This is a genomic window from Halomonas sp. DQ26W, from assembly GCF_003339685.1.
Classification (GTDB): Bacteria; Pseudomonadota; Gammaproteobacteria; order Pseudomonadales; family Halomonadaceae; genus Halomonas.
Genome location: NZ_QPKI01000002.1, coordinates 114,566 through 195,750, shown reverse-complemented (window position 1 = coordinate 195,750; position 81,185 = coordinate 114,566). Strand labels below are relative to the sequence as shown.

70 protein-coding genes, 1 other RNA gene and 2 pseudogenes (1 of these 73 cut by a window edge) are annotated in these 81,185 nt (G+C 64.1%); 28 read left to right on the top strand and 45 right to left on the bottom strand.

The window, feature by feature from the left end; translation table 11 throughout:
• Positions 1 to 140: 140 nt before the first annotated feature.
• The 19 genes from DU490_RS01995 to DU490_RS01905 all read right to left on the bottom strand — a co-directional run bounded on the left by DU490_RS01995 (position 141) and on the right by DU490_RS01905 (position 24,327).
• Positions 141 to 428 (bottom strand): type VI secretion system PAAR protein, encoded by a 288-nt coding sequence (locus tag DU490_RS01995; RefSeq protein WP_114572657.1) that lies wholly within the window; start codon positions 426 to 428, stop codon positions 141 to 143.
• A gap of 31 nt (positions 429 to 459) precedes the next feature.
• Positions 460 to 1,041: a GNAT family N-acetyltransferase gene (locus tag DU490_RS01990; protein ID WP_114572656.1), complete on the bottom strand. Its 582-nt coding sequence runs from the start codon at positions 1,039 to 1,041 to the stop codon at positions 460 to 462.
• Complete coding sequence (tssM, locus tag DU490_RS01985) at positions 1,025 to 4,687, bottom strand: type VI secretion system membrane subunit TssM (RefSeq protein ID WP_114572655.1); 3,663 nt, start codon at positions 4,685 to 4,687, stop codon at positions 1,025 to 1,027. Before tssM ends, DU490_RS01990 begins: the two co-directional genes overlap by 17 nt.
• A gap of 58 nt (positions 4,688 to 4,745) precedes the next feature.
• A complete protein-coding gene (gene tssA, locus DU490_RS01980) occupies positions 4,746 to 6,173 on the bottom strand; it encodes a type VI secretion system protein TssA (protein WP_114572654.1) in 1,428 nt (475 codons plus the stop codon).
• A 7-nt stretch (positions 6,174 to 6,180) separates the two neighbouring features.
• Entirely contained in the window at positions 6,181 to 6,849 is a 669-nt protein-coding gene (vasI, locus tag DU490_RS01975; protein WP_258801129.1) for a type VI secretion system-associated protein VasI, read from the bottom strand.
• Between the two features lie 2 nt (positions 6,850 to 6,851).
• A complete protein-coding gene (locus DU490_RS01970; protein ID WP_258801127.1) occupies positions 6,852 to 8,459 on the bottom strand; it encodes a sigma 54-interacting transcriptional regulator in 1,608 nt (535 codons plus the stop codon).
• 4 nt (positions 8,460 to 8,463) lie between these two features.
• Positions 8,464 to 11,076, bottom strand: coding sequence for a type VI secretion system ATPase TssH (gene tssH, locus DU490_RS01965; protein WP_114572652.1), 2,613 nt, complete (start codon positions 11,074 to 11,076; stop codon positions 8,464 to 8,466).
• Between the two features lie 8 nt (positions 11,077 to 11,084).
• Positions 11,085 to 11,927, bottom strand: a complete 843-nt coding sequence (gene icmH / locus DU490_RS01960) for a type IVB secretion system protein IcmH/DotU (protein ID WP_114572651.1) — start codon at positions 11,925 to 11,927, stop codon at positions 11,085 to 11,087.
• Positions 11,928 to 11,930: 3 nt separating this feature from the next.
• Positions 11,931 to 13,265 carry a type VI secretion system baseplate subunit TssK gene (tssK, locus tag DU490_RS01955; RefSeq protein ID WP_114572650.1) on the bottom strand — a complete coding sequence of 445 codons (1,335 nt, stop codon included), beginning with the start codon at positions 13,263 to 13,265 and terminating at the stop codon, positions 11,931 to 11,933.
• Positions 13,265 to 13,864, bottom strand: a complete 600-nt coding sequence (tssJ, locus tag DU490_RS01950) for a type VI secretion system lipoprotein TssJ (RefSeq protein ID WP_114572649.1) — start codon at positions 13,862 to 13,864, stop codon at positions 13,265 to 13,267. Before tssJ ends, tssK begins: the two co-directional genes overlap by 1 nt.
• The gene (gene tagH / locus DU490_RS01945) at positions 13,861 to 15,267 is read right to left on the bottom strand and encodes a type VI secretion system-associated FHA domain protein TagH (RefSeq protein ID WP_114572648.1); all 1,407 of its coding nucleotides are present in this window, start codon (positions 15,265 to 15,267) and stop codon (positions 13,861 to 13,863) included. Before tagH ends, tssJ begins: the two co-directional genes overlap by 4 nt.
• A gap of 6 nt (positions 15,268 to 15,273) precedes the next feature.
• Positions 15,274 to 16,296, bottom strand: a complete 1,023-nt coding sequence (gene tssG / locus DU490_RS01940; RefSeq protein ID WP_114572647.1) for a type VI secretion system baseplate subunit TssG — start codon at positions 16,294 to 16,296, stop codon at positions 15,274 to 15,276.
• Positions 16,260 to 18,023, bottom strand: a complete 1,764-nt coding sequence (gene tssF / locus DU490_RS01935) for a type VI secretion system baseplate subunit TssF (protein ID WP_114572646.1) — start codon at positions 18,021 to 18,023, stop codon at positions 16,260 to 16,262. The genes tssG and tssF overlap by 37 nt, the downstream gene beginning before the upstream one ends.
• A gap of 74 nt (positions 18,024 to 18,097) precedes the next feature.
• Complete coding sequence (gene tssE, locus DU490_RS01930; protein WP_114572645.1) at positions 18,098 to 18,517, bottom strand: type VI secretion system baseplate subunit TssE; 420 nt, start codon at positions 18,515 to 18,517, stop codon at positions 18,098 to 18,100.
• 15 nt (positions 18,518 to 18,532) lie between these two features.
• Entirely contained in the window at positions 18,533 to 20,014 is a 1,482-nt protein-coding gene (gene tssC, locus DU490_RS01925) for a type VI secretion system contractile sheath large subunit (protein ID WP_114572644.1), read from the bottom strand.
• Between the two features lie 77 nt (positions 20,015 to 20,091).
• Positions 20,092 to 20,601, bottom strand: a complete 510-nt coding sequence (gene tssB, locus DU490_RS01920) for a type VI secretion system contractile sheath small subunit (protein ID WP_114572643.1) — start codon at positions 20,599 to 20,601, stop codon at positions 20,092 to 20,094.
• Positions 20,602 to 21,197: 596 nt separating this feature from the next.
• A complete protein-coding gene (gene dxs / locus DU490_RS01915; RefSeq protein ID WP_114572642.1) occupies positions 21,198 to 23,102 on the bottom strand; it encodes a 1-deoxy-D-xylulose-5-phosphate synthase in 1,905 nt (634 codons plus the stop codon).
• 51 nt (positions 23,103 to 23,153) lie between these two features.
• The gene (locus tag DU490_RS01910; RefSeq protein ID WP_181869924.1) at positions 23,154 to 24,038 is read right to left on the bottom strand and encodes a farnesyl diphosphate synthase; all 885 of its coding nucleotides are present in this window, start codon (positions 24,036 to 24,038) and stop codon (positions 23,154 to 23,156) included.
• Positions 24,028 to 24,327 carry an exodeoxyribonuclease VII small subunit gene (locus DU490_RS01905; RefSeq protein WP_114572641.1) on the bottom strand — a complete coding sequence of 100 codons (300 nt, stop codon included), beginning with the start codon at positions 24,325 to 24,327 and terminating at the stop codon, positions 24,028 to 24,030. The genes DU490_RS01910 and DU490_RS01905 overlap by 11 nt, the downstream gene beginning before the upstream one ends.
• Before the next feature lie 280 nt (positions 24,328 to 24,607).
• On the opposite strand from DU490_RS01905, the gene serA reads away from it, so the two are divergent.
• Positions 24,608 to 25,858 (top strand): phosphoglycerate dehydrogenase, encoded by a 1,251-nt coding sequence (gene serA / locus DU490_RS01900; protein WP_114572640.1) that lies wholly within the window; start codon positions 24,608 to 24,610, stop codon positions 25,856 to 25,858.
• 137 nt (positions 25,859 to 25,995) lie between these two features.
• Here serA and DU490_RS01895 read toward each other — a convergent pair whose 3' ends face one another.
• The gene (locus DU490_RS01895; protein ID WP_114572639.1) at positions 25,996 to 27,240 is read right to left on the bottom strand and encodes an amino acid deaminase; all 1,245 of its coding nucleotides are present in this window, start codon (positions 27,238 to 27,240) and stop codon (positions 25,996 to 25,998) included.
• 117 nt (positions 27,241 to 27,357) lie between these two features.
• On the opposite strand from DU490_RS01895, the gene DU490_RS01890 reads away from it, so the two are divergent.
• From DU490_RS01890 to DU490_RS01880, 3 genes are all read left to right on the top strand, one after another.
• Complete coding sequence (locus DU490_RS01890) at positions 27,358 to 28,149, top strand: enoyl-CoA hydratase (protein WP_114572638.1); 792 nt, start codon at positions 27,358 to 27,360, stop codon at positions 28,147 to 28,149.
• 149 nt (positions 28,150 to 28,298) lie between these two features.
• A complete protein-coding gene (locus DU490_RS01885) occupies positions 28,299 to 29,138 on the top strand; it encodes an IclR family transcriptional regulator (RefSeq protein ID WP_114572637.1) in 840 nt (279 codons plus the stop codon).
• Entirely contained in the window at positions 29,135 to 29,659 is a 525-nt protein-coding gene (locus DU490_RS01880; protein ID WP_114572636.1) for a DUF1566 domain-containing protein, read from the top strand. The genes DU490_RS01885 and DU490_RS01880 overlap by 4 nt, the downstream gene beginning before the upstream one ends.
• A gap of 64 nt (positions 29,660 to 29,723) precedes the next feature.
• Here the strand turns inward: DU490_RS01880 and DU490_RS01875 are convergent.
• Positions 29,724 to 30,121 (bottom strand): annotated as a pseudogene (locus tag DU490_RS01875) (TRAP transporter large permease subunit); the annotation flags it as partial.
• Between the two features lie 45 nt (positions 30,122 to 30,166).
• On the opposite strand from DU490_RS01875, the pseudogene DU490_RS17610 reads away from it, so the two are divergent.
• The 6 genes and pseudogenes from DU490_RS17610 to DU490_RS01845 form a co-directional block, all read left to right on the top strand.
• Positions 30,167 to 30,298, top strand: a pseudogene (locus DU490_RS17610) (glutathione S-transferase N-terminal domain-containing protein); the annotation flags it as partial.
• Positions 30,299 to 30,901: 603 nt separating this feature from the next.
• Positions 30,902 to 31,447 (top strand): hypothetical protein, encoded by a 546-nt coding sequence (locus tag DU490_RS01865; protein WP_114572635.1) that lies wholly within the window; start codon positions 30,902 to 30,904, stop codon positions 31,445 to 31,447.
• Between the two features lie 72 nt (positions 31,448 to 31,519).
• A complete protein-coding gene (locus tag DU490_RS01860) occupies positions 31,520 to 32,218 on the top strand; it encodes a hypothetical protein (RefSeq protein WP_114572634.1) in 699 nt (232 codons plus the stop codon).
• A 276-nt stretch (positions 32,219 to 32,494) separates the two neighbouring features.
• Positions 32,495 to 33,709 (top strand): multidrug effflux MFS transporter, encoded by a 1,215-nt coding sequence (locus tag DU490_RS01855; protein ID WP_114572633.1) that lies wholly within the window; start codon positions 32,495 to 32,497, stop codon positions 33,707 to 33,709.
• Between the two features lie 174 nt (positions 33,710 to 33,883).
• Positions 33,884 to 34,915: an aspartate carbamoyltransferase gene (gene pyrB, locus DU490_RS01850; protein ID WP_114572632.1), complete on the top strand. Its 1,032-nt coding sequence runs from the start codon at positions 33,884 to 33,886 to the stop codon at positions 34,913 to 34,915.
• 173 nt (positions 34,916 to 35,088) lie between these two features.
• A complete protein-coding gene (locus DU490_RS01845; protein ID WP_114572631.1) occupies positions 35,089 to 35,736 on the top strand; it encodes a hypothetical protein in 648 nt (215 codons plus the stop codon).
• Positions 35,737 to 35,955: 219 nt separating this feature from the next.
• Here the strand turns inward: DU490_RS01845 and ruvX are convergent, their stop codons facing one another.
• From ruvX to DU490_RS01805, 8 genes are all read right to left on the bottom strand, one after another.
• Positions 35,956 to 36,405, bottom strand: coding sequence for a Holliday junction resolvase RuvX (gene ruvX, locus DU490_RS01840; RefSeq protein WP_114572630.1), 450 nt, complete (start codon positions 36,403 to 36,405; stop codon positions 35,956 to 35,958).
• Between the two features lie 156 nt (positions 36,406 to 36,561).
• Complete coding sequence (locus DU490_RS01835; protein ID WP_114572629.1) at positions 36,562 to 37,134, bottom strand: YqgE/AlgH family protein; 573 nt, start codon at positions 37,132 to 37,134, stop codon at positions 36,562 to 36,564.
• A gap of 38 nt (positions 37,135 to 37,172) precedes the next feature.
• A complete protein-coding gene (locus tag DU490_RS01830; protein WP_114572628.1) occupies positions 37,173 to 38,096 on the bottom strand; it encodes an energy transducer TonB in 924 nt (307 codons plus the stop codon).
• Between the two features lie 45 nt (positions 38,097 to 38,141).
• Positions 38,142 to 39,131, bottom strand: a complete 990-nt coding sequence (gene gshB / locus DU490_RS01825; RefSeq protein WP_114572627.1) for a glutathione synthase — start codon at positions 39,129 to 39,131, stop codon at positions 38,142 to 38,144.
• 266 nt (positions 39,132 to 39,397) lie between these two features.
• Positions 39,398 to 40,144 (bottom strand): S1 RNA-binding domain-containing protein, encoded by a 747-nt coding sequence (locus DU490_RS01820; RefSeq protein WP_114572626.1) that lies wholly within the window; start codon positions 40,142 to 40,144, stop codon positions 39,398 to 39,400.
• A 67-nt stretch (positions 40,145 to 40,211) separates the two neighbouring features.
• On the bottom strand, positions 40,212 to 40,940 hold the full coding sequence (locus tag DU490_RS01815) for a 16S rRNA (uracil(1498)-N(3))-methyltransferase (RefSeq protein WP_114572625.1): 729 nt from the start codon (positions 40,938 to 40,940) through the stop codon (positions 40,212 to 40,214).
• 28 nt (positions 40,941 to 40,968) lie between these two features.
• On the bottom strand, positions 40,969 to 41,490 hold the full coding sequence (secB, locus tag DU490_RS01810; protein WP_114572624.1) for a protein-export chaperone SecB: 522 nt from the start codon (positions 41,488 to 41,490) through the stop codon (positions 40,969 to 40,971).
• 29 nt (positions 41,491 to 41,519) lie between these two features.
• Positions 41,520 to 41,942 carry a rhodanese-like domain-containing protein gene (locus DU490_RS01805; protein WP_114572670.1) on the bottom strand — a complete coding sequence of 141 codons (423 nt, stop codon included), beginning with the start codon at positions 41,940 to 41,942 and terminating at the stop codon, positions 41,520 to 41,522.
• A 266-nt stretch (positions 41,943 to 42,208) separates the two neighbouring features.
• Here DU490_RS01805 and gpmI point away from each other — a divergent pair, with 266 nt between their 5' ends.
• From gpmI to DU490_RS01790, 3 genes are all read left to right on the top strand, one after another.
• Positions 42,209 to 43,783 (top strand): 2,3-bisphosphoglycerate-independent phosphoglycerate mutase, encoded by a 1,575-nt coding sequence (gpmI, locus tag DU490_RS01800; protein WP_114572623.1) that lies wholly within the window; start codon positions 42,209 to 42,211, stop codon positions 43,781 to 43,783.
• Between the two features lie 19 nt (positions 43,784 to 43,802).
• Positions 43,803 to 44,960, top strand: coding sequence for a murein hydrolase activator EnvC (locus DU490_RS01795; RefSeq protein WP_114572622.1), 1,158 nt, complete (start codon positions 43,803 to 43,805; stop codon positions 44,958 to 44,960).
• Positions 44,961 to 45,031: 71 nt separating this feature from the next.
• Positions 45,032 to 46,336, top strand: a complete 1,305-nt coding sequence (locus DU490_RS01790) for a S41 family peptidase (RefSeq protein WP_114572621.1) — start codon at positions 45,032 to 45,034, stop codon at positions 46,334 to 46,336.
• Positions 46,337 to 46,339: 3 nt separating this feature from the next.
• On the opposite strand, the gene DU490_RS01785 is transcribed toward DU490_RS01790, so the two are convergent.
• The 4 genes from DU490_RS01785 to DU490_RS01770 form a co-directional block, all read right to left on the bottom strand.
• Positions 46,340 to 47,587, bottom strand: a complete 1,248-nt coding sequence (locus DU490_RS01785) for a UbiH/UbiF/VisC/COQ6 family ubiquinone biosynthesis hydroxylase (protein WP_114572620.1) — start codon at positions 47,585 to 47,587, stop codon at positions 46,340 to 46,342.
• A 66-nt stretch (positions 47,588 to 47,653) separates the two neighbouring features.
• A complete protein-coding gene (gene ubiH / locus DU490_RS01780; RefSeq protein ID WP_114572619.1) occupies positions 47,654 to 48,883 on the bottom strand; it encodes a 2-octaprenyl-6-methoxyphenyl hydroxylase in 1,230 nt (409 codons plus the stop codon).
• Between the two features lie 74 nt (positions 48,884 to 48,957).
• Positions 48,958 to 50,295 (bottom strand): Xaa-Pro aminopeptidase, encoded by a 1,338-nt coding sequence (gene pepP / locus DU490_RS01775; RefSeq protein ID WP_114572618.1) that lies wholly within the window; start codon positions 50,293 to 50,295, stop codon positions 48,958 to 48,960.
• A 45-nt stretch (positions 50,296 to 50,340) separates the two neighbouring features.
• Positions 50,341 to 50,916: a UPF0149 family protein gene (locus DU490_RS01770; protein WP_114572617.1), complete on the bottom strand. Its 576-nt coding sequence runs from the start codon at positions 50,914 to 50,916 to the stop codon at positions 50,341 to 50,343.
• 156 nt (positions 50,917 to 51,072) lie between these two features.
• Between DU490_RS01770 and DU490_RS01765 the strand changes: the two genes are divergently transcribed.
• The 3 genes from DU490_RS01765 to DU490_RS01755 all read left to right on the top strand — a co-directional run bounded on the left by DU490_RS01765 (position 51,073) and on the right by DU490_RS01755 (position 52,256).
• Positions 51,073 to 51,393 carry a cell division protein ZapA gene (locus DU490_RS01765; protein WP_114572616.1) on the top strand — a complete coding sequence of 107 codons (321 nt, stop codon included), beginning with the start codon at positions 51,073 to 51,075 and terminating at the stop codon, positions 51,391 to 51,393.
• A gap of 36 nt (positions 51,394 to 51,429) precedes the next feature.
• A non-coding RNA gene (ssrS, locus tag DU490_RS01760) (6S RNA) lies at positions 51,430 to 51,614 on the top strand.
• Positions 51,615 to 51,623: 9 nt separating this feature from the next.
• Positions 51,624 to 52,256 (top strand): 5-formyltetrahydrofolate cyclo-ligase, encoded by a 633-nt coding sequence (locus DU490_RS01755; protein WP_114572669.1) that lies wholly within the window; start codon positions 51,624 to 51,626, stop codon positions 52,254 to 52,256.
• Between the two features lie 396 nt (positions 52,257 to 52,652).
• Here the strand turns inward: DU490_RS01755 and ilvA are convergent, their stop codons facing one another.
• A complete protein-coding gene (gene ilvA, locus DU490_RS01750) occupies positions 52,653 to 54,167 on the bottom strand; it encodes a threonine ammonia-lyase, biosynthetic (protein ID WP_114572615.1) in 1,515 nt (504 codons plus the stop codon).
• Positions 54,168 to 54,433: 266 nt separating this feature from the next.
• Between ilvA and rpiA the strand changes: the two genes are divergently transcribed.
• Positions 54,434 to 55,108, top strand: a complete 675-nt coding sequence (rpiA, locus tag DU490_RS01745; RefSeq protein ID WP_114572614.1) for a ribose-5-phosphate isomerase RpiA — start codon at positions 54,434 to 54,436, stop codon at positions 55,106 to 55,108.
• Positions 55,109 to 55,231: 123 nt separating this feature from the next.
• On the opposite strand, the gene waaA is transcribed toward rpiA, so the two are convergent.
• Genes waaA through DU490_RS01730 form a run of 3 tightly spaced genes read right to left on the bottom strand, consistent with a single transcriptional unit; the run spans position 55,232 to position 59,062 of the window.
• The gene (gene waaA / locus DU490_RS01740; protein WP_114572613.1) at positions 55,232 to 56,545 is read right to left on the bottom strand and encodes a lipid IV(A) 3-deoxy-D-manno-octulosonic acid transferase; all 1,314 of its coding nucleotides are present in this window, start codon (positions 56,543 to 56,545) and stop codon (positions 55,232 to 55,234) included.
• Positions 56,545 to 57,975: a bifunctional D-glycero-beta-D-manno-heptose-7-phosphate kinase/D-glycero-beta-D-manno-heptose 1-phosphate adenylyltransferase HldE gene (hldE, locus tag DU490_RS01735; protein ID WP_114572612.1), complete on the bottom strand. Its 1,431-nt coding sequence runs from the start codon at positions 57,973 to 57,975 to the stop codon at positions 56,545 to 56,547. Before hldE ends, waaA begins: the two co-directional genes overlap by 1 nt.
• On the bottom strand, positions 57,965 to 59,062 hold the full coding sequence (locus DU490_RS01730; RefSeq protein WP_114572611.1) for a glycosyltransferase family 9 protein: 1,098 nt from the start codon (positions 59,060 to 59,062) through the stop codon (positions 57,965 to 57,967). The genes hldE and DU490_RS01730 overlap by 11 nt, the downstream gene beginning before the upstream one ends.
• Here DU490_RS01730 and DU490_RS01725 point away from each other — a divergent pair.
• Positions 59,061 to 59,762 (top strand): 3-deoxy-D-manno-octulosonic acid kinase, encoded by a 702-nt coding sequence (locus DU490_RS01725; RefSeq protein WP_114572610.1) that lies wholly within the window; start codon positions 59,061 to 59,063, stop codon positions 59,760 to 59,762. The two genes, DU490_RS01730 and DU490_RS01725, sit on opposite strands and share 2 nt — an antisense overlap.
• On the opposite strand, the gene DU490_RS01720 is transcribed toward DU490_RS01725, so the two are convergent.
• Positions 59,753 to 60,883 carry a glycosyltransferase family 4 protein gene (locus tag DU490_RS01720; RefSeq protein WP_258801110.1) on the bottom strand — a complete coding sequence of 377 codons (1,131 nt, stop codon included), beginning with the start codon at positions 60,881 to 60,883 and terminating at the stop codon, positions 59,753 to 59,755. The genes DU490_RS01725 and DU490_RS01720 overlap by 10 nt on opposite strands.
• A 34-nt stretch (positions 60,884 to 60,917) precedes the next feature.
• On the opposite strand from DU490_RS01720, the gene DU490_RS01715 reads away from it, so the two are divergent.
• Positions 60,918 to 62,012, top strand: coding sequence for a glycosyltransferase family 9 protein (locus tag DU490_RS01715; RefSeq protein WP_114572609.1), 1,095 nt, complete (start codon positions 60,918 to 60,920; stop codon positions 62,010 to 62,012).
• A complete protein-coding gene (locus tag DU490_RS01710) occupies positions 62,009 to 62,764 on the top strand; it encodes a glycosyltransferase family 2 protein (RefSeq protein ID WP_114572608.1) in 756 nt (251 codons plus the stop codon). Before DU490_RS01715 ends, DU490_RS01710 begins: the two co-directional genes overlap by 4 nt.
• On the opposite strand, the gene DU490_RS01705 is transcribed toward DU490_RS01710, so the two are convergent.
• On the bottom strand, positions 62,730 to 62,888 hold the full coding sequence (locus DU490_RS01705) for a hypothetical protein (RefSeq protein ID WP_258801109.1): 159 nt from the start codon (positions 62,886 to 62,888) through the stop codon (positions 62,730 to 62,732). The genes DU490_RS01710 and DU490_RS01705 overlap by 35 nt on opposite strands.
• A 191-nt stretch (positions 62,889 to 63,079) precedes the next feature.
• On the opposite strand from DU490_RS01705, the gene DU490_RS01700 reads away from it, so the two are divergent.
• Complete coding sequence (locus DU490_RS01700; protein WP_114572667.1) at positions 63,080 to 64,729, top strand: sulfatase-like hydrolase/transferase; 1,650 nt, start codon at positions 63,080 to 63,082, stop codon at positions 64,727 to 64,729.
• Between the two features lie 6 nt (positions 64,730 to 64,735).
• Here DU490_RS01700 and waaF read toward each other — a convergent pair whose 3' ends face one another.
• Both waaF and rfaD read right to left on the bottom strand, forming a co-directional pair.
• Entirely contained in the window at positions 64,736 to 65,779 is a 1,044-nt protein-coding gene (waaF, locus tag DU490_RS01695; RefSeq protein ID WP_114572607.1) for a lipopolysaccharide heptosyltransferase II, read from the bottom strand.
• On the bottom strand, positions 65,776 to 66,741 hold the full coding sequence (gene rfaD, locus DU490_RS01690) for an ADP-glyceromanno-heptose 6-epimerase (protein ID WP_114572606.1): 966 nt from the start codon (positions 66,739 to 66,741) through the stop codon (positions 65,776 to 65,778). Before rfaD ends, waaF begins: the two co-directional genes overlap by 4 nt.
• A 101-nt stretch (positions 66,742 to 66,842) precedes the next feature.
• On the opposite strand from rfaD, the gene glyQ reads away from it, so the two are divergent.
• From glyQ to gmhB, 3 genes are all read left to right on the top strand, one after another.
• Positions 66,843 to 67,835 carry a glycine--tRNA ligase subunit alpha gene (glyQ, locus tag DU490_RS01685; protein ID WP_114572666.1) on the top strand — a complete coding sequence of 331 codons (993 nt, stop codon included), beginning with the start codon at positions 66,843 to 66,845 and terminating at the stop codon, positions 67,833 to 67,835.
• Positions 67,836 to 67,837: 2 nt separating this feature from the next.
• Entirely contained in the window at positions 67,838 to 69,904 is a 2,067-nt protein-coding gene (gene glyS, locus DU490_RS01680) for a glycine--tRNA ligase subunit beta (protein ID WP_114572605.1), read from the top strand.
• Positions 69,905 to 70,071: 167 nt separating this feature from the next.
• A complete protein-coding gene (gene gmhB, locus DU490_RS01675; protein ID WP_114572604.1) occupies positions 70,072 to 70,623 on the top strand; it encodes a D-glycero-beta-D-manno-heptose 1,7-bisphosphate 7-phosphatase in 552 nt (183 codons plus the stop codon).
• Positions 70,624 to 71,059: 436 nt separating this feature from the next.
• Here the strand turns inward: gmhB and gyrB are convergent, their stop codons facing one another.
• From gyrB to dnaA, 4 genes are all read right to left on the bottom strand, one after another.
• Positions 71,060 to 73,480 (bottom strand): DNA topoisomerase (ATP-hydrolyzing) subunit B, encoded by a 2,421-nt coding sequence (gyrB, locus tag DU490_RS01670; protein WP_114572603.1) that lies wholly within the window; start codon positions 73,478 to 73,480, stop codon positions 71,060 to 71,062.
• 11 nt (positions 73,481 to 73,491) lie between these two features.
• Positions 73,492 to 74,610: a DNA replication/repair protein RecF gene (gene recF, locus DU490_RS01665; protein WP_114572602.1), complete on the bottom strand. Its 1,119-nt coding sequence runs from the start codon at positions 74,608 to 74,610 to the stop codon at positions 73,492 to 73,494.
• A gap of 82 nt (positions 74,611 to 74,692) precedes the next feature.
• Positions 74,693 to 75,796 (bottom strand): DNA polymerase III subunit beta, encoded by a 1,104-nt coding sequence (gene dnaN, locus DU490_RS01660; RefSeq protein ID WP_114572601.1) that lies wholly within the window; start codon positions 75,794 to 75,796, stop codon positions 74,693 to 74,695.
• 67 nt (positions 75,797 to 75,863) lie between these two features.
• Positions 75,864 to 77,333 carry a chromosomal replication initiator protein DnaA gene (gene dnaA / locus DU490_RS01655; RefSeq protein WP_114572600.1) on the bottom strand — a complete coding sequence of 490 codons (1,470 nt, stop codon included), beginning with the start codon at positions 77,331 to 77,333 and terminating at the stop codon, positions 75,864 to 75,866.
• Between the two features lie 503 nt (positions 77,334 to 77,836).
• On the opposite strand from dnaA, the gene rpmH reads away from it, so the two are divergent.
• From rpmH to mnmE, 4 genes are all read left to right on the top strand, one after another.
• Entirely contained in the window at positions 77,837 to 77,971 is a 135-nt protein-coding gene (rpmH, locus tag DU490_RS01650) for a 50S ribosomal protein L34 (RefSeq protein ID WP_043514730.1), read from the top strand.
• Between the two features lie 13 nt (positions 77,972 to 77,984).
• Positions 77,985 to 78,356: a ribonuclease P protein component gene (gene rnpA, locus DU490_RS01645; RefSeq protein ID WP_114572599.1), complete on the top strand. Its 372-nt coding sequence runs from the start codon at positions 77,985 to 77,987 to the stop codon at positions 78,354 to 78,356.
• 117 nt (positions 78,357 to 78,473) lie between these two features.
• On the top strand, positions 78,474 to 80,159 hold the full coding sequence (gene yidC / locus DU490_RS01640) for a membrane protein insertase YidC (RefSeq protein ID WP_114572598.1): 1,686 nt from the start codon (positions 78,474 to 78,476) through the stop codon (positions 80,157 to 80,159).
• Positions 80,160 to 80,266: 107 nt separating this feature from the next.
• Positions 80,267 to 81,185, top strand: partial view of a tRNA uridine-5-carboxymethylaminomethyl(34) synthesis GTPase MnmE gene (gene mnmE, locus DU490_RS01635; protein WP_114572597.1) — the 5' portion only. It continues 452 nt past the right edge of the window; the window shows 919 of its 1,371 coding nt (coding positions 1–919); the start codon lies at positions 80,267 to 80,269; its stop codon lies off the right edge, out of view.

Below are 81,185 nucleotides of genomic sequence, written 5' to 3'. Positions count from 1 at the left end.
GGTCGCGGCTGGCGAGGTTGACCGCCAGATGGAAGGGCCGGGAGAGCGCCTCGGTCAGCGTGAAGTCGACCACGGCCAGGTCGAGATCGTCGGCCCCGGCGAGGGCAAGTGTGAACTGAAGACCGGTCTGATTGGCCATGTCAGCTGCCCTCGCCGGTTGCGCTGCCGATCACCACCCCGCCGCAGCTCACGGCATGGCCGGTGAGCGCTGCCGGCTTGCCGTCGACCAGAATGGTGCCCGAGCCCTCGGCAATGGCCCGCGGGTGCGAGGAGTGCTTGGGCTTGTCGTGGGGTGCCAGGGGGTCGCCCAGGCGCGCCACCGGCTTGCCGTCCACCATCACGGTCGGGCTGCCGGCGATGACCGGCGTCGGCGGGAAACCATCGTGACCGGTACCGATGTCTCCCACGAGTACGAGCTTGCGTCCCATCTGTCGTTCTCCTCTATTGGGTTCGCGGGACTTAATCCCACTCGGCCGGCGCCTCGAAGCTGGCCACCTTCGATGCATCCACGTGCATGCGCTTGAAGCCGGCCTTTTCCAGGCTGCGAATCGCCGCCTCGCAGGCCACCGGCAGGCGTGACTGCAGCGGGGTGCCGCTGAGGGTGCGCCGCGCCGCCAGCAGCAGGCGGGCACCGTGGCCGCTGCCCTGCCACTCCGGCTCGATGAAGAAGAAGCGCAGCTGCCAGGCGGCTTCGTCATCCGGCCGGCAGGCCAGCAGCATGCCCAGCGGCGGCCCTTCGCCGTGTCGCAGTACCAGCAACCGGCCCTGCCAGTGGGCCACGTGGCTGCCGTCGCGCTGCAGCCACAGCCCCCGGTGCGCGGTGAATTCCAGCGCGCGCCGCAGGGTATCCAGGCGAGCCTCGTCGCGCAGCACCCAGGGGGAGTGCCCCTGGGCATCGGCGCGGCGTGCCGCTTCCAGAAAGCGTTCGATGTCCTCTACCTGGGCCGTTTCCAGCCCGGCCATGGCGCTGTCCGTCGGCGCGGGGTCGGCCTTGGCCGCCTCGCGCCCACCGGAAAACAGCCGCTTAAACATCGTCAGCATTCAGGCCTCCCTCGGCATAGAGTGCGGTGGGCAGCTGGAAGCCGGCGGCCAGCGGGCGGGTGAAGGGATTGCGCGAGCCGTTGGCGCTGAGGCGATAGCGGATGGTGCCGCCGTCGACGCTGAAGCGCAGCTCCAGGTCGCGTTCGCCGGCACTGGTGATCTCGGCCTCATCGAGCAGCCGGAACCAGGCCCAGGCGCCGTCGCGGGACATGCTGCGCGGCGAGCGATTGACCTGACTCGGCACCAGGGTGACCCGGCTCTCGGTGCCGCCCCGCAGGGTGTTGGGCCAGATCATCGAGACCCGGTGGCTGGCGCTGTGGGCGTATTCGATGAGCTGACCGTCGACGCTGATCACGCCGCGCCGCTTGTCGGGGCTGAGGCTGACCGGTTCGAGGGAGAATTCCACGTCGAGCACGCCGTCGCGGCCGAAATAGGCCTCGCGAATCTGCTCGGCGCGCTGGAACGCCGTGAACACGCTACCCCGTAGCAGCGAGTTGCCGTCGGCGTCGAGCAGCTGTTCCGGGGCTTCCTCGATGAAAGGCCGCAGGTTGTCCTGGTAGAAGCTGTCGAGGGTGCCGCCCGGACCGAAGAAGGCCTCGAAGTCGGTCAGGGCCACGTCCCGCGAGGCACCGGCCACCAGCGGGTAGCGCCCGGCCAGACGGTTCTGGTAGGGCGTGACGACATCGTCGAGCCACTGGTGCTCGAGATGGCGGATGGCGCTGGCCATCAGCAGCTGCCAGCTCTGGTCGGCCAGGCTCTCGAGCATGCGGTCCACCGGCGCCGGGGTGTTCTCGGCAATGCGCTTCAGGTTGTGGATGGGGTCGCCGCCGCGCAGTGCCAGGCGGTCACGAGCGCTGACGAAGGCGGCACGCCCCGAATCGCTGGCGCCCTGCACATGACGCAGGTAGTCGCGCAGCTCGGCAATGGCCCTCTTGATCTCGGCGATATCGGAGGGGTTGTCGCCTCGCGCATCCAGCAGCCCATTGAGTTCGGTGAAGTTACGCTCGATGTCACCGGCCAGGCGATAACGGGGCGAACGCTCCAGCGCCTGGCGGGCCGCTTCGTCATCGACCGGCAGCTCGGGATAGAGACGGGTGTGGTTGGCGACCTCGCCCAGCAGGCGGTCCAGCGGGCGGCTGGCCCCCAGCAGGGTATCCGCCACCACGACGGCCTGGTCGATATCGGGGATCGGCACCAGGAAGACGTCATCCAGCACCTGCCGCCAGGTCACGTGGTAGTCGCTGACGTAGCGCTCGTGAAGGGCGTCGCGCAGCTGACGCTGGTCGGCCTCGCTGAAGGTGATGTCGTCACGACGGCCCAGCACCCAGAGATCGATCAGCGCCAGCTCGGTGGCCTGCTCGACTTCCTTGAGGAAATAGCCCTCGAAGCCATCGCGGGTCACCAGGGTGGGCAGGCGCAGCCTCTCGTCCTCGTCGTCGCGAGCCATGAACACGGCGCTGAAGGCGGGGCCCACGCCCTGGCGCAGGTCCAGCACCGCCCCGCTGCGGCGATCGCTGCCCGCCTTGAGGGTGGCATAGACCCGCTCGTCCATGGGCTGGCGAGAGAGCTCCTCCTGGGCGGCCTGCAGGCTGCCGCGCAGCGGCGTCATGGCCAACTCGGCATTGCGGTCGCCGGTGGCCACACGGCCTTCCAGGTCGGTGTGGGTCATGGCGTAGTCGAGATGATCGAGCAAGCGCTCCTGAACGCTGCCGCGCTGGGCGAATTCACGCTGCCAGCGCCGGGCCATGAAGTCATGGACCCGCTCGGGCTGGCGGCCGCTGGCATCCGACATCATGCGCAACACGCGCAGCAGCGCCAGCTTCTCGTTGCTGCCCTCCTCGGCACGGTTCATGTCATCCATGATGCCGACCATCAGCGAGGGCAGGAAATGATAGGAGAGCATTGCCAGGTAGGCGCTTTCCACCTCGCGACCCACGGACTGGCCCTGATAGAGGCCCATGTCGGCCAGCCACGGCAGCTGGTCGCGGTAGTCGCCGAAGGCCAGGGTGGCGCCACGCAGCCGATCCAGCGGATCGAGGAAGGCATAGCCGGTGGGGTCGTCGCCCTGCAGCTCATCGGGCTTGGAGGCCAGGAACTCCTGGGCCTTTTCCTCCACGGCGGCCAAGGCGGTGCTGTTCTTCTGATAGAAGTGGCTCCAACCGCCGACCAGGACGGCGGCCCCCAGCAGGCAGGCGACGACGCTGGTACGACGCGCACGACGCCGACGACGCGCGGCCCGGGCGTTGTCGCCGGCCAGCCCCGCCTCGGGATAGATCACCTTGTCGAACAGCTCCTCGGTGAAGTAGAGCGCACTGCGAGCCGCCCGGTGGGCCGGCTGGATGCTGTCGGCCATGCCGTAGCGGCGGGCGGCGGCATCGACGAAGGGGTCTTCGGGCACCCCCTGCTGATAGACCGAGGTGAAATAGGTGCCGCGTACCATGGCAGCGGTGGAGAAGCGGTCGCTGGAGAGCGCCTCGCAGAGGAAGCCGAGCAGCAAGTCGCGCAGGCCGGCAAGCTGGCGCACGAAGCGGAATACCGACTCGCGCTCTTCCCGGTCGCGGCATTCGGCGAGCAGCGAGGGCAGGCTGCGGTTGAGCCAGTCGAGCATCTCGTCGTAGGCGGAGGCGAACTCCGCCTCCCACTGGCCGGGCCTCTCGAGGCTATCGGCACTGAAGGTGAAGCCCAGCGGCGCACGACGCGCCGCCCGGGAGTAGTGGCGGAAGAAGTCGTCGAAACCGTGGAGCAGATCCATCTTGCTGAAGGTGACATAGACCGGCAGCCGGGCGCCGTGGCGCTCCATCAGTTCGCGCAGGCGGGCGCGCAGCAACGAGGCATAGGCCTTGCGCACCGCCACCTTGGCGTCGCTCAGCCGGGCCAGGTCGAGCACCAGCACGACACCATCGAGGGGACGCTGGGAGCGGTTGCGCTCCAGCCAGCCGGTGAAGTGATCCCACAGGCGGCTCTCCAGCTCCTGGGGTTCGCCGCCCTCCATGGCGCCCTGGGTCAGCAGCTCGCCATCCGGGTCGATCAGCACCGCCTTGTCGCCGATCCACCAGTCGAAGCCGAACTGCCCCTTCTTGCCCTGGCCGGAGGCCTTCATCACATGGGTGAGCGCGAAGTTCTGGCCGGAACGGTTGATCAGGCTGGTCTTGCCGGCATTCTCGACCCCCATCACCAGGTACCAGGGCAGCTTGTAGCGCGCCCCCGGGCCGGCGCCCAGGTTATCGATCAGCTCGTTCAGGGTGGCGTTGAGGGTCTCCTCCTGCTGCTCGACCTGTAGCTGGGCCGGATCGAGCTGCAGGCGCTCGGCATGGCGGCGCTCCTCGTCCATCTCCCGCAGCCGCCGGGCCAGGCGAATGCCCCACACCAGCGCCACCAGGGTGGCCAGCGCCAGGGTGGCCAGCAGGCGATTGAGCCAGGGCCCCAGTGGGTAGCTGCCACGCACCTCCCACATCGGCCCGAGCCACCAGATCGCCGCGACCAGCGCCGCCAGCACCAGGCACCAGAGCACCGCGGTCAGCTTGCTCGCCTTCTTGCCGATACCCTGGGCCTTGTTGCCATGCCCCTTGGCGCGATTGAGATTGCTTTGGGCGCGTGAGGCGCCGGGTACCCAGCGGCTCAGCCCTGACTTCAAATCTTTCCACATGAGCCTTGGCCCTCGTCCCTGTCGGTGATGTTATGTCGTGTGTCGTCGTTGGAAATCGTCATGGCAATGCCTCGAGTCGCTTGAGCAGCCCCGGCTCCCACTGATCAAGGCCAATGCCGCTGACCGACTGCTGCACCGCCCGGTAGTGGTGGGCGGCCAGCGATGCCAGGCCGGCCTCGCGCAGCAGGTCGGCGCTGGCCAGCCGCCAGTAGGCGGTCTCGCGCGGGGAGTGCGCCTGGGCCAGGCCCTGGTCGAGAATCGTCAGGGCCGCTTCCAGCCCCTCCGCAGCCAGGCACTCACGGGCCTGCTCCAGCCCGGCCTGCCAGGGGTCGCCGCCGCCATCGCCCTGGGCAGGTGCCCCCCCACCGCCGGGCACGCTCTGCAGCCAGCGCAGCGTCTCGTCATCGACGAAGGGGGTACCGTCGTTGAAGCTCAGTGCTTCCAGGCCGGGCAGGCGCGCGACGAAGCGCGCCGCCTCGTCGCGGATCGCCTCGCTGCAGCGCGAATGGCCCAGCCGCTCGGCCAGGGTGGCGCTCATGCGATGCCCCTCCAGCCAGTAGGGGCTGACCGCCAGGCTGTTCTCGATGCGCTGCCACAAGGCGTTGTCGCCGCCGCGGGAGAGCGCCTCGCGATAGTCCGCCGCGCGGTCGGCGGCCACCGGCGCCAGTTCGGTGCGCCCGCCGTCGCGGGAGGCCGGCAGCGCCTGGATGGCACCCCAGACCGCATGACGACGAAGCCGATAGATCAGCGCCTCCCCCGGCGACTGCTCGTTGAGAAAGTCCGCCATCTTCAGCAGCGCCTGCCGATTGACCCGCTCATTGCCGGCTTCCAGGCGCATTTCCGGCATTTTCGCCGCCGGGGCAACGCTTCCGTTGCCGCCGGTGGCACTACCACCCGCGGCACCGCTGTTTGCGACCGAAGCCTGGGCCGACGGCGCCTGACGCGGCTGGGCCTGCTGCAGCTGGTGGCGCAGCTCGACCAGGGCGTCACCCGGGAGGCCTTGGTCCCGGGCCGCGGCCAGCAGGGTGTCGAGGGCGGCCTGGCAGGCCTGGTGCTCCTCTTCCGCATTGCTGAAGTCGAGGGTTTCGGCCAGCTTGGCGGCCCGCTGGGTGAACTGGGCAAACAGCCGGGGCCGCAGCTTCGCCCCCCGGGGCCCGTGGTAGGGGTAAGCCTTGTCCCACCACTGCTCCAGGCTGCCGGCCAGCAGGTGCAGCGAGAGGGCGAAGCGCACGCCGTCGCCGTCACGCTGCAGGCAGTGCAGCAGGTGGCCGAGCACCTTGAGATCCTTGCCCGTGGCGCTCAGCAGCCGAACGGCCCGGATCTCGGCGCCTTCCCAGTCGACCCCGCCGTGCTGCAGCGAGCCGATCTTCATCATCTCCTCGTCGAGCCAGGCGTAGTCGCCGCTTTCGTCGAGGGGCCTGCCGACACCCTCCGGGGGGAGCGCGGCCAGCAGTTCCGTCAGCTGTGTCTCGTTGACGATTCGCATCACCACCTCACCAGCGACAGGCGTCGCGCAGGGGTTGGATGTGCTGGCGCAGCCCCGAAAGGTCGAAGCGAAGCCCATCCAGCACGTCGAGATCGCTGCCCAGCACCAGCTCCTCGGCATCGAGCAGCTGGCGCAGGGTGGCAATGGCCGGCAGCCCGCGCCCACCGCTGACCACGTAGCCGCCGTCGCGCACCCGCCACTCCTGCCGCTGTTCCCGCCCGCCGGCCCTCAGGCGTAGCGCCGTTCGCGGTTCGTTCAGCGCCCTCGGCAGGTGCAGCTGAAAGCGGGTGATCGACTTCTCGCAGGCGATGACCAGCTGCGGCCGCGGTGGCATGGCACCCAGCGCCGGCGCACTCATCAGCACGTCGCCCTGCGACTCGCTGACCAGGAATCCCATCTCATCGCCGTTGCGCCCGGCTTCCTGGGCGTTGATCGCATGCCACAGCGCCGGTCGCGGGTCGTCGCTAGCCGAGGTGGAATCGACGGCCAGGAACAGGGCGTCGTAGCAGCCCAGCCGGTCCAGCCGCGAATCCAGCGCCGCGCAGTCGTGGGCGCTCTCCAGCAGCGCCTCGGGGTCCGCAGCCCCCAGCGCGGCGTTGCTGTGAAGCAGCGCCACAGCCAGCCCCAGCCCTAAACACAGGTACAGGTACAGCGCCGGGCGAATCATCACGCTCATTATCATTTGGCATCCAGTTCCAGCTGTCGGCACTTGTGTGCCAGGGTCCGCTTGGGCACGCCGAGGCTCTCGGCGGCCAGGGCGCGATTGCCGCCGAACAGCAGCAGCCGCTGGCGGATCAGCTCCGCCTCGTAGTCGCGCAGGGCGCTGCGCAGGTCGTGGACCTGGCTCGCGCTCTCGGCTGACTGACCGCCGCTGCCCTCCGTGCCCTCCTGCCGGTCGGAATCTTCCACTTCCGTCAGCCCGGGGAGTGCCATGGGTTCGATATCGTCGCCCGGCCGTGTCATGGCGCAGGCATAGTCGATCAGGTTCTTCAGCTCCCGCACGTTGCCGGGGTAGTCACGCTGACGCAGCTGTCGCAGGGCCGCCGGGGTGATGCCGAGTTCGTCGCGCCCTTCCCGCGAGCAGAAGTCGACCGCGAAGGCCTCTGCCAGCTGGGCGATGTCTTCACGCCGTTCCCGCAGCGGCGGCAGGCTCAGCGGGAACTGGCCCAGCCGGTAGTAGAGGTCGGCACGGAAGCGCTGATCCCGGATCCGTTCCCGCAGCGGCTGATGCGTCGCCGCCACCAGGCGCAGGTCGGCCTGGCGCTCCTCGCTGGCGCCCAGCGGGCGGTAGCGCCCACTTTCCAGCACCCGCAGCAGCTTGGCCTGCAGCGGCAGCGGCATGTCGCCGATCTCGTCGAGAAACAGGGTGCCGCCATCGGCCTGGCTGATCAGGCCTTCGCGGGCCTGGTCGGCACCGGAGAAGGCCCCCTTGGCGTGGCCGAACAGCTCCGACTCGAGCAGCGATTCGGGAATGGCGGCACAGTTGATTGCCAGGAACGGCCCCTCGGCCCGGGCGGAAAACCGGTGGATCGCCCGGGCCACGCGATCCTTGCCGGTGCCGGTCTCGCCCTGGAGCAGCACGGCCAGGCCGGTCTCGGCGGCGCGGATGACCTGGCTGCGCAGCGTCTGCATGGCGGGCGAGGCGCCCAGCAGATCATCGGCCAGGCGCTGGGCCAGGGCCTGGCGCCGGGCGCCGTCGTTGAGCTGAGCCAGGGACTGGCGCAGCCGCGCTTCCCGGTGACGATCACCCTGGTGGCGCGACAAGCCGGCCCATAGCCGACACAGCAGCGATTCGAAGGCGGCGAATTCGGGGTCCTCGCCGAGCCCTTCCAGCACGGTGGCCTTGCCGGCCACACCCATGGCGCCGAGCCACTCCCGCTCACCGTCCCGGGCGCGCAGCGGGCGGACTTCGAGGTGCACGTCCCCCGACAGCGCGGCCACCTGGGCCTGGAAGGCCGGGTGGTCGAGCCGCGAGCGTGCCTCTGCCAGGCCGAGGCGCAGCGGCTTGCCCTGGCGGATGGCGTGGGCGTAGGGGTGACGGAAGTCGTCGCAGTCGAAGCGAATGTCGTCGCCATCGCTGCCCAGCCAGCGGCCGCTGCCGTCGAGGTAGAGGCAACTGACCCAGGCCAGGCCGTGGCTGGCCTGGAGGATGCCGCCTGCGCACTCGCGCAGCTCGGCAGGCGAAGCGCTCTCGACCAGCGCCAGCGCACGGGCCATGCCGTCGAGGCCCGGCCCCGTCGGCTGGCCAGCCATGGCCTGGCAGGTGTCGATCGCCCTTGCGCCCATGCCCTTACTCCACCTCCGCGGTAAAGGCGCCACTGTCGGCATCGACGCCCAGTGCAACCCGGGTCACCGCCTCGCGACGCGCCATGCGGTCGAGCAGTGCCCGGGAGACCGGCGGCAACAGCTCGCCGTCGATCACCGACTCGAGCATCCGCGCGCCATTTTCGCTGCGGGTGGCCCGCAGGCAGATGGCCTCGGCCAGGGCCGGGTCGAGAACCACGTCGGCCTGGCGGTGGCGCGAACGGATTCGCTCGGCCAGGGTGTCGAGCTTGGCCGCCACGATGTCACGCAGGGTCTCGGCGCCCAGCGGAAAGTAGGGCACCACCTCCATGCGCGCCAGCAGCGCCGGCTTGAAGAAACCGGCCAGCACCGGATAGAGCGCATCGTCCAGCCCGGCGGGTTCGTCGGCATGGGCCACGATGGCTTCATAGCCCAGGTTGGAGGTGAGGAAGAACACCACGTTCTTGCAGTCGATCAGGCGCCCTTCCCCGTCGGCCAGCTCGCCCTTGTCGAAGGCCTGGTAGAAGAGGTTGAGCACGTCCGGGTGGGCCTTTTCCACCTCGTCGAGCAGCACCACCGAGTAGGGGCGCTGGCGAATCGCCTCGGTCAACAGGCCGCCCTCGCCGAAGCCAACATAGCCAGGCGGTGAGCCGATCAGCCGCGAAACGGTGTGCTTCTCCTGATACTCGGACATGTTGATGGTGGTGAGGAACTGGCGCCCGCCGTAGAGCCGCTCGGCGATCTGCACCACGGTCTCGGTCTTGCCCACGCCGCTGGGCCCGACCAGCAGGAAGGCCCCCAGCGGACGGCCGGGGCGGCGCAGGTCGGCACGGGCGGTGAGCAGGTGACGGTGAACCCGTTCGATGGCAAGATCCTGGCCCTGCACCAGCTGGCCCAGATAGTCGGGCAGCTCGGTGAGACGGGTCAGCTCGTCGCTGGTCATGCGCTCGACCGGCACGCCGGTCCAGTCGCCGATGACCTGGGCGATCTGCGCCTCCTCGACGCTGGCGTTGACCAGCGCGAACTCTTGCTGAAGCTCGGCCAGGCGGGTTTCCTGCTCGACCAGGGCCGCCCGCAGGTCGCCATGCTCGACGTCATCCGTCTCGTCGTCGAGCAGCTGCGCATGCAGCGACAGGATGGCATCGACGCATTCGCGCTGGGCCTGCCAGGCTGCCTCCAGCGTGGCCAACTCGTCGTCGAGGCGGGTCAGGCGCTCGTCGAGCTCCACCAGCAAGGCTTCGTCCGGGCGGCGCCCCAGCTGGGTCTCGCGGTCGAGTTGATCGCGCTCGCGAAGGGTCGCCAGATGATCGCTCTTGAGATGGCTGAGCCGGCGAGGCGGGGTGTCCAGCGCCTGGGAGAGCCGGGCACAGGCGGTGTCGAGCACGTCGATGGCTTTGTCCGGCAGCTTGCGGCCGGCCAGGTAGCGTGCCGACAGCTCGGCGGCGGCACGCAGCCCACTGTCGCCCACCAGCACGCCGTGGGCCCGCTCGTAGACGTCACGCAGGCCGCGCAGGATCACCAGCGCCTGCTCCACGCTGGGCTCGGACAGCGACACCGGCTGGAAGCGCCGCGACAGCGCCGGGTCCTTCTCGAAGTACTTCTTGTACTCGCGCCAGGTGGTGGCGGCGATGGTGCGCAGCTCGCCCCGGGCCAGGGCCGGCTTGAGCAGGTTGGCGGCATCGCCGCCGCCCTCCTGGTTGCCGGCACCGATCAGGGTGTGGGCCTCGTCGATGAACAGCAAGATCGGCTTGGGTGCCGTCTTGACCTCCTCGATCACCGCCTTGAGGCGCTTCTCGAACTCGCCCTTGACCGCGGCACCGGCCTGCAGCGCGCCGAGATCCAGCGCCAGCAGTTCGACGTCGGCCAGCGCCGCCGGCACCTCCCCGGCGACGATGCGCGCGGCGAGCCCTTCGACCACGGCACTCTTGCCCACACCGGCGTCGCCGATGACGATGGGGTTGTTCTTGCGCCGGCGCCCTAGGATATCGAGCATCTGGTCGATTTCCGGGTCGCGGCACAGCACCGGGTCGAGCTCGCCGCGCCGCGCCTGGTCGGTCAGCGAGGTGGCGAAGCGCGCCAGGGCGCTGTCGCCCTGGCCCGCACCCGGCTTCGGGTGTCCGGTGGCGCCCGCGTCCGCCCGGGGGGCTTCGGCGGAATCCCGCGTCAGGCGCTCGAAGTCGCGGCGCAGGCTCTCGCGGTTGATATCGGCCAGCAGCGCGGCGCTCCTGGGGCCGAGGTAGCGGCCGACGTTGTGCAGCAGCGCGGTGAAGATCATGCCGCTACGCAGCGAGTCGTGGGCAAATTCCGTGGTCGCCAGCAGCCAGGCGTCCTGGAGCAACTCCACCAGCAGCGGCGAGAAGCTCGGCGTGGCCACCGTGAGGTCACGGGGTGGGCGCGATTCGTCGGCAAGCCGGGCGCGCAGTTCGAAGGAATCGATGCCCTGCCCTTCCAGCAGACAGCGCATGTCGCACAGCGGCTGGTCGATCAGCGCCTGCAGCAGATGCCCGGCGGTGACCTCCGGAGCCTGTTGCTCGGCGCAGAGTACCGCAGCCTGTTCGAGCCCTTGGCGGGCGATGGCGTTGAGTCGGCCGATGAGTGCCGGAAGCTCTACCCTGAGCATGATGCCTCCTAACGGAAGATCTGATCGAGAAGGATACTGACCTGGGCCGCCTGCTGGTCCAGGGACCAGGCGAAGCCCAGGTAGGCGCCCACCATGGCCACGCCGAACAGGGCGAAGACGCCCCATACCGGCAGGCCCCGGCCACCGCGTCGGCGGCCCGGCACCACGTTAGCCAGCGGTGAGGTCAGCATGTCGTCGGGGGTATCGCCCAGGGCGGCAAGCTGGTCGCCCAGGGCCCGAACCACGTGCTCGTACTCCTCGCGACCATGGGTCATGACCCGATAGCGCCCTTCGAAGCCCAGGCACAGGCACAGGTAGATGAAGGCCAGCATGTCCTGGTAGCGCTGCGGCTCCTGCTGCAGGCGGGCGAGGATCGAGAAGACCTTCTCGCCGCCCCAGGTCTCGTTGTGGAAGCGCGTCAGCAACGAGTGCTCCGCCCAGGTGCTCTGCTGGCCCCAGGGCGTGCCCATGACCGCCTCGTCGATGAAGGAGCAGAGCACGTAGCGGTAGGCCAGCAGGGTCGGGCGGTCGTAGCCCTGTTCGGTCAGCTCGATCTCGATCGCCGAGATCTCGTCGACCACCTGGCGGTAGAGCCGCTCGATGTCGTGCATGCTGTCGAGCTGGCGCACCCGCACCACCATGCCCAGCAGCGAGCTGGCGGCGTCCACCAGCAGGTTGAGGTTGTGGCCCCGCAGGCGGAACCAGTAATCCTCGTCGGCGTCGAGCTGCTCGGCGTGGCTATGAATCAGCCGCTCCAGCCCCCGCTCGTTGATGCGGTCCTCGTGGCGCGTGGGTGAATAACGCGAGACGGCACCGGATTCCATGTCGAGTTGCGTGGCAAGATCTTGCATGGCTTAACTCCTGATCGCCCAGAACTGCATTTCCAAGCCGGGGAACTCGCCTGCCACATGGAAGGCGAAGCCACTGGCGCCGTCGAGCATGCTCCAGGCCTGGCTCTGACGGTCGAGCCGGAAGTAGCTGAACCCGGCGTGATAGGGCAGCTCCCGCGGGGCCACCGGCAGAGGCTCCAGCGGAACCCCCGGCAGCTGCAGACTGATGAGGTCGCGGATGCGCTCGACGCTGGCGACCTTGGTCTGCTGCAGGAACAGCTTGCGCAGGCGCTCGTGGGGCATGTCGGCCCGCACGGCGAGAATGAAGTCGGCGTCGTCGAGCAGCCCCGGGTCCGACAGCGGTGCGACGAGCAGGCCGTAGCGACGCGACTGCAGCTGGATCGCCAGCGCCCGCGGCTCGAGCACCGTGGAGAGCGCCTGGCGAAGCCCCTGCATCAGCATGCGGAAGGCGCGCTCGGGGTGGTCGTGGTCATAGGCCGGATATTCCGGCGGCAACCGCGACTCGTCGGTGAAGGTGACCAGCTCACTGGCGGTCTCGAGCATGGTGTCGAAGAGCCGCTCCGGATGCAGCTGGCCCAGGCGCGCCAGGTGCTGGAAGCGAGGCTGGGCACGGTTGAGCAGCTGCAGCAGCATGAAATCGGAGACGTCGGCCACCCCGGTCTGGTGGGGCGTGGAGAGGCGCTGGGCGAGGTTGCGGGCACGCTCGCGCATCAGGCCGGCCATCTCACCGACGAAGCGCTGCAGCAGTGGAGCGGCCTGGACGTTGAGCAGGGTCGGCAGGAACTGCTCGTCGAGCACCAGGCTACCGTCGGGCCGTCGCTCGACGATGCGCGCCACCGCCAGGCAGGCGTAGGCGCTGCGGTCGTCACGCTCCAGCAGCAGCCGCGGGGCGACTCGCGCCACATCGAGCTCGGCGGAGTCGCCATCGCGGGAGTGCAGGTCGCGCACGCCACGCTGGGCGAGCCGGTAACGGGCCGGCAGGTCGTCGCCGGGCCAGCGCACCTCGCCCACTGCATCGGTAGCCAGCGGCAGCCCCAGGTAGACGATCTGATTGGTAATGCCGGCGTCGTCGATCTCCAGCGGCTGCGGCTCGATGTCGTCGTCGGGCAGCTGAAAGGCGGTGCCATCCGGCATCACGCCGCTGGCGCGGCTGATGGCGATACGCCCGAAGCTGAGAAACTCCGCGTTGAGCTCCAGCAGGTGAAAGCCGTAGAGATAGTGGCTGACGCACCGCAAGCGGGCCTCGATCAACCCTTCCAGGCTGCGCTGCTGCTGCTGGAAATGCTGCGGCTTGATGAACAGCCCTTCGCTCCAGACCACACGGTTGCGGCTCGCCATCAGTTCTGATCCCTAAGCTCGGCTTCATCGGCACGCAGGTGCACCAGCAGGTGGTAGTCTCCGCCGATGGCGTTGACCTTGACCAACTTTTTCCACTCGGCCTCGCCCGGGGTGTTATAGAAGGCGATGAGGCCGATATATCGAGTCTCTTCGTCGACCTCGAAGGGCTCGTAGAACTTCCACTGGCCGGGCAGCAGGGTGAAGTCATCGTGGGTCAGATAATTGGTGCCCAGGGCCGCCTCGAGATCATTGCGCAGCTGGTAGTGGTCGGCGGCCATCAGCATCGAATCGTCCTTGAGCTGGAGGATCTGAAAGCGCAACGGGGTGCCTTCACCATCGAAATTGCGGTTGACGTCGGGCTCGGCCACCATGGCCAGGTCGACTCGGGACAGGCGCGCTTCGGGGTAGCCCACCGGAATCGACGGGTCCTTCATGACCTGCCAGGTTTTGCCGGCGGCTTCACGGGTCGAGGCACAGCCGCTGAGCAGCAGCGCCAGCACGCCAATGGCCAACCAGGCAAGCGGGCCGCGCCATCCGCTGCCGCTTGTGCACAAACTGCTTGTCGACGCTTTTCTTGCGCTAGTGATTATGGCGCTCATGCTTCCTCCCGCTGCTGGCGGCGCACCGACTGGTCATAGGCCTGCTCGAAGACCTCCCAGAACAGCTTGGCAAAGCCCTGCTGGCGACCGGAATTCAGCTCCTGGTAGTAGTGGCGGTACATCTCCCAGGCCCAGCCACCTTCGTCATCCAGGCGATTGCCGGCACCGCGATAGGCGTGGAAGCGCTTGAGCAGGGCATCGGGCGCAAAGGCATCCAGAATCGACTGCAGCGCCTGGCCGATGGCCTCTTCCACTGCCGCCTGGTGCTGGCCCTGGTGGGCCAGGCATTCGGCCACCGCCGCCGGCGCCGAGAGATGCACCGGGCTGCGACGGGCGGAGAACAGGGTCTCCACGGTGTCGCCATAGGGCTGGCCCAGGCGCAGGGGGTTGTCCTCGATGGGCTGAAGGCGGCGGTCTCGCAGCGGATAGCGGCTGTCGTCCTGGGCCTGGTGCAGCGCCTGAAGCCCTTCGATGGCGGCCCGCAGGGTGTTGCCGGCCTCCATGAGAAAGGCCTGCTGTTCTTCGCTGTCGTGGAACCGCAGGTTGGCACCCAGGGCGCGCATCAGCGGATCCGCCCCCATATGCCCCGCCACCGCTGGCGAAGTCTCCTGCCAGCGGTCCTCGAGCTGCTCGCCGACCGAGCGTTCCAGGTCGTTCAACAGCCGTTCATCCATGTCCCTGCTCATTGCGTTATTGTCCTCGTATGATTGAATCGTCGACTGGCCCGACGGCATTCCACGCCGGTCCTGTGGGTAATGACTCGGCCCGGGCGCGCCCACCCCTTCCAGCTCGTCGAGCAGCGGATCGGCAAAATCGATGGTTTCCTCATCGGGGTGCTTCAGCGCCGTCATGGGGTCCTTGTGGCTGGCGCCGGGAGTCGCCTCGCCAAGCGCTTCCAGGGGATCGTCCTGTCGCGCCGGCGCCATGCCCCCCTGAGCCATGGAATGAACCAGGGGCATGCCTTGTCCCGGCAGCGCCTCCTGCTCCTCGTCGATCAGCGCGGTCAGCGGCTGGGCGCCGGGCAGCCCGGCCTGGCGGTCTCCAAGGTGGACGCGCAGGTGGTACTCGCCTAGCCGCAGCTCGTCGCCGTCGCGAAGGGCGACCCGCCGGTCACGGCCGAGGGGCAGCGTGGCGTGGTTGATGAAGGTGTGCCCGCTGCGGTCAACCAGGCAGAAGCGGCCGTCCTGGCGCTGTATCTCGGCATGGCCGGGACGAATGCGGCCGGCATGGTCCTGCAATAGCCAGTTGTCGCTATCGGCGCTGCCCAGAGTGCCGCCCGGCTCATGGAAGACATGGCTGCTGGTGGAGCGCCCCTCGAGGCGCTCGCTGTTGATCACCACCAGGGTGATGGCGGTGCGAGCCGCGGCGTGGTGCTCGGTGGCCTGAAGGTAGGAGGCTTGCATGGACGGTTAGCCTGTCATCTGTATGCGTATCCGGCGGCGCCTGGAGGCATCGCCGGATTCGGGGTTGACGAAGGTGGTCCAGCCGAGCTGGCAGCTGCCGGCCTCGCCCAGGCGCATCGGCTTGACGGCGCTGGGCAGCAGTTCGAGCTCCAGGTCGTAGGCCAGGGGTTCGCGCAGCACGAAGTTGACCAGCGTGCGCAGCGGCGCGTGCTCGCAGCCATCGGGCAGGAAGTCACGGAAGCGCGCCAGGCTCAGGCCCCTCAGGCAGAGGGCGAACTTGCCGCCGATGTCGGCAACTCGCTCGCCGGCGATCATGTCTTCGCCCAGGGTCATGCCGGCGAGGCCCGTGCGGCTGCGCTGATCGTCGGGAATCACCACCCAGCGATGCACCCACTCCTCGAGATGCACGTCGTTGAGGTCGAAGCAGTGCCCGACGATGCCGCAGACCACCTCGGGCGAGCGCGAGCGTCCCGCCAGCAGGCCGGCGTAGGCCAGCATCTTGCTCCAGTTGATCGGCGTCTCGCCGCGCAGCTCGGCATCGGCCAGGCCAACCAGGGCGAAGACGGCGGCGGAAAAGCCGTCACTGGCATGGTCCTGGTAGCGCACGTAGTGGCGGTACTTGCGCCAGGCCCGATGCACCAGGGTCAGCAGCCGGTGGTTGAAGAAGTCGAGGAAGTCGCCGGCGCTGCCCTCGTGATGGGCCGCGCTGTGGGCCAGGCTCTCGAGGTAGTAGCCGGGCAGCGGCGACTGGGAGCCCTGCAGCCCGAAGAAGCTGACCTCCAGCCGGTAGCCGCCGTCGGCGCCGGGCGCGAGCGCCACGACGTCGCTGCCGGGGAAGCCCAGCGACGCCGACGCGCTGTAGCGCACCCGTTCAAAGGCCGCCACGCTACCGCCGCCGCCACCTTCGAGGTCATCCTCATGGTGACGGTGCAACAGCTCGACGAGCTGGAAGAAGTCGTAGCGTCGCGCCCCTTCTACCAGGGCTGCCGGCGCTACATCAGCGGCTGCTGGCCCGACTGTAAGGTCCATGCGTAGCGCTCACGGTTGTGTCGGTTGATGACATGCAGCTCATGGAACGAGTTGATGCTGGCGTAGAGCGAGAAGAAACGCGCCAGCACGCTGCCGAACAGGTAGAGGCTGCCCTCGTCGCCGAAGGCCTCCTGATCCAGGGTCATGACCGACCGCAGCCCGCGCACCGGCAGGCCGCGCTGAAGCCGGTCGATGGATTGGGTCTCGATATCGGCGATGCCCGTCAGGCGCTTCTGGGAGACGCGCTCCGCCTGGCGGTCGACCAGTGCCCGGAAGTCGTAGGCCCTCAGTACCGAGCAGAGGGCATCCCGCTCGAGCAGCGACAGGTAGTTGAGGGACAGGTTGGAGATCAGGGTCCACATCAGGCTGCCGTCGAGGGTCGGACGCAGCGCCGGCGTCGGCCGGGTGATATTGCGAAAGTCGGCATACACGGGGCTGTTCTCAGTCTCGACGCAGACATCGCCCACGGTCAGCTTCTCGGGTAGCTCGCGGTTGCTGCAGGTGAGCCGCAGCGAGATGGTCTCGCGCATGCCCAGGCACGCCCGCTCGTCGCCGCGCACGAAGGCGATGTCGTGATCGAAGCCATCGCCACGCAGGCTGTCGCGAACCCGTACCCGGTAGTAGAGCGCCTGGCGTTCACGGTCACGTTCGATCTGGTGCTGGAAGCTCTCGAAGGGCACATAGTTGCGCGGCTCCCCGCGGACCTTGCCGGACTCGCTCTCCAGCCAGCCATGCACCCCGTCGACGCTGAACACCTCGTAGTTGGCCGGCGACCGGCTGCTGGGACGAATGTGGTACTCGCTGCGCTCGCCGCTCAGATCGATGGGGTCGGCATCGTGGGTGAACAGGTTGATGGCCGGCGTGCAGTAGAGCGCCAGGTGCTCGTCGCGCACCCGGGCATCCGCCGGCAGCGTGCGGGTAAAGACGAAGCGCAGCGTCAGCCGCTGGGCCTGCACGGAAGGCAGGTGGCGCCCCAGCGAGGCCAGGTCGACGAAGTGGAAGGCCTCGGGAAAGCAGAGATACTCCTGCAGGATGCGATAGCCCTGGTAGGCATTGCGCGGATAGGGCAGCAGGGCGTCCTCCCGCGCGAAGCCCACCGGCTGCAGCAGGCTGTTGGGCAAGCGGCGACGTTCGCCGTCGATCTCCAGCTCGATCCGCGACAGGTAGTGGTTCAGCCACAGGTAGAGGCTGCGCGCCGTGTAGCCGTTGCCCCCCAGGTGGAGCCGCAGCGTGTCGATGCCCAGGGCATCGAGGGGCTGATCGCTGCGAACGTCGAGATTGAGTTCGACCACGGAGGCCTCGCGGGAGTGTCGCGCTTCGACGCCGGCATGCTGCAGCGGATAGAGCGCCACCTCGTGACAGGTGCGAAAGCGACAGGCCGTGCCGTCCACCGGCCGGCTTCCCACCGCCGTGCCCGCCGCAACGGACTGGGACGCACTCAGGGCATGCCACTTCGGGGTGAACTGCATGACGGTCATGCTCGGCACCGGGCGCAGATAGTTGGGCCACAGCATGCTGATCAGCGAATGAGTCAGCTCGGGGAACTCGTCCTCGACTTTTTCCCGCATGCGTCCGGTCAGGAAGGCAAAACCTTCCAGCAGGCGCTCGACGTCGGGGTCGGTGCTGCGCTCGGAGAGGAAGCGGCTGAGACCGGGATTGGCCTCGGCAAACTCCTTCCCCTGCAACTTCAGAAAGTCGAGCTCGTCCCGGTAATAGCGATTCAGCATGCGAGTCTCGTTCCCCAGGTACTTGGCTAATCAGACGCTCCGTTCCGGCGCCGCTTCGTTCTCAATTCAGGTTCTCAATTCAGGCACTGATAGCGTTTGTCGTTCAGCAGCAGATCGATGGTGGTCTGGGCGTTGTCCCGGCCAAGATCCAGGGTTGCGTGAACCTGGAACCGCAGCTGCAGGGGGTCGCCGCCATGGGGCAACGACTCCACTTCCACTCGCTGCACTCGAGGCTCGAAGCGTTCGATGCACTGGCGAATGGCGCGCTGGATATTGAGTTCCAGGTCGAGCACACCGATGGTCGCGTCATTGAAGTCGAGCAGCCCCAGCTCAGGCGCACATTCGCTGTGTCCCGGGTGGCTGTTGAGCAGATCGACGAGATGTCGCTTGATGGATTCCACGGTGTCGGCGAGGCTCGCCTCGACCGGCTGTCCGGTCGCCGCCAGGCGCTCGAACAGCCGGTTGCCGAGCACGCCACCACGGTAAAGGCTCATGGCAGCGACACTCCCTTACTCCTTGTCGAGGCGACCCACCAGCGACAGCTCGAAGTTAGCGCCCATGTACTTGAAGTGCGGACGCACCGCCATGGAGACCTGATACCAGCCCGGATCGCCCTCGACGTCGGAGACCTGGATCGAGGCGGCCCGCAGCGGCCGGCGGCTACGCACCTCGGCCGGCGGGTTTTCCTGGTCGGCGACGTACTGGCGAATCCAGGCGTTGAGTTCGCGCTCGAGGTCCTGACGCTCCTTCCATGAACCGATCTGCTCGCGCTGCAGCACCTTGATGTAGTGCGCCAGGCGATTGATGATGAACATGTAGGGCAGTTGGGTGCCGAGCTTGAAATTGGTCTCGGCAGCCTTGCCCTCGGCGGTGTTGGGGAAGACCTTGGGCTTCTGCACCGAGTTGGCGGAGAAGAAGGCGGCGTTGTCGCTGCCCTTGCGCATGGTCAGCGAGATGAAACCCTCTTCGGCCATCTCGAATTCACGCCGATCGGTGACCAGCACCTCGGTGGGAATCTTGGCCTGCAGCTGGCCCAGCGCTTCGTAGGTGTGCACCGGCAGGTTATCGACGGCGCCGCCGCTCTGGGGGCCGATGATGTTCGGGCACCAGCGGTACTTGGCGAAACTGTCGGTCAGGCGCTCGGCGAGCAGATAGGCGGTGTTGCCCCAAAGGTAGTGCTCGTGATTCTCGCTCACCGTTTCACGGTAGTTGAAGCTCTTGACCGGGTTCTCCACCGGGTCGTAGGGCATGCGCAGCAGGAAGCGCGGCGCGGTCAGCCCCAGGTAGCGGGCGTCCTCGGACTCGCGAAGGCTGCGCCAACGGGCGTACTTCGGACCCTCGAAGATGGCCTTGAAGTCCTTGATATTGGGCAGCTCCTCGAAGCTGTCGATACCGAAGAAGCTCGGCGCTACCGAGGAGAGGAAAGGCGCATGGGCCATGGCACCCACCGCGGCGGTGAACTGCAGCAGCTTGATGTCCGGCGTCGTGGGCGAGAAGTCGTAATGGCCGATGATACCGGCGACCGGCTCGCCGCCGAACTGGCCGTACTCCGCCGCATAGACATGCTGGTAGAGTCCGCTCTGACTGAGCTCCGGGGCAAACTCGAAGTCCTCGAGCAGCTCGGCCTTGGTGGCGTGCAGCACGTCGAGCTTGATGTTCTCGCGAAAGTCGGTGCGATCGACCAGCAGCTTGAGGCCACGCCAGGCCGATTCCAGTTTCTGAAAGCCCTGATCATGCAGGATCTCATCGACCTGGCTGCCGATCTTGCGGTCGAGCTCGACGATCATGCGGTCGACCACCGACTTGTTCACCTGGGGGGCGTCGCTTGTGCTCTGCAGCAGCTCGGCGATGAAGGCCGCCACGCCCTGCTTGGCAATGTCGTAGCCTTCGTCGGCCGGTGCCATGCGCGTCTGCGCCATCACCTGGTCGAGAAGGGAGTCTTCAGCCTGGGCCTGTGCGGCCTGGCCCTGGGTTTGTACCGAATCGGTCATGGGGTTGCCTCGAATCCTTTGCCTGGCGTTGAATCGCCCGCCTGCACCTGATCTGTCTGTACCTGGTCCGACAGGAATCAGGCGTCGCCCTTGTTGTTCGTCTCGAGCAGCTCGAGCTCCGAGAGCAGCTGCTGACGCGCCTCGTCGCTCTCCATCAGCTTCTGCAGCTGATCGCGGAAGGCCGGCACATTGCCCAGCGGCCCCTTGAGCGCAACCAGCGCCTCGCGCAGCTCGACCAGCTTGCGCAGTTCCGGCACCTGCCGAGCCACGCTGTCGGGGGCGAAGTCTTCCAGTGACTTGAATGAGACGCTCACCGCCAGGTCGGTCGGCTCCTCGCCCTCTTCGAGGCGGTTGGGTACGGCAGCCTGCAGGCCAAGGCCCGCCTCGCGCATCACCGACTGGAAGTTATTCTTGTCCACCGAGACCTTGTCGCGCTCCTCGATGGGCGTCTCTTCCGCGCGCCCCTTGAAGTCCCCTACCACCAGCAGCTTGAGCGGTAACTCGGTTTCCGCCTGCTGGTCACCGGTAGCCGGTACATACTTGATATTGATGCGCTCTTTCGGCGCAACGGTCCCTTCCTTTGCCATTGTCGTAGCTCCCTGACGAACCACTGATTTTTGGAACGATTAAGAATCGATAGTGGCCCGACGAGCGAGCCGGAAATGGGCTATGCGAACCGAGTCGATCCCATCCACTCCGCCGCTGCGAGATGAACCAGGACCGGCTGACGGATCCGCAGAAGCATTTGCCGCTATAGCTAATGAGGCGAGAGGGTAAAGGGATGGCGGGCCTGTGCCAAACGTCGTCATGGACGATAAGAAACTTTACGCGTTCGTTACATGCGCGGACAAAAAACGAACAAGTAGCATTAAATGTCGAAAACATGCTGCGATCGTGACGGATATTGTCAAACCGCCCTATAGCGATTGGCACGACACATACCTTTGCTTACATACTTTGTATGTAATTGCCTACACGAATATGAGCGGTAAACGCCACCAACACTCCGCAATGTGCTCGGTTAACTCGGCCGCGCCTGACGACACGTGGCAGGGGGTAGCCGGCAGACAGGAAAGGGTATCAGGGGATAATTCCGAAGCCGCAATATGAAAAAACCGGTCATGAAGCTAGGTTCATGACCGGTTGGAAACACACGGTGTTTTGCTTATGGACTGCTTCTACATCAACCCAGTCGCGCGCGAATCGCCGCTTCGATGCCCGGTGCATCCAGCCCGCATTCGGCGAGCAACTCTGCCGGCTTGCCGTGCTCTACGAAGGAGTCGGGCAGGCCGAGATTGAGGATCTCCACCTGCACACCCTCGGCAACCAGCAGCTCGTTGACGGCGCTGCCGGCGCCACCCGCCACGACGTTCTCTTCGAGGGTGACCAGCAGGTCGTGCTCGTCGGCGGCGGCCAGGATGGCATCCCGGTCCAGCGGCTTGATCGAGCGCATGTTGATATGGGTGGCATCCAGTGCTTCGGCCACTGTGGTTGCGGGATCGTTGAGACTGCCGAAAGCCAGCAGTGCGACGCGGCTACCTTCGCCACCGGTTTGGCGGCGATGCTCCGCCTTGCCGATCTCCAGCGGTTCGAGATTCGCCGGGATCGCCGCACCGGGGCCGCTGCCGCGGGGGTAGCGCACCGCGGCGGGGCCGGGGTAGTGATAGGCGGCGCTGAGCATGGCGCGACATTCGGCCTCGTCGGCCGGCGCCAGCACTACCATGCCCGGCACGCAACGCAGGTAGGAGAGGTCCATGCTGCCGTGGTGGGTGGGGCCGTCCTCGCCGACCAGGCCGGCGCGGTCGATGGCGAAGGTGACGTCGAGCCCCTGCACCGCCACATCGTGGATCAGCTGGTCATAGCCGCGCTGCAGAAAGGTGGAGTAGATCGCCACCACCGGCTTCATCGACTCGCAGGCCATGCCGGCGGCCAGCGTCACCGCATGTTGCTCGGCAATCGCCACGTCGTAGTAGCGCTCAGGGAATTCCTTGGAGAAACGGATCAGATCGGAACCTTCGCGCATCGCCGGGGTGATGCCAATCAAGCGCTTGTCGCTGGCCGCCATGTCACACAGCCAGTCACCGAAGACATTGCAATACTTGATTTTTTTCCCGGCCGCGGGCGGGGGCGCACTGCTCGGCGCGTCACCGTTTTTTTCCAGCTTGGTGATGGCGTGGTAGCCGATGGGGTCGGCCTCAGCAGGCAAAAAGCCGCGTCCCTTGCGCGTCCTGACATGCAGGAACTGGGGGCCGTCGAGATCGCGGATGTTGCGCAGGGTCTGGACCAGGGTGGGCAGGTCATGGCCGTCGAGGGGGCCGATGTAGTTGAAGCCCATCTCCTCGAACAGGGTGGCCGGGCTGACCATGCCCTTCATGTGCTCTTCGGTACGCCGCGCCAGTTCCAGTGCGCCAGGCAAGTGCGACAGCACTTTCTTGCCCTCTTCGCGCATGACCAGGTAGGGCTTGCTGGAGAGAATGCCCGCCAGGTAGCTGGCGATACCGCCGACGTTCTCGGAAATCGACATCTCGTTGTCGTTGAGCACCACCAGCAGGTTGGCGTCCACATGACCGGCATGGGCGAGGGCCTCGAAGGCCATGCCAGCGGTCAGGGCACCGTCGCCGATCACCGCACAGACCCGCCGTTTCTCGCCGCGGGTGCGAGCGGCCAGGGCCATGCCCAGCGCCGCCGAGATCGAGGTGCTGGAATGGCCCACGCCGAAGGTGTCGTACTGCGACTCGGCACGCCGCGGGAAGGCGGCCAGGCCGCCGTGCTGGCGAATACTGACCATCGCCTCGCGCCGGCCGGTGAGAATCTTGTGGGGGTAGGCCTGATGGCCCACGTCCCACACCAGCCGGTCGTGGGGGGTCTCCAGGGCGTGATGTAGCGCCACGGTGAGCTCCACCACGCCCAGGCCGGCGCCGAAGTGACCGCCGGAAACTCCGACGCTGTAGAGCAGGTAGGCTCGCAACTCGTCGGCCAGTTGCTCCAGCTGTGCGGCGTTCATGGCCCGCAACGCCGCCGGGGTATCCAGCGTGTCGAGCAGCGGTGTCACCGGGCGCTCGCCGGGAATTTCGTCGTAGAGCTTCATGTAGGCTTCTGTCTGTGAGGGAATCGCTGAATCACTGCTTTCAACGCCTCCTCAGTGGTCTCGTTCGATCATGTAGCGGGCCAGCTCGGCCAGCGGTGCACTCGCCTCGCCCAGCGGCGCCAGGGCCGTCAGGGCCTCCTCGGTCAGCTCGAAAGCCTTGGTGCGAGCGCCCTCCAGCCCCAGCAGCGCCGGATAGGTGGGCTTGTCGCGGGCCGCATCGGCGCCGGAGGCCTTGCCCAGTGTGCGGGTATCACCGGTCACGTCGAGGACGTCATCGTGTATCTGGAAGGCCAGGCCAAGGGCTTGGGCGTAGTGTTCCAGCGCCGCCACCCTGGGGTCGCTCTCGACCACCGCCGTCAGCGCTCCCATGCGCACCGCGCCACGAATCAGCGCGCCGGTCTTGTGGGCGTGCATGGTGGCCAGGGCCTCGACGTCAGGGTGGCCGCCAACGGCCGCCAGGTCCAGCGCCTGTCCGCCCACCATGCCGTCGCGGCCGGCGGCCTGGGCCAGGGTCAGCATCAGTGCCGGCAGCCGCGGATGGGCGGCCCTGGCCAGCACCTCGAAGGCGAGGGTCTGCAGGGCATCGCCGGCCAGTATCGCCGTGGCCTCGTCATAGGCGCGATGGACCGTGGGCTGGCCGCGGCGCAGGTCATCGTCGTCCATGGCGGGCAAGTCATCGTGCACCAGCGAGTAGGCATGCACCAACTCCACCGCCGCGGCCGAGGGGTCTAGCTCGGCATCGGCGGCCCCCAATGCGCGACCGGCCAGGTAGACCAGCACCGGACGTAAACGCTTGCCACCCACCAGCAACCCATGACGCATGGCCTCTTCCAGGCGGGGCGCGGCGGCCTGGCGCGCATCGAAGACGCGCGCCAGATAGGCATCCACCCGGGCACGATCGGCGGCCAGGCGCGCAGCGAAAGCGTCAGGGCTCAAGATCGTCGTCCTCCCCGGGCGGCGCAGTGAAGCTGTCGAAATCGACGCCACCGTCAGGGCCTTCGATCAAGGTGCGCACCCGCAGTTCGGCCTCGTCCAGGCGACGCTGGGCATCACGGGTCAGGCGCACGCCCTGCTCGAAGGCGGCAAGCGAGCCCTCCAGCGAGAGCTCGCCGGACTCCAGCCGCTCTACCAACTGTTCCAGTCGCTCGACGGTGGTGGCGAAATCGGCACCGGCCTCCTCGCTCACCATCGTCTCGGACGATGGTTGCTTGTCTCGCTCTGCCATGGAAAATTCCTAGCCCGTGACTGCTATCTATAGGGGCCACAGTATACACGCTCTCCCCCGGTGTTCGTCTGCCACCCGCAACAACCTGCAGCCCATTCATCTTTGCAGCGCAGTGTTTTCATCTTCGCCCGAGGCGGTTGTGCTACCATAAGCGCCCTGTTTCAAGCCTGCCAATGCCCTTGTCCCTCGCTATTCGGCAGGCCCTCAGGCTCACTACTGTCGCGGCACGGCTGTCCCGTCACCGCATGCGGCTCGCACCGAAGAAGGGGTTGATTCGACCATGGCCAAAACGTCCCTGGACAAGAGCAAGATCAAAATCCTGCTGCTCGAGGGCGTCCACCAGAGCGCGGTGGACAATTTCCTGAACGCCGGTTACACCAACATCGAGCACGTCGCGACCTCGCTGGACGAAGCGACGCTGATCGAGAAGGTTCGGGACGTTCATTTCGTCGGCATTCGCTCGCGCACCCAGCTCAACTCGCGGGTGTTCGAGGCGGCCGAGAAGCTCGCGGCCGTGGGCTGTTTCTGCATCGGCACCAACCAGGTAGACCTGACGTCGGCACTGATCCGTGGTATCCCGGTATTCAATGCGCCCTATTCCAACACCCGTTCGGTAGCGGAGCTGGTGCTGGCCGAGGCGATCATGCTGCTTCGCGGCATCCCCCAAAAAAACGCCCATGCCCATCAGGGCGGCTGGCTGAAGAGCGCCAAGAACTCCCACGAGGCCCGTGGCAAGACCCTGGGGATCGTCGGCTACGGCAACATCGGCGCCCAGCTCTCGGTGTTGGCGGAATCGCTCGGCTTCAACGTCATCTTCTACGACGTGGTGACCAAGCTCGGCATGGGTAACGCCAATCAGGTGGCCAGCCTGGAAGAGCTGCTGGCCCGCGCCGATGTGGTCAGCCTGCACGTGCCGGAACTGCCCTCCACCAAGTGGATGATCGCCAGGGAGCAGCTGGCGCTGATGAAGCGCAGCGGCATCCTGATCAACGCCTCCCGCGGCAGCGTGGTGGTGATTGAGGATCTGGCCGAGGCGCTGAAAAAGGGTAGGCTTTACGGCGCCGCCATCGACGTCTTCCCGGTGGAGCCCAAGGGTAACGACGAGGAGTTCGTCAGCCCACTGCGTGGCCTGGACAACGTGATTCTCACTCCGCATGTCGGCGGCTCCACGCTGGAAGCCCAGGAGAACATCGGCATCGAGGTCTCCGAGAAGCTGATCACTTACTCCGACAACGGTACCACCGTTACCTCGGTCAACTTCCCCGAGGTGGCCCTGCCGGCGCACCCGGACAAGCACCGCGTGCTGCATATCCACGAAAACGTGCCGGGCGTGCTCTCCGAGATCAACCATGTGCTCTCCGAGAGCAACATCAACATCTCCGGCCAGTACCTGCAGACCAATGAAAAGGTCGGCTACGTGGTCATCGATGTGGACAAGGCCTACGGCCCCCAGGCGCTGGAAGCCCTGCGTCAGGTCCAGCACACGCTGAAGGTACGGGTGCTCTACTCCGAGACCAACTTCCAGGATTGATGCCGGCTAGCACCCGCTGCTTGGAGGCAGATCAAAAACACCGCTGCGTCGTATGACGCAGCGGTGTTTTTTGTGCTAATGATGCCTGCCCGAACGATATCCTGCCCATGGGCAGCAGCCACGAAGCACCACAGCGGCTAGAAGCAGGTCTCCACCACTTCGACCATCTCGAGGCGTTCGTTGACCCGGCATAGCCGGCGCCATTTGTCGAAGGTCAGGCAGGGGTGTGAAACGCCCATGGCCACGATATCACCGACCCGGACCGTCTCGCGGCTCTTCTCTTGCCACTCGTCCTGGGGCAGCGTGACGAAGGCGTGCTGGTCCATCAACTTGGTGACACGCCACCCCGCCACCGAGAGGATGTCACCGACGCTGCCGTCCTCCCGGTATCGGTGCAACGGTTCGGGCATCTGGTCATGGCCGATATCGCGCTTTCCCAGGCCGAGGATGGCCAGGCCAGGCTCGGGTAGCGACACCACCTGGGCATAGACTTCCAGTGCGGGCCGCAATCCCTGATCGATGCTCGGACGCCGCCCCAGCACTGCATGCTGGGCCGAGCGATAGATGCCGTGGTCGTGCACCACATAGCAGCCGGGGCGAAGCACAGGAACAAAGTGGCTGCCCAGGCGGGCTTCATGGAAGACCTCGGCCACCAGGTCGTACCAGGCCGAGCCGGATGCGGTGATCAAGGGATGGGGACTCTCGATCAGGCCATCGTGATCCAGGGCCTGGGCGGCTTCGACCAGCTGCCAGGCGTAAGCGCGAACCTTCTCCTCCGGGTCGTCGCCATAGACCACGCCCTCGTAACCCTCCAGCCCCGACAGCACCAGGGCCGGCTTGCTCTCCACCAGCTCGCCCAGCGCCATCACCTCGTTCTGGCCACGACAGCCACAGCGCCCCCCCTCCACACCCAGTTCGATCAGCACCTGCAGGCGCAAGCCACGGGCCGCGAAATAGCGCCCCAGGTGGCGCGCATTCTCGGCGCTATCGACCACACAATAGTAGTCGGCACCGGCCTCGATGAGCCCGGCAACGATGGCCATGTTGGCTTCCCCTACCAACTGATTGGCCATCAACAAACGATGGACACCGTGGGCAAAGGCCGCACGACACTGCGCCGCCGTTGCCAGGGTGATACCCCAGGCACCGGCTTGCAGCTGCCGATGGAAAAGCGCCGGTGCCATGGTGGTCTTGCCATGGGGAGCGAGCCGTGCGCCGTGGGCCTCACAGAATCTCTGCATCCAGTTGAGGTTGTGGGCCAGTGCAACCTCGTGAATGACGGCAGCGGGCAGGCTCACATCGGCCAGCAGCCGGTTACCGGTCTCGGGTAGTCCCTTGTGCAATGCGGCGTCGGCCAGTGGGTGGCGTGTCGAATCGGTCATGGCGCTCTCCTGGGCATCGTCTTTGGTTCCTGAACCTCGTCTTTGGTCGCAGGGGTGCCGAAAGACGGTCGTGACGGGCTAGGCTGGTGGCTGGTTCACCCTATCAAGGATATATCAATGCCAACCATCGATGACGACCTGCCCCTGGTTCGCCACGACGCGGGCGGGGTCGCCACCCTGACGATGAACCGTCCGCGCCAGTTCAATGCGCTCTCCGAGGAGATGCTGGCTGCCCTGGACCATGAACTCGCCCGCCTGGCCGAGAACGACTCGGTCCGCTGCGTGGTGATCGCCGCCGAGGGGAAGGCCTTCTGCGCCGGTCATGACCTCAAGCAGATGCGCGCCACCCCTGACGAGGCCTACTATCAGTCACTGTTTGCGCGCTGCGGCGAGGTGATGCAGCGTATCGTCAACCTGCCGGTGCCGGTGGTCGCCCGCGTCCAAGGCATCGCCACCGCCGCTGGCTGCCAACTGGTGGCCAGCTGCGACCTGGCCGTGGCGGCAAGCTCGGCACGCTTTGCCGTATCGGGCATCAACGTGGGGCTGTTCTGCTCCACGCCGGCAGTGGCGCTGTCCCGCAGCATCGGCCGCAAGCGTGCCCTGGAGATGCTCTTTACCGGCGAATTCATCGATGCCGACCAGGCCCTGGACTGGGGACTGATCAACCGGGTGGCCGCTGACGACTCGCTGGATGAAATTCTCGATGGGCTTACCGCCAGTATCTGCGCCAAGAGCGGCGTGGCAGTACGTACCGGCAAAGTCATGTTCCAGCGCCAGCTACAGATGCCGCTTGACCAGGCCTACACCTTTGCCGGCGATACCATGGCCTGCAACATGATGGCCGAGGATGTGGCCGAGGGCATCGACGCCTTCATCGAGAAGCGCCCCCCGCACTGGCGGCACCGCTGAATCGGCGTGGGAAAGAGCAAATGGAAGGCTTTTCCGTCGCCGCGACAAGGTGAAGCGGAGCGGGTATCCTGAGAGCTGCTTTCATGCCGGCAAGAAGGCCTGGCCCTGGCTAATACGAGCGGCCCACCCAGAATTTGGAGACAACGCAGGTGAGTGAAGTCAAACGCAGAACGGCAGGACGGCCGCCAGGCCCCGGCAAGAGTACGAGTGGCCACAGCCAATCGCTGGTGCGCGGGCTCAATCTGCTCGAGCGGCTGGCGGCAACACCGGGCGGCCTGGCGCTATCCGAACTGGCCGAGATGGTCGACCTGGCGCCCTCCACCACCCACCGACTGCTCCAGGCCCTGCAGGGACAGGGCTTCATCACCCAGGATAACGAGCTTGGCGTGTGGAAGATCGACGTCAAGACCTTCCGCATCGGCAACAGCTTCCTGGAAGCCCGGGACTTCGTGGCCACCAGCAGGCCCTTCCTGCGTCGCCTGACCGCCCAGACCGGCGAGACCGCCAACCTGGGCATCCGCGATGGCGCCACGGCCGTCTTCCTGGCTCAGAGTGAATCGCCGCAGATGATGCGCATGATCACTCGGCTAGGCTCCCGTGCTCCGCTGCACGCCTCGGGTGTCGGCAAGGCGCTGATGGCCTGGCTCCCCGATGACGAGTTCGAGCGCGTGTTGGCCGAGCGAGGCCTGTCCCGGGTGACCGAGAACACCCTGCACACGCCCGAGTCCCTGCGGGCCGGCCTCGCCGAGATCCGCCAGCAGGGCTACGCCTGCGACCGTGAGGAGCATGCCATCGGCCTGCACTGCGTGGCGGCCTGCGTGCATGACGAGCATGGCACGCCGCTGGCAGCCATTTCGGTCTCCGGCCCGGTGGCCCGCATTCCCGAATCCCGCCTGGTGGAACTCGGCGAGCTGGTTCGCGAAACCGCCGCGGAGATTACCGCCCGCCTGGGCGGGCGCATCCCCAGCGAGACGTCGGTCGAGGCATGAACCTGCACTGCCGGGCACTAGTGGCGGGGCTGCTCCTGGCATTGGCTGGTCCGGCCCTGGGCAGCGGCGAGTCCAGGTATGAGACCGATCACGATGGCATGGTAAAGGACACGCGCCAGCAGCTCGCCTGGATGCGATGCAGCCTGGGGCAGCGCTACCACGATGGCCGCTGCCTGGGCGAAGCCGAGCGATTCAACTGGAGCGCGGCGCAGCGGCGCGTCCAGCAGGAGGCAAGCGCCGACTGTCCGTGGCGAATGCCCCGCTTTCATGAGCTGAGCGGCCTGATACAGCCTCCGGAAGAGCGCCAGGGGCAGACGCCCATGGCTATCGATCTCGACGCCTTTCCGGACACGCCGTCTGGCTGGTACTGGAATCAGGTCAGCGCCGGTGGCCATTCCCAGCAGGACTGTTTCGTCGACTTCAGCGGCGAAGGGCGTACGCGCTGCAACATGGGCGGGCAGTTCTACCTGCGGCCGGTGATGTCGCTGGAAAACGTCACCCCTTCCTGCCTCGCACAATAGCCGAGGCAGCTTTGGTGTCTTCCATGTTCATCGCGGCTCTCCTCTCCCACGCCGGATCTGAAAGCTAATAGAGCAGTTGCGGCAGGAACAGACAATAGCCGGGAACCGCAGCACCAGCAACGCACGAACCATGCCGGCCACCCAGAATGGCGTCTTGCCGCGAAACTTCGTGCCTGTCGAGACATTCGGCAGCACTGCTCGTAGCACAAAGACGCTCATCCCCACCGGTGGCGTAATCAGGCTGACCTCGATCACGATCACGATCACGATCACGATCACCACCAGGATGCCGAGCCACACCAGGTCGCAGCCCAGGCCCGCCACTGCCGGAAAGAACACTGGCACGGTGAGCGGCAGCATGGACATGTTTTCGAACACACAGCCCAACAGGATGTAGATGGCAAGTATCACCATGACCACCACGAAAGGCGCCACATCGAGTCCCCTGACGGAGGCCAGCAGGTGGTAAAGTACCAGCCCAAGTGAATGACACAGGGAGAAGCAACCATGACCACGCTATACGGCTATTTTCGTTCGTCGGCGGCCTACCGGGTGCGCATCGCCCTGAACCTCAAGGACCTGGAGTACGACCAGGTCCCGGTCAATTTGGTCAAGGGTGAGCAGCACAGCGGAACCTTCACCAAGAGAGCAGCCGGACGTCGGTTGAGACGCAGATACCAGGGGCCTGTCACCTACCTGCCGATGGCACCTAACCAGATGCTCCCCCTTTCGGCCAGCTATTGTGCTAGGCAAACGCTGCATAAATGTCTGCTGCGTGCGAATCACTGCGTTGCGCGGTGCTCGAAATCCTAACCTATACCCCATAGGCCCCGGTTTCTGCGCTCCGTGCGCCTTGTGCTTCATCCCGCTGGCCAATTTATTCAACGCTTCCCTAGCTCTTGCCGCGTTTCTTCTTCCGTATAAATCGTTAACTTTCTCATCCCGGCAACCAGTTTTTTTAATATTACATATTCTTCTATCAATCAGTTGCCACCCGACTCTAAGAACTGAACACACTACCAAATAATTCGATACAAAAAAGAACCCACCACTTCTTTTTATTGCAAACATGCCAGCTAGCTTGAGGAAGGGTAAGGCTTAAATGGTGAAACAGGATTCGCCACGAGCGGCAGCACGCCACGCCTTAAGCAACAAGTTCTAAAGGAGCTAGACATGTTTAAAAAATTACTTCTCACCACAGCTATAACGGCTGCTCTCGCTACGGCTACTACGGGCTCAGCCTTGGCACAGCAGGGTCAGCAGTGGGGTGACAGTCAGCGGTCCCAACAGCCTGGCCAGGAGCAGCGCTGGCGCGACCAGGATCGTAGTCAGTTTGGCCAAAGCCGCCAGGATGACCGCTGGCGCGACCAGCGCGGCATGGAACGCGACCAGCAACGCGACCGGATGCAGGACGACCGCTGGCGTGATCAGGATGATCGTTGGCGCGACCAACGCGGTATGGAGCGCGGCGAGCAACGCGGCCGAATGCAAGACGACCGCTGGCGTGACCAAGGCCGCCAGGATGACCGCTGGCAGGATCGGGACGACCGCTGGCGTGACCAAGGCCGCCAGGATGACCGCTGGCAGGATCAGGACGACCGCTGGCACGACCAACGCGGCATGGAGCGCAGCCAGCAACGCGGCCGGATGCAGGACGACCGCTGGCGCGACCAGGACGATCGTTGGCGCGACCAAGGCCGTCAGGACGACCGCTGGCGCGACCAACGCGGCATGGAGCGCGGCCAGCAACGCGGCCAGGACGACGATTGGCGCGACTCGAATCGCTAACCCTTAGACAATCAATTGAAACACGATAAGACAAACAGCTTTACTTGATTACTTGGGTTTTATGGAGGGAGCATGATTAGACGGATTTTTATTTCAACGGCAATTTCCGCCGCTCTCGCTTCGAATATGGCGTTGGCACAGTCCTACGATAGCCGCGGGGGGCACGATTACGACCGGCAAGGTACCCAGAGCGGACAACAGTGGGGTGACAGAGGCGGGCAGCAATGGGATAGGGGCAGCCAGCAAAGAAGGGATGACTCCGACAGGCAAAGAAGCCAAGGCGGCCAGGGCTGGGATGATCGCAGCCGTCAGCAATCCCAGAGCGATACTCCGCGAGACTGGCAGCGTAGCCAGATGCAAGACGACCGGGCACACAAGTTTCAAAGGGACGACAGGGACTTCGATCGTCGACAGGGAAGCCGATGGGATGACCGTAGCCAACAAAGCAGTGTGACGCCGCAAAGTGTGTTTATTCAGGGCTATACGGAAGGGAGAGAGGAAGGGCTGCAGGAAGGTGCCATAAGGGGCTATCGCCAAGGCTTTGCCGACGGTTTGCGGGAGGGAAAACGTGACCGGAACGAAGGCCGGGGTTACCGTCAACAGCGCGGCCAGCAGGGCACCACGGGGCAGGCCGACAAGCCCGGTGGACAAGGCCGGCCGACCACACTGAGAGGGCGTCAGGGTACAGCCGATACCCAAGATGACGATGACCACGATGCAGACATCCCCACTCTGGAGGAGTTCGAAACGGAAAACGCAACGGAAAACTGAAGCGAACTGACAGTAGCGTGGCAGAGAAGGCCAAAAGGGGCGGAATCGCTCCTTTTGGCTGATTATATGCCGAACAGTTTGAGCGACGTTCTTCTTTCTATGCGGCTTTCAGAGCCGCACTTTTGTGGTGCTTGCCGGTGGGCAATAACGAACCACCTCGACTACAATAAGCAAGCTAACGACTAGCGGGCGCTGCTATCCCTTGCTCTGAACGGGGCCTGAACGGGGATCTCAGTGCCCGCCTGCCGTTGTTCGCCTTCCCGAGGAGAGTTCGATGTGCTGAGGTTGAAGTCCCCCGCCACGGTGGTGACCCTGGCGGCCCTGACCGCGCTGGGTCCGCTGGCGACCGATATGTACCTGCCCGCCCTGCCCGCAATGGCCGTGGCACTCGATACCGGCCCCGACCAGATACAGCTCACGCTGAGCATTTACATGGCAGGCTTCGCCGTGGCACAGATCTTCTGCGGACCCATTTCCGATCGGTTCGGACGCAAGCCGGTCATGGTCGCTGGTTTCAGCCTGTTCCTGCTGGCCAGCGTGCTCTGTGCCTTCGCACCCAGCATCGAGTGGCTGTTGTTCGGCCGCTTCCTGCAGGCGCTGGGCGGTGCCGCCGGCCCGGTATTGGGCCGTGCCGCCGTGCGCGATATCTACGGCCCCATCGAGGCCGGACGCGTGCTCTCCTACATGGCCAGCACCATGGCCCTTGCCCCTGCCCTGGCCCCCGTGGTCGGAGCCGGGCTGCTGCTGTTCTTCGGCTGGCAATCGATCTTCGTGCTACTGACGTTTTATGCCGCAATAATGCTGCTGGTGCTCGCCTTGCTCATGCCCGAACCGCTATCACCGGGGAACCGACAATCGATCAGCCCCAGGACCATCCTTGGCAACTACCGCATGCTGCTCACCCAGCGCGCCTTCATCGGCTATACGCTGGTCAATGCCAGTGGCTTCGCCGGCCTGTTCGCCTTTCTCTCCGGCTCCTCCTTCGTGCTGATCGAGTTCATGGGCATGACGCCCTTCGAGTACGGGATCGGCTTCACGCTGATCGTGGCCGGCTTCTTCTCGGGCACTCTGTTCAGCGGCCGCTATAGCCATCGGCTGGGACGCGACCGGCTGCTGTTGCTGGCAACACTGTGCTGTGCTCTGGCAGGCTCCTTCATGGCCGGGTTGGCACTGGCCGGCATCTACGCACCCTGGGCCGTCATCGGCCCGCATATCCTGTTCCTGGTCGGTTTCGGCATCATGATGCCGCAGAGCATGTCCGGCGCCTTGGCGCCCAATCCCCAGTGCGCCGGCTCGGCATCCTCGCTGTTCGGTTTCCTGCAGATGACTATCGCTGCGCTCGGCGGCGCGCTAGTCGGCCAGTTCCATGACGGTTCGTCCCGCACCATGGCTATCTCTATTGGCCTCGGTGGACTTTTTTCGCTGGTGGCATACCTCGGAGTCGTGAGGCCGGCGAGCAGGGCGGCGACCGCCAGCCAGGCACGGACGTAGCCATGAGTGGCACCTGCAACACCTGCTCGAAAGTGGGTGCCTGCTAGCTGGCTCTGCGTCATCAGTCGACGCGTATCGGCTTGTAGCCGCTGATATTCAGCGACATTCGCCCGTGATGCGGACCGCATGGAGGGTTACACTACGGCCATTCCCGTTGCCAACCCGAGGCCTGTGATGAGTCCCCATCTGCTCTCCATCGACCCCCTGACCCGAGACCATGTCGATCACCTGCTGCGTGTCGCCGCGCGCATGGAGCCCATCGCCCAGCGGCGGCAGGTCACCCGGGTGCTGGAGGGGGCGGTGCTCGGCAATCTCTTCTTCGAGGCCAGCACACGGACCCGGGTCAGCTTCAATGCAGCCTTCTGCCGGCTCGGCGGCAGCGTCTGCGACACCACCGGCTTCACCTTCTCCTCCATGGCCAAGGGGGAGTCGCTCTACGACACCAGTCGGGTGATGAGTGGCTACTGCGACGCCATCGTCATGCGCCACCCGGAGCAGGGCTCGGTAGCCGAGTTCGCCGCCGCTACCCATGTGCCAGTGATCAACGGCGGCGACGGTCCCGGCGAGCATCCCAGCCAGGCGCTGCTCGATCTCTACACCATCGACAAGGAGTTCGCTCGCTTGGGCAAGAAGCTGGCGGGGGCTCATATCCTACTGACCGGCGACCTGAAATACGGGCGTACCGTCCATTCGTTGATCAAACTGCTGTCGCTCTACGATCCTATGCGTATCACCCTGGTGTCTCCGCCGGGACTGGAGATGCCTGGCCATGTGATCGACCGGGTCGTCTCCCGCGGCCACCGGGTCGAGCAGCGCGACAGCCTAGCCTGCGACTTCTCCGACCTGGATGTGGTCTACACCACCCGCATCCAGAAGGAGCGCTTCACCGAGGAGATGAGCGAGAGCTTTGCCGGGGTCTCACAGGATTTCAGCGTGGGTCGAGAATTCCTCAATGCGCGCTGCAACAACAGCACTATTGTCATGCACCCACTGCCCCGGGACAGCCGGCCCGGCGCCAACGATCTCAACGTCGACCTCAACGGCGATCCGCGGCTGGCGATCTTTCGCCAGACGGACAATGGCATTCCCATGCGCATGGCGATCTTTGCCACCCTGCTGCAGGTGGAGGCGCTGATCGAGAAGGACCTGCGCCCGGTACGCTGGTTCGTACCCGAGCGGGTCGGCGTGGACGACGCCGCACGCTAGGAGCGTTGGTCAGCGCTATGCTGATCGCAACCGAGGAATGTGCGAAGCTAAGGGCAGCCATAGCGCTGCCACCCATGACGACAGAGCTGGCACCACGTACAGCTAGCCACCAGGCGTTCGACAACAACAACAGGCGTTGCCGGTCGGCAACCCGGAACAAGGAGACGTTAGGCATGAACCTGCATCGCGCGTACATTTTACTGGCGGTTTTCTACAGCCTGCTGGTGCTGTTGGGGGCCATTGCACTGCTGGTGGGCGGCGGGCCGCTATGGGCCGTGGTTTCTACTGGCCTGGGTGCCTTGGTGGCGGCGGGGCTCTGGGGACACACCCTCGGCAAGCCCTTCCTCAATCCACGCATGTGGCGGCCGCTGGCCGGCCTGCTCGCCGTCGGTATCATCGTACAGCTGCTCGCGGTATTCACCGCCGGGCTCTCCAGCGGCGAGCTGACCTGGATGCTGAGTGGCGCCATCTTCTCCGTCCTGCCGGTCATCATGCTCTACCAGTATGGCAACCGGGACCAGGAGGTCTGGGCCACGCCAGAGGAGCGCGAAGGCGGCAAGATGCTGGGTGAGCTGCTGGCAAAGCAGCGAGAACTAGTGCTGGAGAAACAGGAAGCCAACAGCCAGGCCAAGGTCAAGCTGAGCAAGGCCGGCGATACCTACCGGGCCAGCGTCACCCGTGGCCGCGGCGCCCAGGTGGAGCAGTTCGAAGAGACGTTCTCCTGCTCCGCCACCCTGGCCTTCTTCGTCATCAAGTACACCTGCATCTCGGTCAGCGATATCGCCGCCCACTATGATCAGGAACGCGTTCTGACGACCTGAGCCGTTCTAGGAGCCTGTCGGGTTTGACCGATCGTCACGAGAGATTTGGATTTCGAGACAAGTTTATCGATCTGATGAGGCGAATAGCCCGCTATTTAACGAATCAGATCGAATGAAATTGGCCGAAAGACCGGATCTCGCAGTAGATCAGCGTTAAGTCCGACAGGCTCATAACAACACGCCCAGGCGCCACCGTGCGCCTGGTGCTCCCTGCCGCCGTCAGGCCTTTGGCAGCCCCTCCTGGTGGGCGAACCAGCTTTCGAGTATCAATACCGCCGCGATGCCGTCGACACCGTCGTCGCGATAGCTCTTGTCACGATCGCGCAGGTGCCCCGCCTCGCGGGCGATGGCCTTGGCTTCCCGGGTGGAGCCACGCTCGTCGACCATCTCGCAGGGCTTGCCGTAGCGGCCGTAGAGCCGCTTGCCGAACTTGCGCGCACGCAAGCTCATCGCCGACTCGCTGCCGTCCATGTTGAGCGGCAGCCCCACCACGAACTGGTCCGGCTGCCACTCCTCCACCAGGCGTGTAACCCGGTTCCAATCGGGGATGCCATCCCGCGCCGGCAGCGGATCGAGCTGTCTCGCACTGGCAATCATCTCGTTGCCCACCGCCACGCCGATGCGCCGGGTGCCGAAGTCGAAGGCCAGGATCAGGCGCTGGCCGGACATGGTTGCTCCCCGATCCATTCGATGCTGCAACGCGACGTACGACGGTCAGACAAGGCGACCAGAGGCAAGGAAGCGGAGTTTACTTGGGTGTAAATGAGCATTTCTTGTCTCTGGGCAACGCAGTATGACCGAGTGCAGGCCGTTGCAGTGCGAATGTCATGAGTGCCCGGCTTCCCGCGTCATCAGGTTAAGGTCCACACCAAGAATACCGGCGGCGGCAGTCAGGCGCTGCTCCGGCGGCACCTCGAAGAGGATGTCGGCGCGCCCTTCCACGGTCAGCCAGGCGTTGTCGAGCAACTCAGCCTCGAGCTGCCCCGCCTCCCAACCAGCACAGCCCAAGCAGACAAGGAACTCCTTCGGGCCGCGACCTGACGCCAGCGCCAGCAGGATATCCATGGAGGTGGTCAAGGCGATATCGCTATCCACCTGGATGCTGGAGTCCCAGCCTTCGCTAGAGCCACGATGCAGGATGAAGCCGCGATCCTTGTGGGTGGGCCCGCCGTAGTAGACCGGTGCGCTGCGGTGCGGACTCTCGTCCGCCTCCAGCTCCAGCTGTTCGAACAGGGCGTCCAGGGTAATATCCAGTGGACGGTTGACGATCACACCCATGGTGCCGTTCTCGTCGTGATCGCACAGGTAGCTGAGAGAACCGGCAAAATTCGGATCTTCCAGGTGGGGCATCGCCATCAGAAAATGGTGTTTCAAGCCGAAGCTTTGCACAGATTGCATGTGACTCCCGGACGGCAGGCCCTGCTCTTGGCTGGGTCCTACCGCACGCCGAAATGATTGCCTTGTCCGAACCGCCAGACCCGGGTAATGGAGAGGCTGTCCAGCTCTCCCATGCCGCTGTCGAAGGGCCGGTAGGGGCCCGCGCCATGGACGGTATCCAGTGCCGCCCGGTCGAGTTCGGTATGTCCTGACGATTGTACCACCTCCGCCTGGCGGAGCTGACCATCTCGTCCGATCACCACGCGGATGCGCAACTGTCCTTCCAGATGACGAGGGGCCGGGTGGACCCGGTTGCCGTAGTCTTCTACCCGTCGTGTCCAGTCGTCGACATAGCGGGCCTCGGCGGCGCGCTGGGCGGCCGGCCGCTGCGCATCGGCGAAGGGTCCTGCCACGTTGGGTGCGAGGCCTTGCTCGCGGATGCTGCTGGTGGCCTGAGCCAGCAGGTCGCGCCCCGATGCCGAAGGTGCCGCCGCGGCCGATACGGTGGGCGACTCACTAGCCTGGGGGGCGCTTTCGCGGGGCTCGGGCACGGCGGTCTCTTCGCGGGTCGCCTCGGCGGATGGAGGGGCCTGCTCCAACGGGGTTGGATCCGGTTCGGCTCGGGCGGCACTGGCCGGCTCCGCCGTGGTTGCCGGGTCCACTGCACTTTCCGGCGCTTCCAGCACAGGCATCTCTTCCAGGGGGGCAGCCCGCGCCTCGGCGGCCATCTCGTCGGAAGGTTCCCCGGCCGCCTGCTGGTCGGCTTCGGCCATGGCGTCGGCCTCGACTGGCAGCTCGGCACGCTGCGTCACGAGCACCACATCCAAGCTCGAACGCTCTGCCGGGGCAGGCGCGAACGGGTAACTGGCCACCACGCCGATCAGCGCCAGATGCAGCAGCAGCGCCGCCGACAGCGCCAGCCAGCGGCGATAGGAGCGCGTGACCGGGGCATAGCGGATGGGATCGCTGATGGTAACCGCCATGGTATTCGCAGTCTCTCCTCTCGCTGGACATCTGGCTAGATGGGGTTAAATGGACCGCTCCAGACGCCGTTCGATGGCATCCATCAACAGTCCGGCGATGTCGGTACCGCGCTGGTCATCGATCTCGCGCACGCAGGTGGGGCTGGTGACATTGATTTCGGTGATGTAGTCGCCGATCACGTCGAGGCCAACGAACATCAGCCCCCGCTCGCGAATCATCGGCTGCACCTGCTCGATCAGCCAGTAGTCGCGTCTGTTCAGCTCTCGGGTGACGCCCGTGCCCCCGGCGGCCAGGTTGCCGCGAGTCTCGCCGGCCATGGGTACCCGGGCCAGGCCATAGGGCACCGGCTCGCCGTCGATCAACAGGATACGGGTATCGCCATCCCTGATCTCGGGAATGTATCGCTGGGCCATGATCTGTCGCTGGCCACGCTCGGTGAGCGTCTCGATGATCGCCCCCAGGTTTCGCCCTTCCGGCTGAACGTGAAAGATACCGCTCCCGCCCATGCCGTCCAGCGGCTTGAAGATCACGTCGCCATGCTCGGCGTGGAAGTCACGCAGCACCGGCTCGCTGCAGGAGACCAGGGTCGGCGTACAGCACTGCGGAAATTCCTGGGCGAAGAGCTTCTCGTTGCAGGCGAGCAGCGCCACGGTAGGGTTGACCACCAGTACGCCTTCGCGTTCGGCGAAGCCCAGCAGATGCACCGCGTTGAGAAAGTGGCCGTCGACCGGCGGGTCCTTGCGCATCAGGATCACGTCGAGCTCGGCGAGCGGGGTAGGCTCAGGGGCACCCAGGGCATACCAGCGCTCGGGGTCGCGAAAGGCAGTCAGGTCGCGTATCCGCGCATGGGCACGGCCATCCTTCAGGAACAGGTCCTCCTGCTCCATGTAATGCAGCGACCAGCCGCGCTCCTGGGCTGCCCACAGCATGGCCAGTGTCGTGTCCTTCTTGTAGGTGAGGTCGGCAATGGCATCCATCACCACCCCTACCTTGAGGGCGCGTTCGCTTGTCGGCTTGCTACTCGGCTTGCTCATCGGCTCCGGGCTTCCACGAATGGGATTGATGTCCGCGAAGTATGCCGCAGGCTCGAGGGCAACACCAAGGCGGACCCGATGCGTAGCACTTGACTGCGGATCCACAGCCACTAAATTTAGTTACGTATGAAACTATTACAACACACCGTCACGGGACTCATAACATGATCGACATTCAGTAGATCCACCACGCCACCTGGCTGCACGAGGAGTTCAAGGCACTCGACTGAGCGCCCCTACGATGAATCCATCTCGAGCGATCCGGGTCAGGCTGGGTCGCTCGAAGCACCGGGCACCAGGCGAATTCCGCTTGCCTCGATGACGATCAGGCGGCGCTTGTAGAGCCGCCCGATGGCCTGCTTGAAGGCGTTCTTGCTCACACCCAGCCGAGCCTTGATCACATGGGCCGGGCTGGCATCGGAAAGTGGCAGGTAGCCGCCGCTTTCGCGCAGCGCCTTGAGCACCTGCTCCCCCACTACATCGAGCCGGGCCGGCCCCGGCGGCAACAGCGAAAGGTCGAGGCGACCATCCTCGCGTAGCCGCTTGACGAAGCCGGGCACACGCTGGCCCCGGCGCAGCGGCCGGGTCACGCCATCCTGATAGAGCAGGCCCCAAAAGCGATGGTCGACCACCGTCTTGTAACCAAGATCGGTGCGGTCGGCGATGACCAGCACGACCTCGTCACCCGCAACGTAGCCGCTGGCCTCGTCCTGAACGAACCGGTCGAGCTTCTGGGAGGCCACCGGCCGGCTCTGCTGGTCCTGATAGATCATCACCAGCACCCGCTTGCCGGGCGTTGGCCGGAAGCGCTGCTCGCCGTAGGGCAGCAGCAGGTCCCTCGGATGCCCCCAATCGAGGAAGGCACCAGTTTCGTTGACTGTCACCACCTCGAGGTAGGCCACCTCGCCGACCTCTGCCTTCGGAGCCCGGGGGCGGCTCTCACGGCCGGAGGGTTGAGGCGGGCGGGACGCTGTCGGCCGACCGTTACCACGATCGTGAAAGGAGGAGGACATGGCGAGGATTCCGCAAGAGTGTGCGGGCATTATGGCGCCTGCCGAAGGCTGGGCAAAGCCGAAGGGGCTACAGATCTCCAAATCGATACTGTAGCAGGGAGAGTGCCACCAGCGGGGCGGTCTCGGTACGCAAGATGCGCGGACCCAGGGAGAGGAGTGAAAAGTCAGCTGCCTGGGCGGCGTCGACTTCAGTACTGGACAGGCCGCCTTCCGGGCCGATCAGCAGCGACACGCTGGGCGGCGCCGTTTCGCACGCCAGGGCCTGGTCGGTGGCGGGATGCAACACCAGGCGCAGGACCTCGTCACGCTCGCCAAGCCACTCTGACAGCAATCGGGGAGGATGTATCGGGGGCACGGTGGCGCGGCCGCACTGCTCGCAGGCGCTGACAGCCACCGCCTGCCAGTGGGCGAGCTTCTTGGACGCTCGGTCCTCCTTGAGGCGCACGTCACCATGCTCGGTATACAGCGGCGTGATCGCCGCCACACCCAGCTCGACGGCCTTCTGGATGGCGTAGTCCATGCGATCCCCCTTGGAGATCGCCTGCCCTAGATGTACCGCCAACGGCGACTCACCGACTCCCGCCTCGACGGCCTCGACCCGTGCCACTACCCGCTTGCGGCCCGCCTCGATGAGCACTGCGCTGGCTTCCTGTCCTTGGCCGTCGAACAGCGTAAGGGACGCGCCTTCGACCATGCGCAGAACTCGGGCCACGTGCCGTGCGGCACCTTCGGGCAGAACGACGTCGCCGCCAACAGTGAAGTCAGCGGCGACGTATATACGCGGGGCTTTTGCCACGCTCCTGGCTGACACGTGTGAGCCGCCCTTACTGGGTGGTCTGCTCGCCCTGCTGCTGAGCCTGTTCGGCCTCGCGCTTCTTCTTCTGGGCGTAGATCGCCTCGAAGTTGACCGGCGCCAGCATCAGAGGCGGGAAGCCGCCGCGATTGACCAGGTTGTCGACGCACTCGCGGGCATAGGGGAACAGCACGTTGGGGCAGAAAGCGCCCAACGTGTGCTCGAGCTGAGCGCCCTCGATGCCGCTGATGCGAAACAGGCCGGCCTGTTCGATCTCGGCCAGGAAGGAGGTGGTGCCCTCTTCGCTGTGCTTGACCTGGGCGGTGACCTTGATCACCACCTCGAAGAGGTCGTCACCTACCTTCTTGCTGGACGTATTGAGATCCAGGCTGACCTTGGGCTTGAACGGCTGCTGGAAAACGGCCGGCGAATTCGGCGCCTCGAAGGAGATGTCCTTTACGTAGATACGCTGGACGGCGAACTGCAGCTGCGGCTTGTTCTGGTCGGCGGCCTGGCTGCCGCCGGCGGCGTTCTGGCTATTCTCTTCGGCCATGGAAAGTATCCTTTGCGTCTTGTGTTTGACTATTTCTTGACCACCGGCAAACCATCGGCCTGCCACTGCATCATCCCACCCTTGAGCTTGAACACCCTGGGCAGGTTGGCCTTGGTCAGCTTGGCGACCGTAACGCTCGCTGACTGACCATTCTTGCAGACAACGATGATCGGCTTGTCCTTAACTTTTTCCAGCTCCCGCATGCTGTCGTCGATACGACTCTGGGGGATGTTGCGCGCCCCGGCAATGTGCCCGGCCTTGAAGTCCCCCGCTTCGCGGGTATCAACGACCACGGCGTCCTCCCGGTTGATCAGCTGCGTCGCCTGACCGGAAGTCACACCGCTGGCGGCACTGTTGCGGACCTCGTAGGCGATCCAGGCAGTCAGCACCAACAGGAAGGCACCCACCAGGAGCGGGTGATTCTGCACAAATTCGAACAGCTGATCGATCATGGGTCCGGAACACTCTTCTCGATACACGTTTAGGGCAATCTGAAGGCGGACAGTATACACCAAGCCACGGCCCCAGGCGGCATGGTCCAGCGCGCACAATACCTGATCATGACGCTTGACCATGCCGTGCGTTATGATGCCGCAAGCCGATACAAGTCGCGACCCCCGTCGTTCAGGCGGTCGAGGAGGCTGTGGGCAGCGTACCCTTCGCCGCGCGAAGCCCGCCAACCCCAGGTCGCGCCAATACCCAACGAGGCCTTTACTCCATGACGAATCCCGCTCCCGCCGCTCCTCGCCCGGTTGCCCTGATCATTCTCGACGGCTATGGCCACAACCCGGACAGCGCGAACAATGCCGTGGCTGCCGCTAACAAGCCGGTGATGGAACAGCTGTGTCAGGAAAGACCCCATACCCTGATCCACACCGATGGCCGCCACGTCGGGCTACCTGAAGGACAAATGGGCAATTCCGAGGTCGGCCACATGAACCTGGGTGCGGGGCGCGTCGTCTATCAGGAGTTCACCCGCATCACCAAGGCGGTAGAGGACGGCGATCTGGACGGCAATGCCATCCTCACCGACACCATCGACACAGCGGTGGCACAGGGCGGGGCCGTGCATCTACTGGGCCTGCTCTCGCCGGGCGGGGTGCACAGCCATGAGAACCACATCCTGGCCATGGCCGAGCTGGCCGCCCGCCGCGGGGCCAAGCGGATCTTCGTGCATGGCTTCCTGGACGGTCGCGACACGCCGCCCCGGAGTGCGCTGGCCTCGATCAAGCACACCAATGCGCGCCTGAGCGAGCTGGTCGGCGCCGGCAATGGCGGAGTCGCGTCGATCATCGGCCGCTACTTCGCCATGGACCGCGACAACCGCTGGGATCGCGTCGAGAAAGCGTACCGTCTGCTCACCGAAGGTATCGGTGAATTCGAGGCGGCCAGCGCCGAAGAGGGACTGCGCGCCGCCTACGCGCGCGGCGAGAACGACGAGTTCGTCGGCGCGACCGCCATCCGCGCCAACGGCGAGCCCGCCAGCATCGTCGACGGCGACGCCGCCATCTTCATGAACTTCCGCGCTGACCGCGCCCGTGAGCTGACCCGGGCCTTCGTCGAAGACGGCTTCGCCGGATTCGAGCGCCGGGCTCGCCCCGCCCTGGCCGGCGGCAGCCTGGTCACCCTGACCCAGTACGCCGCCGACATTCCCGTACCGGCCGCCTTTCCCCCGGCGGAACTGCACAACACCTTGGGCGAAGTCATGGAGCAGCGCGGCCTGAACCAACTGCGCATCGCCGAGACCGAAAAGTACGCCCACGTCACCTTCTTCTTCTCGGGTGGCCGAGAAGATGAGTACAGGGGCGAGACCCGGGTGCTGGTTCCCTCGCCGCAAGAGGTGAAGACCTACGACGAGAAGCCTGAGATGAGCGCCGAAGAGGTCACCGACCGGCTGGTGGAAGCCATCGACTCCGCTCACTACGACCTGATCGTCTGCAACTACGCCAACGGCGACATGGTCGGCCACACCGGCAAGTTCGACGCCGCCGTCAAGGCCATCGAGGCCGTGGATGCCTGTGTCGGTCGCGTGGTGGAGGCGATCAAGCGTGCCGGCGGTGCCTGCCTGATCACCGCCGACCACGGCAACGCGGAACAGATGGTGAACCCGGACACCGGCGTGACCCAGACCGCCCACACCACCTTCGATGTGCCATTGATCTATGTCGGCCCCCAACCGTTGCGACTTCTCGATGATGGCTGCCTCTGCGACATCGCCCCGACTCTGCTCACGCTGATGAACCAGTCGATCCCTGAGGAGATGACCGGCCGGGTGTTGATCGAGCCGGCATGACGGGCGGGCCTCGCAAACCATGAGCCGAATTCGGCACCGTCCGGCCCTGTGGGCCCTGCTGCTGAGCCTCGTCGTCACGCTGGCGGCCGAGACGCAGGCCGCCCAGCCGAGCGAGCGCAAAGCCCGCGACCGCCTGGATACCATCGGCAGCGAGATCCAGGCGGTCAGCCGGCGGCTCAGCGTAACCCGGCAAGCACAGGATGAGGCAACCCAGGAGCTGCGCCAGGTAGAGACAGCACTGGCCGAGACCCACGGCCGCCTCGATGCGATCCAGGCCAATCGACAGGACCTGAACCTAGAGATCGCCGCACTGGAAGCGGCCCGCGAAGAACTCGAGGAGGAGCGCGCCGAGCAGAGCGAGGCCCTGCAGGCCCAGCTCGACGCCCTCTACCGCCTGGGCCTCACGCCCCAACTGAAGCTGCTGCTCAATCAGGATGACCCGGCTCGGCTCGATCGGCTGCAGACCTACCTCAACCACTTGGCACGGGCCCGCAATGCCCGTCTCGACGAGATAGCCAGCCTCGACGCCCAACTGGCCGAGAACCGCCGTGAGCAGCGCACTCGCGGTGAACGGCTCGACGCCCTGGCAGAAGAGCTGGCGTCGCGCAGCGCCGAGCTTTCCCGGCGCATTGAGGAGCGGGAACGACTGGTGACCGACCTGCAGGGCCGTTACAGCGATGAGCAGACACGCCTGTCGGCACTCGACCGGGACCGCACCGAGGCCGAGCAAGTACTGGAGCAGGTCCGCCAGGAGATAGCCCGGCTGCAGCGGCCGCCTCCGTCCACCGCCATCGAGCAGACACAGGGCGAGCTGCCATGGCCGGTCCAGGGCAGCGTCACCTCGAGCTTCCGCCGCGGCAACGGGGTACACCACAACGGCATGCTGATCCAAGCCCGCGAAGGTACGCCGGTCAAGGCCGTCCATGCCGGGCGGGTGGTCTTCGCCGACTGGATGCGCGGCTTCGGCAACCTGCTGATTCTCGACCACGGTGACCAGGTCATGACGCTGCACGCCCACCTGCAGCAGTTCAATGCCGAGGTAGGCCAGGCGGTCTCCGGTGGCGATACCATCGGCACGGTCGGTGTGAGCGGTGGGCACGAATCGCCGGCACTCTACTTCGAGGTGCGCCGTAACGGTGACCCCATCGACCCCCAGGGCTGGATTGCCAGACGATGAGATGCGCTATTTCACAAGCCCCGGAGCAAGGGCTATGCTGGTCAGCCCCGTTTCGATACCGCGGAGTTCGCATGCCCTTACGTTCTGTCGGCTTACTGCCCGCATCCCGGCAACTGCTGGCGACACTGCTGGCGACACTGCTGTTGGCACTGCCGCTCGCCGCCCTGCCGTTGACCGCTCAGGCCATTACCCCTGCCGATGAGCTGCCGCTGGAGGATATCCAGACCTTTGCCGAGGTCTTCGAGCGGATCAAGCGAGCCTATGTCGAAGAGGTCGACGACCGCACCCTGATACGCAACGCCATGCGCGGCATGCTCAGTGAGCTCGACCCTCACTCCGCCTATCTGGACCGCGATGAATTCCAGAGCCTGCGGGAAACCACCGAAGGCCAGTTTGGCGGCATCGGCATCGAGGTGGGCCTGGAAAATGGCCGGCTGACCATCATCACCCCCATCGACGATACCCCCGCTTCGCGTGCCGGCCTGCAGGCCCGGGACACTATCCTGAGCATTGATGGCACCTCCACCGAACGCCTCTCGCTACAGGAAGCCGTCTCGCTGATGCGCGGAGCGCCGGGCAGCAAAACCAACGTTACCATTCTGCGCAGCGGTGAAGATTCCGCCTTTGATGTCACCCTGACCCGCGAGATCATTCGTACCATAAGCGTGCGCAGTGAGCTGCTGGAAACGGGATATGGCTACCTGCGGGTCAGCCAGTTCCAGAGCCGCACCGGCGAACAGGTCAGCAATGCCATTCGCCAGCTGGAGCGTGAAGGCCCGCTGGAGGGCCTGATCCTCGACCTGCGCAACAACCCCGGTGGCGTCCTTCAGGCCGCCGTGGCCGTGGCCGATGCCTTCCTCGAGAGCGGCTTGGTGGTCTATACCGAAGGGCGCCTTCCGAACACCGAGATGAGTTTTTCCGCCGGGAGCGAAACCGCCGCCCCCGAGGTGCCACTGGTGGTGTTGATCAACGGCGGCAGCGCCTCGGCGGCAGAGATCGTCGCCGGTGCTCTGCAGGATCAGCGTCGTGGCGTAATCATGGGCACCGATACCTTCGGCAAGGGATCGGTGCAGCAGATCATGCCGCTGGGCAACGGTGAAGGCCTGAAGCTGACCACAGCGCTCTATTACACGCCCAACGGGCGCTCGATCCAGGCGCTGGGCATCGAGCCAGACGTGGAAGTGGTACGCGGCCGGGTCGAAGTGACCGAAACGGGCCGCCAGTTGCGCGAGGCCGACCTGGAAGGCCACCTGCGCTCACGCGACGACCCCCGCGAACGCGAGGCAATGACCGAGCGGCTGCGCGAGGACTATCAGCTCGGCGAGGCACTCAACCTGCTCAAGGCCCTGAACGTGCTCGACCGGCGCGGCATGTAGCCGCTAGCGGCAGGAGGCGGGCAGGCGGCCGCGGTGCCCGGTCGCCTGACGCATCAGCAGCCGCTTGACCGGAACCAGGCGGTTGACCCCCGAAAGGCCGAGGTTGCGCGCCAGGGTCAGGGCCGGATGACGGCTGCCGAAGAGCAGGCGAAACCCATCCATCAGCGCCAGCATGGCCGCATTATCGCCCCGCCGGCGTCGAGTATAGTGGGCCAATACGCTGGCATGGCCAATCACCATGCCACGTGCGCGCGCCGTCAGCACCTCTTCGGCCAACACCGCGACGTCCATCAGCCCCAGGTTAACTCCTTGGCCGGCCAAAGGATGGATGCTGTGAGCCGCATCGCCCACCAACACCAGGCCCGGCTGCCCATAGGTTTTCGCATGTCGCTGGGACAGCGGTACGGCAATTGCCCGGTCCACCACCTCCACCCCTCCCAGGCGGGACTCAAAGGCCGCAGCCAGGGCATGGCCCAGCGCCTCAGGCGAGAGTTCGACCAGTCTTGCGGCCTCCTGCGGCGACGTCGACCAGACGATGGAACAGTAGCGGTCATCACCCGCCACGGTCAGCGGCAGGAAAGCGAGCGGACCGGTCGGCAGGAAGACCTGGCGCGCCACACCACCATGGGGACGCTGGGTGCATACCGTAGTCACCACAGCCATGTGCCCGGTGTCGTGGGCATCGACCTCGATGCCGGCCAGGGTCCTCATCGGCGACTGTGCCCCGTCGGCGGCCACCACCAGCGGCGCCGAGAAGCGCTGGCCATTTTCCAGCACCACGTCGTGTCCTTCCCCCGTCGATGCCAGGCCAGACACCCTTGCACCAAACCGGACCGCTACCGTCAGCAACTCGGTCAGGCGAGCTTCCAGCGCCGCCAGGATCACATCATTCTCGACGATATGCCCCAGCTCCGGCACACCGGCCTGCTCGGCAGTGAACACGACTTCGCCACTGCCCTCGCTGTCCCACACCTGCATATGGCGGTACGGGGTCACCCGACGCGCCTGCATCCAGGGCCAGACATCCAGGCCCTTGAGCAGGCGCTGCGACACCGGCGTCAACGCACTAACCCGCATCGCCGGCTGGCCGCGACCTACTGCATCGGCGTCCAGCGGTTCAGCGCGGGCATCGAGCAGCGCCACCGACACGCCGGCCTGACCCAGCAGGGCCGCCAGGGTCGCGCCCACCATGCCGCCGCCAACGATGATGACCTCGAAGTGCGTATGCGACTCTTCAGCCGTTAGTGTCATGTCGCTGTGTTCCTTTATCCCTCGCGCCACTCTCGTCACTCCTTTCCTTCCCGGCAGCGTTTCGCATCAACGCTCCAGTCCCATGGCACGGCGTGCCAGCCCGCGACGCAGCGGGCCGACCAGATTGAGCCCTACCAGCCCCGCCGCCCGGGCATGGGGCAGCAGTCCATGGTCGATGCCGAACAGCCGCACCAGGCCATCGCTGAAGCGAACGACATTGTGTCGGTCGCCGATGCGCCGCGCCTCGAAGTCACGCAAGGTCAACATGCCACCCGCCGATTCACCATTGCCCAGCGCCAGCTCCAGGGCGGCAATCAGGTCCGTCACGCCCCGCAGCGCCAGATTGAAACCCTGCCCGGCGACAGGATGCAACGAATGGGCGGCATTTCCCAGCACCGCCAGCCCTGGCCGGATCGCCTCACGCGCGGTAACCAGCGATAGTGGATAGGCGTGACGACTGCCGACCCGCCGGAAGCGGCCGGCACGATCGCCAAAGGCCCTCTGCAGCGCCGCCAGGAAGTCGCCGTCGCCGAGGGCAAGTCGCGCCCCCTCATGCCCCGCCGGATGAGTCCAGATCAGCGCCATCTGCTGCCCCGGCAGGGGCAGCAGGGCGATCGGCCCTTCCCGGGTGAAGCGCTCGTAGGCCGTCCCATCATGGGGTTGGCTCATCTCGACGTTGGCGATCAGCGCCACCTGGTCGTAGGGCGCCTCGTCGCTGGCGATGCCCAGCCGCTCCTTGAGACCGGAGCGACCGCCGTCGGCCAGCACCGTGAGCCCCGCCTGAAACTCACTGCCATCCGACAAGGTGAGCCGGTACCCCTGCGTCTCGGGCTCGATGCGGTCCACACTGGCAGGGCAGTGCCAGGCCAATGGCAGATCGGCCAAGCGCTGGTGAAGCACCCGTCCCATCCAGGCGTTGGGAACGACATAGCCCAGCGCCTGCTGACCGAGCTCTTCGGCCAGCAGGCGTGTCACTCCCAAACGCCCTCGCTCGCTGACGTGGATGCGAGAAATGGGGGCAGCCTGCTCGGCCATTGCCGTCCACAGGCCCATATCGCGGAAGCGCTGGGCGGACCCCTGGGCGATGGCACTGGACCGTGCGTCGAAGCTGGGCTGCCAGGGTGCGCTCGCCGCGTCCAGCATCGGCGCCGCCTCAACCACGGCCACCTTGAGGTCATGCCGCTGGATCAGCGGCGCAAGCGCACAGGCCAGGCTGGCCCCCACCAGGCCGCCACCGACGATGGCGATATCCGCGTTACGCGCATCATTACGCGTATGGACCTTGGCATTACTCATTTCACTCATCCTACGGCAGGGCATGGATCGTAACGTACATTACATAATGGCATACCGTCCTCCGATACTGGTGATCACTTCTTCACCATCATGGCCTCGATCTCGCGCACCCCCTTGGGGACGCCGACTGTCAGTACTTCATGGCCAGAATCGGTCACCGCCACATCGTCCTCGATTCGGATACCAACACCGCGAAAGTCAGCCGGAATGTCGTCATCGGCAGGAATATAGAGCCCGGGCTCGACGGTCAGCACCATTCCCGGGGCCAGGGAGCGAGGCGTGCCGTACTGGCGATAGGCGCCCACATCGTGCACGTCGAGCCCCAGCCAGTGGGACGTGGAGTGCAGATAGAAGCGTTTGAAGCTCTCGTCTTCGACTCGCGCCGACACCTCGCCCCGCAGCAGGCCCAGACGAATCAGGCCAGCGGTGAGGTCGTGCACCACGCCCTCATGGATCTCAGTCAGGGTGGCGCCTGGCTGAATTGATGCCACGGCACGCTCCTGGGCCGCGAGCACCACCTCATACAGGGCACGTTGAGCCTCGTTGAACCGTCCACCGACGGGGAAGGTTCGCGTGATGTCCCCCGCATAGAGATCGAGTTCGGCCCCAGCGTCGATCAATACCAGTTCGCCATCACGTAACGGCTGGTTATTCTCGATATAGTGCAGCACACAGGCGTTGGCACCGCCACCCACAATGGTGGCGTAGGCAGGGCCAATGGCGCCTTGCCAGCGAAACTCGTGCTCCAGCTCGGCCTGGAGGTGGTACTCGGCCAGGCCAGGCCGAGCCGCGCACATGGCGCGCACATGCCCCCGCGCCGAGATGTCGGCGGCATGTCGCATCAGCACCAGCTCGCCTTCGCTTTTGATCAGGCGTGCCTCGTGCAGCAGGGGTGCCAGATCGGCATAGGCTTCGGCCGGCCGCGCCCCCTGGCGCACCCGTGCCGTCAACCGGCCACGCACGCCATCGGCCAGCGCCATGCTGTCGAGATCCGCCAGCATCAGGTAGAGCGTGGTGCGGCCATCTAGCAGGGATGCCAACTGCGCGTCGCGCTCGGCATTCTCGAAGGCCTGGTCGACCCCGTGCTGGCGCACCGCCCCTTGCGCCCCCAACCGGATGCCTGTCCAGGCCTCGAGAGTCGGGTCACGGTCCTGGCAAAACAGGACGCTCTCGCCTTCGCTACGCCCCGGCAGCAGCAGCAGCAAGCCGCCGGGCTCAGGAAACCCCGTCAGGTAATGGAAATCGCTGTCCTGACGGAACGGATAGTCGCTATCCCTTGAGCGAGTAACGAGCGTGGCCCCCAAAAGCAGTACGGCACTGTTCTCGGTCAGCTTCGCCATGAGCGATGCCCGGCGGGCACGGTACTCGTCGTTGGTGATTGCCGCTGGGCGGGGCAGGGGATCTGGCAGCATATCGGCTCCTGGCATCAGTAGGAAAGTTCCTGGGACTTCGGACAATCAGTGCTGCGTGGGCTCACCCGCTTCCACCTGAGGTTGCCCCGGCCGCTGTTCGGTATACAGCAACATGGCAGCCATACGGGCGTGTTCGGTCAGCGCGAAGAGGTCATTCTCGTTCTCTGAGCTGTCATCGATATCGGTTTCCATGGCAGCCAGCGCCATCAGGTCGTCGATGGCTTCGCGCAGTGGTGCCGACCAGCCTTCACGCGATTCGTCACCGGCGTCCTCGATCACCTCGAGAAACCCCAGCGTCCATTCGCGTAGCCCCTGAGCGCGCTCGGCCAGGGAGTAGAGGTCATCGGGCAGCAGGGGCTCGTAGTTGAGCGAGCTGTCCGCCAGCGTCTCCAGGGTGAGTCGTCGCCAGTCCAGCAGGGTCTCGGCGCTTTCCCGGTCCCGGGGATGTTCCACCCCCAGCCCCAGGCAGACCTCTTCCAGCCAGCCACTGGCGCTCAGCTCATGCAAGGCCAGCGAGGCACAAAGCCTGCCGTCGAGAAATGCGGGCGACTGCATGCTGCCATGCAGCAAGAACAGGTCGGCGATAGTGGAGAAATCGGGGCGTTCGTCGATCGATGACATGACAACTTCCGTATGACAGGCTGCGAAGTGAGGCATCCGAACAATTCCGCGGCGCGTTGACCGCCTGTGAGAGGCTCTCTTATAGTGTCCGGATGCCACGTCTTGATTGATAGGATGTTAACGCATCGGGCTGACAAGCCGACACCGGAGCCCTCCATGAGCGATGACGCCTCTCGGCCAACCACCGAGATCACCCTGCTGGGTCGCCATTATGTGTTCGCCTGCAATCCGGGCGAAGAGCATAAGCTGGATCGTGCCGCGCGCTATCTGGACCGAGCCATGCAGGGCATCCACTCCCAGAATACCCTGTTGGGTAGCGAACGCGTCGCCCTGATGGCGGCACTCAATATTGCCCACGAACTGCTGGAGGTGCTCGAAGAACGCCGCAGTGGCGAGCAGGACCTCAATCGGCTCAGCGAGCGGCTGGAACGTGCATTGACGAATACGTTGCCGCCCGACCGGATCCCCGCCGAATGACATTGGACGGACTCGCCAGCTCTGATAGGATGAAGGTGTTCCCTGGGGTGTTGGCCAGTCGTTATAGTCCCTCGAGCCTATGCGCAATACCCAGGGCGGCCATTTGCTAGCCGAACCCGTGTGCATGTCCGTGCGACGGAAAGCCTGACGGTTCGGCTGCGGCCACCCACCTTGAACCAAGGGTTCAAGGGCCAGAATGACAGCGGCACTCTGGGGAACTTCATCGCATCATGAGCAACCTGTCCAATCCCTTAACATCCGATCTTCCCGACTCCCGGCGCCAGCTGCGCCAGGCCTTGCGACGCCGCCGCCGTTCACTCGGCCCCCGTGAACAGCGTGCCGCCGCCCTGGCGCTCTGTCGTCGCTTGCGCCGGCTTTCCGAAATGATGCGCGCCCGCCGTGTGGCGCTCTACCTGCCCAACGATGGCGAAATCGACCCCCAGCCACTGCTCTCCTGGCTGGCGAGCCGCTCGGCCCGGGCCTACCTGCCAGTACTAAATCCCCTGGCGCACAACACACTGTGGTTCGTGCACTACCACCAGGGCACGCCCATGGTGCGCAACCGCTTCGGCATTCTCGAACCCGAGACGCGACACAGCGCTCACCGGGCACGGCGCCTGCCGACCTGGGCCCTGGACCTGATCCTGCTGCCACTGGTGGGCTTCGACGACCAGGGCCAACGAATGGGCATGGGCGGCGGTTTCTACGACCGCAGCCTGGCATTTACCCGCGGACGTGGCCCACGGCCGCGGCTGATCGGCCTGGCCCACGACTGTCAGCGGGTAGAGCGGCTTCCGGCAGCCCCCTGGGATGTGCCGCTGGATGCCATCGTCACCGACAGCCGAGTCATCCGCCCCCGTTGACGCCGGCCAAGAATATACTGGCTTAGAAAAAGCCGGCCGCTGCAAGAGCATCGGCCGGCTTGTTCGCTAACGTTGTTTACTGGTCTTGCTTTATCTGATCATGGCACTGACTGCCGATTCACCCCCCCGTCAGTGCCTGAGCGTAGCCAGTCACCACTACGCCAATGCCGAAGGCCAGCACCAGTGCCATGACCAGATCGGGCTTTCGCTTCATTGCCTGCTCCCCTGAGTTGACCGCATGGAAGACGCCGTAGCGTACCGCGACAGGGCGACTATAGGACGAGAGGCACCGTTTATTCAACCGATTCAGGCACCGATTACACGATGAAACCCTGGCTATTTCAGAGCTTAGCTGTAAGCCAATACTAACTTAGGCGACGCCGCCGCCATCGCCGGTCAGGCCATGAACAGCCGGTAGGCCGCATTATCAGACTCCTTCCAGTAGCGATAACCAATTTCATCGAAATACTCCTCCACATGGGAGCGGTCACCGTTAGGCACCTGCATTCCCACTAGCACCCGGCCATAGGCGGCACCGTGATTGCGGTAGTGGAACAACGAGATGTTCCAGTTGTGGGGCAGGTGCGTGAGGAAGTTCATCAGGGCGCCTGGGCGCTCAGGAAACTCGAAGCGGTAGACCTCTTCTTCGAAATGCTCCTTGGGGCGGCCACCCCCCAGATGACGAATATGCAGCTTGGCCAGCTCATTGTCGGTGAGATCCTCCACCGGATAGCCCCCCTCACACAGCTTCTCGATCACTGCCTGGCGATCCTCGCCACCCGGCTTGACCTGTACTCCGACGAAGATATGCGCCGCCTCGGGGTCGGCATAGCGATAGTTGAATTCGGTTACCATGCGCCGCCCCATCGTCTTGCAAAACTTCTTGAAACTACCGGGCTTTTCCGGGATGGTCACAGCCAGGATCGCTTCACGCTGCTCACCGAGCTCGGTACGCTCTGCAATGTGCTGAAGGCGGTCGAAATTGGTATTGGCACCGGAGTTGATACACAGCAAGGTCTGGCCTTCGACACCGGTTTGCTGAATATACTTCTTCAATCCGGCGAGGGAGAGGGCGCCGGAGGTTTCCGACACAGCACGGGTGTCATCGAAGATATCCTTCACTGCCGCGCACATTTCGTCGGCGGTGACGGTAATGACGTCGTCGACCAGATCGCGCACGATCTTGAACGGCACCTTACCGATCTGCGCCACCGCCACGCCTTCGGCGAATACACCAACCTGACTTAGGGTCACGCGCTTACCCGCGGCAAGCGCTGCCTTGAGGCAGGCACTGTCCTCGGCTTCCACGCCGATCACCTTGATATCAGGGCGCAAATACTTGATATAGGCCGCCACTCCGGCGATCAGGCCGCCGCCGCCCACCGGCACGAAGATGGCATCCAGGGGCCCACTGTGCTGGTGGAGGATCTCCATGGCGATAGTGCCCTGACCGGCGATGACATCGATGTCGTCAAAAGGGGGAATATAGGTATAGCCGTGCTCGGCAATCAGCTCCTGAGCGTGCTCAGCAGCAGCGGCAAAGGCATCGCCCTTGAGCACCACCTTGGCGCCCCGGGCGCGAACCGCATGGACCTTGATCTCCGGGGTAATGCGCGGCATGACAATGATCGCCTTCACGCCCATCAACTTCGCCGCCATGGCGAGCCCCTGGGCATGATTACCCGCCGAGGCTGCAATGACGCCCTTGGCCTTCTGCTCCTCGGTCAGCTGCGCCATCTTGTTGTAGGCGCCGCGGATCTTGAAGGAGTAGACCGGCTGCAGGTCCTCCCGCTTGATCAGGATGGTGTTGTTGAAGCGCCGCGAGAGGAAGGGAGCCGGTGAAATCGGCGTTTCGCGGGCGGCTTCGTAGACCCGGGCCTGGAGAATCTTCTTGACGGTGGCTTCTAGCATCCTGATATCCCAGAGGAGTGACGCGGAGGGCTGTGCTGCAGTGCAGAGAACCCCTATTGGTAGCATCCCCGCAGGCATGGCGTCCAGCGCACTGGCTGCAGGACCAGGATAATCGGAGTTACCCTTGGCGAGGGACGCCCGGGGGAGGGCGCCTCCTCGCAGCCCTGTCGACGGACCAGTCCCGAGCGATGCTGCCATCGGCAGAAGAAGGCCACTGGCCTATAATGGCGCGGCAATCGCCACTCATCACAGACAGCGAGCATCACATGACCCAGGACGAACTGAAGGACGCAGTAGCCGCAGCCGCCATCGACGAGATCGAGCCCTGGCTCGAGCGCGATACCATTCTCGGCATTGGCACCGGCTCTACCGCAAACCGGTTCATCGATCGCCTGGCCAGGTTGCGTGACGACTTCAAGGGGGCGGTGGCCAGTTCCGAAGCCAGTGCCGAGCGCCTGCGCAGCCTTGGCATCGAGGTCTTCGAACTCAACAGCGTTGGCACCGTGCCCTATTACATCGATGGTGCAGACGAAGTGAACGCTCACCTTCATATGATCAAAGGCGGCGGAGCGGCCCTCACCCGAGAGAAGATCGTCGCCGCCTGCGCAGAACGCTTCATCTGTATTGCCGATGCCTCGAAGCGCGTGGCAAGGCTGGGCGACTTCCCGCTGCCGGTGGAGGTGATCCCCATGGCACGCTCCTATGTCGCCCGCGAGCTGGTCAAACTGGGCGCCGATCCGGTCTATCGCGAAGGCGCGGTCACCGACAACGGCAACCAGCTCCTCGACTGCTTCGACTTCATGATCGACGACCCCGTGGCCATGGAAGCCAGGATCAATGCTATCGTCGGCGTGGTCACCAACGGCCTGTTCGCCGCCCGTGGCGCCGACGTGCTGCTGCTGGGCAGCGAAACCGGCGTCGAGCGGCTGACGCCGGCCTGACGGCGCCGACGATGCCGACGATGCCGACGATGCCGACGATGCCGACGATGCCGGGGCAATGCCGCTGGCCTTCAGGCAAGACGAATTTAGACACGACGCATCCAGGCAACAAGAAGTAAGCGCTCACTCACCGAGCATTGCCGATATACCCGTCATGGTACGCTCCAGGGCACCGCGATTCGCCGCCATCACCGCCTGCCCTGCCGCGGCCAGGCGGTGGCGCTCGGCCTCATCGATGAACAGGGCGACCAGCGCTTCGACCAGCGCTTCGCTGTCAGGGACTTCCACCAGGGCGGCGGCCTCGCGCAGGGTCTCTGCCACGTCCTCGAAGTTGGCGAGTTCCGGGCCTGTCAGCACCGGCACGCCCATGGCGGCTGGCTCCAGCAGATTGTGCCCACCGATCGGCATCAGGCTGCCGCCAACGAAGGCTAGATCCGCCGCGCCGTAGAGAGAGAGCAACTCCCCCATGGTATCGCCCAGATAGACCGCCGTGCGGGCATCGGGCAGTTCGTCCCGAGAGCGGCGCGCCATGGCCAGGCCGCGCTCCTGGCACAGGGCCGCCACCGCATCGAAACGCTGGGGGTGGCGCGGCACCAGTATCAGCAGGGCGCTGGGGTAGTGCTGGCGAAGCCGAGCATGGGTCTGCAGCAGCAACTCCTCTTCGCCCGGGTGCGTAGAGCCGGCAGCCCATACCGGGCGCGAGCCCAGCCGAAGGCTTAGCTGTCGGCTCAGCGCTTCCGTCTCGGTGGTCGGCGTCAGGTCGTACTTCAGCGAGCCCACCACCTCGATATCCACCGCCGCCATGCCCAACGACCGGAACCGCTCGGCGTCGGCAGTGGACTTTGCGGCGAGCCAGTCGACATGACTCAGGGCATCCTGCATCAGCGGGCGCAGCCGGCGATAGCCGCGGTAGGCCCGGGGGGAGAGGCGTCCGTTGACTACCGCCGTCGGAATCCCTCGCCGATGACAGCTCGAAAGCATGTTGGGCCAGAGTTCGGTCTCGAAGAAGATTGCCAGCGCCGGATTCAGTCGGGCGATAAAGCGCCGGACGGAACCAGGAAAATCCAGCGCCACGAAGTGATGCTCAAGCGGGCCAGCGGCCGCGTCTGCGGACGCCGGCTCTCGTAGCGCCCGGCTAAGGGCCAGCACACGCTCGGCGCCAGTCGCGGTCATGGTGGTGACCACCAGGCGGCGGTGGGGATAGCGAGCCAGCAGCGCCTCGATCAGTGGCCGAGCCGCCAGGACTTCCCCCACCGAGGCGCAGTGAAGCCAGATGACAGGCTCCACGGCCTGCCGGCGGGGCAGCAGGCCGAGTCGCTCACGCCGCGGGTTTGTGAGTGTTTGCTCGCGCCAGACGCGCTGCCATATCAGCGGCGAGAGCAGATAGAGCGCCGTCGAATAGAGATAACGCGCCCAGGGCCGGCCTCGGCGTTGCATCAGCTTTCGCGATCCAGGATCGTCGAGATCATCGCCGTTGTCGACACGCCATCCTCGAAGCCCAGTACCATCACCTCACCGCCAGCGGCACGGACCGCATCGCCACCGGCGATCTCCTCGGGCCGATAGTCGCCACCCTTGACCAGTACGTCCGGAAGCACCGCCTCGATGAGCCGCTGCGGTGTGTCCTCGCCGAAGGGCACCACCCAGTCCACCGCCCCCAGTCCGGCCAGAACCTGCATGCGCCGCAGCAGCAGGTTGATTGGCCGCTTGGGGCCCTTGAGCCGGGCAATGGAGGCGTCGTCGTTGACCGCCACGATCAGTCGATCGCCGAGCCGGCGGGCATGCTCCAGGTAGGCCACATGGCCGGCATGCAGAATATCGAAGCAGCCGTTGGTCATCACCACCCTCTCGCCGCGGGCCTGGGCGGCCCGCACCGCTTCGAGCAGCGGGGCCTCCGCGATCACGCCGAACTCGGCCAGTTTGTCACCGTGCAGGGCCGTGTAGAGCTCGGCAATGGAGAGCGTCGCCGTGCCCGGTTTGGCTACCACCAGACCGGCAGCCAGGTTGGCCAGGGTCATGGCTTCGGGAAAACCGTGGCCGGCGGCCAGCGCCAACCCCAGCACGCCGATCACCGTGTCGCCGGCGCCGGTCACGTCGTACACCTCACGAGCCCGGGTCGGAAGATGCAAGGGTTCGTGGCCGGCCCGGATCAACGTCATGCCTTTCTCGCTGCGGGTAATCAGCAGGGCCTCGAGCTCGAGTTCCACACACAACGCCTCGCCCCTGGCAGCCAGCTCGGCGTCGTCGCGGCAGTGACCGACCACGCCCTCGAACTCGGCCAGGTTGGGGGTGATAACGCTAGCCCCCCGGTACTTGCGGAAATCGCTGCCCTTGGGATCTACCAGCACGCGCTTACCTGCGGCCTTGACCCGCTCTATCAGCACCTCCACCTGATTGAGGGTGCCCTTGCCATAGTCGGAAAGAATCACCAGGTCGCAGCCAGGCAGGCCCTGCTCAACCCGAGCCAGCAGGCCGGAGGTGTCGACACCCTCCAGGCCATCCTCGAAGTCGAGACGAATCAACTGCTGGTTGCGGCTCATCACCCGCAGCTTGGTGATAGTGGGAATGCCCGCACTGCTTTCGAAGTAAGTCTCCACCCCGGCGGCCTCCATGCGGGCGATGAGGCGCTGGGCATTGTCATCGTCGCCGACCATGCCGCTCAGGGCGGCGTGAGCGCCCAGTGAGGCGATATTGAGCGCCACGTTGGCCGCACCGCCCGGGCGGTCCTCGCTCTCTTCCACGCGGACCACCGGCACGGGAGCCTCCGGCGATATGCGTGAGGTGGCGCCGTGCCAGTACCGGTCAAGCATGACGTCGCCTATCACCAGCACGTGCGCCTGCTCCAGCGCGGTCAAATCAAGCTTCATCGGGTACCTCCATTTCCTGGCTCTCGTTCGGCCTTGTCAGCAATGCATCGAGCCGTTGGACGACATCGTCAACACGAATCAGGGACATGGCGTCGGGGTGACGAACGCGCTGGCCCCAGGCGATCTCCCCTGGCTCCTTGTGGAGGTAGGCGCGTACCGCCTCCGGATAGCGATCGACCACATAGTCGCGCCACAGGTAAGGCGCCGCACGGTCGGGATTGGTGGTGGCATACAGCCCGATGACCGGGGTACCCATGGCGTTGGCCATATGCACCGGCCCGGAGTCGGGGGCGATCACCACCCGCGCCCGGCCGATGAGAGCCAGCAGGCCCTTGAGCGAGCTTTCGCCGATGACGTCGATCACCGCCTGCGGACGACTCAGGGCCTGGATGCGCTCGCCCACTTCCCGCTCCTGGGTGCTGCCGCCGCCGGTCAGCACCGTTTTCAGGCCAAACTGTGTCCAGGTATGCTCGATGACCGCCGCATAGCCCTCGGCGGACCAGTTGCGAAAGTTGCGCAGCCGTGGGTTGGCGCAGGGGCTCATCAGCAGGTAGGGGTGGGTGCCGGTCAGTCTGCTCGCCTCCATCTCCGCCTCGACCGGCACCGGCAGGTCCCACTCAGGTACCTGATCCTCGACGCCAAGCAGCCGGGCAAAGTCCATGAACGACTCCAGCACATGGGCCTGCGGATGAGGCGCCAGCTGCCGATGGGTGAACCAATGCTGGGCATCCTTGGCCCGCGCCTTGTCGAACCCCACCCGCACTTCGGCCTTGAGTCCCAGGGAGAGTACGCTAGCCCGCAGCGCCTGCTGCATGTGCAGCAGCACGTCGAAGCGGGTATCACCCAGCTCACGCCACAGTCGACGCATGCCGGCCAGGCCACTGGCCTTGTCATAGACGACGAACTCGACCCCCGAGAGGCCGGCCAGTAGACTATGTTCCGCCTTGCCGATGATCCAGGTGATGCGAATGTCGGGCCACTGGCGCTGCAGCGCCCGGATGGTGGGGACCAGATTGCACACGTCGCCCAGTGCGGAGAGGCGCAACACGGCAATATGGCGAGGTTGGGCAGGCAGAGGATGCTTCATGCACTTGGCAACATGTCGGACGGGAAAGGTGTTCATTCTATATGATGCGGACAGTCTATGTGACGCCAACCTGACGCCACAAATCACCCCGCAGCTGTTCTCGCCGGCCTACTGGCGTGAAAAGGGCCGCGTGGTGGGCGAGGCACCCGGTCGCGGTAGCAGCCTTTTCCTCGATGCAGGCAGCGCTCAGTGGGTATTGCGCCCCTACCGCCGCGGAGGACTCATGGCAAGGCTTTCCCGGCAGCGCTACCTGTGGACGGGGCTGGAGCAAACCCGGGCGTTTCGTGAACTACACCTGACGGCCGAGCTCTACGCGCGCGACCTGCCCGTACCCAGGCCGGTTGCCACCGCCGTCACACGTTACGGGCTCTTCTACGAAGCGGCACTGATCACGGTGCGCATTGCCGGCGCGCGCTCCCTTGCCGATCGCCTCACCGAGCGCAGCGCCAGCGTGGAGCTCCTCGAGGCGGTGGGTCGCACCATCCGTCGCTTCCACGACACCGGCCTCGATCATGTCGATCTCAACGCCCGTAACCTGCTGGTCGATGCGAAGGAGCGAGTCTGGCTGATCGACCTCGACCGCTGTCGGCTGCGCACACCCGGCAGCTGGCAGGCCAACAACCTCGAGCGTCTTGAGCGCTCATTGGCGAAGTTCGGCGCCAGCGCAGCCGGTGTGACGATTCGCAGGGGCTATGCCTGAGAATACTCCTCGAGCAAATCTCCCACATGGGCGGTCAGTTCAAAGCGCTCCGCGGCCCGCCGCTGAGCTGCCTGGCCCAGCCGGCGCCGCCACTCGGGGTCCCTTCCCAGCGCCGCCATGGCATCGGCCCAGGCATCGGGGGCGTCCGGTGATGCCAGGCAGCCACAGGTGGCATCGATCAGTTCTGGAATGGCACCGCTATCGGCGCCAATCACTGCCTTGCCGGCAGCCATGGCCTCGATGACCGTGAGCCCGAAAGCCTCGTTGCGTGACGGTACGCAGACAATATCCAGCGCTTCGAGCAACCGTGGGAGGTCGCGGCGAAAACCGGTAAACGTCACCCTTTCCTCCAATTTCAGGTCCGCTACCCGCGATCGTAAACGCGCCACAAAAGCCTCATCGCTACCGTCACTAGCCGCCAGTCCACCGATCAGCACGCCATGCCATTCCAGGTCAGGGGCACGCTCACATAATTGCGCCAACCCTTCCAACCAGACCTGCTGACCCTTGCCGGGAGTCAGACGGCCGGGTAGCGCGATCGCCACCTGGCCAGGTGCCACGCCTAGCTCCAGGCGCAGTGCCTCGCACGCTACTGAATCCAGTTGTGGAGCGTAAGGTGCTAGATCAATACCCAGGTAGAGCCGCCGGATGCGCTCCGCAGGCAGTGGAAAAGCCGCCAGGTTGCGTTGGCGCGTCGTCTCGCTGATGGAGAAGAGTCGCGTGACGCAGCCATAGGCCCAGCGGTGGTAAAGGTCCTTCTTCGGTCGAGTCACACCCATGTGGTCAGTGAAGAACAGCTTTAGGTTCGGCCGCAAGGTCGCCAACAGTGCACCCAGTCGCAGATCGCTAGATTTGTGGCAATGCAGCACGCCGATCCCATGGCGCCTCAGGTACGCGAGCAACCGGCCGACCCGCAGTAATGCCCGCCCACGGCTGGGTACCGTCAGCGGCTCGATACCGGCAACCACCATGCTCTCTGCCACACGTGACCCGGCCAGCGCGAGACCATGAGACTCGCACCCATGCCGTTGCAGCTCGGGTATAATCCGCGCAGGATACATTTCCAGTCCGCCCCAGCCATCCGAAAGGCAGATATGCATTACCTTGTGCGACAAGGTCATCTCCTTCTTCGGTCACCGGGGCATGGGAGCCCAGATGACGTCTTCTACCAACGGGGGCAATCCCCGCGAATCGACCCGCATACTGGTCGTGCGTAACGACAAGGTCGGCGACTTCATGCTGGCCTGGCCGGTGCTTGCCAGCCTCAAGGCCGCAGCGCCTGCCCTGCATATCAGTGTTCTGGTCCCCACCTATACGGCGCCATTGGCCCGGCTGTGTCCCTGGATTGACGAGGTGATCCTGGACCCGGGCAGCGACGCCGGTCGCGATGAGCAGCATTCACTGCTGGCGCGGATTCGAGAGGGGCACTTTGCGGCATTGCTGACTCTCTATTCGACGACGCGCATCGGCTGGCTGGGCTGGCGCGCCGGCATTCCTTGCCGCGTAGCGCCGGCTACCAAGTGGGCGCAGCTATTCTACAACCATCGTGTCATCCAGCGCAGGTCCCGTTCCACCCGGCCGGAATACGTCTACAACATCGAGCTGGCCGACGCGTTACTGCTCGCCCTGGGCATGGCGCCAGCCGCTCGCGCGGAACCACCCTACTGGCCGCTTCCTGCCGGCACGGCCACCGCGCAGAGGGCCCTCCTCGGCCAGGAGCTGGGCATCGCCACGTCACGCCCCTGGGTCTATCTGCATGCCGGCAGTGGCGGCTCGGCGGTAAACCTGACACCCAGGCAGTACGCCGAATTGGCTCGCCTGATCGATGAGCGCGCAGGCGAAGGCAGGCCGATCTGGGTCATGACGGCGGGACCCGGCGAAGAGGCCACCGCCGGTGAGCTGCGCGACCGCCTAGTGGGCGATGGCCTCGAGGCAACCGTGTTACCGCCGCGAAGCGGGCTCGGCGACTTCGCGATGGCTCTCGCGGCGGCCGACCTGTTCATCGCCGGTTCGACCGGTCCGCTACATATTGCCGGCTGTCTCGACCGGCCCACCGCCGGGTTCTATCCAGCCCGACGATCCGCCACACCGCTGCGCTGGCAGACCTGCAACAGCGAGTCGCACCGGCTCGCCTTCAGTCCGCCGGCGGGTGCCGCCGAGTCCGACATGGCCAGCATCGATATTGCCACCGCGGGCGAAAGCATCGCCAACCTACTGAAATCGCATATTTTACGAGAGTCCTCACCATGACCCCCATTACAGGCATTGTCATAACTCTCAACGAAGAGGAGCGAATTGGTGATTGCATCGATTCCCTGATGTCGGTCTGCAACGAAGTGATTGTCGTGGATTCACTCAGCCAGGACGACACCGTGAAGATTGCGGAAAGCAAGGGGGCCATTGTCCTGTTGCAGCAGTATCTCGGAGATGGCCCACAAAAAGCACACGGAGTGCCTCATGCCAGTAACGACTGGATACTTGCTCTTGATGCCGATGAGCGACTGGATGAGGATGCCGTCCAAGCCATACTCAGCTTATCTTTGGATGATCCATCGGTAGCTTATAGCTTCAGACGGCGTAACTTCTGCGGCAATCACTGGATCAAGGCAGCGGGTTTCTACCCCGACAAGGTAATTAGGCTCTACAATCGTACACGTTCAGGCTACTTGCCAAAGAAGGCCCACTCTTCGATCCAGGCACTGAGGAGCGAGGATACCAATGCGCATATCCGTCACTTCACTTATGACGACCTATCTCACTGGATAAAGCGGATCGACCAGCTATCGACTCGGGATGCTTGGGCGATGAAGGAAAGAGGTATCCCCCCCTCAACATTGCGGCCCGCCATGCACGCCCTGAGTGCCGTAATTCGCAAGCTTGTTTTAAAAGGTGGGCTCCTTCAGGGAAGCGATGGCGTGACTGTCGCCATTACAACAGCTTTCCACGCCTACATGAAATATGCCAAGCTCAACGAACTCCATGAGAATGAAAGACAAGCGTAGCAATTCGCGCATCCATACTGCCGGCATCCACCACCACGATCTCGTCCACCCAGCTCAGTGTCTCAAGGCAGGCTCGCAGGTGTGCCTCCTCGTTCTTGACGATCAGTACGGCAGCCAGGCTCATGGGCCTTTCCTTGTCAGCTGAGCGGGGCATCAGTTTACTGGTGCCGGTACCGGGGCGGCAAACGACGCTTTCCAACATACGGTGTGATCCGCAACTTTTGGTGCAAGTGGGTCTCGACTTGATAAGCTGCTAACTGAACTCACCACCTTGCGCGCTCTGTGCCCATGCCTTTTTTCTTCTCGTTTCGTGACATGAATTATCCCCGCTGGTGTTCGCTGCTGATCATTAGCCTGTGCCTGGGGTATGCCGTCACATCCCTGACACGACTGCCGATCTGGGGGCTCCCCCTCATCGCGGCAACCTGGTTGGCCCTGGGGTCCTGGCTTCGCTGGGGCGCACCTCGTTCCCCGCAGCGCCCTATCGTGCCACGCATCTGGTCGTGGGCACTGGTACCCATCGCGCTATGGGGGCTCTACATCTATCTTTCCGAAAGCTTCGGCATCGTCGATCTCGGTGCCGTCTTCTTCCATCTTCAGGCCGGCATGGCCGACCATGGCGGTGTCGGTCGGGTCGGGGCAGCCATCTTCTATGCCCTCTCCATGGCGGCTTTGTTCATGTCGTTCCTCTGGCTCCTCCGCCACGATCACCGCTGGCGACGCGTCGAGTTCTTTTTGGCCTTGGTACTGCTGGCCAGCAACCCCCTGTTGTACGGAGTGACCCAGCGCGGCGCGTCTATCGTTACTAACGATGGCGCCTGGCTGGACCGCCAATATGTGGAACCGATGATCCTCGACGCTCGGGACGACCCGCCCAACCTCCTGCTGCTCTATCTGGAAAGCGTCGAGCGCACCTATGCCGATCGCGAGCGCTTCGGCGACGCCTATGCCGACCTGGACGCCATCGGCGAGGATGGCCTGGTGTATGAGGGTGTCTACCAGATCGACAACACCGGCTGGACCATGGCAGGCATGATAGCCAGCCAGTGCGGCACTCCGCTGATGCCGGCCGGCCTACTTCACGACCGACAATTCTCGCCGCTGGACCATGTCGTACCCGGAGTTGACTGCCTGGGCGACCTGCTTTACAAACAGGGCTACCGACTCACCTACATGGGCGGTGCCAGCACCGCCTTCGCCGGCAAGGGTCTCTTTTACCAGGATCACGGCTTCGACACGATTCTGGGACGCGAAGACCTTCAGCCCCGCCTCGACGACCCCGACTATCTCAATAACTGGGGGCTCTATGACGACTCCCTCTACGACTTCACCGTCGATGAGATCCGTCGACTGAACGAGGAGGAGAGACCCTGGGGGCTGGTCAACCTCTCACTGAACGCCCATGCTCCGAGTGGCTACCCCGCCCAGCGCTGTCTCGATCGCCAGGGCGAATTCGACGGTGAGGATATCCTTTATTCGGTCGAATGTGTGGCCTGGCTGGCCCGGGACCTGCTCCAACGCCTGGATAATGAAGACTTACTGGACAACACCCTGGTGGTCATCGCCAGTGACCACCTGACCATGCGGGTCTCGGCCTGGGAACAGTTGATCCAGAGCGAGCGAGACAATACCTTAATGCTCTTGGGCCCCGGCATCCCTGTTGGCCGACAGGCCCGCGAGGCCTCCATGGTGGACGTGTTTCCCACCATCCTGGAAGCCATGGGTTTCACCATCGACTGGCACCGATCCGGCCTCGGCGTGTCACTACTGTCTGATGAACCCACCCTGATCGAAGAGCACGGCATGGACTTCGTGAATGCCCGAATGCGCGAGGAAAACGCCCTGCAGCAACGTCTGTGGGAGGGGCTTGCACCGCAGCGCGAGGAGCGGGAGGCGGCACCTCAAGAACAGGTCGTGGAGACACCGAAGGACGCTACCGGAGAGAAACCCGCCTCGGTCCAGTGATCACGCCTAGCCACGACCGATGAGTTCCGCGCTCGAGGCCAATATCGCCTGCAAGACCCGCTGGGGCGAGAGCTGCACCAGGCAGTTGGTATGACCCAGCGGACAGGTTCGCTGGAAACAGGGCGAGCATTCGAGCGCCAGGGTGTGAATCGTGGCATTGTCGGTCAGGGGCGGCGTATAGGCTGGCGACGACGAGCCATACAGGGCCTGGACGCGGGTTCCCACGGCCGCTGCCACATGCATCAGCCCCGAATCATTGGTGACCACCTGACGACAGTCGGCCAGCAGGTCCACGGCATCGGCCAGCCGTGTCTTGCCGCACAGGTTGTGCACCCCCTGCTGGCTTTCGGCAATCGCCTCGCCGGCCTCGGCATCCTTGGGGCCGCCGAGCACCCGCACCTCGAAGCCTTCCGCCACCAAGCGCTGGGCCAGTTCGCGAAAGTGTCTCAATGGCCACTGCTTGGCCGGTCCATATTCGGCACCCGGCATCATGCCGATGGCCGCTCGTGACGAAAGCCCCAGGCCCTGGCGCACGGCGGCCATGTTATCGCTATCGACGCGCAGCCGCGGGCGGGGAACCGTCAGCGCGCCCAGGTCGGCGCCTGGCGGCAGGCCCAGCGCGACGAAGCGCTTGACGGTCTGGTCCAGCGCCGTCTTGTCCAGCGTTCGTCGATCGGTGAGCAGCCCGTAGCGTTGCTCACCGGTGAACCCCGTGCGCCTGGGTATACGCGCCAGAAAGGGAACCAGCGCTGATTTCCAGGAGCGGGGGAGCACGATCGCCCGGTCGAAGCGCCCCTTGAGCCGCTTTGCCAGCGCCCGCCGTGTGCCCCAGCCGAATTCACCGTGGGTCACGTCCAGCGTCGCCACCTCGCCGACTTCTTCCATCCGCTCAAGGATCGGCTGCGACCAGCCGGGCGCCACGACGCCGATCTGGCAATCGGGCTGGCGCTGCCTGAGTGTCTTCAGCAAGCTTTGGGCCATTACCATGTCGCCGACCCAGGATGGGCCGATCACCAGGATGCGCTCGCCCGACGAAGGCGGTGCCCTCATTCATTCTCTCCACCGAGCCAGTGCAGGTACTCTCCCACCCCCTCGGCCACGGAGCGAAACTCCCGATCGTACCCTGCCTCGCGCAGCCGTGAGATATCGGCACGGGTATAGCTCTGATAGCGGCCCTTGAGCTCTTCGGGAAAATCGATGTACTCGATCCGGCCCTGGCGGTGAAAATCAATGACGGATTCACCGATCGCCTTGAAGGGCTCGGCACGCCCCGTGCCCAGGTTGAAGATACCGGACTTCTCGGGGTTGTCGAGGAACCACAGGTTGACGTTCACCACGTCGCCGACATAGACGAAGTCACGACTCTGCATGCCGGCCTCGTAACCATCCCAGGCACCGAACAGCTTGAGGTCCTGCCCCGCCGATATCTGGGTGTGATGATGGAAGGCGACACTGGCCATTTTGCCCTTGTGCTGTTCCCGCGGGCCATAGACATTGAAGTAGCGAAACCCCACCACCTGACTCGTCAGCTCGCTCCAGTGCTCGCGCACGTACTGGTCGAAGAGCAGCTTGGAGTAGCCATAGACATTAAGTGGCTTCTCATGCTCAGGCTCCTCACGAAAGACCAGGCTGCCACCGTAGGTAGCCGCCGAGGAAGCGTAGAGGAAAGGGATGCCCTTCAGCTGGCAAAAATGCAGCAGCACCTTGGAGTACTCGAAGTTGTTGTCGAGCATGAATCGGCCATCCCACTCGGTGGTGTCCGAGCAGGCGCCTTCATGGAAGATGGCCTCGATGGGAGGCAGCCTCGACGGTTCACCGCGCATTACCGCCTCGACCCGGTCGCGAAAGTCATGCTTGTCCAGATAGTCCCCAAGCGTGCAGTCGGCCAGATTGACGAACTTGGTGCCGTCGAGAAGGTCGTCGACGACCAGCACATCAGTGCGGCCACGCTCATTGAGTGCCTTGACCAGATTCGAACCGATGAAGCCGGCACCGCCTGTCACTACGATCATTGGGATTCCTCGCTGCGGCGCAGCTGACTGCGCCTATAACCGATGTGTCTGTGATTGTATACTTGACGCCTTGTGAATTCATGGCCAACGGTGCTTTCCCAATGACTCTCTCGACACTATCGTCGACCTCGACCCCGGGCTCGACGCCGAACGCAACAACCTTCCAGGGCCTGATCCTGGCCCTGCAGCAGTACTGGGCCGAACAGGGCTGCGTGGTGCTCCAGCCCCTGGACATGGAGGTCGGCGCTGGCACCTTTCACCCCGCCACCTTCCTGCGCTCCATCGGACCCGAGACCTGGAATGCCGCCTACGTGCAGCCCTCCCGCCGACCCACCGACGGCCGCTACGGTGAGAACCCCAACCGGCTCCAGCACTACTACCAGTTCCAGGTCGTGATGAAGCCCTCCCCCGCCGACCTGCAGGAGCTCTTCCTGGGCTCCCTCGCACGCCTGGGCATCGACCCGTTGGTACATGACATTCGCTTTGTCGAGGATAACTGGGAGTCGCCCACCCTCGGCGCCTGGGGGCTGGGCTGGGAGGTCTGGCTCAATGGCATGGAGGTGACCCAGTTCACCTATTTCCAGCAGGCGGGCGGCATAGAATGCTATCCCGTCACCGGCGAACTGACCTATGGCCTCGAGCGTATCGCCATGTACCTGCAGAACGTCGACAGCGTCTATGACCTCGTCTGGACCGTGGCACCGGATGGCACGAAGGTCACCTACGGCGACGTCTACCTGCAGAACGAGCGGGAACAGTCGGCCTACAACTTCGAGCACGCCGACGTGCCTGCCCTCTTCGCCGCCTTCGACCATCAGGAGAACGAGTGCACCAAGCTGCTTGAGGCCGGCCTCCCGCTGCCCGCCTACGAGCAGGTGCTAAAGGCATCTCACACCTTCAATCTGCTGGATGCACGTCACGCCATTTCCGTTACCGAGCGCCAGCGCTACATCCTGCGCGTGCGCACCATGGCCCGCGACGTGGCACACGCCTATTTCGATTCACGCAAGGCCGCCGGTTTCCCCATGGCCCCCGAGGCCCTGCGCCAGGAACTGCTCGCCAAAGAGCCGCTTGCCGAACAGGGAGACGCTTGACCATGGCTGTTGATACTTTTTTGTTGGAACTGGGGGCCGAGGAGCTTCCGCCGGGCGCCATCGATGCCCTCTCCGATGCATTGGCCGACGGCATCCGCCGCGGTCTCGCCGATGCCGATATCAGCTTTGCCGAGGTTCACGCTTGGGCTACCCCCCGGCGCCTGGCCGTGCAGATCACCGAACTGGCCGACAAACAGCCAGACCGGGAAGTCGAGCGTCGCGGTCCCGCGCTGGCCGCCGCCTACAAGGATGGCGAGCCTACCAAGGCCGCCCAGGGCTTTGCGCGATCCTGCAGCGTTGATGTAGCCGACTTGATTCACCTGGAGACCGACAAGGGTACCTGGCTCGGCTACCGCGAACGGCAGTCGGGTGAAGCCACGACGGCACTGCTGCCCGCTATCGCCGCCAAGGCGGTAGCCGCCCTGCCGGTGCCCAAGAACATGCGCTGGGGCGCCTCGCGCATCGAGTTTTCTCGCCCGGTGCATTGGCTGGTGATGCTCTATGGCAGCGACATCGTCGACGCCGAGGTTCTTGGCCTATCTGCCGGTCGCACGACCCGCGGCCACCGTTTCCACGCTCCCGACCCCTTCGAACTGGCCCACGCCAACGACTACATGACCGCCCTGGAAAACGCCTGGGTGCTGGTCGATCGCAAAAAGCGCCGCGAGCGCATCCGCGAGCAGGTGCTCTCCGAGGCAGAGATCCAGGTGGCCACGGCGGTCATCGACGAGGATCTGCTCACCGAGGTGAGCGGCTTGGTGGAGTGGCCAGTGGCACTGGCCGGGAGCTTCGACGAGCGTTTCCTCGAGGTTCCGGCCGAGTGCCTGATATCCTCGATGAAGGCCAACCAGAAGTACTTTCACCTGCTCGACGATGCCGGTAACCTCAAGCCCCTGTTCATCACCATCGCCAATATCGATAGCCAGGATCCACAGCAGGTCATCGAGGGTAACGAGAAGGTGATTCGCCCCCGCCTGGCCGATGCCGCCTTCTTCTACGACACCGACCGCAAGCAGCCCCTCGCCAGCCGCATCGACGGCCTCACCAGCGTGCTGTTCCAGAAACAGCTCGGCACTCTGGCTGACAAGGCTCATCGGACGGCGGCGGTCGCCGCCTTCATCGCCGGCCGCATCGGCGGCGACGTGGCACACGCCCGACGCGCCGCCGAACTCGGCAAGTGCGACCTGATCACCGAAATGGTGCTCGAATTCCCCGAACTTCAGGGCATCATGGGCCGCTACTATGCCAGCCAGGATGGCGAGCCGGCCGACGTTGCCCAGGCGCTTGAGGAGCAGTACCTGCCACGCTTCGCTACCGACGCCATTCCCGAGACCCGTACCGGTCTCGCACTGGCGCTGGCCGACCGGCTCGACACCCTGACCGGCATCTTCGGTATCGGCGCACGACCCACCGGCACCAAGGACCCCTTCGCGCTTCGCCGCGCCTCCATCGGGGTGCTCAACATCCTGGTCAAGGGCGAACTCGACCTGGATCTCCGCGAGCTGCTGGAACTTGCTGCTGCGCAACATCAGGAGCTCCCCTACGCCGAGAGCCTGGTCGAAGAAGTCCTGACCTATATGCTCGACCGTTTCCGCGCCTGGGGGCAGGATGAAGGGATCGAGGCCGAGGTCTATCACGCCGTGCGTGCCCGGCCGGCGACTCGCCCGCTGGACTTTGCCCGGCGTCTTCGTGCCGTTCAGGCCTTTGCCCAGCGCGAAGAGGCTTCCGCCCTGGCTGCTGCCAACAAGCGTGTCGCCAACATCCTCGCCAAGCAGGACAGCCGAGTCGTCGCCAGCGTTGACCCGGCATTGCTGCTGGAACCGGCCGAAGAGGCACTCTTCAAGGCCATCGCCGCCCAACGCGAGGCTGTCATGCCGCTGTTTGCCGAGGGTCGCTACCGTGAGGCGCTGGATGCCCTCGCGAGCCTGCGTGATCCCGTCGATACCTTCTTCGATCAGGTCATGGTCATGGCGGAGGATGAAGCCACCCGCACCAATCGCCTGGCCCTGCTGGCTGGCCTCCAGGGGCTGTTTCTCGAAGTGGCGGATATCGCCCTGCTCCAGCAGTAGCCTTCGCTTGATGTGCTTAGCCGGCGAGAACCTCTCGCCGGCTTTTTCTTACCTGATGTTTCACGTGAAACACTCACCCTCGGCAACCACCGCTTGGCGCCGGATGTTTCACGTGAAACACTATTCTCCTTCCCGCCAGGTTCCGATCTGCCATATACGGATATGCCATGTACGATGCCAACAAGCTTGTGATTCTCGACCGAGACGGTGTCATCAATCACGACTCTGATTACTACATCAAGTCACTCGAGGAGTGGCTACCCTATATTGGCACCATCGATGCCATCGCGCGGTTGAGCCAGGCGGGCTGGACGGTTGCCGTTGCCACCAACCAATCGGGGATATCTCGGGGTTACTACGACGTAGCCGCGCTGGAGAACATGCACGATGAGTTAAACCGTCTCGTGGCTGACGCCGGCGGTAATATCGCGCATATTGCCTACTGTCCTCATGGACCCGACGACGGGTGCGACTGCCGTAAGCCGCGTCCGGGGCTGCTTGAGGAAATACGTCAGACACTGAAACTGAATACCCTGGCCGGGAGCTGGATGGTGGGAGATAGCCTACGTGACCTGCAGGCCGGTGAGGCGATGGGCTGTCGTCCCGTGCTGGTGCGAACCGGCAAGGGTCGGCGTACGGAAGCCAAGGGTAGCGGGCTCGCCCAGGCATTCATCTTTGATGACCTTACTGCTTTCACCGACTGGCTGCTGTCACAATAAGCCCATCAGAAATAGTACGCGCCAAGGGCTGGCCAACGATTGCTTGCGCGGCGCCTGTCCGTTCTCGCCTGCCGCTGTCGGGCTCCGGGCTCACCTGGATTCTAATTTACGCTGGCTTTTGAGCATTCATCGGAGGCAGTCGGCTCAAGTCTTCGTTTGCCTCGCTCAAACTATGCGACCTTTTACCGGTCGTTGCTTCACCTTCCACAAGGCATGCTCAGAGTGTTAATCCCCATCTAACCTACTGATCACTAGTATGGTTCTCGCAATTTTTTTAGCATAGTCACTTTGCACAGCTTCCTTGAGCGGTCTTCTTGATTGACTGCTTCACAAAGAAGAGAGGGCCTGCTTTCGCAGGCCCTCTCTTCTTTGATTGCCGGGTATGCTGCGATGTTTCACGTGAAACATCGCAAGTGCTTTCTACATCTGAGCTGGCCTAGACATCAAGGTTGGCCACCAGGGCGTTATGCTCGATGAAGGCGCGACGCGGTTCGACTTCATCACCCATGAGAGTGTTGAACATCATGTCGGCAGCTACAGCATCCTCGATGGTCACGCGAAGCAGACGGCGGGTGTCAGGATCCATGGTTGTTTCCCAGAGCTGATCCGGGTTCATCTCGCCCAGCCCCTTGTAGCGCTGTACGGCCAGGCCACGCTGCGCTTCCGCCATCAGCCAGTCCAGCGCCTGATAGAAGGTCTCGACCGATTTCTTGCGCTCGCCCCGGGCGATATAAGCCCCCTCCTCCAGTAGACCATCGAGCGTGGTGCCTAGTGCAGCCATGGCACGATAGTCGGCGCTGGTGAAGAAATCGATGCCCCAGACATAGTCGGTGCTGACACCGTGCGCCGTAAGGGTCACAGCCGGCAGATATAGCTCACGCTCGGTATCCTCTTCGAGTCGGAACGTATAGCGTGGACCGCCCTCATAGGCCACCAGCGCATCCATTTCGGCCTGCAGAAACTCGATCCATTTCTGCATGGTGACGCGGTCCTTGAGGCTCGCTTCACCCTCTAGCGTGGCCGCATGCACAACCTTACGCAGCACCACGTTGGGATAGACCCGTGATAGGCGATCGATCCGCTTCATCACGTCACGATACTGTTTGACCAGGCTTTCCAGCTGGCTACCGGTCACCGCAGGCGCATCCGGGTTAACATAGAGCCGAGCGCCATCCATCGCAGTGGTGGTGAGATAATCTATCAATGCCTGCTCGTCCTTGAGATACATCTCCTGCTTGCCACGCTTGATCTTGTAGAGCGGAGGCTGAGCAATGAAGACGTGGCCGCGCTCGATCAGCTGGCCCATCTGACGGAAGAAGAAGGTCAGCAGCAAGGTGCGTATATGCGACCCGTCGACATCAGCATCTGTCATGATAATGATGGAGTGGTAGCGCAGCTTGTCGGGGTTAAACTCTTCCCGGCCGATACCGCAACCCAACGCCGTGATCAGGGTGCCAACTTCCGCAGAGGATAGCATCTTGTCGAAGCGCGCTTTCTCGACGTTGAGGATCTTACCCTTGAGCGGCAGGATTGCTTGGGTACGGCGCGCACGCCCCTGCTTGGCACTGCCACCTGCAGAGTCACCCTCGACCAGAAACAGTTCGGACAGACTAGGATCCTTCTCCTGGCAATCAGCCAGCTTGCCGGGAAGGCCGGCAATATCCAGGGCTCCCTTGCGACGAGTCATGTCGCGTGCCTTGCGCGCCGCTTCACGCGCACGTGCCGCATCCAGCATTTTGTTGACAATGGCTTTCGCTTCGTTGGGCTTTTCAATGAGGTATTCGGCGAATAGCCGCCCCATCTCTTGCTCAACCGCCGTCTTCACTTCCGAAGAGACTAGTTTATCCTTGGTTTGCGAGGAGAATTTCGGATCCGGTACCTTGACCGAAATGATGGCCGTCAAACCTTCTCGGGCATCATCGCCAGCAGTATTGACCTTGGCTTTCTTGAGCAGCCCTTCCGCTTCGATATAGTTATTCATGGTACGCGTCAGCGCCGCACGGAAGCCTGCGAGGTGGGTACCACCGTCACGCTGGGGTATGGTGTTGGTATAGCAAAAGATATTCTCTGTGAAGGAGTCACTCCACTGCATCGCCACTTCCACCTCGACGCCATCCCCACGCACGGCATTGAAATGAAAGACCGGGTTTAGCACCGTCTTGTTGGTGTTTAGATGATCCACAAAAGCCCTGAGACCGCCTTCGTAGTGGAACAGCTCTTCCTTGCCGGAGCGCTCGTCTATGAGGCGAATTGCCACACCGGAGTTCAGGAAGGAAAGTTCGCGCAGACGCTTGGCCAGAATATCGTAATGGAACTCGATATTGTGAAAAGTCTTCGTTGAAGGCCTGAAGTGGACACGCGTGCCAGTCTTCTCGGTCTTCCCCACAACGCTGAGGGGGGACTGGGGCACTCCATGACGGTAGAGCTGTTCATGAACCTGGCCAGCTCGCCAGATGGTCAAACGGAGCTCTTCAGAGAGTGCATTGACCACGGATACACCCACCCCGTGCAAGCCACCGGAAACCTTGTAGGAGTTATCGTCGAACTTTCCACCGGCGTGGAGCACCGTCATGATCACTTCTGCAGCCGAGACGCCTTCGCCTTCATGCATATCCGTGGGAACGCCCCGACCATTGTCGCTGACCGTAACTGATTCATCGGGGTGAATGACTGCGCGTATCTCGGTACAGTGGCCGGCCAGGGCTTCATCGATGGAGTTGTCCACCAGTTCGAACACCATATGGTGAAGGCCTGTCCCGTCATCGGTATCTCCGATATACATGCCGGGACGCTTGCGAACGGCATCCAGGCCCTTGAGTACCTTGATGCTCGTTGAGTCGTAAGCCTGCTCGCTCATTGACTACTCCGTCATGAAGTCTCTATCTGTGCCTGTGGCACCAGCTTTCCTGACCCATCGTTGTCATGTTTCACGTGAAACATTTCCAGCGGGGTTTGAGACTGCCAGGGTCCCACCAGGGCATCGTGTTCGACACTCGTAATGAAGGCTTGGCAGCGCATCGATTCCAGTAAGCGACAAAATACCTGGCGATGCCTGGCATCCAGTTCCGCCGGCAGGTCGTCCACCAGATAAAGGCACGACTGACCGGTTGTTTTCTCCAGCAGCCTGCCCTGTGCCAACTTAAGCGCGGTTACGACCAGCTTCTGCTGTCCGCGCGACAAAACCTCGGCTGCTGAGTGACGCCCTTGTCGGATACGCAGTTCAGCGCGCTGTGGCCCTTGCTGAGTAAAGCCCATTTGCTGATCGGTCGCGCGCCCCTGCTCAAGAATGTCCAGCAGGCTACGCTTCTTGTCCCATCCGCGAGAATAAACCAGCGTCAGGTCGGGCAGCTCCAGTAGACGAGAAAGCGTATCCTCGAAGACCGGCAGGAAATCCATCATCCACTCACTTCTCAGGCTATCGACCCGGTTACCCCACTGGGACAACTCCTGCTCCCAGGCCGATAGCGATTTAACATCCATTCTATCACGCCTGAGCAGTGCATTCCGATGTTTGAGAGCACGCCGCGCACGCCTCCATGCGTCGAAAAAACCATGTTTCACGTGAAACACGCCCCAGTCCAGGAACTCACGACGAGCAGCCGGCGGCCCTTCCAGAAGACGGAATGCATCGGGGTTGACCAGCTGGAGCGGCAGGGTTTCAATCAACTGCGATAGCCGCTCGACGCGTTCGCCTGCCATACGCATCTCCAGCTCGGCGGCATCACGCGAACGACTGATGCCAATCGGCAGCGGCGGCTCGCCATCAAGGCGTGCGAATAGAGTCATGGCCCGCGCTTCATGGGCGATAGCATTCTTGAGCTGACGGGTCCTGAACGAGCGCCCCATACCCAGAATGTGGATGCCTTCCAGAAGACTGGTCTTGCCACTGCCGTTGACACCCACGATCAGATTAATGCCTGGCCCTGGCTCAAAATCGACTGCCGATAGATTACGCAACCCATTGAATACTAGGCGATTAATTGGCATTGTTCAGGCCGCTGGCGATGCCTTTGGCCGGTAACGACAGCGAAGGCTTGTGCGCTGCCGGCCTACAGTCCTGCAGCACCATTCAAAGGCGCATCGGCATGACGACGTATAGGGCATCGCCGCCTCCCGGCTCTTCCATCAAGGCACTGCTGTTGGAATCTGCCAGCGTCATCTGCATGCGGTCCTCATCAAGCACGTTGAGCACGTCGATGAGATAACCGACATTGAAGCCTATCTCCAGCGTATCGCCACCATATTCGACGGCCACGTTCTCTTCGGCCTCCTCCTGCTCGGGATTGTTTGCCATGACCTGAAGGTTGCCTTCCTTCAGGTGTAGACGGACCCCACGATACTTCTCGTTGGAAAGTATGGACGTGCGCGACAGGACCTGCCGCAGCTCGGTGCGATCGGCGATGAAAACCTTGTCCCCACCTCTCGGTACCACGCGCTCGTAATCGGGGAACTTGCCGTCAACCAGCTTCGAGGTAAAGGTGAAGTCGCCAGTATGGGCACGCACGTGGCTCGCGCTCAGTGTCAGCGTTACCGGCTCGTCGCTGTCGTCGAGCAGCCGCACCAACTCGAGCACACCCTTGCGCGGCACGATCAGCTTGCGGGCCGACTCGAGCTCGATGTCGGCGGGGCGCGAGCAAACGGCAAGCCGGTGGCCATCGGTAGCCACCGTTCTCACCAAGTTGGAGCGCAGTTCGAGCAGCATGCCGTTGAGATAGTAGCGGACATCCTGCTGAGCCATGGCGAAGGAGGTGGCCTCGATGAGGTGCTTGAGCGTTCTCCGCGGCAAGCTCAACTCGATATCCCCCTGGGTGTCTTCGATGTTGGGGAACTCGGCCACCGGCAGCGTCGACAGGGTGAAGCGGGATCTGCCACTTCTAACCACGGCGCGGTTATCCTCAAGACTGAACTGTAGCTCAGCATGGTCGGGCAGCGATTTGCAAATATCCATCAGCTTGCGCGCCGGAACCGTGGCCGATCCGGGCTCCTCCACCAGCGACGCGGCGGTCCGCCCGATCAGCTCGACTTCCAGGTCAGTGCCCGTCAGCGCCACCTGCTCATGATCGACCTGCAGCAGTACGTTGGATAGCACCGGCAGGGTCTGGCGGCGTTCCACCACGCCGGCTACCAGTGCCAGCGGCCGAAGCAGGGCCTCGCGGGAAATGGAAAATCTCATGTCGGCTCCACATCTAATCCTGAAGAAGGGTGTCGGGCATTGGCATAAATAGCCAGCGCCGGGCGGCTTAGCTGGTCAATAGCCGCAGCAGGTTCTTGTAATCCTCGCGGATATCCGCGTTCTCTTCTTGCAATGCCAGAACCTTGCGGCAGGCATGCAGTACCGTTGTGTGATCACGCCCACCGAAGGCATCGCCAATCTCAGGCAGACTGTGATTGGTCAGCTCCTTGGCCAGTGCCATGGCCACCTGGCGAGGCCGTGCGACGGAACGGGAACGCCGCTTGGACAGCAGGTCGGAGAGCTTTATCTTGTAGTATTCGGCAACGGTTCGCTGAATATTATCGACGCCCACCTGCTTGTCCTGCAGGGCCAGCAGATCCTTGAGCGACTCGCGGATAAAATCCTGGGTAATCGGCTTGCCCATGAAATGAGAGTCGGCAATGACCTTCTTCAGCGCGCCTTCCAGCTCGCGGACGTTAGAGCGGATCTTCTGGGCAATGAAGAACGCCGCATCATGAGGCAGGTCAACCTTGGCCTGGTCGGCCTTCTTCATCAGGATCGCGACTCGCGTCTCGAGTTCCGGCGGCTCAATCGCCACCGTCAACCCCCAGCCGAAGCGCGACTTGAGCCGCTCCTCGACGCCGCTGATCTCCTTGGGGTAGCGATCGGAGGTCAGGATCATCTGCTGGCCACCCTCTAGCAAGGCATTGAAGGTGTGGAAGAATTCTTCCTGGGAACGCTCTTTGCCGGCAAAGAACTGGATATCGTCGATCAGCAGCGCATCGACGCTACGATAGAAGCGCTTGAAATCGTTTATCGCGTTCAGCTGAAGCGCCTTGACCATGTCGGCGACGAAACGCTCGGAATGGAGATAGACCACCGTGGCATTCTCGCGCCGGGTGGCCAAGGCATTGCCCACTGCATGCATCAGGTGTGTCTTGCCCAAGCCGACTCCGCCATAGAGAAAAAGCGGATTATAGGCTCCCCCCGGGTTTTCCGAGACCTGGCGGGAGGCAGCCCTGGCCAGTTGGTTGGACTTGCCCTCGACGAACGTCTCGAAAGTGAAGTTGGGATTGAGGCCGCTGTGGTGCTTAAGGCTACCCTCGACCTGCACTTCCCGCTCACCTGCGGCACGTCGTGCCGACCTCCCCTCCTCTCGTTGACGGTCGATTTCACGCTCGTCGCCAATGTCCCCTCTCGGTGGGGTGTGTACAGCTGGCCCCAAGGGCGAGCGCGGACTGGCCGAAACCGGCGCCCCCAACTCCCGTGGCCTGGGGGCCGTGGCGGAGCGTCGGCTACCGACGGTCAACACCACTCTGGGGGGCTTGGCCGGTGCCAATTCGCGCAGCAGTTCGTTGATCCGCTTGGCATATTTGTCCCCCACCCAGTCGCGGACAAAGCGATTGGGCGCCAGAAGACGCAGTTCATTGGACCCCTCCTCTTCCGCCTGAAGGGGGCGGATCCAGGTGTTGAACTGCTGGGCGTTCAGCTCGTCCTGCAGGAAATCCAAACACTGTTGCCAAAGAGCAAGCGACACTCGACCTCACCATCCGGTTGATGCATGACCGGCCATTGTATCCTTCACCCGCCGGGTTATCCACACGCAGCCGCTGCCTAGAGTCGCTGTGGAAAACGTATGCTGGATCAACAGGATAACCACTGTACGGTTGTACCAGTAGGCAAGACCTGTGAGCAAAAGCGACAATTGCACACAGTGCTTCAACAGGACAAACACCAGAAGCGCAGTGTTTTTCCACAGACAATGCTGCGCTGCATATCTTTGTAATTAAAAGGTTTAACAGGCTTATCAACAGATTTCATCCCCAGTATTAATAACAGTATCAGTAAAAAAATCTTTAGTGATAATTGGTGCCCCCTCAGGCACGAATTTGAAAAATGCCTTGCTGCAGGAATTGCGCCGGGCCACCGAAGTCACTACAATTTCCGGTCTTGAACCGAATCTCCCCAGGTTCCCGCAAGGAGCCTGGGCATTTCTTGTAAGACATTCCGTCCAAACACACCACGTGGGAATCAAGAGTTATGAAACGCACCTTTCAACCCAGCGTTCTGAAGCGCAAGCGTGTGCACGGTTTTCGTGCTCGCATGGCCACCAAGAACGGTCGTGCCGTACTGTCGCGCCGTCGCGCCAAGGGCCGCAAGCGGCTAAGCGCCTGATTGCGGATTGCGCGTGTCCGGTCACGACTTTCCCCCGCAGCTGCGTCTGCTGACTGCCGGGGATTATCGACTTGTCTTCGATCACGCTGCATTCAAGGTTCATGGCAATGGGCTAATGGCCCTGGCGTGCCCCAATGGACTGGGCCACCCCCGTCTCGGCCTGGTCTTCAGCAAGAAGAACGTGCGTAGAGCCGTGGATCGCAACCGCCTGAAACGGCTGACTCGCGAATCCATACGCCTCCAGCAGCATCAGCTTCCCGCAGTCGACATCGTGGTACTGGCTCGACGGGGCGCCAATGAGCTGGATAATGCGACACTGCATCGCCAGCTCAACGGCATGTGGCGTCGACTGGACCGAGACGTGCGAAAGTCGATAGCATCCTGACCGGGCGCGGCACCTGTCGCCGACACGATAGCCTGCCTTGGGCAGGCTTTCGCATATCAACATGGCAGCGCATTCCGTTCCAGCGGCATGTTCACTACCCACTGGGCAGAACTCTCAATGGACGTAAAACGACTTCTTCTGCTGATTCCACTGGCCGTACTTGCCTATTTGCTCGTCATTCAGTGGAACCAGGACTATGGCCAGGTTGCTCCTGAGCCTGAAGCACCCGCCTATACTGCGCCCGCTCCCGGCGAGGATAGGGTGGATACGGACGATGATCTAGCCGTCCCTGCCGCGCCCCGCGCCGAACAGGATGTAACGGGCGACATGCCGGGCGAACCCGCTCGCGCCACCGGCACCCGTGACCTGATCGCTGTGGTCACCGATGTTCTCGACCTACGCATCGACCCCCAGGGCGGCGATATCGTCTACGCCGCACTACCCCAGCATCGTATGACCCTGGATTCCGATCGTCCCTACGTGCTGCTCTCCGATAGTGAGACCCGCAGCTACGTTGCTCGCTCGGGCTTGCAGCTGGACGGGTATTCCGGTCGCATTGGCTTCACTCCGGAAAGCACCAGCTATCGCATGAGCGACGATGAGAGTCGCCTGGAAGTCGACCTGGCGGCGGAAGTCAATGGCGTCGATATCGTCAAACGATTCTCCTTGGTGCGCGGCAGCTATGCGGTAGACGTCCATTACTATCTGGCCAACAACACTGAGGAGCCGGTTACTGCTCGCTTCATAGGCCAGTTGGCTCGTGACGACAGCTCCGACCCCTCCAGTGGGGTTGCCATGGGCATGAGTTCCTATCTGGGTGCCGCCTACTCCTCGCCGGAAGATCGCTACGAGAAGGTCGATTTCGACGATATTCAGCGTGGCCGCTTCAACAATCGGGACGTACAGGGCGGCTGGGTTGCCATCCTGCAACACTATTTCGTCTCCGCCTGGGTACCGCCCCAGAATCAGCAGAACCTGCAGTACGCCTCTACCGACTCGCGCAATCGCAATGTCGCCGCCTTTGCCGGCTCGGTCAGCACGGTGGCACCGGATAGCGAAGCCCGCCTGGGTGCGACTCTCTACATGGGGCCGAAGGTGCAGAGCTACCTTGAGCAGGTAGCCCCCAACCTACGACTGACCGTCGACTTCGGCTGGCTATGGTTCATCGCCAATCCGTTGTTCTGGTTGTTGGATCAAATCCATGGCCTGATCGGCAACTGGGGCTGGTCGATCGTCTTCCTGACCATCGTGGTCAAGCTGGTCATGTGGCCGCTCTCCGCCAAGGCCTACAAGTCCATGGCCCGCATGCGCAAGCTGGGTCCGGAAATGCAGCGCCTCAAGGAGCAGTACGGCGACGACCGCCAGAAGATGTCTCAGGAGATGATGAAGTTCTACCAGAAAGAGAAGATCAATCCTCTGGGTGGCTGTCTGCCAATTCTGGTGCAGATGCCGGTCTTCATTGCACTGTACTGGATGCTGCTGGAATCTGTGGAACTGCGCCATGCGCCCTTCATGTTCTGGATCCAGGACCTGTCGATGAGGGACCCATTCTTCATCCTGCCGATCCTGATGGGCGCCTCGATGTTCGTTCAGCAGATGCTCAACCCCACGCCGCCGGACCCGATGCAGGCGAAGATCATGAAGATGCTACCGATCGTCTTCACTTTCTTCTTCCTGTGGTTCCCTGCAGGCCTGGTCATCTACTGGGTGGTCAACAACCTGATCTCGATAGGCCAGCAATACGTGATCACGCGCAAGATAGAGAACGACCCCACCGTCGGCAAGGGTATGAAGACCAAGTAGACGGCTTTCTTCCTCCCGCCACCAGACCCCTGCCACGGCAGGGGTCTGGCGTTTGTGCCGTGCGAAAAGGACAATAGTATCCCCACCCCAGGCAGCTAGGAGCCTCAATGGCAGAGTGCCTCTATACCGCGGACACCATCGCCGCCCTGGCTACCCCACCGGGACGCGGCGGCGTAGGCATCATTCGTGTGTCTGGCCCCGGCTGTCACACCATTGCCGAGGGGGTGCTGGGTCACTGCCCCCCACCCCGTCACGCCCACTATGCACCCTTCCAGGGCGACCAGCGGGTGATCGATGAAGGCATCGGGCTCTACTTCCCGGCGCCCCACTCCTTTACCGGCGAAGACGTACTGGAGCTCCAAGGTCACGGTGGACCGGTGATCATGGATCTGCTGCTTGAACGCTGCGTGCAGCTGGGCGCACGCCTGGCCCGCCCTGGGGAGTTTTCAGAACGCGCCTTTCTCAACGACAAACTCGACCTGGCCCAGGCCGAGGCCATCGCCGACCTGATCGAGGCGAGCTCGCGATCTGCCGCTGAGAACGCCCTGCGCTCGCTTCAGGGGGAATTTTCGCGTCGGGTCGCGGCGTTGGTAGAACGCCTGATCGAGCTGCGTATCTACGTGGAAGCGGCCATCGACTTTCCCGAAGAGGAGATCGACTTCCTCGCCGACAGCAGAGTGACCGAGATGCTGACGGCGGTGAAAGCGGAGCTTACCAAGGTCCGCAAAGCCGCCGCTCAGGGTGCGCTGATGCGCGAAGGCATGAACGTGGTGATCGCGGGGCGGCCCAACGCCGGGAAGTCGAGCCTGCTCAATGCCCTGACCGAGAAGGAAACGGCCATCGTCACCGAGATCGAGGGCACCACCCGCGACGTGCTGCGCGAACACATCCACATCGATGGCATGCCTCTGCACGTGATCGATACGGCCGGCCTGCGCGATACCCCGGACGCCGTGGAACGCATCGGCGTGGCGCGTGCCTGGAACGAGATCGAGAAGGCCGACCGGGTGCTGCTGCTGGTGGATG

Bases quoted from the DNA above. Each gene is read 5' to 3' on its own strand.
- vasI (WP_258801129.1), bottom strand. From the start codon at position 6,849: ATGAGCGTGATGATTCGCCCGGCGCTGTACCTGTACCTGTGTTTAGGG.
- DU490_RS01700 (WP_114572667.1), top strand. From the start codon at position 63,080: ATGAATTATCCCCGCTGGTGTTCGCTGCTGATCATTAGCCTGTGCCTG.
- gshB (WP_114572627.1), bottom strand. From the start codon at position 39,131: ATGAGCAAGCCGAGTAGCAAGCCGACAAGCGAACGCGCCCTCAAGGTA.
- DU490_RS01860 (WP_114572634.1), top strand. From the start codon at position 31,520: ATGATTAGACGGATTTTTATTTCAACGGCAATTTCCGCCGCTCTCGCT.
- tssH (WP_114572652.1), bottom strand. From the start codon at position 11,076: ATGCTCAGGGTAGAGCTTCCGGCACTCATCGGCCGACTCAACGCCATC.
- recF (WP_114572602.1), bottom strand. From the start codon at position 74,610: ATGCCAATTAATCGCCTAGTATTCAATGGGTTGCGTAATCTATCGGCA.
- DU490_RS01725 (WP_114572610.1), top strand. From the start codon at position 59,061: ATGCACTTGGCAACATGTCGGACGGGAAAGGTGTTCATTCTATATGAT.
- DU490_RS01835 (WP_114572629.1), bottom strand. From the start codon at position 37,134: ATGCAATCTGTGCAAAGCTTCGGCTTGAAACACCATTTTCTGATGGCG.
- gmhB (WP_114572604.1), top strand. From the start codon at position 70,072: ATGTACGATGCCAACAAGCTTGTGATTCTCGACCGAGACGGTGTCATC.
- tssC (WP_114572644.1), bottom strand. From the start codon at position 20,014: ATGACCGATTCGGTACAAACCCAGGGCCAGGCCGCACAGGCCCAGGCT.
- DU490_RS01795 (WP_114572622.1), top strand. From the start codon at position 43,803: ATGAGCCGAATTCGGCACCGTCCGGCCCTGTGGGCCCTGCTGCTGAGC.
- DU490_RS01895 (WP_114572639.1), bottom strand. From the start codon at position 27,240: ATGACCGATTCGACACGCCACCCACTGGCCGACGCCGCATTGCACAAG.
- tssF (WP_114572646.1), bottom strand. From the start codon at position 18,023: ATGCTGAATCGCTATTACCGGGACGAGCTCGACTTTCTGAAGTTGCAG.
- tssA (WP_114572654.1), bottom strand. From the start codon at position 6,173: ATGCGAATCGTCAACGAGACACAGCTGACGGAACTGCTGGCCGCGCTC.
- tssG (WP_114572647.1), bottom strand. From the start codon at position 16,296: ATGGACCTTACAGTCGGGCCAGCAGCCGCTGATGTAGCGCCGGCAGCC.
- DU490_RS01830 (WP_114572628.1), bottom strand. From the start codon at position 38,096: ATGGCGGTTACCATCAGCGATCCCATCCGCTATGCCCCGGTCACGCGC.
- DU490_RS01755 (WP_114572669.1), top strand. From the start codon at position 51,624: ATGAGCAACCTGTCCAATCCCTTAACATCCGATCTTCCCGACTCCCGG.
- DU490_RS01820 (WP_114572626.1), bottom strand. From the start codon at position 40,144: ATGTCCTCCTCCTTTCACGATCGTGGTAACGGTCGGCCGACAGCGTCC.
- DU490_RS01770 (WP_114572617.1), bottom strand. From the start codon at position 50,916: ATGTCATCGATCGACGAACGCCCCGATTTCTCCACTATCGCCGACCTG.
- tagH (WP_114572648.1), bottom strand. From the start codon at position 15,267: ATGCAAGCCTCCTACCTTCAGGCCACCGAGCACCACGCCGCGGCTCGC.
- icmH (WP_114572651.1), bottom strand. From the start codon at position 11,927: ATGCAAGATCTTGCCACGCAACTCGACATGGAATCCGGTGCCGTCTCG.
- glyS (WP_114572605.1), top strand. From the start codon at position 67,838: ATGGCTGTTGATACTTTTTTGTTGGAACTGGGGGCCGAGGAGCTTCCG.
- ubiH (WP_114572619.1), bottom strand. From the start codon at position 48,883: ATGAGTAATGCCAAGGTCCATACGCGTAATGATGCGCGTAACGCGGAT.
- yidC (WP_114572598.1), top strand. From the start codon at position 78,474: ATGGACGTAAAACGACTTCTTCTGCTGATTCCACTGGCCGTACTTGCC.
- DU490_RS01970 (WP_258801127.1), bottom strand. From the start codon at position 8,459: ATGGGCGCAAGGGCGATCGACACCTGCCAGGCCATGGCTGGCCAGCCG.
- dnaN (WP_114572601.1), bottom strand. From the start codon at position 75,796: ATGAGATTTTCCATTTCCCGCGAGGCCCTGCTTCGGCCGCTGGCACTG.
- tssB (WP_114572643.1), bottom strand. From the start codon at position 20,601: ATGGCAAAGGAAGGGACCGTTGCGCCGAAAGAGCGCATCAATATCAAG.
- DU490_RS01705 (WP_258801109.1), bottom strand. From the start codon at position 62,888: ATGAGCCTGGCTGCCGTACTGATCGTCAAGAACGAGGAGGCACACCTG.
- DU490_RS01995 (WP_114572657.1), bottom strand. From the start codon at position 428: ATGGGACGCAAGCTCGTACTCGTGGGAGACATCGGTACCGGTCACGAT.
- tssM (WP_114572655.1), bottom strand. From the start codon at position 4,687: ATGTGGAAAGATTTGAAGTCAGGGCTGAGCCGCTGGGTACCCGGCGCC.
- waaF (WP_114572607.1), bottom strand. From the start codon at position 65,779: ATGAGGGCACCGCCTTCGTCGGGCGAGCGCATCCTGGTGATCGGCCCA.
- DU490_RS01880 (WP_114572636.1), top strand. From the start codon at position 29,135: ATGAACCTGCACTGCCGGGCACTAGTGGCGGGGCTGCTCCTGGCATTG.
- DU490_RS01730 (WP_114572611.1), bottom strand. From the start codon at position 59,062: ATGAAGCATCCTCTGCCTGCCCAACCTCGCCATATTGCCGTGTTGCGC.
- tssK (WP_114572650.1), bottom strand. From the start codon at position 13,265: ATGGCGAGCCGCAACCGTGTGGTCTGGAGCGAAGGGCTGTTCATCAAG.
- DU490_RS01720 (WP_258801110.1), bottom strand. From the start codon at position 60,883: ATGACCTTGTCGCACAAGGTAATGCATATCTGCCTTTCGGATGGCTGG.
- waaA (WP_114572613.1), bottom strand. From the start codon at position 56,545: ATGCAACGCCGAGGCCGGCCCTGGGCGCGTTATCTCTATTCGACGGCG.
- DU490_RS01890 (WP_114572638.1), top strand. From the start codon at position 27,358: ATGCCAACCATCGATGACGACCTGCCCCTGGTTCGCCACGACGCGGGC.
- rpiA (WP_114572614.1), top strand. From the start codon at position 54,434: ATGACCCAGGACGAACTGAAGGACGCAGTAGCCGCAGCCGCCATCGAC.
- DU490_RS01785 (WP_114572620.1), bottom strand. From the start codon at position 47,587: ATGACACTAACGGCTGAAGAGTCGCATACGCACTTCGAGGTCATCATC.
- tssE (WP_114572645.1), bottom strand. From the start codon at position 18,517: ATGAGCCTTTACCGTGGTGGCGTGCTCGGCAACCGGCTGTTCGAGCGC.
- ruvX (WP_114572630.1), bottom strand. From the start codon at position 36,405: ATGTCCGGCCAGCGCCTGATCCTGGCCTTCGACTTCGGCACCCGGCGC.
- hldE (WP_114572612.1), bottom strand. From the start codon at position 57,975: ATGAAGCTTGATTTGACCGCGCTGGAGCAGGCGCACGTGCTGGTGATA.
- rpmH (WP_043514730.1), top strand. From the start codon at position 77,837: ATGAAACGCACCTTTCAACCCAGCGTTCTGAAGCGCAAGCGTGTGCAC.
- DU490_RS01710 (WP_114572608.1), top strand. From the start codon at position 62,009: ATGACCCCCATTACAGGCATTGTCATAACTCTCAACGAAGAGGAGCGA.
- DU490_RS01805 (WP_114572670.1), bottom strand. From the start codon at position 41,942: ATGATCGATCAGCTGTTCGAATTTGTGCAGAATCACCCGCTCCTGGTG.
- gyrB (WP_114572603.1), bottom strand. From the start codon at position 73,480: ATGAGCGAGCAGGCTTACGACTCAACGAGCATCAAGGTACTCAAGGGC.
- pepP (WP_114572618.1), bottom strand. From the start codon at position 50,295: ATGCTGCCAGATCCCCTGCCCCGCCCAGCGGCAATCACCAACGACGAG.
- DU490_RS01990 (WP_114572656.1), bottom strand. From the start codon at position 1,041: ATGCTGACGATGTTTAAGCGGCTGTTTTCCGGTGGGCGCGAGGCGGCC.
- pyrB (WP_114572632.1), top strand. From the start codon at position 33,884: ATGAGTCCCCATCTGCTCTCCATCGACCCCCTGACCCGAGACCATGTC.
- DU490_RS01715 (WP_114572609.1), top strand. From the start codon at position 60,918: ATGACGTCTTCTACCAACGGGGGCAATCCCCGCGAATCGACCCGCATA.
- tssJ (WP_114572649.1), bottom strand. From the start codon at position 13,864: ATGAGCGCCATAATCACTAGCGCAAGAAAAGCGTCGACAAGCAGTTTG.
- glyQ (WP_114572666.1), top strand. From the start codon at position 66,843: ATGACTCTCTCGACACTATCGTCGACCTCGACCCCGGGCTCGACGCCG.
- DU490_RS01845 (WP_114572631.1), top strand. From the start codon at position 35,089: ATGAACCTGCATCGCGCGTACATTTTACTGGCGGTTTTCTACAGCCTG.
- secB (WP_114572624.1), bottom strand. From the start codon at position 41,490: ATGGCCGAAGAGAATAGCCAGAACGCCGCCGGCGGCAGCCAGGCCGCC.
- gpmI (WP_114572623.1), top strand. From the start codon at position 42,209: ATGACGAATCCCGCTCCCGCCGCTCCTCGCCCGGTTGCCCTGATCATT.
- ilvA (WP_114572615.1), bottom strand. From the start codon at position 54,167: ATGCTAGAAGCCACCGTCAAGAAGATTCTCCAGGCCCGGGTCTACGAA.
- rfaD (WP_114572606.1), bottom strand. From the start codon at position 66,741: ATGATCGTAGTGACAGGCGGTGCCGGCTTCATCGGTTCGAATCTGGTC.
- dxs (WP_114572642.1), bottom strand. From the start codon at position 23,102: ATGAAGCTCTACGACGAAATTCCCGGCGAGCGCCCGGTGACACCGCTG.
- DU490_RS01765 (WP_114572616.1), top strand. From the start codon at position 51,073: ATGAGCGATGACGCCTCTCGGCCAACCACCGAGATCACCCTGCTGGGT.
- serA (WP_114572640.1), top strand. From the start codon at position 24,608: ATGGCCAAAACGTCCCTGGACAAGAGCAAGATCAAAATCCTGCTGCTC.
- DU490_RS01905 (WP_114572641.1), bottom strand. From the start codon at position 24,327: ATGGCAGAGCGAGACAAGCAACCATCGTCCGAGACGATGGTGAGCGAG.
- DU490_RS01790 (WP_114572621.1), top strand. From the start codon at position 45,032: ATGCCCTTACGTTCTGTCGGCTTACTGCCCGCATCCCGGCAACTGCTG.